Below are 115,343 nucleotides of genomic sequence, written 5' to 3'. Positions count from 1 at the left end.
CACCACCAATGGTGCCGCATCAATTTGACTGAGCGGCGTTTGGTCAACATTTGTTAAAAATTGATTCACCAGCCGCGAAAATTGCACTTCAAGAATCTCAACGACCTGATCGTAATGGCGATAGTACGTTTGCCGGGCAAGGCCGGCGCGCTGACATAATTGACTCACCGTCACAGTCTGGAAAGTTGTCCCGGTTGCAAAGATTTGCTCAAGCGCAGCAAAAAGTTTGTCCTGCGTCACCTGCAGCCGTTTATCCGGTTGTTGATCCTGGGCTAATTGAATATGATGCGGTCGCATGGAATCACTCCTTTTAGTGACATTTTAGCACGATGTGACAACAATCGCCGGTTACCCATACTAAATCCGCCCGCTATACTAAATTCAAGCTTATAAAAGCAACAGCAAAATGGCTAAGGAGGAAATTAGTATGGCAAAGTATTTGATGTTTGGGATTATTGCCCTCGTCTTTATCGGCATCTGTCTATTGAACTGGAAAGGTTATCCGTTTGATACCCATAAAGAATATGTCAGTTTGAAAGTGCTTGGGGTTATTCCAGCGATTATGTTCATCTTTATTCTGTTAGACTCTGGGACCAAGTTCTCGGGGGCGTTAGGGGTGGCTTATCATCTGATTATCTTCTTCATTATTCCCCGGCTCAAAGCGCCAACTTGGGCGAAGGCGGCCGGATACGGTTGGATTACACTCGATGTGGCTTGTGGCATCATGACATTAGCCAATGTCGCTGCCAGCATTGCGATGCCGATCCGTTTAGGCGGCCACGTGTTATGTGCGATTTGGATAATCACCGTGTGCTTGTTTACCAAAAATAAGGCTTTAAAATACATGGGCTTCTTCATTGGGGCTTGGCTGGGCACCTATAGTTTCTTTGGTGGTGTGCTACCAATGACCTATCTACTCGTACCAGGCGCATTGGTCGTCGTTTGGTTAGCCTTACTTGGTTTCTTATATCAAGAATCATAATGGCACACAAAAAGCCGCGATTGCTCGCGGCTTTTTGTGTACGTATTAGTCTTCTGCAACGAAAGGAAGGAGACCCATAATGCGAGCCCGCTTGATTGCGATGGTTAACTTACGTTGGTTCTTAGCGCTGGTACCGGTAACCCGACGAGGTAAAATCTTACCACGTTCTGAGACGAACCGTTCCAACAAGTTAGTATCTTTATAATCGATGTATTCGATATGGTTAGCAGCGATGAAGTCTACCTTACGGCGACGACGGCCACCACGACGTTGTTGTGCCATGAATGTCACTCCTTTACTGTCAATTTAAAATGGCAAATCATCATCTGAGATGTCGATCGGTTGGCCATTATTGGCAAACGGATCAGGACTTGGGTTCGCATTGAAGCCGCCTTGTGCAGGCGCACCACTTTGAGAATTAGTCGTCCCAGATGCGGTAGGGGAAGAATTACCGAAACTTTGGGTTGGGGCACCATTTTGCTGGTCGCCACCAAAGTTTTGATTGCCGAAGCCTTGATTATTATTGGCAGGTTCGGATGGACGGGATTCGGTAGTAGAACGGGATTCAAGCAAGGAGAAATTATCCACGACAACTTCGGTCACATAGACCCGTTGTCCCTGCTGATTCTCGTAATTCCGGGTTTGAATCCGGCCTTCAACGCCGACCAAAGAGCCTTTACGTGTGAAGTTGCTAAAGTTTTCTGCACTCTTGCGCCAAATGACACAGTTGATGAAGTCTGCTTCTCGTTCGCCGGCTTGGTTTGTGAATTGACGGTTAACGGCAAGCGTAAAGGAACCGACAGCGGCTCCAGCTTGCGTATAACGCAGCTCAACATCACGGGTTAAGCGGCCAACTAACACAACGCGATTAATCATGACTTAGCTCCCCTTCTTTTTGGTCTAGAAATTAATCTTCACGCTTAACGATCATGTGGCGCAAAATGTCGCCTGAGATCTTAGATAAACGGTCGAATTCGTTGATTGCAGCAGCGTCTTCTGCAGTCACATTCACGATATGATATGTGCCTTCAGTAAACTTGCTGATTTCGTAAGCGAACTTACGCTTTTGCCAATCTTTTGAATCAACGATTGTTGCACCGTTATCCTTTAAAATATTGTCAAAACGTTCAACTAATGCGCTCTTGCCTTCTTCATCCATATCAGGACGGATGATGTAGGTAATTTCATACTTAGTTTCAGCCATTTGACGATTCACCTCCTTATGGACTTTAGGTCCCAAAACGGGACAAGGAGTAACGTTGGCAATTCTGCCAGATACTCACAAGCATTAAGTCTAACATACCCATTACTAAATCTCAATTGCGTTCTAGAATTAGATTACGCAATTATTCAGCGTAAAAAGCTTTTTTAGATGGTTTTTATTCGATTGGCATGCGTCTCAACTTCGACAGGTGCGTGGACTCGCCAGTCGTTTGTCTCCGGAAAAATTCGGCCAGACATCACCTGCGTGCCTTTATCAATAAATAACTCAAAACATGAGTGATCCAAAAAGAGCATCAACTGATGCGCTTTCTGATCCCAGGAAATGGTGCGGTGACCACCATAACCCGGGTTAACGGGCACGCCTGAGTGACTGCGATCAACGGTCAATTCTTCGGCCGAGACCATTAACTTCAACCGCTCATGGTCATTGCCAAGGGATATTTCACCCTCAGTACCAGCGGGGACAACAAATTGAATCATCGCCTGCCCAGCCAGATTCTCGGCCATTGGATTAAAGGCCTCGCCGACCAGATTAGTGACAACTGGCGTCTGATTGAGCTGGCCATCGACTAGGGTTAATTTTTTCACTAGGCTCAAACAGCCTTGCCAGCCTTCTCTATCTGTTGGATACGTGCCATCAGGAATACCCAACCAACTAATTGCATAGACTGTGCCGTCAACCTTTGTAACCTGTGTCGCATACCCATCAAATCCTGCATCCAATTGGACCAGCGGGCCAGGATTAATTAATTCACCTGTGAGCCAGTCGATTCCATCGGCAACCAAATAGGTGTTTGGGAACCGGTTTTTATAGGCCAACACGTTCTGATCTAACCCCTGAGGGCAAAATATCAACACGACCTTATCGTCAATAAATGCAAGGTTAGGACATTCAAGCATATAGCCTAATGGTGCATGGGGCCACTTAATGGGACCAACTAATTGCCATGGTCCCTCCACCGCCGTGGCATGGTACAGCAATATCTCACCGATTTTGTCACGGCTTTGTGCGCCGACTAGCGCATAATAATCGCCATCAATTTGGATAATCTGTGGGTCTCGAAAATGGCCAGTATAGCCCATTGGTGGCTGACTGATCAGCGGCTGCTCTAACTCAATAATTTCACCATCAGCCGTCATCCATGCGCCGAGTTGCGCACTCTGCCGCGATTGACCGATTGGATGAATATTACCTGTATACATCAAGAATAACCGTTCCCCAACTGGTATCGCAGACCCTGAGAAAACACCATCAGTTGTGTAGGGTGGATGGGGCAACAAAGCGGTGTGGGGGTGCGACCAGTGGGTTAAATCTGGACTGGTGATATGTTGCCATGATTTCAACCCGTGAACCGGCCCGAACGGAAAATGTTGATAAAAGAGTTGCCACTGACCATTGAAGAAAGCAAAGCCGTTGGGGTCATTGAGTAAACCAGTCTCAGGCTGAATATGATACGCCAACCGATATCGTGATTGTTGTTGCTGAATTCGTAACCGAACCCGTTCTTCGGCAGCATAACTCGAATAAGGCCGATGTAACTGTTCTCTGGTCCATTGCCGCATTCAGCTTCACTCCTTCAAAGATTATTGAAATAAACTCCCGACACCGTATGTAATAATCATCGTCAACACTCCGACGGCTAAATTGCGCCACATCGACCGCCACAAGTTGGCTTTCCCAAATTTAGCACTAACCACTCCAGTTGCGGCTAAACACAATAGCACCACAATCATCGTCCCAATGACCTTAATCGCAGCCGGCAAAAAAGCAATGCACATGAGTGGCAGAATCGCCCCTAAGACAAAAGCCACCCCATCAAAAATCGCAGCTTGAATTGGATCCAAGGAGGCCAATGAAGAACTGCCATACACCAAGTGTTGAATTTTCTCGACAGCTTGGCTGGCAATTAAACCATCGGCTAGCGTGGTGGCATGTGCTGGTGTCTCGCCCATGCGCACTAACGCAGCTTCAGTCAAAATCCGAACCTGTTCAGGCTGGTCAATCAGCTGCTGCTGGATGCGATTGATATCTGCTTGCTGCATATCGCGTTGTGATGAAACCGACACATATTCACCGCCAGCCATCGACAGCGCGCCTGATAATACCATGAACACCCCAGCAATCAAGACAGTGGCCAGTGGCTTCTGGGCGCCAGAAACTCCGATGACAGCGCCGGCAGTTGAAATGATGCCATCATTGGCACCCATCACCCCAGCCCGCACGCGGTTGAGCCCTTGGCGCAGATTCACTTTTTGTTCCAACGATTGCGATAGTGACTGGGTCAGATTTTTCATGATTTCTCCTTCGATTTGGAAGCCGTTAATTCAACTTTAACGATATTATACCGTAGATTAGAATCATGAACACGGTTTCTTCAGTGAAGCAAAAAAAGAGACTGGACTCGCACTTGGCGACTATTCCAGTCTCTTTTGGGTTAATGCTTAATCATTTTCATTCTCATCATCGTCAGCTTCGGCGCGGTCAAGCAAGTCTTGGACTTGTTGATCAGCATCCCCAGCAGGTGATGAGCCATCAGTCAAAAGCGTATTGTCTTCGATGGTGGTTTCAGGTAAATCAGCTGGATCTTCGTCTGGTTCTGGTTCGACCTTAGCCATGGTCGCAACCTTGGCATCATCGTCGACCCGAATCAAGCGCACCCCTAAGGTTGAACGGCCCGTTTGTGAGACGCTCGCCACGCTGAATCGAATCATAACCCCAGCGTCCGTCATCACCAGGATATCTTCATCCCCATTAACGGTGGTGACGCCGGCAAGTGGCCCATTCTTCTCGGTGATGTTAGCGGTCTTAATCCCTTTACCACCGCGACCCTTAGTTGGGTATTCGCTGGCACTGGTCCGCTTCCCATAACCATTTTCAGAAATAACAAACACTTCTGAATCTGGTGCTAAGACATCGGAACCAACCACGTAATCTTCATCCCGAAGCCGAATCCCCCGGACCCCAGTGGCACTGCGGCCCATACTGCGGACATCGCTTTCCTTAAAGGTCACGGAGTAGCCCCGGTGAGTCCCGATAAAGATGGTGTCGCTGCCGTCCGTCAAGATAACATTGCTCAATTCATCGTCATCCTTCAGGTTCAAGGCAATCAGCCCATTACTCCGGATGTTGGCAAAATCACTGACTGGCGTCCGCTTCACCACTCCGTTGCGGGTGACAAAGAACAAGAAGCGTTCACTGTTGTCACCGCGGTCAACGTTAATCACAGTTTGAACCTTCTCACCAGAATCAATCCCGAGCAAGTTGATAATTGGAATCCCCTTGGCGGTCCGACCGTATTCAGGGATTTCATAGCCCTTATTCCGGTAAACCTTCCCAGTGTTGGTGAAGAAGAGCAGCATGTCATGGGTTGAGGTTGAAACTAAGTGTTCCATGAAGTCATCATCATGAACACCCATCCCTTGAATCCCACGACCACCACGATTTTGCGACTTAAATTCGGTCGCTGGCAACCGCTTCACGTAACCATTATGGGTCAAGGCAATCACGACGTCTTCTTCTTCAATCAAATCTTCGTCTTCAAGACTTAAGACTTCACCGACTAAGAGTTCCGTCCGCCGCGCATCGCCGAACTTGTGTTGGATGTCCAACAGTTCTTGATAAATGATTTGGTGTACCCGACTTGGGTTGGCCAAAATATCTTCATAATCGGCAATAGCAGTAGTGACTTCGTTGAATTCATTTTCAACCTTATCACGTTCCAATCCGGTTAACCGGACCAGACGCATATCCAAGATGGCTTGGCTTTGCTTATCAGACAGCTTGTACTTGTCCATCAAGATGACTTTTGCGGTGTCCCCAGTTTGAGACCCCCGAATAATACTGATGATTTCGTCAATATGATCAAGCGCAATCCGCAATCCTTCAAGGATGTGTGCCCGAGCCTTGGCCTTCTTCAAGTCAAACTGTGTCCGCCGCCGAATAACGATTTCTTGATGGGCCAGATAATGAGTCAGAATTTCTTTCAAACTCAGAACCTTTGGTGCGCCGTCAACAATCGCCACCATGTTGAAGCTGAAGCCAGTTTGTAATGGCGTCAACTTGTACAAGTTATTCAAAATGACACTAGCAGAGACATCACGGCGGACATCAATCACGATCCGCATCCCATCACGATCAGATTCATCGTTTAAGTCTGTGATGCCTTCGATTTTCTTATCCCGGGCTAAATCGGCAATCCGTTCAACCAACTTGGCCTTATTGACCATGTATGGAATCTCGGTGACAATAATCCGTTCACGCCCCGACTTATCGGTTTCCACCTCAACTTTGGCCCGCAGAATAATCGTGCCTTTACCGCTTTCATACGCGTGCCGAATACCTGATTTACCCATGACCAAACCACCCGTTGGGAAGTCAGGTCCAGGGAGGGCAGTCATCAAGTCTGCGGTGGTGGCATCTGGATTATCCATCAGAATATGCAGAGCAGAAATCACTTCAGACAAGTTATGCGGGGGAATATTAGTGGTCATCCCGACCGCAATCCCTGTCGCCCCATTCACTAATAAGTTCGGGAACCGAGCTGGCAGCACGGTTGGTTCGCGTTCAGAGCCGTCATAGTTATCGGTGTAATCAATCGTATCTTTATTGATATCGCGTAACATTTCGATGGTGATTTTACTCATCCGGGCTTCGGTATACCGCATTGCGGCCGCCCCATCACCATCGACAGACCCAAAGTTACCGTGCCCATCAACGAGCATGTACCGATAGCTAAAGTCCTGGGCCATCCGGACCATCCCTTCATAAATCGAAGAGTCACCATGGGGGTGATACTTACCCATGACGTCCCCGACAATCCGGGCTGACTTCTTATAAGGCTTTTCGGGTGTCACCCCTAATTCATTCATCCCATACAAAATCCGGCGCTGGACGGGTTTCAAACCGTCGCGGACATCCGGCAAGGCCCGAGCCACGATGACACTCATTGCGTATTCCAAGAACGACTTACGCATGGTGTCAGCCAGATTCACATTGGAAATTCGACTTTCTTGGCGTTCATCCATTAGTCTGTTTTACCCCCTTTTGCCTTAGGCATCGATGTTATTCACGTCAACATAGACCGCGTTGTCTTCGATAAACTTGCGTCGTGGTTCAACCCGATCACCCATCAACATTTCAAATACGGCATCGGCCTCACTGGCATCTTCAGGACTGACCCGGAGTAAGCGCCGGTTATCAGGATCCATCGTCGTTTCCCAAAGTTGACTAGCATCCATTTCCCCAAGCCCCTTATACCGTTGGATTTCAGGTTTTGGACTTGGCGGTAATTGACCTAAGACTTCTTGTAATTGTTCATCAGAATCAATATATTGCAGTAATTTCCCTTGGCGCACCCGATACAGCGGTGGCTGGGCGATATACACGTAGCCGGCTTCAAGCACGGGCCGCATGTAGCGATAAATCAAGGTCAGTAACAGCGTCCGAATATGAGCGCCATCGACATCGGCATCGGTCATAATAATCAGCTTGTGATACCGGGCTTTACTGATATCGAATTCTTGACCGAAGCCAGTACCCATCGCGGTAAACAGGGTCCGAATTTCTTCATTCGCCAAAATCCGTTCCATGCTAGCTTTTTCAACGTTCAGAATCTTACCCCGAATCGGCAAGATAGCTTGGGTTAACCGACTCCGACCCGACTTGGCAGAACCCCCAGCGGAATCCCCTTCGACGATGAAGAGTTCTGAAATTTCTGGATCTTTACTGGAGTTATCGGCTAACTTACCAGGTAAGTTTGAAATTTCCAGCCCTGACTTTTTACGGGTGACTTCACGCGCACGCTTGGCCGCAAGTCGAGCCTTGCTAGCCAACATGGCTTTATCAATAATCAAACGCGCTTCAGTCGGATGTTCCATCAAGTACTTTGTGAAATGATCAGAGAAGGTCCGATCTGTCACACTCCGAGCATCTGAATTACCCAGCTTGGTCTTGGTTTGACCTTCAAATTGTGGATCAGGATGCTTCACGGAAACCACGGCAGTCAAGCCTTCACGGACATCTTCACCGCTGAGGTTATCGTCGTTTTCCTTCAAGACCCCACTCTTATGGGCATAGTCATTAATCACCCGGGTTAAGGCCGTCTTAAATCCAGCTTCATGCGTCCCACCTTCATAGGTGTGGATGTTGTTAGCAAAAGTCATCAGATTTGAGTGGTAGTCGTCGGTGTATTGCAAGGCGACTTCGACTGTAATCCCATTGGCTTGGCCTTCAACATAGACTGGTTCTTCAAGCAAGGTAGCCTTGTTCTTATCTAAGAACTCAACGTAAGACTTAATCCCACCTTCATAGTGGAATTCGAGTTTCTCATGGGTTTCCGCCCGCTTGTCCGTGAACGTTAACTTCAAGCCTTTGTTCAAGAAAGCCAGTTCGCGAATCCGCGTGGTCAGAATTTTGTCGTCATAAACGGTAGTTTCGGTGAAAATATCAGGATCTGGCACGAAATGAACCTTGGTGCCATGTTCATGTTCAGGCGCATCCCCAATCACCTTCATTTGGGTGTTCACTTTACCAGTCTTAAAGTCCATGTAGTAGCGCTTGCCACCACGGGTGACGGTGACATCCAGGCACGTTGACAGCGCATTAACCACGCTGGCCCCGACCCCGTGCAGGCCACCAGAAACTTTATAACCGCCGCCGCCGAACTTACCACCGGCGTGCAGAATCGTGAAGACAGTTTCCAGCGCTGGCCGGCCCGTCTTCGATTGGGTATCAACCGGAATCCCCCGGCCGTCATCAGTGACCGTAACCGAGTTATCCGGTTCAATCTCAACTTCAATCTGGGTCGCAAAACCAGCTAAGGCTTCATCAATCCCATTATCAATAATTTCCCAAACTAAATGGTGCAGTCCTTGGGAACTCGTCGTCCCGATATACATCCCTGGACGCTTGCGGACAGCTTCAAGGCCTTCAAGCACTTGGATTTGGCTCGCATCATATTCGGCGGCCAACGCATCCTGCTTGTCTTCGAGTGCTTCTTTTTCTTGATCAGTCACGTAATGGTTCCTCCTTTGTTAGCTGCCCAGCAGCGACGTTAAAAATCGCGGGCGCTTCGATAATCTCTTTGGCAATCCCATCAAGGCTTGTCGTAGTAATAAATGTTTGGACCTTATTCTGGATGGCTTTGAGCAGGTGGGTCTGCCGCTGATCATCCAATTCTGATAGCACATCATCCAGCAACAATACGGGATATTCGCCCGTTTGCTGCTTCATCAAATCAATTTCAGCGAGCTTGACTGCTAAGGCTGTCGTCCGTTGCTGACCTTGACTGCCAAAATTAGCCACGTCATTCTCATTCACAATGAAGGCCACATCATCGCGGTGCGGGCCAACTAAAGTCGTACCTTGATCAATCTCGCGCTGCTGATATTTCTCAAACAGCGTGGATAAGGCCGCGTAGGCAGTTTCATCAGTCGAGCGCGCTTCTTTAGCCACTTGCGACTGATAATCAAAACTGAGTACTTCCCGGCCGTTCGTGATATCACCATGAATCACAGCGGCAAATTTGGCCATTTCTTGCAACAACTTAGCCCGAGCGGTGATAATTTCAGCCCCATAGGCCGCCAATTGATCAGTTAACACCCCTAAGTAAACCAAATCCTTGGCTTGCTTGAAGCGTAACTGTTTCAAATAGGCATTCCGTTGTTTAAGAATGGCCTTGTATTGGGCCAAATTGTACAGATACTTGGGACTCATTTGACCAAATTCCATATCAATAAACCGCCGGCGCCCAGCAGGACTGCCCTTAACGATGCCCAGGTCTTCTGGCGCAAACAAAATCACATTGAAGTTCCCCAAGTATTGCGAGAGCTTGGGCTGTTCAATGTGATTGACCCGCGCCTTTTTGCCTTGCTGACTAATGACCAATTCCAAGGCCAGATTGCCGATCGTTTTATTGACAGTGCCACTGATGCGGGCGAAGTCCTGATTAAATCGAATCAGTTCTTTGTCGTTGGAGGTCCGATGGCTACGCGCCAAGGCCAAGACGTAGATGGCTTCAAGCAAGTTCGTTTTGCCCTGCGCATTCTCCCCAATGAGAACATTGATTTGATCCGAGAACCCCACGTCGACGCTGGCATAATTCCGATAATTTTTAAGTGCCAGCTGCGTTAGTTTCATTGGGCTTCAATCGTGAATGCTTGCCCATCGGCCAAGGTCACGGTGTCTCCCGGATGCAATTTCCGGCCGCGCCGGTCGTCGGCTTCACCATTGACCAACACAGTTTGCGTTGCCAAAAATGGCTTTGCCTGACCGCCGCTGTCGATGATGCCGGCTTCTTTGAGCATTTGACCGAGTGTTATGTACTCGGTGGTAATTGTAATACGCGTCACCCACCACACCTGCTTTCTTTTCATGCCGTTAATCCTTGTGTTCACGCGGATTTACCGAATTTCGTTACTAGTTAATTATACCTTTTTTCAGAATAAAATTCAATTTTCGACGCCAATATTTCGCGTTTGTGACGATTTAATTCAAACTCGGCCCCCTAGACTTAAAATACCTAGAATCGCTCTTAAAGGGCTATAATTGGCAAATTTTAAAAATCGGTCCCATTTTCCGGAATTTGAGCCAGTAAAATCGTCAACTGACTCTGGTAGTGTCCCGGTGGCAATTGAGCTTGTTTTGGCAGTAAGACCTGTGGTTGTTGGTGTAAGTCTTCTGGAAGCAAGGCCTGCCAACTGCCATCCGCAGTAATAATTTTGTGGCCAAACTGGATTTGTAGCGGCACCGGCTGCTTAGCCACCTGAAATGGCGCAATATGCACTTGCACTTGTGCATGCGGTGGTATGACAAAATCGGCTAAGCCTAGAATCCTGGCAATCGCACTCGCGGTTTGCGGGGGATTGACACTTAAAGGTGCATGGCCTGAGAGCATGCTGACCGATTGGCCGGCTCGGGTGTAAACCACCTGCACCTGATAACTGCCAGTCTGCAGCGCACTGGTCGCCACGGTCACACTAGGATCCATCGTGGTCGCCAGTAATTGATACCCCTTGGATTGGGCAGGATAATGCCACCACCGATAAGTCACCGTCGTTCCTGGCGCATGGGCCGGGACCCCGTGCACTGTCAGCGTCACCGTTGAATCGCTGGTCATTACCGGACGCACCCCGCCAAAATACATGCTGGCGCGGATGGGCGGTAACATCCAATCAAAATCCATCACTGCCACGACCGGTCCCGGATTATTGTTAACATCTTGCCAACGAATAGCCTGGGGGGTCGGGAAAAATAGACCCGTAAAGAGGTCATAGTAACCTTTAGCCTGATTCAAGCTTTGATAAGGCACGGTAAAGTCAGCCCCTGATTGAAAACGCACCATCAAGGGAAAACCAGGAAACGCAAATTGCGATTCAGGCTCAATCACCTTGGCGCCAGGAACATAGCCTTTGATCACCGTAACCGTAAAAGCGCGGCGATAAAGCGTCTGTGACCCTTGGCGAACGGCCACGGACAGCGGATATGTCCCCGCGTCCCCAGGACTCAAATTAACCGTTGATCCGGGAAAGGTCTGGCCCCGCCACTGCCATAGATACTGAAAGCTCTGACCACCTGATCGTCCATAAGCCGGTAAGACCAGCGCACTCACGGTAAAATTCGTCCGCTCACGGACTGAAATGTTCTCTGGTGGTGCCACCACAAAACCGCCTAAAAATGGATCATAATTATCCGAAACATCAGCATTGACCATCCTGGGACTCAAAACCAACAACCAGACACCAACTAGCAACAACCACAATTTATTCATTGGAGAACCTCCTTGCGAACTTGTCTTCTCCAAAGATTTCGCGAAGCCGGCCCAACAAAAAAGCACGTGAGCCTATCGCTATTTGATAGGCTCACGTGCAGCAGCTGCTAGTAAGTTCGAACTGGGGTAATCAATTGAATGAAGTGCGTCTTATCTTCGGATGGCACCAAGGTGAATGGTCGCAATGGCGCAGTGAAGGCCACTTCAATAGTACTTTGGCCAAAGGACTGCAAGGCATCCTTCATGTAATCAGGGTTAAAGGAAATTTCTAAGTCATCCCCTTGAAGATTGCTAAATTGCAATTCTTCTTCAACATTCCCGACATCAGGCGAGTTGCCATAAATGGTGGCTTTTTGATCAGCGACGTTGATGTTGAGCCGGACCACATTATTGCGGCTTTCATGACTCAACAAACTGGCCCGCTGAATTGCAGCCAAAAAGGCGGGTGCAGAGAATTCAATGGTAGTGGTACTACTGGTTGGAATCAACCGAGTGGTATCAGGATAATTCCCTTCAAGCAAACGAGAATAGAAAGCTGTATTGCCCGCAATGAACAAGACTTGATTTTCGGCAATCCGAATTTCCACTTGATCCAAATCATCATCCATTGTCCGGCTCAATTCAATCAAGCTCTTCCCAGGGATAATCACATCGTAATCTTGGTTAGTTGGCGTTTGTAATTCCAGAACCCGTTGGGCTAACCGGTGCGAATCAGTGGCCACGGCCACTAAGGTGTTCCCCGAAATGGTCAAATGGACCCCCGTCAACATTGGCCGACTTTCTTGATTAGAAACGGCAATGACGGTCTGACTAATTAATTGTTTCAAAATGGCTGGATCAAAGACTAAAGGATTGGGCGCGCTAATTTCAGGTAAGCGTGGGTATTGATCCGCGTCTAAGCCATTGATCGTGAATTCTGAAGCCCCAGAGGTAATGACTGTTTGCAGATTATCCCGCACTTCCACTGTCATCTTAGCCTCAGGCAAGCGTTTAACGATTTCACTAAAGAATCGCGCAGGCAAAACAATGGCACCGGTTGATTCGACTTGTAAATCGTTGGTTTCACTGTTGGCGTCGATCCGCGCTTCAATCGAGATGTCCGCATCGCTACCAGTCAGCACTAAACTATCGTCTGTCAGCACCAACTTTAAGCCCGTTAGAATCGGAATTGTCGTTTTGGATGAAATGGCACGTGAGACATCATTGAGCGTCTTGATGAATGTAGAACGGGTAATCGTAAATTTCATAAGAAGAGACCTCCAGGTTATCTATATAATAAAAGCTTTTAAGTAATAGTAGTAGGGCCTGTGAAAGCTGTGGAAAAGATTGCGAAACCAGTGAAGTAAAGTTATTCACCTGTGGATAAAGCTTTAGGACAAGTGGCCTGAATTCTATTGGTTATCCACACACCGCTTATGAGGTCTGTTTCAGGCGGTTTTTTAGTTCCAGCACGTCAGCTTTGAGTTCATCATCGCTGGTCATGGCATCGGTAATCTTCTCGTAAGCATGAATGACGGTCGTGTGATCCTTGCCACCAAAGGCTTGGCCAATCTTAGGCAGACTACTGTCGGTCATTTCACGGGCAAGATACATCGCGATTTGGCGCGGCATCACAATCTGTTTGACCCGCTTCTTGCCTTTCAAGTCGGTGACCGTGACCGCGTAGTATTTGGCGACCACGTCTTGAATATGATTAATGGAGAGTTCATGACTCTTCCCATTGAGCTTCAGACCTTTTAAGGCGTCAGCAGCGAGGCTAGTCGTGATGTCTTGGCGTTGCATGGTCGCAAAGGCTTGCACCCTGACCAGCGCTCCCTCAAGCTCGCGGACATTACTGTCAATTTGCCCGGCAATGTAGGACAAGGTGTCATCGGGGATGACGAGTTGTTCGGCGTTAGCCTTATTCCGGAGAATTGCAATCCGCGTTTCCAAATCTGGTGGGGTAACATCGACGGACAACCCCCATTTAAACCGGGAGACCAGACGATCTTGGAGCTTAGGAATTTCATTGGGCAAGCGATCACTCGTGAGGACGATTTGTTTTTTGTTCTCATATAAAGCGTTGAAAGTATGGAAGAATTCTTCTTGGGTAGCTTCCTTATCGCCGAAGAATTGAATATCATCAACCAATAACAGGTCAACATTCCGATATTCTTGGCGGAACTGTTCCTGGGTTTTGGTTTGCAACGAATTGATGAAGTCGTTGGCAAAAGCTTCACTGGTGACATATTTGACGTTAGCGTCAGGATTGGCGATCAATAATTGATGCCCAATCGCCTGCATCAAGTGAGTCTTACCAAGTCCTACACCCCCATACAAGAACAGCGGATTATAGAGAACGCCGGGTTCTTCTGAAACCACCAGTGCGGCAGCGTGCGCCATCTGGTTACCCTTCCCAGTGACGAAAGTCTCAAATGTGTATTTACTATTAAGATGGCTCTTTTCCTTGAAAGTCGGGACCACTTCTTTAGGTTGCGGCTTTTGCTGTTCTTCTTTAAACGCCGCGCCATCGGTAATGATGGGTGTGACTTCAATTCCTGTCATTTCGTACACGCCTTCGACCACTTTGGTGACTAGGTTATGTTCCCAGTAATCCTTATGGAACTGCGCGGGTACTTGAATTTCTAACGTGTCTTGCGTTAGGCGTACAGGCTTAGCGGAGGCGATCCAGGTGTCATACCCGACCTGCGTTAAGTCTGCGCGGAATCTATCAGTTAAATACGCCCAAACTTCGTTAATATCTGGCACATTAGCTCCCCCTTCAAATAAAATCTTAGCATGAACAAGTTTAGCATTTTGAGTAGAAGTTTTCCACAGGTAATATGGTTATCCACACGTTTCACACGAATAACTTTTGGTGATGAACAAGCGGTGGACAAAAGAATCCACAGAATCGGTATGGTTGCGGAAAATCTCGGAAAACGGCTGACTTATACACATCGATTTATGAGAAACAAACGCAATAACCGCAAGTGTTTCACAAGTTATGCACTAGTTAAAAACAGCCTGTGGATAACACTTGCCCACAAGCTGTGTTTTTCTGGATAGCTTGAGGACAACTCGCCTAAGCGTTAAAATACTGAAAATGCTATCCACGAGTTATTCACAAATTTTTGATCAAAATGCCAAACTGTGGATAAGCCAATTTGGGCTGAAATCTTCCATAGTAATTTCGGTAGCACGGGAACTTTTTCATTGATTTGCTTGACGGCCCAGGTCTCAGCCCGTATAATATTGAGATGTTTGATATAACTATTGAAATTGACTAGATATCAAAGCTTGTCATAGGAGGTATACGATGACTACAAAACGGACTTTCCAACCTAAGAAGCGTCACCGCGAACGCGTTCACGGTTTCATGAAGCGGATGAGCACCAAGAACGGCCGTAAAGTTTTAGCACGTCGCCGCGCTAAGGGACGTAAAGTTTTATCTGCTTAATTGCCACTGACCGCGTCAGTGGTTTTTTTTTTGAAAAATCGCGGCGGTTATTTCAACTCAGACGTGAGACGTTTATAATGAAACAAGCGTTAATACATAGATAGTGGGGGAGCCCAGTGCGCAAATCGTACCGCATTAAGAAAGAGACAGAATTTCAGGACGTGTTTGATCACGGGAAATCAGTGGCAAATCGCAATTTTGTGATTTATCGCTTACCTCGCGATCAGAAGCATTTTCGCGTCGGCATTTCTGTCGGTAAAAAAGTCGGGCATACGGCTGTTTTACGCAATCAAATTAAACGATATATTCGCCAGAGCCTGTTAGAGCTTAAACCTAACATTGATCCTCAAATGGATTTTCTCGTGATCGCGCGTAAACCAGCGGCATCATTGACTATGGCCGAGACCAAGCAAAATCTCGTGCATGCGCTCACCATGGCGGAAGTGCTCAAAAGCGATGTTGATTACATATAAGTGGGGGAAAACGATGTCTAAGCATCAAACCAAACGATTAGTTGTCGGCTTGAGTTTAATCAGCCTGGTTGTCTTCTTGGCAGCCTGTTCCAATACACCAGTGACGCAAAGTAGTAGCGGCTTCTGGGATCGGTACATCATTTATAATGCATCACAATTTATTTTGTGGTTGGCTAGAATCTTTGGTGGTAACGCTGGGGTCGGGATTATCGCCTTTACCTTATTAGTGCGGATCCTGATTTTCCCACTCAGTTACATTTCAACCAAGAGTATGGGCAAGCAACAAGCCATCGCCCCACAATTGAAAGAATTACAACAGAAATATAGTAGTAAAGATACAGCGACTCAGCAGAAATTGCGTGAAGAAACGCAGAAACTGTACGCTGAAGCTGGTGTTAACCCAGTGATGGGCTGTTTACCGGTGGTCGTCCAGATGCCATTTATGATTGCCTTGTATCAGGCGATTGCCCGGACGGATGCCTTGAAGAGTGGGACCTTCTTATGGATGAACTTGGCTAATGCCGATCCATATTTTGTGATGCCAATTCTGGCAGCACTCTTTACCGCGGCGACCAGTTACGTCTCAATGTTGGCCCAACCAACGCGCAACGCGTCTAGTTGGGTGATGGTGGCTGTGTCACCATTACTGATCCTGTTCATGGCGTTCAGCTTCCCAAGTGCGATCTCCATCTACTGGGTGGTCACCAATGCCTTCTCATTGGGCCAGACCTTCCTGATTCAAAACCCATTCAAGATTCGCCGCGAACGTGAAGCCGCGGCCCAAGCTGAACGTGATCGTCAAAAGGCGCTCGCTAAAGCACGTAAAAGAGCTTATAAACGCTAATCGGAGGTGTTGGGATGCCAACCTTTCAAGGAAAAACTATTCAGGCTGCCATTGATGCTGGCTTAGCGTCAATGCAAGTCGAGCGCGACGCCGTGAATGTCGAAGTTTTGACAGCCGGTAAACGCGGTTTCTTGGGATTTGGTCGTCAAGCCGCTGAGGTGACCTTGACCCTCATCCCTAAGCCAGAACCAACTCCAGTAGCCACACCAGCGCCAGAGACACCGGTAGCCAGCAGCCGCAACGATGACACTGCCTTAGCGCACGTGCAATCATTTTTGACTGAGACGACGAAGGCCATGGGCTTGAACGTTACGGTCGATCAGCAGCAACAAGGCAACGAGGTCACATTTCAAATGACGACTGATCAAGATGCTTTATTGATTGGTAAACACGGCAAAATCATCAATGCACTGCAATATTTAGCCCAAACCTTGTTCAATCATCAAGGCAAGCGGAAATTATCGATTTTGCTTGATGTCGGCGATTACCGCCAGCGCCGCGCAACCACGGTTGAACGCCTCGCTGGTAAAAGTGCCCGCGAAGTCGTGGCCACTGGCAAGTCGGTTTATCTGGATGCCATGCCGGCCTTAGAACGCAAAGTCATTCATGCCACCTTGGCTGATAATGAGTTTGTCACGACGCGGTCTGAAGGACGCGATCCATATCGGTATGTCGTCGTCTTGCCGAAAAAACAACATTAGCCTTTGACAAATCACGTGTGGTTGTCTATGCTAAGTACAATTAAATAACGAGACAAAAGTAGTCAAAGTGCTTTGTCCACCACGCTCGGCCAACGGGCGCAGTGGATACTGCACTTTTTTTGTACCGTCAATCAGAGCGCGAGCAAATGCGGGTGCAATCGAGTACTAGCACGATTTCGCAAAAATCAGCGGTCTGTGCTGATTTTTGCGAAATCAGGCTAGACGGAGATTGCAGCATTTGCGAGCGCGTTTTAGCCATTCTGGTCGAAGCCTGCTGGTGGAACGCTGTGGGCACAGCTGACCAGCGGCTTCTTGACCAGAACTGATAAACGAGCATTTAAAATAAACAGTCATGTATAGAGAGGAAGGATTTTTTGGCACAAGTGGTAACAGCCTATGACACCATCGCAGCAATTTCGACACCACCTGGTGAAGGGGCAATTTCGATTGTCCGCCTGAGTGGGGAAACGGCATTAGACGTAGCCAATGCCGTCTTTAAAGGCAAAGATTTGAGCCAGGTGCCTAGCCACACCATCAATTACGGCCATATCATCGACCCACAAACGGACGAGACTTTAGATGAAGTAATGGTTAGTGTGATGCGAGCACCAAAGACGTTTACGCGCGAAGACGTGATTGAAATTAACTGTCACGGTGGGATTGTGGCGACCAACCGCATTTTGCAATTGCTGCTGGGCAGCGGCGCGCGGTTAGCTGAACCAGGCGAATTCACAAAGCGGGCTTTTTTAAATGGCCGAATTGATCTGACCCAGGCAGAATCTGTGATGGATTTGATTCGGGCCAAAACGGATCGCGCTATGCAGGTCGCGGTTAACCAGCTCGATGGTAACTTACAGCACCTGATTCAAAACTTGCGTCAAGAAATCCTCGAAGTGTTGGCCCAAGTGGAAGTTAACATTGACTACCCTGAATATGACACCGACCAAATGACCACGCAAATGCTGCTAGAAAAGGCCGAATTGGTCAAAAAATCCGTTGCACAACTCTTGCAGACCGCGGGCCAAGGTAAGGTGTTACGGGAAGGGCTTGCTACGGCGATTGTTGGGCGGCCTAACGTTGGGAAGTCATCCCTGCTCAATCACATGTTGCATGAAGATAAGGCGATTGTGACGGACGTCGCCGGGACCACTCGAGACGTCCTTGAAGAATATGTTAATGTCCGCGGTGTGCCGCTGAAGTTAGTCGACACCGCCGGCATTCATGATACGGAAGACAAGGTTGAAAAAATCGGGGTTGAACGCTCGCGCCAAGCCATCACCAAAGCCGATTTGATTTTGCTGGTGTTGGATCAAAGCCAACCACTGACGGCTGAAGATCGCCAGTTGTTAGCCGCAACCGCCGATAAGAAGCGGATTGTCATTTTGAACAAACAAGATTTACCCGCGCAACTCGATGAAGGTGAATTGCTGCAATTGGTCACGCCCGCTGAAGTTTTGCCGACTTCTGTTTTGACCAGTGCAGGTATGGATGATTTGGATAACCGGATTGCCGACTTATTCTTTGGTGGCATTGAGAATAGCCAGAGCACAGTCATGGTCTCAAATTCTCGCCAAATTGGTCTGTTGCGCCAGGCTCAGGCCAGTTTAGATGCCGTGATTGACGGTATCAACGCAGGGATGCCCGTTGACTTGGTCCAAATCGATATGACCGCGGCGTGGGATCAACTCGGTGAAATCACCGGTGAAGCGGCGCCAGATGAATTGATTACGCAGTTATTTAGCCAATTTTGTTTAGGAAAGTAGGATAGCCATGCGTGAATATGACTCAAATGAATATGATGTAATTGTGGTCGGTGCCGGCCACGCAGGCTCAGAAGCAGCCTTAGCAGCGGCGCGGATGGGCGAAAAGACGCTGTTGTTGACCATCAACGTTGATATGTTGGCGTTTATGCCATGTAATCCGTCAATCGGTGGCCCCGCCAAAGGGATTGTTGTCCGGGAAATTGATGTCCTAGGCGGCGAGATGGGCCGAAACATTGATAAAACTTATATCCAAATGCGGATGCTTAATACCGGTAAAGGTCCCGCTGTCCGTGCGCTCCGGGCCCAAGCAGATAAGGCCGCTTACCACCGCAGCATGAAGGCTGTGATTGAAGCCGAACCAAACTTGACCTTGCGTCAGGGGATGGCGGAACGCTTAATTGTTGAAGATGGTGTCTGCGTCGGCGTTGTAACCGCCACAGGGGCTCGCTATCACGCTAAGTCTGTCGTTTTGACTGCTGGGACCAGCTCTCGCGGCAAAATCATCATCGGCGAACTCATGTACAGTTCTGGCCCGAACAATAGCCTGCCAAGCATCAAGTTATCCGAGAACTTGGAAGAACTCGGTTTTGCCTTACGCCGGTTCAAGACTGGGACCCCACCACGTGTCGATGGGAATACGATTGATTTTGACAAGACGGAAGAACAGCCGGGCGATACGACACCTAATCATTTTAGTTATGAGACGTCAGACGCGGTTTACTTAAAGGATCAACTGTCTTGCTGGATGACCTATACCAACGACAAGACGCATGAAATCATCCGCGAAAACCTCGATCGCGCGCCAATGTTCTCTGGGGTGATTAAGGGCGTGGGCCCACGTTATTGCCCATCGATTGAAGACAAGATTGTCCGGTTTGCTGACAAGCCACGGCATCAATTGTTCTTGGAACCAGAGGGCCGAGACACCGATGAGTATTATGTTGGTGACTTCTCAACTTCCATGCCTGAAGAAGTGCAATTAAAGATGATCCACAGTGTCGCTGGGCTCGAGCACGCAGAAATGATGCGTCCCGGCTACGCGATTGAATATGATGTCATCGAACCATGGCAACTGCACCCAACCCTTGAAACCAAAGTGGTCAAGAACCTCTATACTGCAGGCCAAATGAACGGCACTTCCGGTTATGAAGAAGCAGCTGGTCAAGGTTTGATTGCCGGCATCAACGCGGCTTTACGTGCTGAAAACAAGGCGCCATTTACCTTGAAGCGATCCGATGCCTACATTGGTGTCATGATTGATGACTTAGTGACCAAGGGCACCAACGAACCATATCGCTTATTAACCAGTCGGGCGGAATACCGCTTGATTTTGCGGCATGACAATGCAGACTTGCGGCTCACGGCTATGGGCCATGACCTCGGCCTTATCAGCGATGCCCGTTTTACCCAATTCGAAGCGAAAAAAGCCGCCGTTGAAGCTGAATTGGCGCGCTTAGACGCCATCCGCTTGAAGCCAAACGCCGTTAATCCATGGTTGGAAAGTATCGGCGCAGCGCCATTGAAGGATGGCGTGTTGGCCAGTGACTTCTTGAAGCGTCCTGAAGTGACCTATGCGGACTTATTGCAGTTTATGCCAGACAGTCCTGAATTGGATCACCGCGTGGTTGAACAAGTCGAAATCCAGATTAAGTACGCTGGCTACATTGCTAAGGAAGAACAAAGCATTGCCCGCTTGAAGCGCCTTGAAGCCAAGAAGGTGCCAGCACATATTGATTACAGTGCGATTAATGGTCTGGCCACTGAGGCTCGCCAGAAGTTGACCAAGATTCAACCTGAGACGATTGCGCAAGCCAGCCGGATTAGTGGCGTGAATCCTGCAGATATTGCCATCCTCTCTGTTTATATTGAACAGGGGCGCATTGCAAAGGTGGCTGTCGACGCCAGCTAAACGATTACTAAACTTAAGAATGTTGATTTAAGGCCTTTTCTACGGAAACAGGTCTTTTTTTATATTTATTTTTTAATGAAAGCGAATTCATGAATTTACCAAGTTGAATATTCTGTTTTGTATATATTTGACCGTTTTCGAGCTCATAAATTGGATAACACGCGTTCTATCAGCAAGTAAAACTGGAGTAAACAATTAACCAAAATTTATTTACCAATTTTAGATATTTTTACATAATTTATTTCTAATAAATAAACCTAAATTCCAAATTAGTTAAACTTTATTATTTAAATTTGATTTTTTTGGACCAAGGTTGCGTGGTATTTTTACATACGTATAACGAAAACTGGATAAATGCTGTCCACTGGTGTTGTGCTGGTTTTCAAATAAATTATCCTTGGGAGGTTTTGCTAGTGTTAAGAGACAAACATCAAATGGCGCTGCAACAGGCGTTAAGTGATAAGAAAGAACACTATAAGCAATATAAATCTGGTAAGTTCTGGGTTTGGTCAATGATGACTGTTTCCTTCTTCTTAGGAGGCATCTCGTTCACCACATTCAATGGTGGAACTGTGAGTGCTGCGACAGCAATTACCGCTACCAGTGCGACGACGACCCCATCAACTATAGGGGATCGACTGAACACAGCAATTGACGCAGCAGGGAAATTAGATTCATCACAATACAGCTGGAACACATGGGCTTCGTTCCAAACTGCACTATTGCAAGCACAAAATGATGTGAAAAATGGTGTTACAGACACCACCAAGTTGACCGCGGATTATAATCAATTGGTTAGTGCGCAAAATGCGCTGGTTAAGGATCCCGCTAATGCCACAAAGACATTGGATAACCTGAACACATTAATTGCTTCTGCAAATGCTTTACGTGGCCGGGATTACACATCATTAAGTTTCAACACAATGACCACTCAATTAACTGCAGCTAAAGCAACTGCAGCTAAGACCGACGCCACTGTTGTTGAAATCAATACGGCTTATTCTAATTTGCAGAATTCGGTTAACAGCTTAGTTAAGGCTGTTGGTTCTGATGTTTTGGAAGCTTCCATTGCTCAAGCACAAGGGCTGATCCAAAAGGACTATTCAAGTGCAACTTGGACGGCTCTACAAACTGCTTTAACCAATGCTGTTAACGTCGACAATGCGTCTACAACTACCGCGGACGATGTTGCCAATGCCAATTCAGCGTTGCAAAAAGCCATCAGCGCTTTAGTGTCCCGTGAACAATTAACTGCGAGCCTAAATGCCTTAATTACCAAAGCTAATGCGGCCGTAACAGCTCAGACGCAAAAACAACAATATACCACGACATCCTTCTCGCCATTCAATCAACAATTGACTGCGACCAAGGGTATTTTGGCGAACGCTGCTTCTTCAGTTGATGACTTGATTGCGACCCAAGCCGATTTGCAAAAAGCCTTAGATGGCTTGGTACAAGTTTCTACCCGGACAGACTTACAGACTGCCATTAAGAATGCTGCAGCCATCAATGGCCAACCAGTTGGCGACTACACCTTCAATAATTATTACACGACAGCATCACGGAATGCATTGATCAATGCAAATACCAATGCGATTGCGATTAATTCTTCTCAGTCTGCGACTGCACCACAGATTTCTAACGCGACCAATTCTTTAAACAACGCGATTAGTGGCTTGGTTGGTAAGGATCAATTAGTTGCGCAGACGAATAATGCATTGCAACTTGCGCTGGCTCAATTGGGTTCACAGAGTATCTACACCACTGACAGCTGGAAGACCTTCCAACAGGCCTTGCTTGCGGCAGGCGTTGATTTAAGCAAAAATGCCTCGGTTGCTAGTTACATGAGTGCAGCAGCTGCTCTTTTGAATGCCAATACCCTTACTGCCGATCAAACGCAAACTATTTTGAATGGAATTACTTCAGCCTATGCAGGTCTACAAACCTGGACTGGATACGCGCGTCAACAGTTTGCAACTAACCTTCAAATTGCTTCAACAATTGGTGATCGTGGTCGCTATACTACTGATTCATATAACGCTTATTTGTCAGCGATTAACGATATTAACGATATTTTGAACGGCGTGATTACACCTAATCAAGATACAATCACTAAGTTGAATACTGCTTTGACAAATGCACTCAAGGGTTTAACTTTCACTTCTACTGACGGTGTTGGAACAGCGGTTACAGCAAGTAATTACAGCAACTCAATCGCCCACTATAACGGTTTCGGGGGTTATAGCGGTACTTCGTTTACCCTTGACGCCGATGATGCAGCAAGCTTAACCGATGCATCAACTAATGATATTTTAAAGAAACTGAATGATTTAATTAGCGGGCTTACCAACTTGAGTAGTAGTGCAGCGCAAGATGTTTCTAGTGGATTTGCGGCAGCTTACGCTAAGGCTATGGCTATTCAGACACTATTGATTAATCCATCCACGTCTGTAGCTAATTTGGTCACCAATAATGTTGGTTTTACCAAGGAGCAGCTTCAAAATTTGTATCTTCAATTAGCTGCCTTGGCTGACAAAGTTGCTATGCCTTCGAGACAATCAGCTGGCTTTTTGATTTCGAACACTCCCCTTTCTGATAATGGCTCACAACTTGCGCAATCAGGCAATGGGATTGATTTACAAGTCCGCCAAAGTGGGCAATATTCTGCGAATGTTACTAATGTTCTGTCAGATGGTCAGTATTCAACCACAATTCGACTTAGTGATACGATTAAGCCTTTCTTCCAACAGACCACTGACTGGATGAAGTACGTTACTGTGAAATACACATTCACAAGTACAGGAGGATTGGGCTTTTGGGCTAATGTGACAGGGGCTAAACCTTCTACCGCAGCTTATGTAAGTCAAGATTATGTCACATTGGACCAAGCCAAGGCCGCCGGATTTAATTTTGCTTACGACGCATCCACGAACCAAATCACTATTACTACGCCAAAGTTAACGGGCTATGATGCAACTGTTACCTTGAATTATGATATCAATTTGGATCTTCAAGGTTGGGCTCAAGCTAACCCTACTTTCAAGTCGTTATTTAATAGCAAGACGGTTAATTCTACAGGCTCTACAATTGGCAGCAACGTTAGTGTTGGGTCTGCACTTGTCTGGGGGAATGCTGCAACGCAGACTAACATTCCTGCTGCAGGTTTAGATAACCTGACTGGTGTGACACAAGCGGCATTAACCTCTGACGATTTCTCCGTACCTTCAGCTATCACTGTGGGTGCTAATGCCATTTCTGGTAAGGTTGATTTCAGCAAAGTGAAGACTGCAGCAGATATGCCTGGCGACTCATACAAGGTTAATATCAAGCTGTACGATAGTTCGAATACTCTGTTGACAGATACCACGGCCCCAGGCGCAACCCCAGTAACAGTCAACGATGATGGCACGTTTAACTGGTCTTACAGCACACCGGATGGTGTTGGGGGATTTGTCGGTAAGACATTCCCTGCTGGCGGTCGAATCACCTTCCAATTAGAACGCGATAATACTGATTACAATTACACTTCACTTTCGGATGTAAAATCCGTTTCTGTTGCTTCGAACTCTGTGGCAACAATCGACACCACAACAGTTCACCCACAAAATAACGACACCACTTTAACTGGGACTGTCACCTTGGGCGGCCAAAAGATTCTGCCAAACGACGTTAACAGTTATGCGGTTCGTTTATCATATAACGCTCCTGGACAAGCAACTCCTGTTCAATTAGGGACTGCTGTCGTTGATAATGCTACTTCCACGTTCACTTGGACGGGTTCTAACACACCGTTCTTGTATGGCGGGACAGTTAACGCGCAAGTGTTTGCTTACAGTGGTTCTTTGAACTCCGATGGCTCCCAGGTTAACTCAGGGATCCAGATTTCTGGTGTCCAATCACCAACTGTTTCAGTTCCTGTTGAATGGAACGTCTTAGCTCCTGTTGTTGATCCAATTAAAGCAGGCGCAGCATCAATTACTGGGACAAGTACACAACCAAATGCTGGGAACTACGTGGTCGTGGCCACAGTTAATGGTCATGATTATTCTGCGCCATTAGCTTCTAACGGTTCATTTACAATCTCAAACATCCCTGCTGATCAACTTGTTGACGGTGCCAAGGTTTCTGTTGTGACAAAGGGTTACAACGGGACTAGCCAAACTTATGCCAAATCTTCAGATGCCACAGTTGTGACAGTTGGCAACACTGACTTGACTGTTGTTGCACCAACATTGAACACAATCTATGCTGGCAACAAAGTTATTAGTGGGATTCAGCCAAACCATAATATCGATGGTGTTCAGACGTTTACACTCAGCGTCTTAAAAGACGGCAGCGCAGTAACGCTTGATTCCTCAGCCATTGTTGTCAACGCTGATGGGACCTTCACAATCACATTGCCAGATGCAGTCGCAGTTGGCGATAAGTATACAGTGGTTGTGACCGGTGTTGGCGCTACACCTGATAAAACTGCGACAGCTTCATCTGACTTAACTATCTTAGATAACCCTAACTTCAATAATTGGGTTGTTTCAGGGGTTTCTTTGGACACAGCTAAAGCCGGTTCAGAAACAATTACTGGGAAGACCCTTGCGATTAATGACGCTTTAAACAAGACTTACATTGCTAATGCGTCAGTTAACGGCACAGCCGTTGGCAGCGCAACCGTTGACAGTTTAGGTAATTTTGCAATCAAGATTTCTACACCACTGATTGTAGGGCAAGTGGTAAGCGTCTACGTTACAGGTTCTGATTCAGTTACCGGCGCAACCAAGGATGGTGTCATTGGGAGCACCACAGTTTCTGATACTGCCGGTCTAGACTACACTATGCTGACTACTGCCTTAGCAGCCGCACAAAAGGTGACCGACAATACTAACGGGACCCCAACGTACACTGCCTCATCATTTGCTGCCTTCCAGACTGCATGGCAAGCAGCTTTGAACATGAGTACTTCAACTTCTGCTAAGCAAGTTGACATCAACACAGCGGCTCGGAATTTGACGAGTGCAATCGCCGGGTTAACGAAGCTTGATAGCACAGTTACATTGAATACCAATGCGATTGATACCGCCTTGGCCAACGCGCAAGACGTTTTGAATGACCTGTCTGATGTTAGCCCATTAAACTGGAAATTCGGGACGTTAACGCAATACAGCGCTGGCTCCGTGGCTAATTTGGCGACGGAATTTGCTGCAGCTCAAAAGATTGTTGCGGACAACTCTGCAAACACGGCTCAATCTCAACAAGCTTTGGACCAGGAAGCAATCAAGTTGAATTCAGCCTTAACAGCACTGACAGTTCCAACAAGCACAATTGCTAAGGTTAATGGCAACACTAATCCCGCCACTAATGCAAGCGTTGATGCATTAGTCCAATTAGTTTCTGCTATCAATGGATTAACTGCTCGGGACTACACGGTTTCAACCTGGAATAATGTAGCTGCGAAGGTGATTGCGGCCCAAGCAGTGATTGCCAATGCAGACTCGAACAGTGTCACCTACACGAACACCTACAATAGTTTAGTCGCAAGCGTCCAGGCCTTAGTGCTGGGTTCCTCCAACGATCAGTTGAAGGAAACCGTTACAACAGCTTCTGGATTGAATGAAGCGGACTACACTGAAACAAGTTGGGCGCCATTTGCTAAAGCCTTAGCAGCAGCAAAACCTATCGTAGATGACAATTCAGCGACTGCCGATGATGTTTCAAATGCTAACACGGCGTTGATTAAAGCAATGGCTGGATTGGTTAAGGTCAGTGACGTTAAGAGTCAATTACAAGCAACCTTGACTCAAGCTCAGGCGTTGTTAGCTGATCAAAAGGCTTCATCAACTTATACCAGTACCTCTGCAGCAGCACTGACTAGCGCTTATAATGTTGGCGTTGCAGCCCTGGCCAATGAAACCAGTGGGGACAAGTTAGTTGCAGATTTGGCTTCCCTGAAGTCAGCAATCAGTGCCTTGGTACCAATTAAGAGTGCTTCAGAATTACAGGCCCTCTTGACCAAGGCACAAGCGATTGCCAATGAACCTAATGCGGCAACGAACTACCCTGCCGATCAGTTGAAGACGTTGAATACTCAGATTGCCAATGCGGTCAGTCTTTTGAACAACCCAACAACTGGCGCAGCTGACCTTTCCACTGCCTACGTGACCTTAAATAATGCCGTCAATGCGATGACAAGCATGGACACACTGAAAGCTCAGTTGACCCAGCTGGTTGCCGATGGTAACGCATTGCAAAACAATGCAACCAACTATACTGACGGGTCAAACGCTGCGCTCAATGTCGCGTTAACTTATGCCAATGCTGTGTTGACGGATAAAGTTCCGGTAACAACCATTGGTAGCGATAAAAAACCAGTTAATTCCACTCGTACTGCGACCGCTGATGACTACCTGTCTGCCATTCAATCATTGACTCAAGCTGAAGGAAGTATGCAAAGCAGTATTGACTATTGGACCCAGATTTTAACGAATGACGTTGCCTTAGGCGATGCCACGATTAATTCTGGTGTGATTTTTGCCTCGGGCTTGCCAGCACTTCAGACGGCCGTTGCAAACGGGAAATCAGTGTTGGCTGGGCAGTTAACTTCTGTTACTGATTTACAGAAGGCCGCTACTGCGATTGAGTCGGCCCTGAATGCTTTAACCGTGTCTAATACGAATGTCAATACAGCTCGCCAGAATCTGGCTAGTGAAATTGCCAAAGACAGCACGGTCACTGAAAGTAACTACACTGCCGCTTCCTGGCAGAATTATCAAAATGCTTTGGCTGCTGCAAAGAAGATGTACACCACCTTCGAATCGGATCCTACGCAATATGCAAGTGATCTGAGTGCAGCGGCGAGTCAGTTAAATGCTGCTCGGTCTAACCTGGTTAGTCTGACATCAAATAGCGTGGTTGTCGGGACCGGCAGTTCCTTTACTCAGTCAAATTACGCGGTTAATAATGGTTCAGTGACATGGTACAGCCAAGGTTACGATACGACGGTTAATACTTTGGCTCAGACCTTTAACTATACCGATCCAACTTTTGTCACCACGTATCAAATTCCTGATGCGTTGAAACCATTATTCGCTGATGGCACAAGCTGGAAACAAGCCCTTCAAGTTTCAGCATGGCAGCAGGCGAGTCAATTGGGATCCATTGCGACAGTCGTGAATGGTTACAACGATGATGTAACCTACACGGCGACAACAGTTTCTGATTCGTATCCGGTTGTGGGTATGTCTTTCCCAACCCCGAAGCGGAATCATGACATTAACCTTTCTACGAGTTGGCAAGGCTTGGTAGACAGTACAAGCCACTACACCAACTGGGTCACCCTGGATGCCAACGGCGGTGTCAATGGGTATATTCGGGATAACGCCACAAGCGGTCTTCAAAATGCGCTTCAAGGTATTTTCCGCCCTGAACGTGGGAATAAGAATAACGTGACAATTGCGACTGTCTCTTACGATGCCGCTACTGGCCAATTGATTATTACTAGTGTCCCATTGTACGGCCAACTGAATGTTTCCTATTGGGACAGCGCCTCAAATGCCTTCCAAGTGAACTATGCTGTCAAGATTGATTTAGAGAAATTGGCTGGATTAACAAAGAATGCAATGCCAGTTGATTACACGCAAACTGCACCTGTCTCAGTAACGACAAGTGTTAAGGATGCATCGTTAGCTGGTTCTTCATCAGGGCTATTAGGTGGTTTCGTCGCACCTACACAACAAACGGCTTCGACAACTATTTCGAACGTGAATAGCGCCTCGACACAACAAATTGTTCAGGGTGTCGCTGATCCATCTGATGCAACCGGTCAATATGTCTTGGCCAATAACGTGCTCGGTTCTAACGTCATTGTTGGGACAGCCAACCAATTGATTGGGCAAGCCACGACTATCGCGAATGCAATGCCTGATGACAAGTATTCGGTCGACGTTTCAGTTAATGGTGCAGCAGTGGGTACCGCCCAGATTGCTGATCCTACAAAGGGACAATTTGACTTGCCTTACGTCACAACAGATGCTTCTGGCAACAAGATTGGTCAAACTTTGAAGACTGGTGATGTCATCAGCTTCGTTGTTCATCGGACAAATGCTACCTATGGAACAGATGTCATTTCTGATACAACGACATATACAGTTGTTGCACCAACACAGGACACTGCACCAAAGGCAACATTCAATTCAATTAGTAATGGGGACACAACGATCGGCGGCACAGTTGTCGGCCTGAATGGTCAACCAATTTTGCCTGATGATAACAATATTTATGAAGTGCAATTGACGTATGCTAAGCCAATCATCACGCAAAATGCTGATGGGACTTACACGCGGACAATTTCTGATACACCAGTTGATGCTGGGACTGCGATTGTTGATAACAAGACAGGACAATGGACTTACACTTCCACGACACCTTTCCAAACTGACGGTGTTGTCTATGCGACTGTGATTGTTCTGGGTAGTCGGACAAACAACGGTGGATCAACGGTTTCTACTGGTCAAGTTCAAGGCTTGAGTCCTAACACGACTTCAACAGTTGTTCAAGGCGTCAAGTTAGTTCCGCCAGTTGTTAATAGCGCAAGCACAGGTGATAAGAGTATTGTCGTCAATGTACCTACGCAGCCAAGCAACGGCAACTATCTGGTGAAAGTCTCTGTTTACGGGCCAGATGCAACATTCGATGCGAATGGCGCAACAACAGCGAGCGCAATTTACTCGCAGGAAGTTGCTTTGAGTAGTCAAGTGACAGTGCAATTACCATCGACATTCCCTAATGGTGCATTGGCTTCTGGGCAACAAATTGTTGCTACAGTTGAATCTTTCGATGATGGCACTGTTGCCAATGCCGGCAAGGCACCATCGGACACTGCTAACTCAGCAGTTGTTACAGTTGATCATGATGACTGGGTTGCACCAGCAGCACCAGTTTTGGATTCAATTACAGCTGGTGATAAAGCTGTAGTAACTGGGACCGCGACGGAAGACTGGGGCAATGGCCGTACCTATTCGGCTACGCTGACCATTACGCGTAACGGTCAAACTAAGCAGTACACAAGCGATGTTAACCAAAGTAATGGAGCCTTCAGTTTCGATTTGAGTGCTGACTTCCCTGATGGCTTATTGACGAGCGATGTTGGTAGCGTTGTGGTCAATGGGAAGACCGTCGCCAATGGTGTGAAGGTCTCTGACCCAACCAGCTTGACGATTTTGCCATCAACCGATTGGGACGTTAAGACACCAACATTAGATCAACCTGTTAAGGGTGCTACTCAAGTTACAGGTATGGCTAACAACTTTGATACAGCGACTAAAAAATTCACTGTCATCGTTAGCCTGAATGGTCAGGAAGTTGCCCGTGGTACTGTTGCAAGTGGTGCCGTGGATGCAGCAACTGGTAAATTTACAATTCCTATTAACACTACCCTTGGTGTAGGGGATGTCGTTTCAGTTGTTGTCGAGGGTACTCAAGACGGTGTTACTAAGGACTCCGCTGCAGTTTCTGCAACAGTTAAGTCTGATACAATTTCTAACCTGATTCGCTTCACAGCTGATGGTGTTGAAGTTGGTAACGACGTGCAAGTAGCAGGTAAAGTCGGTGACGTTATCGACTTGAGTAGCTACTTGCCTACTGGATATGAATTCGTCAATGCTTCAGATGCTAGTTACACCATGCAAGATGCCAACCATGTCCAAGAGATTGCAATCAAGAAGGCTGCTTCAGTTGCAGATGTTACTTTGACTGTAAACTTCAGCGATGGCACGAATACTGTGGGTTCAGCACAAACATTCACTGGTAAGGCTGGCGATTCTGAAACAGTCACCGCTCCAACAGGATATGTCTTCAGTCAAACGCAACCTGCCGGTGTCAAAGTTTCTGCTGATGGGACAACAGCAACAGTGGCATTACCTGCTGCTAGTGCCGATATTACCTTGAACGTACAGAGCACAGAAGGTTTAGTCTCAACAACCCTGAACTTCTATACACCTGGAAACACTAAGGTTGGTTCTGTAGTTCTCCATGGTCAAGCTGGCGAACAAATTGATATGAGCAAGGTTCAAATTCCAGCCGGATACCATCTTCAAGATGCTTCCGCGGTTTACATCTATAAAGATGGGGACGCAATTCATGTCACCGTTGTCGCTGACGATGTTTCAAACACAATTAACTACGTCGATGAAAATGGCCAAACTGTTGGTAATAAGACTGTTCAAGGTCAGTACAACTCGACTGTTTCATTTACTGACGGACTTCCTGAAGGCTATGTTCTTGCTGATGGTCAAGCCGATTCTGGCCGATTAGGTCTGGATGGTGCCACCTTAATTGTTAAGGTGACTAAGGCTGATAACAGCAGTAACTCAGGTTCTGGTTCAGAATCAGGTAACAGCAGTAACTCAGGTTCTGGTTCAGAATCAGGTAACAGCAGTAACTCAGGTTCTGGTTCAGAATCAGGCAACAGTAGTAACTCAGGTTCTGGTTCAGAATCAGGCAACAGTAGTAACTCAGGTTCTGGTTCAGAATCAGGTAACAGCAGTAACTCAGGTTCTGGTTCAGAATCAGGTAACAGCAGTAACTCGGGTTCTGGTTCAGAATCAGGTAACAGCAGTAACTCAGGTTCTGACAATTCCGGTAATGGAAATGACGGGAACGGGAATGCTGGTAACAGTAACAACGGGAATAGCAATTCCGGTGATAGCAACACCGGGGATGGCAATACCGGATCTGATAACAGCGGTAATGGTAATTCTGGTTCCGGTAATACTGGTAACAGCAACAGCGGTGACTCCAACACTGGTAACGGTAATGAAGGATCCAATAACACTGGTAACAGTAACTCTGGCGATTCCAATACTGGTAACGGAAACGAAGGTTCCAACAACTCCGGTAACGGCAACAGCGGTAACGGTAATGATGGTAACAGTAACAGCGGGACTTCAAACTCTGGTAACGCTAACAGCGGTAGCGACAACAATGGTAATGGCAACACAGGTAATGGCAACACAGGTAATGGCCTTGACGGAAACAACCTCCATAATCCAGTAATTGTTTCAAAGGATGAAACTGTCCTTGTCGGTACCTATACAACTGCCGATGAAGCGGCGAAAGCCTTATTTGAAGGTGTTGTTCCGGCTGATTCCGATGCTGTTCAAAACACGTTTACCTTACAAGCCGCTCCAGAAGGATTTACGGCTGGTCAAAATGTGCCTGATGGTGTCGTTTACTACACTGTTGATAAGACATTTGATGGTTCACAAGCCGGAGAATACACGTTTACCTTCTACTACGGTTCAGGTAAGTTAGGCCAGGGTGACCGTGCAGTTGGTTCATCTAAATTAATTATTACAACTGACTCTAGCCAAATTGGTGATAATACTGGATCTGGAAATACCGGTGAAGGAAATCACGGTAACAACAACAGTGGTAATGGGAACACCGGTAACAGTAATTCCGGTGACCTGAACTCTGGTAACAATAATGACGGTCATCATAATAACGGTGATTCTAATACGGGTAATAACAACACTGGCTCTAACAATACAGGTGATAACAACACCGGCGATTCTAATACAGGTAATAACAACACTGGTGATGGCAACAAGGGTGACAATAACCAGGGTTCTAGCAACACTGGTAACAACAACGTTGGTGATAGCAACACTGGTAACGACAACCACGGATCTGATAACACTGGTAATAACAACTCTGGTAACAGCAACAGTGGTGATAACAACACTGGTGATGGCAACAAGGGTAACAACAACAGTGGTAACAGCAACGTAGGTAACAGCAACAGTGGTGACAACAATCACGGCGATAACAACACTGGTAGCAATAACACTGGTAATGGCAACGTAGGCAACAGTAATAGTGGTGATAACAACACTGGTAACAACAACACTGGTAACAACAACAGTGGTAACAGCAACAGCGGTAACAACAATGTTGGCGATAGCAACAGTGGTGACAACAATCACGGTTCAGGTAACACTGGCAATAACAATACCGGCGACAACAACCAGGGTAACAACAACACTGGTAATGGCAACGTTGGTAATAATAACGTTGGTAACAATAACCACGGGGATAACCTGATTGGTGACAACTTATCAACGCCAGTGATCACTGTTCACGGAACCACTGTCAACAAGGGCACTGCTCTGACAGCAAGTGATATTGCGAAGTTGGTTGATGCTATTACAGATATTACTGGCAAATCTGTTGATCTCTCGAAGGTTACCTTCAAGCAGGTTGATAAATTTGACGACAATATTCCTGATGGCGTTGTCGAATATATCAGTAACGTTAATAGCAATGTTCCTGGTAGCTATACTGTTCAATTTGCCTTTGGTACTCGGACTGTTGATGGCGTTGATCGTGGTGCTGGTGCTGTTGGTTACGCAACTGCAACTGTCACCGTGCAAGATAACAACAACAGTAACAGTGGTAGCAGCAGTAATAGTGGCAGCAGCAGTAACAATGGTGGTAACACAAGCAACCCTGGTAATGGTGGTAACACTGGGAACGGTGGGAATACCGGCAACGGTGGCAACACTGGGAACAATGGTAATGGTTCATTGCCTGGTACCGGTGGTGACGTTCTCAACAATGTCATTGCAACAATTGTTCAACGTAATGGTGGCGATGTTGTTGTTTATGACAAGCCAAATGGGACCCCAACTGGCAAGAAATTGGCAGAAGGTACTGATTGGAAGGCCTTCGAGAAGTACACCGATGCTGATGGTGTTGTTTGGTACAACTTGGGTGGGAACCAATGGATTAAGTCCACGGGTGTCATCCTTGATGCAAAACCATTCACTTACAAGCACCTCAAGACTGTTGGTGTTGTGACCCAAGGCAGTGGCGTTAAGGTTTACACGGCACCTGGGACTAGTGGTCAGTTAACTGGTCAAGTTCTGGCGGTCGGCTCCGCATGGAAGATTAGTGCATCAGTGGTTACAGCTGACGGGCAAGTCTGGTACCGTGTTGGGACCAACCAATGGATTAAGGCAACAGATATTGCATTAGGCAATGTTCAAGCCTTCCGGGCAGTTGCGGTAATCAACTATGCTAAGGGCTACGGTATCGCTGTTTGGGCTGATGCTAATGGGACTCAGTACACAGGCAAGCACCTGGAAACTGGGTCAGCATGGAAGGTCTTCGCTAAGGCAACTGCAGCTAATGGCCATGTCTTCTACAACGTTGGCGGGAATCAATGGATTGACAGTGCAAACGTTAAGTTGAGCACAGATCCAGCATCTAAAAAGATTCCAGCAAACACGACGACTGTGAAGTATGTGCCTGGTTACGGTATTAAAGCTTGGCAATCACCTACCTCAAAGACAGCAGTCAAGACCTTACCAAATGGGTCATCACATACTGTCATCGCAACTCAGACAGTTAATAATGTACTTTGGTATCAATTGAGTGCAGGTCAATGGATTGAAGCGAAATACACGAATGGTATTCACTAAAATCTAGGCCGGTTCCACAACAAAACCCCTGAGGGAAAAACCTTAGGGGTTTTGTCGTACATATAAGGGTTAACATTGTCGATAATTGGCCTAAAACGATAGAATATAAGCATGAATGAATGATGGAGGAACGCCTGATGATTTTTTATTTTTTGACCCAGATGATTGATTTCAACGTGTCCGGAATTGAACACGCAGAAATCAAACGGCTACATCTGTTCCATCGGTTTGATCAGGCTGCGAAAATCGCGACCCGCAACTACAATCGGTATTTGACTCTGAATTTGCACCGGCACGGGCTCCATCAAGCTGATTCGATGAATATGTTTGATTATTTCCAGGGAACCCTCGATTATCATGCGAAGCGCGCGACGCAAGCTGACGTGACAATTGCCGGCACAACGGTGGTCCACGACAATACTCGATTTGATTACCTTAAAGCCGGACAAAAGGTCGCCAGTGTTTTCGTGTTCACTGATCCGAAACATTACGTTGAGAATCAGATTGAAGAGATTCAATATTATGGCGCTACCGGCCAAATTTGGCGGATTGATTACTATGATGTTCGCGGGTTTAAGTCTTCGACGGATTATCGGGATCAAGAGGGCAAACTCTCCCGCCAAGTGATGTATGACTTGAATGGACAAGTCAAAATCGAATCCTTTTGGCGGCAGCAAGGGGACAATGACGTTGCGGCTATCTATCAGCTCGATTATCAAAATAAGCTGTGGTTTTTCCGGGATTTAGACGAAATGCTCGGCTTTTTCTATGATGAATTGGTGCGGACCAGTGACCATCAGGCTGGATTTATCGGCGATCGGCTGTATATCACAGACCCGGGAATGCACCAGATGCAGGAGTGGGCACCCCGTTATGGGTACTGGCACAATGTTCATACGTACGATCCGGATGCAGTTTGGACAGGGAAGTTAAATGATGTCTTGGTAGATCAGATGACCCACGCGGATATGTGGCGGGCCTTGATTACGCCAACAAGTCGGCAAAGCCATGATGTGCAGTCGCGGATGACTGGTGGCTTGAGGGTGAAGACAATCCCCGGGCCGATTGTTCCCGATGAACAACTGGCGGCTGCTCGAGTCCCATTTTCAGCCCGTACCCCGTATAAGATTATTGATATCGCCCGGATTCACGAACAGAAGCGCCTCGATCATTTATTAGCGGCCTTCATTCAGGTGCATGCTCAATTTCCGGCGGCTACACTGGAAATTCATGGGTACGTGAATGAACAAAAAATTAAAGATGATTTACTTCAGCAAGCCCGTGACGGTGGTGTGGCGGATGCTGTGGCATTGATTGATTACACGCCAGACTTAGGCGCCGTTTATGATTCCGCGCAGATTTTTGCGATGTCGAGTCGCTATGAAGGCTTTCCGCTATCATTGGTCGAGGCCGCGTCCCACGGTGTCCCATTGATTTCCTATGATGTCAATTACGGCCCTGAAGAAATCATTGACGATGGCAAAAACGGCTATCTCGTGGAAAAAGGTAACATTGACGCCCTAGCCGCAGCGATGATTAAGGCATTATCTGATCAAGCCAAACTTGCTGAAATGAGTACGGCCTCGTATGAGATTGCTAAGCGCTTCTCTGAACCAAATGTTTGGCAATTATGGCATGACTTGGTTGTTAAAGATGCGGAGGCTCACTTATGAACTACTTTATGACAGGAATGATTGATTACAACTTGGCCGCCCCAGAAGCAGCGGCAATTGCTCGTCAGGAGGTCTTCACAAACCTCAAGGCTGATAGTCAACTGCTGACCGTGATTTATAACCGGTTTTTGCGGCTGAATGCTTTCCGAGCAGGATTGAAACCTGAACAATATGTGAATATGTTTGATTTCTTCCAAGGGAGTGCCAGTTATAACGGTCCCATCAGCACGTTGGCCGATGTCGCTTTCCCAAATTTGGTGACGCCGGTCCGGCAAGGGAATATCGTTTATTACTATCAAGGTGCTGATCGAATTGCCGAGGTACACTTGTTTGAGCCTGATAGTGACTTTCCTTTTGCTCAAGATCAGTTGAGCACAGTTTCGTTCTATGACCGGCTGAATAATATCAATCGGACGGATATGTACGATGTTCGGGGATTTAAATCGCGCAGTGATTTCTATGGTCGCGTGCGAGGTCAGCACTTGGAAACCTATTACAATCTCAAGGGTGAACCGGTATTAGAAATCACATACCAGAAAAATGCTGCCGATCAGAATGAGATTACGCGATTAATGTTGACTTATCAGCAAACCCAACACGTATTTGACAATTTAGCTCAGCTGCAAGGCTTTTTCTATGATCAACTACAGCAAGCTGATACGCGCTTCTTTGTGGACCGCGCGTTTGAAGTCTCTTCTGGCCTTGAAGCAGCTTCGTTAACGGCGCCGGTATATCTGGTTGATCATGATACACAACGTGACCCGGCCAGTTCTGGACTCTCTGATGCGATTCAAGCGGTAGTTCATCTAGCGAAATTTCAAGGTGTGATTACAGCCACGCTTGATCAGCATAATTTCTGGCAACAACAACCAGTCACGACCATTGATATGAGTGTGGCGGCCAATCAACCAGGCGCAGTCCCAGCGGTGATTGCTGGCTGGCAAAATATTCTAAAATAGTAAAAAAAGGGGTTGTGACAAAACTACGTTTTGTCACAACCCCTTTTTGAATTTCCGAACAAGCTAGACTAATCACGTTCCAAAAGATTGAGAATTCCGGTTAACAAGAAGTGTGAAAACTCGCGTTTTGCAACCGAGCCCCAACTTGCTTTACTGACTTGGCGTCCTCGCCAAGGGCAAAGTAAGTTAGGCACAGGTTGTTACGAGTTTGAACACGTTATGGGATTAATCCTCATTCTCAAAGTGTCTTTTGTCACAGCGTCATTTTAGACTTATGAACGGCGCTTATAGGTTAACCAACTGCCAGCGCTTGCCAACAATATCAGTAAACCAGTCAATGATACTAGAAGACTATTGGCCTCACCAGTTTTAGGTAATGGCTGGGTCGGGGTCTTAGGTTTGACTGGTGTTTTGGGCTTATTGGTGTTGGGTAAACCCGGAATATTTGGTTGAGTCGGAATTGTTGGTTGATTGGGTTTGCTATTCGTAATTGTGACTGAGAACCGGTTTGAATCATTAGGGTCAGGTGTAAGCATTGTCTGACTCGAGGTGAATCCGGGTACTGGTACTTCTTCGATTCGATATTTGCCGGTACTTGGGAGATTGGTAAAGCTGCCTTGCCAGTTGTTGGCTGCAGATAGGACAAGGGTATCAACGACTTGACCAAACTTAGCACTCGTTGGATCGTCATCAATCAAGTGAATGGTGACGTTGGTTGGTGTGGCCGAACCATCGGTAATGTTCCAAACCTTGTTGACCACGATTTGCTTAGTGGTTGGGTTCGTTGATGGTAGACCAGGCTTGGTATTGGTGAATGTCACGTGATAAAGATTGACATTATTTGGATCTTGCGTCAGCGGGGTTTGACTGGAAGTGAATCCGGCGACTTTATCTTCTTCCAACCGATAGTGACCATCAACCGGCAAGTTGGTAAAACTGCCTTGCCAATGGTTGGCACTGTTTAAGGTTAGTGAATCAATAACCTGACCATAGTTGGCAGCAGTGCTGTCGTCGTTGATAAGGTTAATTTTGACAGCGTCAGGCGTTTGGGAGCCATCATTAATCTGCCAAACTTTGTTGACGTCAATTTGTTTCGTCGGTGTGTTTGGTGTGTCCTGGGTGTTGGTGAATGTCACGTGGAACAGGCTGGGATTATCTGGATCCGGTGTCAGTGGTGTCTGTGTGCTGGTGTAGCCGGGCACGGCCGCTTCACTGACGGTGTAGTCGATATCTGTTGGCAGGTCGGTGAAACTACCTTGCCAGTGATTTTGCGCATTCAGGGTCAATGATTGCAAAATGGCGCCATCGTGCAACAGATTAATGGTGACTGACTCAGGGGCTTTGCCACTGGTGAGGTGCCAAACCTTATTAACCTGGATTTGCTTGGTCCCCGGTTGGCCGAATTCCAAGGAGCCATTGGATCCCACGCCACCACCGCGAGGCGCTGAATTGCCTGAGATGACGACCGTCGCCATCGATGTGGCCAAGGTATTGGCAGCGTCTGAGGTTTTGGCTTTTAGGGCGATCGTGTCAGCGTTTTGGTCAATTGTGACAGGATTGGTTTCTTGTTGGCCATCACGATCGTGATACCAAGCCACAGTGCCGCCGCCGAGTTGCCGATTAGCAAGGGTCACGCTGTAATCGGTGGAAGTTTTGTTAATGCTGGCGAAATCATTGCCTTGTTTGACCGCTGTGTTGGCAAAAATTGCGACGCCATCTGTAATGTTGGCGTCCCCAGAACCGGTTGGACAAATCCAAACGCCACCACCGGTTCCGGCAGCCAGTTGGTTCTGGCCGTCTGGAATAACCTGCCCATCAACAGCGGTGTTCTGGGTGATGATGGTGTTCTTAAGGTCGAGTTTGTAGTGTGAGTAGCTGACATAGATCCCACCGCCAAAGTAGGTGATGGCTTGATTATTAGTGATTTGGACAGCGTTAAGTTGGACGTGGTTTGAATTGACATAGATACCTCCACCGGTCCCGGCTGAACGATTATCACTAATGGTCCCGCCGTTGATGGTGAGTTCCGCTTGGTTATTCGTGTCGTAATAGGCCGTGTTGGCGGCGGAATCGTCCTTTGAGGCGCCAGTGCTGACGGCAATACCGCCGCCAGCCGCGCTGTTGTTAGTTGCGGTTGAATAGATTCCGGCAGCGTTAGCGCTGATTTCCCCGGCGTTCATTGTCATGGCACCATTCCCATTGACGAATACCCCACCGGCTGAAACCCAGCCAGTGTTGCCATGAATATAGCCGCCATTCATGATAAAGGTTGAAAGAGGTGAGACACCTTGATTAGGGTTGTTCTTGTCACCAATCAAGATCCCACCGGCTGAAGAGCCCATATTATCTTGCACGCTGCTGCCGGCGTTCATGACGAGATGACTCCCGTCTTCAACGTTAATCCCGCCAGCAGATTGCGTGGCCACTAATTGTTCGAAGCCCAACTGATTAGCATAAATTACACTGCCGGCATTGAGATTCAAAGTCCCGGCAGACCGCACCATGACCCCGGCGGCACTGTAATTCACATCACCTTGTAAGGTGTTGTTTTGCACGGTTGCCTTGTCATTGAGGGTTAGTGTGCCCTTGTTAACAACAACAGTACCCAATTGGGTTCGACCGCTAGGGGCTGTGATGGTGAAGCCCCAAATCGCCGTGTTAGTCATCTGACTTTGCCCCTGAACTTCGAGCGCCGCACTGGTCCGTGGCGTGGTCTCAGTTGAGACCGGTTGGAGGGCTAGCGGTTGTGTCTGGCCCTCCAGATTAAAGGTCCCACCGGCGGCCACAGTCACGCGATTAGCACTTGGGAGTGAAATCGTGTGGCGGCTTGCATCTTGGTTCACGATGGTGATGTTTTGCCCTGCTGCAATATAAAGATTCTGCGTGAGGGTGATGTCCGCGGTTAACGCAAGCGTTTGTGGCGTATTGTCAGTCGGTGCTTTGCTTACAGCTGATTGCAGTTCTGCCGCCGTGGTAATTGGCGTGGCTGCGGGTGTTGTCTCTCCCGCTGCTTGTGAAATATTGGAAGCACTAGCAACCATCACAGAAAAAAGAACAAAAAAGAATAAGAAAACTTTCTTTATATGCAAAAAAAGAGTCGATACTTGCTTCATATAATCCCTCCAAAGATAAACCCCGTCCAACGCTATATATTATCTTGGGTATTTTATCCTAAATAGAGACTATTTGGTCGTCAATTTTTGTAAAAATCATTATTGTAGCGTGAAATGGCCCATAATGCCGTGAGTTTAGACCACAAAAAAAAGGCCCGGTTAGGCCTTGTTGGGGGAGTGGAAGGTGAATGCAATATTCTCAAAGGTCTCGTGCTTGTGAGCATTGTAATACGCAGTGGCTTCACGATTAACTTTGGCGACGTCGATGCCTTGGAGCTTCGCCGCAAACAAACAACCACAGTAACACTGACGGTAAATATCATATTCTTCGCACATTTCAACCGATCGTTTGTAACCGGAACGTTTCTTGAAATCGCTGGGTAGGTAGCTGACATCATACAAATATTGAATTTCAAGTCCTAACTCATTGATGAGTTGGGCGTTTTTGTGGGGACTGATGGTTAGGGCACTACCAAAGTAATCAAAATGCCACTCTTGGGCCTTCTCGGCGACGCGATCGAGCCGATAGCTATAACAGACCTTACAGCGTGCGCCACCCTCTGGTTCGCGTTGAAGCCCAGCGACAGCTTTAATCCAGGCGCTTGGTTGGTATTCAGCGCTAATAAAGGTCACCTGGTTGCCAGTCTTTTCATTGAAGTCTTGAACGAATTGTTGCTGGACATGTTTGCGCCGCTCGTACTCCATCCGGGGATGAATATTGGGATTGTCGAAATAAACAGTCACCTCAGCAAACTGGGTAAGGTACTCCAGGGTATAGGTACTACAAGGCGCGCAACAACTATGTAATAAGATTCTGGGCTTCGTCTGGGCCGCTTGCCATTGCGCGACAAGTTTTTGTAGGACCAAGTCGTAATTAATTTTCTGATTCTTGTCGAACATGGCGCGGATTTCGTCATAGCTAAGCATTGCGCACCTCCTCACAAAGTTGATAAGGCTAGTTTATCATAGGCCGAGATTGGCGCCTATAGGAAAAGTCGGCGAATTTCAATTTCGGGCTTGCGTCGCTTTGCGGTCCATGATAAGATATTTAAGTCGTAAAGCGATGATACATATGGGTGGTTAGCTCAGCTGGCAGAGCAACGGACTCTTAATCCGTGGGTCCAGGGTTCGATCCCCTGACCACCCAGAAGCAGCATTTCAAGTGAAAACCTCAGGCAGATTGCCTGAGGTTTTTTTGTGGTCTCAGCACCAAAAAAGCCGCTGACAAGCAACGGCTTCAAGAGTTGAATGATAGCAATATTAGAGTCGGTTCAAAACAGGTACGGCAATATGGCTTTCAGGTGTCCAAGTGACGGCCAAGGTATTGCTGCCAATATGCGTGCCGACGACCGGCGTGATATCAAATGTTTCGAAAATAATATCAGGATACTGCGGTGCCAGTTCATTGTACCAATTAGCCACTTCAGTCTGATTGTTGGTTCCCATGAGGAAAACGCGGGGATGATGGTGTTGGATTTCTTCGGCCAACTTCTCTTCGAGGTAGGCCACGGCCCGCTTTTGGGTCCGCACTTTGTCGACCGCACGGATTTCGTGCTTATCATTAATCATGGAGAGGATAGGGCGCACTTGAAGCATGGTTCCGACGACGGCAGCCGAGTTTTTCAGCCGGCCACCTTTGACCAAGTTCTTCAAATCAGCCACCATGAAATAGCTACCGACGTCAGTGCGGAGATAATCCAATTCAGTCATGATGTCTGTCACTTCCGCACCAGCAGCAGCCATTGTCGCCGCTACTCGGGCCATGTAGCCCATTGGCATCGCGGTAATATAAGAATCAACCAAGGTCACCGGAATGCGATCATAGTCCTTCAAGGCCATGGCTAGATTTGGCAAGAAGCCTGTGATACCAACGGTTAGATGAATACTAATGACAGCCGTATAACCTTGTTCAGCCAATTCATCATAGCGTTCTTTCATGTATTCAGTGGTCGGTGGTGCAGTGGTTGGCAGTTGTTTCATTTGCGCTAATTGCGTGTAGAAGGTGTGATTATCAATATCCAAGCCTTCGCGATACGTTTTGCCACCAAAGGTTACTGTTTCCGGAACAACAACCAAATTCGGATAGGCCTGCATATCAGCTTGCGTGAGCCCAGACGTACTATCCGTGACAATTGCGACTTTACCCATACTTTCACCAGCTTTTAAGTTTACTTGAGAATACCATGAGATGACGTGAAAGACCAATTCAAAGTGCGGACTGATTGCCGCAGGTTTATAATAAAGCCAAAAATCGGAGGTGGCGCCATGATTGATTTATCGGCGATTCAAACAGATTTCCTTAACTATGTTCAGATCGATACGCGCTCTGATGTTCAGTCCACTCAGATTCCGACGACGCCTGGTCAAACCGAATTGGCCCAGTTACTCGTCCAACAACTGCAAGTGCTAGGGATGTCTGATGTCCAATTGAACCCGACTAATGGTTTTGTGACTGCCACTTTACCTAGCAATACGACTCAGACAGTACCCAGCATCGGTTGGATTGCTCATCTTGATACAGCAGATTTTGCTGCCAGCCCCGCGCATCCACAAGTGCACCCGCATTATGATGGGCGCCCAATTGTCTTTGCCAACGGCTTAGTTTTATCTACCGAGCGTTTTCCCGACTTGAAAAGGTATCTGGGGGAAACACTGATTACGACCGATGGCCAGACGTTGCTGGGTGCTGACGATAAGGCCGGGATTGCAGGGGCAATCGGGGCGGTGCGCACCTTGTTGGCGCATCCTGAATTATCGCATGGGATGATCAAGCTAGCTTTTGGCCCGGACGAAGAGATTGGCCAAGGGGCCGATCACTTTGACGCTGCCGATTTTGCGACTGATTTTGCCTATACCTTGGATAATGGTGCGCTAGGCCAAATTGAATATGAAACCTTTAATGCAGCTCAGGCGACCATTACGATTCAAGGCACAGCCGTGCATCCGGGAGAAGCGAAGGGGCTGATGGTCAATGCGCTGACCATCGCCCAAGCCATTGACCGTGCGTTACCTCAGTTTGAGCGGCCAGAATTCACCAGCGACTACGAAGGCTTTTATCTATTGGATGAACTGCAGGGGACGGTGGACAGGGCGACGATGACCTACATTATTCGCGACTTTGATGCGACCCAATTTGCAGCCCGCCAGGCCACACTGGTCAAGATCGTTACAGCAATCAACGCCCAGTTTGGCGCCGAGCGAATCAAGATGGTGATTAAATCGCAATATGCGAATATGGCGACGATTATTAACCAGAATCGCTATCCCGTAACGCTAGCCGAACGGGCAATTCGTGCGGTCGGGCTGACACCTAAAATTGTGCCTTTTCGTGGCGGGACCGATGGCTCAAAAATCAGCTTTCAAGGGATTCCAACGCCTAATCTATTCAATGGGGGCATGAACTTTCACGGCCCATTTGAAGTGGTGTCAACGGAGGCTATTGGCAAGTTAGCCGAAACACTGGTGGCCATTGCGACCATGAATTTGTCCTAGTCGCTGTTCCACGTGAAACAATTCCACACAAAAACCGACCGAAAACTGACGGTCGGTTTTTTAAATGGATTAGTGACGCAGCTTGCGCCGATTAAAGTAAAGGCCAGCACCGATGGCTAAGATAATCACTGCACCCACCAAAATTAACATGCCTGTTTGGCCCTGTTGTTCACCCGTTTGCGGCAAGGCAGGTTTGCTTGGCGTTTTTGGAGTGTTGGGCTTAACAGGTTGTTTCGGTTTGGTTGGTGTCGTTGGGGTGATTGGTGTACCAGGAGTATTTGGCAAAGTTGGTTTGTCGGGTCCGACTGGTGTTTCAGGAGTCGTCGGCTTGTCCGGCACTACCGGCTTGTCAGGAACGGTCGGTGTCTCTGGCGTTGTCGGCGTTTCAGGAGTCGTTGGCGTAATACTGTTTGTGATGGTCAAACTATAATTGTGGCCATCATTAGTGATTGGTGTCGCGCTACTAGTGAATCCAGGAACGGGTTCTTCCACGAAAGCATAATCAGTCGCAGTGCGATAGTCGGCTGGTAATTGGTAAGTTGCCTGCCAATTGTTGGCTTTCGTCAGGGTAATCTTATCAATAATAGTGTTCCCTTTCTTGACATCGACCACAATACTATCGGGGATTGCGTTAGCTTCCGCAGACCAGGTTTTTTTGATGGTAAGTTGATCTATTCTGTGATCGAGCACAGGATTGGCCAAGGCTTGAATGCCCATCGCTTCCAGGGCTTTATTGGCATCAGCGTAAAAAGCGTTATGAGTTGGTACTTCAGCTACGGTTAAACTGATTTCACTATTCTTATAGAAGCCGGTCGGCGCGCCAAGCTCAGCAATACCGTTAATTCGATACATGAGCTCGACGTACGGCGACGTCAGATCAACTGGTAGAGACCCGAACCAGGCCACACCGTGGCTTTCGGCCCCGGTAGCTGGATTTCGTTTCGCGCCTGTCGTTTCTGGGTAATCAAGGAGGTCACCGAAGAGCACAGGTTTGCCATTTGACCGGAAACGCAGAACACGGTGATTGGCGTAGGCATCTTCAAAATTAGTATTAGGGTTTTGCGGGCCGCTGGTTCCTGGCCCCCAGTACCCGTTTTCGAGCGTCAGTTCTTGAACGTACTGTTTGCTGACGGCGAAATTATCATAGAGAATTTGCGCTTGAGTCTGGATAACTTGTAAAGTCGCTGCCATTTCCTTGGCTTTATCATCGTAGCCTTGGCCAGGATGAGTCTTAGCATACAGATTGTACCAGCGCTCTTCGCGATACTGATAAAGGGCGGCATTGACGGCGGCCACAGCGTCTCGGACTTGGGGCGTAACGCCCGTCGCATCAGGATCACTGGCGGTACCGACAATCTGAAATCCCCAGGTTGGCAAGCTAAACAGCCCGAAACTAGCCCCATCGATCAGTTGCGTTGGATCATCGGCATCGGCTTTGGCCACTGCCGCATAGCCGATAATCACGTTAGGCGCGTTGGAAGTGAGATAGGAATTACCGTCACCCTCAGGTGGTGTGGTTGGCAGGCCGGCACTGGGTGAAGTTTGTGCTGCCTTAGTAGTGCCACTTGAGGTATCGCTAGTTGCGCTTTGCGTGGTAGTCGCTTCGCTGGCTGGTGCTTGAGATTTTACGGTTGACGCATCAACACTTGATTCTGCTGGGGTGACTGGTTTTGACGCAGTTGACGATTGAATTTCAGTTGTGGCAGCAGGCGTCTCTGTGCCACTGGCGAATACCACATTGGGCAGACCACCAACCGCACCCATCAAGATACTGAGCGCGGCGATACTGCTGATTAACTTTTTAAACATAAGCACGCCTCCAAGACTAAAATTGGGTTCTCACTGACTGCCCGCTTTGTGGCCAGGCAAGAACCTTCACTTATTGCTGTAGTCTATCAGCAGTCCCGATGATGTAACTGGAAATGGGCTTAATTTCTAAAATCGTATGATAGTTTTTATTCTCCATGAACATTTGCTGACATAGGGCGCAGTTCAGGAGGCTTTTTGGTCACCTTTTTATGCGGACAGTGCTAGGCTTATTGATGTACTTATTTAGCAGGAGGTATTTCTTTATGGAAGAACGCATTCGTTCACATTTTCGTTGGCCCTCACTCATTCTGGGCATTATCTTTATCGGCTTAGGGATTTGGAGTTTAATGCGGCCAGGTGCTGCCATTAAAGGTATTGTCTGGATCATTGCCCTAGCCATGTTACTCAGTGGGATTTTCAGTCTGATTGCGTACTTTGACGTTCGCAGCGTGATTGGCCAAAACCATTGGGCTTCACTGTTGTCAGGGGTTTTAGACATCGTCTTGGCCATCTTGGTCTTTATGAATCTCAATGGGAGTTTCTTATTCCTGGGGTACATTTTCGCCTTTTGGTTCTTGTTTGATTCCATTACCGCGATTGAATTTGGGAGCTTCTTCCCACGCTCAGGGCTGAATATGTTCTTGGCCATTCTCGGGATTTTAGCGGGGATTGCCATGCTGTTCAATCCGATTCTGGGTGCAATCACCGTGGTCTATCTTTTAGCTTTCTATCTGTTTTTATTTGGTATTTTGCTCTTGGTGCGGGCTTTCTAACCTGCCCAACTAAAAACGACTGGGTCACCCAATAGGGGTGACCCAGTCGTTTTTGTTTACATTTTTTGCACAAAAAAATGGTAAGCCGCTTCGACCTTCTGAACGCTTTCGCGCCGGTCATCGCAAACTTACCGTGGTTTGGCACCGCAATTAGTGTAGCATGCGGGCCGCGCGAAGTCTAGTTTAGTCTTTAATCAAACTTTCGGGGAAACTTTCACGGAAGGTGATGCTTGGTTCAAGGATCACCCGGCTGGCGTGAGTCCGTTTGCCAGAGATGCGTTCCGAGAGCAGGCGAATTGCATTTTCCCCGAAAAGTTGTAAGGGGATTTCGATTGAGGAGAGGGTTGGCGTGGTGTAACGCGTCATGTCCGTATCGTCAAAACTCAACATATGTGGGAAGTCTCGGGGACTGATATTGGCTTGCATCAATCCGCGAATGAACCCAATGGCCAAGGGATCATTGGCAAACAGAATGGCGTCTGGTTGATTGCGGAGTTTCAGATACCAATCAGCCTGTGATTCGCCAAATTCAGACGTCCAGGGACCAAGCTTTGCCTGAAGTAGGCGGTGATGTTCCTTGGTCGAGGTCTTATAGGCTTGATAGCGGCTTTCGCTATCGTCGATGACTTCAGTGCCATCAAGATTGCGCATGGCCCGTTTACCACCAATGTAGGCGACACTGCCTTCTGTGTGGGCATAAACCTGATCAACCAGTTTCTTAGTATAAGCAAACAAATCGATATACACGCCATCCATCGAGGCGGGGATGGTGGCATCATCGACGGCCACAATATTTTGATTCGCTGCTTGCAGTTCAGCCAGGGCTTCGGGTGTAAATCCACCAATGACTAATAATCCACCGACGTCGGACAACGATCCCAAGTCGGGTTTGGTCCGCTGATTAAAGATGCGGATGGTTGGCGTGAGGTGGATTGCGCGTTTTTTGGCCTCTTCTTCAATGGCCAACCGCATGGTCCGAAAGTATGGATCAATGACTTCCATGGCTCGAGATTGTGATGAAACGACTTGAACAGTTTTGGTGAAACGTTCTGGTTTAATGTAGGCCAAGCGTTCGGCGGTGTTCTGCACGAGTTGGCGGGTTTGGTCACTGACTGAAAAGGTGGGGTCATCATTAAGCACGCGGGAAACGGTGGCTGGTGAGACGCCCGCTTCAGTCGCAATTTGACGAATACTTACCATGGCGGTTACTCCTCTATTGTATGATTGGCAATATTATAGCATGTTTAGTAATAAGATTAGTAAAGATAACCCTTGAAGTGTCGACCAACCGGGCCTATTGAGGTAAACAAGTTCAATGCTATTCAAGTAAATCGATTGACTTTTTCGCAAGTCGATTCATATACTGTAATAGTAATTAAACCGCTTACTGGTGCGGTTTGTGATGCGTTTGCAGTAAACGATATTAAAAAATCATTTACTCAAGAAGGAGGAGCTAATCAAATGATTACGTTTGATAAGACCAAGCAGCAGTTCCACCTCAGCAACGGCCTAATCAGTTACGTGATGCGAATTGAGGCTTTATCAATCTTAGGTCAGGTGTATTTCGGCAAGGCCATTACTGATCCGCAGGGTCTGCGGCGGTACCCTTTGATTGACCGCAGTTTTTCCCCGAACTTTCCGGAGACTCACAGCCGCGATTATTCCCTGGATACCCAGCCACTGGAATATCCCAGTGGGTTAGGCGATTTTCGGGAGCCAGCGATTGACGTGGTCCAAGCCAATGGCGCGCACTATCTGGATTTGCGCTACGTTGACTATGCAATCCTTGCCGGCAAACCGGAACTCGTGGGACTGCCTGCCACCTTCAGTACAGATCAACATTCAGCTGAGACGTTGCGAGTTCATTTACGCGACGCCAATTTTAACGTGGATGTTTATTTAAATTATGCCATTTTCGCTGGCCTGCCCGTGGTGGCCCGCTCAGCAGAAATCGTGAATAACGGCGATGAACCGATTCATTTGGATCGGGCTTTCAGCGCCAGTCTTGATTTCCCCTTGGGGGACTGGGAAGCGTTGTCGCTGGCTGGATCCTGGAGTAATGAGCGCCAAATTGTGCGCCAGCCGCTCACACATGGCAATTATGAAGTGAGCACCAAGCGAGGGACTAGCTCACATCAAGAGAATCCCTTCCTAGCATTGCTGCATCCCACAACGACTGAAGATCAGGGCGAGGTGTATGGTTTTAGCTTGGTCTATAGTGGCAATCATCGCCTTCAAGCAGAGGTCGACCAGTACGGGTGTATTCGCGTGCAAGCGGGGATTAATGACTATCGGTTTGATTGGGAACTGAGTCCCAAAGCTCACTTTCAGACGCCGGAAGTCGTTATGGCCTACTCCGATCACGGCTTGAATGCCATGAGTCAGGCCTATCACCAGCTGTATATTGATAATTTGATGACCAGTCGGTTTAAGCGCGAAGTCCGGCCGATTCTGGTGAATAACTGGGAAGCAACCTTCTTTGACTTCACGACTGAGAGCCTTAAGCCCATTATTAATCAGGCGGCGAAACTCGGGATTGAAATGTTTGTTCTAGATGATGGTTGGTTTGGGCACCGCGACAATGATAAAAGTTCGTTGGGCGATTGGTTCGAATTTAAAGGCAAAATTGCCGGTGGTTTAGGCGAATTTGCCCAATACGTCCATCAAAAGGGGCTGAAATTCGGTTTGTGGTTTGAACCGGAGATGGTATCAGCGGATTCTGAGTTGTACCGGCGCCATCCAGATTGGGCCTTTGCCGTACCCAACACGACGCCGCTTCTCGGTCGTGATCAATATGTCCTGGATTTCTCTCGCTCAGAGGTCCGGGATTACATCTATCAAGAGATCACTGGCGTTTTGGATAGTGTCGACATTAACTACATTAAATGGGATATGAACCGTAGTTTAACTGATGTTTTCTCGCTAGCGCTGCCAAAAGATCGCCAGGGTGAAGTGTATCATCGCTACATTCTCGGGCTGTATGAGCTATTAGACCGGCTGACAACTCGGTATCCCGACATTCTATTTGAGAGTTGTTCTGGAGGTGGCGGGCGTTTTGACCCGGGGATGCTGTACTATATGCCCCAAACCTGGACGAGTGATAATACCGACGCTGTGTCGCGCTTGAACATTCAATATGGGACTTCACTGGTTTATCCGCCGGTCGCGATGGGTAACCACGTCTCAGCAGTTCCAAATTCGCAGACCGGTCGCACGACCAGCCTGGACACCCGAGCAGCGGTTGCGATGGCCGGGAATTTCGGCTATGAATTGGACCTCAATGCCTTGACGACAGAGGCCCAAGCGGCAGTCACTAAGCAAGTTGCTTTTTATAAGCAAAACCGCGAATTGCTGCAGTTCGGGACTTTCTACCGACTGACGAGTCCATTTGATGCGCACAGCAATGGCGCAAGTTGGGGCATGGTTTCAAAAGACCAACAAGATGCGATTTTCTTTGTTTATACGCTGGGGGCTGCGCCTAATCCCAGTCTCAAAGTCATCAAATTTGCCGGTCTGATTCCAACTCAGCATTATCAGGTTTCTGGTTTCAAAGGTGCCTTTACGGGCTCAGAATTAATGTCTGTCGGGTTCTATTTAGATGTCAATGCTTACCGTGGTGACTATAATAGTCGTATCTACCGTGTGACCGCGGTGAATGAATGACGGTTAATAATGGAGGAAGAACATGGCCTACTCAATCGACTTGCACGATATTGCTAATCAAGATCCAGCGTACGTTGAAACAATTTTTGCCTTAGGGAACGGCCAAATGGGCGTGCGCGCCAGCGACCCCATTGTGCGCAGTGCTACGGCAGGCACCTTAGTGAATGGTTTCTTTGAATCGAGTCCGATTACTTATGGCGAATCAGCCTTCGGGTACGCAAAGAATCACCAAACAATCGTTAATCTCCCGGACAGCCGGTTTTTGACGGTCACCACGGATACTGGTGCGGTTTTCACGCAAAGTGAACGGCAAAGTACGCGACTGAACCTGGATTCTGGGGTGCTGCATGAACAATTCGTCTTAGCAACGGAGGCGGGTGAAACGGTGCATCTCGACTTGGAGTCAGTGATGGGACAATCCACTTCTGAATTGGGACTCCGTTACACTTTCACTGGCCAAACCTATACCGGCAAACTTCGCTTGTCTAAACAGTTATTGGAAGGCAGCGCCACAATTGACAGCGATGATCCTCGCAAGACACAACAGGTAACGACCTTGAGTTATAGCACCGATTTAGTCACACCGGCTGATCAACGCATGGAAGTAGTCACTCGCCAAAGTCGCCTACACGTCATGATGCAATTGTTGGCACTCGATGGCGATTTGCAGACTGAAATTGATATTGCTTCACCCAAAACACAGACCTATGTCGTGCGCGTTGGTGGTGTTGGCCAAGCCTTGAAGAATGTTGAACCCACTACGTTTGACGCCATTGCCAAAGACAGTCAACAGTATTGGGCCAAAGTGTGGGAACAGGGCGCTCTTGAAATTGATGGGGATGAATCACTGACGCAAGCCCTGCGCTACAATGTCTTCCAACTCAACCAAGGTGCTGGTCGGGATGGTCTCACTAATATCGCTGCTAAAGGCTTGAGTGGGACTGGCTATGAGGGCCATTATTTCTGGGATACAGAAATGTACATGTTGCCATACTTCATTTATACCCAACCTGACCAAGCCAAAGCATTGCTGATGTATCGGCATCATATCCTGCCACAGGCCCAAGCTCGGGCTAAGACGTTAGGTGTCAATTCAGGGGCGCTCTTCGCCTGGCGGACAATTAATGGTGAAGAAGCCTCTGCTTACTATCCTGCTGGGACGGCGCAATACCATATTGATGGGGATATTGCTTTTGGGGTAGGACGTTACTACGAGGTGACTCAAGATCAAGATTTCTTAAATCAAGCGGGATTTGAACTTGTTTTGGAGACGGCCCGTTTCTGGGCGCATTTTGGTGCTTGGCGAACAACAGCTGATGGCAAGCGGTTTGAGTTCTTCGATGTCACTGGACCTGATGAATATACGGCGATTGTGAACAACAATTACTACACGAATCGTTTGGCCCAGAATAACCTCGAACTGGCAGTCACTCTCAGCCAGCACGTCACACCAGAAGTGTTGGCACAATTGCAGGTCACGCCTGAAGAACTAGAAGCCTTTGCGACCATTGCCGCAGCGATTTATTTACCCTACAATGCTGAACATCAAATTAATGCGCAAGACGACAGTTTCTTTGATAAACCAGTCTGGCCATTTGCAGACACCCCCAAAGCCAACTATCCACTCCTGTTGCATTACCATCCACTAACAATTTATCGCTATCAAGTGGCTAAGCAGGCGGATACCTTATTGGCCGAGTACTTGTTCCCAAGCGATACTGAGCCAGACCAATTACAGCGGGAATTTGATTACTATGAAACAGTCACCACTCATGATTCGTCCTTATCTCGGTCCATTTTCAGTATGGTGGCCGCACGATTGGGCCGTGATGACAAGGCATTCAGTTACTTTATGGATACAGCCAAAATGGACCTCGTTGACTTACAAGGTAACGCAGAAGATGGCCTGCATATGGCTAATCTTGGCGGCTCTTGGTTGGCGATTACCACCGGATTTGCCGGCTTGAGTGTGATTGATGGGACGCTGAATTTGCACAATCATCTGCCAAAGCAATGGCAAGGTCTGACCTTCCGAATCTTGTTCCAAGGTCGGCGGCTGCAAATTCACTTGGATCATGATGAACTCGCCGTGGTTTTACTAGAGGGTGAAGCCTTGGATGTGGTCATTGATGGTCAACCGGATACGATTAAGCCAGCCTAAAAAATGGCACGCTGCTAGGCAGCGTGCCATTTTTTTAGATGCGGTGAGTCACAATCAATATTCCCAATACCAAGAAAACTAGGCTCATGAGGGCCCCAGAGGCCAGATTGAGTGGGGATGTTGTTGTCGACTGCTGTTTGTCTGATTGCTGTGGCGCTCGCCAAGCGTTAAACGTGGCGTAGCCTTGCCAGACAGCCAAGATGAGAAATAAAATACCACCCCAAAATTTCATTACCATTCTCCTTTATAAGCCACTTACCAACTAAAAACGACCCAAAGTCGCACTGGGTGCTGGCGTTTGGGTCGCAAATGTCCATTTAGTTGGCCATGCCATCGTCATATAACTTCATTTTGCCTTCAATGATGCTTTCAACCAGGTCAGGGTAGCTAATCCCTGCAGCCTCAGCTTCTTGGGGCATCAATGACAGTGGCGTCATGCCAGGTAAGTTATTGGCTTCGATGACCCAGATGCCATCATCATTGACCAGGAAGTCAATTCGGCCATAGTTTTGCAGGCCCAAAACATTCATGGTTTGCACAGCGATGGCCTTCATTTGATCATGAATTTCGTCGCTTAAATCTTCTGGTGGGGTGATGAAGTCGGTATAACCTTCTTGGAATTTATGGGTAAAGTCATACCAGCCGTCACGCACCTTGATTTCAATGGCAGGCAGAGCCATCCCATTGACGACGCCAAGGGAGAACTCGCGACCACTGATGAATTCTTCCACCATAGCACTTTGGTCAAACCGGAACGCGTCAGCTAAACCGGCTTCGAGTTCAGCTTGATCATGCGCAATCACGGTCCCAACGGAACTCCCACCGCTTGTTGGCTTCACCACAACGGGGAAGTCGAACGGTACAGTTTGCTTAGGTCCTTGGTCACGGGTGAATTCAATGAACTTAGCACTCTTGATGTTGTGATACAGCATGATTTCCTTGCTGTACACTTTGTTCATCGTTAACCCGGAGGCTAAAGTACCGCTGCCGGTATAGCGAATGTTGTTCAAGTCGAGTACAGCTTGGACCTTACCATTTTCACCGTCACCACCATGTAAGGCGAGGAAGACGATATCAGCCGCTTGGGCAATCGCCAGAACGTTGGGACCGAACAGTTGGGTGCTGCCATCGGTCCGCATTTGGTTGATGTCGTCGTCAGTGAGCACGGCATCGCTAATCTTTAAGTCAGCTGAGGTGTTGGGGTCGTTGAAAACTTCCTCAACTGAACCTAAGCCGCTTAAGTCGTAACCAAGAAATAAATCAACGAAAGTGGCCTGGTGGCCCTTTTCGCGCAATGCGTTGGTGAGGCGATAGCCTGAAGAAATTGAGACATTCCGTTCAGTACTCCGACCGCCTGCTAAAACGACAATTTTCATGGGTGTAAAACCTCCGATGTAGTTTGAACCTAAAGTTTACCATAATCGGGGCACTTGGAGGTTAAAAATCAAATCGTTTTCAGGTAAAATTAATGTAACCGCCTCGACATTTGCCGGGACCGATCAAATTTTCAATCACAAAGGGGAACTAACATGAAGATTATTGCATATGGCGTTCGGGTCGATGAAGCGCAGTACTTAACCGAGTGGGCGCAGGAAACGGGCAATGAAGTCGAGCAACATACTGATTATCTGACCGATGAGACGGTTGAATGGGCCAAAGGTTTTGACGGCATCAATTGTCTACAAACCACACCTTATTCAGCCAAGGTCTTTGAACGAATGCACGACTTTGGGATTCAGTATTTGGCTATTCGCAATGTGGGAACGGATAATATTGACCTTGCTGCCGCCAAGCAATACGGCGTCCGCATCAGCAATGTGCCGGCCTACTCCCCAACCGCAATCGCCGAATTCTCATTAACCATGGCCTTGTACTTGCTGCGGAACATGGGCCAAGTCCAAGAGAACTTGCACGCGAACGATTACGTTGGCGCTGGTACCCATATTGGCCGCGAACTTGGTAAACAAACAGTTGGCGTGATTGGTGCTGGTCGGATTGGCCGCGCTGCGATTCAAATGTTCCAAGGTTTCGGGGCTAAAGTCATTGCCTATGATCCATTCCCGCCAAAAGAGGATGTTGGAATTACCTTTGTGCCGCTGAATGACTTGTTGGCACAAGCAGACGTGATTGATTTGCACGTGCCTGGGATTCCAGAAAATGATCATCTGATTGATGCCGGCGCATTTGACCGGATGAAGCAGGATGTCGTGATTCTCAACACCGCCCGTGGCAACTTAATTGATACCCAAGCCCTGATGACGAATTTGCGTTCTGGCAAAGTCTCAGCTGCTGGGATTGATACGTATGAATATGAGACAGAAGACCTCCTGTCACTGGCTGACAGTGGCAACTTTAATGATGAAATTTGGGATGAATTGCTGGCGATGCCAAACGTGGTTTTAGCGCCACATATTGCCTACTACACGACGACCGCCGTGCACAATATGGTCTATTTCTCCTTACAGAACCTGGTTGATTTCATCCAAAAGGGATCAGCTGATACTGAAGTGAAATTTTAAATCTGAGTCGTGGCCTAAGTGGTCACGACTTTTTTAGCGGTTAAATAACAGACGTTCTTAATTTAAAGGGGTAGACACCTCAAAAAAACCAATGGTATACTCCTTCTTGCTAATCGTAATGGTTACTATTAAGGAGGAGTTCATGTGAAAGCAACACATTTGAAATTGGCTTTGCTGGCCAGCACAGTTTTGTTGGGTGCGACGGTTGTCGCGCAAGCGCCGCGGTTGTTCGCGGCAGACGTTGTCCAAGTGGCCCCGATACAAGATGGGGCGACCGTGTTATCAGGTCTGGGGGCGCCAAACACGGGCTACATACTGACCTATCAATCGACAGATGGCCTCAAGTCACACCTGACAGTTAAAACGGATGCCACTGGCCATTGGTCACTCAATATCGCCGATGAACCTAATATTTTTGAGCATCCGTTCAAAGCAGGCGATCAGGTGACAGTGGATGGTGTGTCTACCGAGGTCGGCTCAGCTGTTGGCACCACGCCTGCGACGCCACCGGTTCAAACACCAGCCACCCCTGATGTGGCAGCACCAGCACAGCAGCTGTCAATCAAGTCCGTGACTGACGATGACAACTATATTTTGGGTCGCGCGACACCAGGCCAAAAACTCACCGTGGTTTATGAAGGCCCTGGTAAGGAGAGCAGCGTTCACTATAAAGTGTCAAACACAACGCAAACGCCAGATGATGGCGAATGGGTATTTCCTATTACAGCGTGGTCAGACTTCCCTGGTCTCGAAAAAGGCGGCACGATCGTCGTTTTTAGCGAACGTGAAGCGAGTGTCACCCAAGTTGGGCGCAGCCTGAAGGCCATTCAGCCCAAACTTTCTGTTGAACAGGTGCTGCCTTATCCTGCACACTCCGACCTCAGTGGTACCGCCACACCAAACGCCGAGGTGACCATTTATTACCGCCAGTTAAGTGGCAAGAACCTCGTGTATGACGTTACGGCTGACGCAAATGGTCATTGGCTGTTGGATATGAATACGCAAGATGATGATGAGACGATTTCATTCCGTCAAGGCGATCAGTTTGCCATTGTGGATGCTACCAGTGGCACGTACTACACCGGCACAGTGGGCAGCCTTCCAACGATGCCGACACTTGTGCCACCCGTCAGAACCCCGACGCGTTTATCGACTACCGCAGCAGCACAGCCGCAACCAGCGCGGAGTGGGTCGCTCATTATCGATTATGTCCCAGGTTATGGGATTGCGACTTGGCCCGAGCCTAGCACCGCTTCCTTGGCTGGGCACCAAAAATTAGCCGCCGGTTCAGTCCAGCACTTTAGTGCGACGGCGACTGGCGCCGATGGGCATCCGTGGTATCAAGTTGGTGCTAAACAATGGATTCCAGCCCGCTTTGGCCTAGAAGTTACACCACTGATTGCTGTTGGCCGGGTGCAGTATCAACCGGGATTTGGAATCGCAGTCTGGCAATCGCCTCTTGGTGCGACATTGGTTGACCACAAGAAATTGGTCGCGAACTCACAATGGCGCGTGTTCGGCACGACCGTCCGCGCTGATGGTCAGCGCTGGTACAATCTCGGCGGTCAGCAATGGGTGTCAAGCCAATATTTGACGCTCGTTCGATAAAACACGAACATTAATTGATGAAAATTTACAATTGGACGTTATTTTGCTTGAAAGATTGCGCCTTATCGAGTACGATTACCTTATCGAAATGACAAAGGAGTCAATTATGGAAAAGTTTTTCAAGCTAAAGGCGAACAATACGACGGTAACGACGGAAATTGTGGCTGGGTTAACCACATTCTTCGCGATGTCCTACATTCTGTTTGTGAATCCGCAGATCTTGTCACTCACTGGGATGCCGAGTCAGGCCGTCTTTTTGGCGACAATCATCTCTAGTGCTGTCGGGACGTTAATCATGGGGTTGTTTGCCAATGTCCCGTATGCCCTCGCCCCAGGGATGGGCTTAAATGCCTTCTTTACATATACGGTGGTATTTGCACTCGGGTTCTCTTGGCAACAAGCCTTAGCCCTGGTCTTCATCTGTGGGGTCATCAATATTCTGATTACCGTGACGAAGATTCGGAAGCTCATCATCTTAGCAATTCCTGATGTGCTACAACACGCAATTGGTGGCGGGATTGGGGTCTTTGTCGCTTATGTCGGTTTAAAGAATGCTGGTTTCCTTCAATTTACCTCAGAAGCAAGCTCAATCGTGTCCGTGAACGGTCAGGCTTTAAAAGCCGGTGCTGAGACCTTTAAGGGTGGACTCACCAGCGTTGTCTCCAACGGTGGCATTGTACCAGCACTGGTGAACTTCACCCAGCCTGGTGCCATCGTGGCGTTGATTGGCTTGTTATTGATGGCTGTGCTTGTGGTTAAACGGGTTCCCGGAGCAGTGCTCATTGGGATTGTGGTCACTACCTTAGTCGGGATTCCATTTGGCGTGACCAGTTTGCACGTGTCGAGTGCTGATTCCATTGGCCATGCCTTAGGACAATTACACGTGACCTTCGGAGCTGCTTTTGGTCCAGAAGGAATGGGTAGTCTCTTTAGCACCACGAACAAAATTCTACTGTCAATTATGACGATTTTTGCGTTCAGTTTCTCAGACATCTTTGATACGTTAGGGACCTTTATTGGGACCGGCCGGCGGACTGGGATTTTCTCTGAAGCTGATCAAGATGCGTTGGCCCATGGCTCAGGTTTCTCATCCAAAATGGACCGGGCACTGTTTGCTGACTCAATTGCGACTGGTGTCGGCTCGATTTTTGGGAGTAGTAACGTCACGACTTATGTGGAAAGTGCAGCTGGGATTGCGGCTGGTGGCCGCACCGGCTTAACTGCTGTTGTCGTCGCCGTGGCCTTCCTCTTAAGTAGTCTGTTTGCGCCATTGATTGCGGTTGTGCCAACGCAAGCTGTCGCACCCGCGCTCATCATGGTTGGGGTAATGATGATGAGTAGTTTCAAGCAGGTGGACTGGGACGACTTGTCCGAAGCCATTCCAGCTTTCATGGCTTCAATTGTCATGGGATTTGTTTATAACATCTCATACGGGATTGCGGCGGGTTTCATTTTCTACACGTTAATCAAGCTCATTACCGGTAAAGCCAAGGAAATTCATCCCGTCTTAGCGATTGTCACTATTGGCTTCATCTTGAACTTTGTCTTCCTGGCCATCATTTAGCCAGGGTTGACCCAGCGGCGGCGAATCGGTAAGCTTAACTGAATTAAGTCTGATAGGATCAGACGCAATGCAAGTACACCTACGATAATCATCGTAGGTGTCTTTTGCTTGAGGAGGCAAATTATGGAATTTGATACAGAATTGCTGCACGGCGGGATTAGTGAAGATGAAGCCACAGGGGCAATGTCGATTCCAATTTATATGGCGTCGACATTCCACCAGAAGAAACTCGGCCAAAATAAATATGAATACTCGCGTTCAGGCAATCCCACTAGAGAAGCTCTGGAAAGCCTGATGGCCACCATTGAACATGGCCAGGCTGGTTTCGCGTTTGCCTCTGGACTAGCGGCAATCAGTACAGTCTTTAATATGTTCGAACAGGGTGACCACTTCGTTGTGGGCGACGATGTTTACGGCGGCACTTTCCGGATGATTGATGCGGTCTTCAAGAATATGGGGATGACTTTTACGACTGTTGATACGCGCGACTTGGCGGCAGTCAAGGCCGCGATTCAGCCCGACACCAAAGCGGTGTACCTCGAAAGCCCGTCAAATCCGCTCTTAAAAGTCACGGATATTCAAGCAGTCGCTGCTATCGCCAAGGGCCAGCATCTGCTGACAATTGTTGATAATACGTTTGCCTCACCCTATGTCCAACACCCATTAGACCTAGGCGCAGACATCGTTTTGCACTCTGCCTCTAAGTATCTCGGCGGCCATAGTGACTTAATCGGCGGGATCGTGGTGACCAAGGATCCTGAACTCGGAGCAAAAGTTGGCTACTTGCAGAATGCCCTAGGCGCGATTTTGGCGCCGCAAGAAAGTTGGTTATTACAACGGGGAATCAAGACCCTCGCCCTGCGCATGCGCGCTCATTTAGCCAATGCTGAGTCTGTCTTTAAGTATCTGAAGGCTCGACCTGAAGTGGCTAAAATTTATTTCCCGGGTGATACAGATAATCCTGATTATGCGGTCGCGAAGAAACAAATGCATGGCTTTGGCGCTATGATTAGTTTCGAACTGCAACCAGGGCTTGACCCAGTTAAATTTGTGGAGAATCTGCAAGTGATTACGTTGGCTGAAAGTTTGGGAGCACTAGAAAGCCTCATTGAAATTCCAGCCCTGATGACGCACGGTGCCATTCCACGGGAGGTGCGGTTGGCCAGTGGAATCCAGGATGAGCTGATCCGTCTGTCAGTTGGGATTGAAGATGTCAGTGATTTGTTGGCTGATCTCGATCGCGGCTTTGCAGCCATTCAATAGAAACAAAAAAAGAGTTGCGACAACTGACTGTTGTCGCAACTCTTTTTTTGAATTTCCGAACAAACTAGACTAATCGCGTTCCAAAAGACTGAGAATTCCGGTTAACTTGGATTGATTCAAAAGCCTGGGTTCGGGCTTTATCAGCAATCCTCATTCTCAAAGCGTCTTTTGTCACAGCTTCTTTTTGGTCAGTTGTCCTTAGTTTGACGCCTGCGCCGACGAGCGAGAATGAACCAGAGCAGGCCAAGCAAGCCTAGGATGCCAATCCCTGCCGCTACCCACCACCACGTGACTCCAGCAGCAGAAGAGGCTTGGGGGGCACCGTATTTCTTCAATTGTTTAGCGGTTACGGAGAATTTTTGGCTGAAGTGCCAATGGAGTTTGCCTGCAGTCGCGTCAATTGTCGACGTGTATTCTCCTGGGGCCAACGATTGCGGGTAAACGCCGAAAGCAAGGTCGGAATTTGGGGCCATCTGGTAATCTTTCACCTTACGACTGGCAACTGGTTTGGCTTGGCCGGCTTTGGTGATGGTTGCTGTAATCGCGAGACCGCCGAACAAGCGAGGCTCAAAGTTTTGGATATGGTTGATGACAGCGAATTGGTTGTCTTGTCGTTGAGCTTCCACGCTGGTTAATTTGAGGTCAGGCGCGACAAGTGTGGTGTTTGTTTGCAACCTGACGCCAATTAAAACGGCGAATTGATTTTTGATTTGGGCGTCAGGATTCGTGGGCTTAGGATTCTCGACGTAAATCCCGCCCAGAATTTGACCGCGAAAGCCTTTAAATGGAATCTTTGCGGGGAAGCTAACAGTCTGTGTTGTCCCAGCTTTTAGTGTGACCACTTGTTTGCCTGGGGTAAAGTCGGTGAGTTGATACTGGGCCGATGGGTCGCGGAAATTGTTAGGGGCATAGCCGACTTGCCCATTCGATTGCGAATACGCGTTAATCATCTGCACGTTGAGCGTGATATCCGCCTTACTCGTATTTTGCACTTGGACTGCTAAGGGTTCAGTGGTGCCGGGCTTAACCGTGAGATCAAAATAACTTGTTGCGGCGGGCGTCCCGGCCTTAAAAACGGGTGTTGCCGTGAAACCAGGCTCATCTGCTTTGACGGTTTGCGGTGCCCAGAAGGCAAGCAAGACGGCAATTATCCATACTATTTTGCGCAAAAGCGCACCTCCTTACTCATAAAAAGATGACCCGCTGACACCAAACTGGTGAAGACGGGTCATCTTGACATCAGGCTAAATTAGCCGGTGACACTCGGATCAGTCGGCACTGGCGTTGCCAGCGTCCAGGTGATAGTGGCGCTGTATGCTGCACCTGTGGCGTAAACGTTCTTATTCAAGGTGAGGTTTGCAGCACCAGGTTGGAAATTAACCGCGTTTAGTCCCTGACCTTTGCCAGCTACTGCGGAGAAAATATCGACTGTGTCACCACTCTTGCCAGCGACGTCACTGGTTACAAGAGGTGTAGTGCCTAGGCCGGCTTGAGTAGCCGTAGTTTCCGCAGATATTTCTTGGCTTGTTAATGCGATGCTCCCAGTCAGCAAACTCTTGGTATCGGCACCTTGAACCTCGAATGGCGTGATAGCGGCCTTTACGACCCAGCCTTTGCCAGAACCCGTGTAGTCAGTGACGGTCAGTGCGTCGGACTTTTGATTAGGTAAAGACACAGCGGTGGTTGAACGGGGCGCCAAACGATCTAGATTGATTGTGCCGAAATCAAATGCTGGGACCTGTCGTAGGGTTAAGTCACCAGCTGTGACACGAATGTTCGCCGTGGTCGTTGGTGGCGTGGTAGTGTCGCCATCAGCGGCGAACACAAATGAAGGTGCGCTAAGAGCCAAAAGCGCAACGGCAGGAACGATGGCGCGTTTAAAAGAAATTGACATATTTTTTTACCTCCAAAATAGGTGTACCAAATGTGTGTGCCCAACCTGTGGTTAAATTATAGCCGCTCTGATTTGCCTTTACAATAGGCTATCTATTATAAATTGCATTAAGGGATATATTTATAATAGAAATAATAAATAGGGTTTATCTTTTAAACACCAACGGCTGTCGGGGTATCAGCCAATGTCCACAAAATAGTGGCCGAATACCGTTGCGGGCGGGCCAAAACATTGAAAGCCAACAATAACCGTACATCTGGCAAGGCAAAATCTGCGGTGTTATGTCCCATTCCTTTGCCTGGCGCAGCGGACAATATCGGTACCTGTGGGCCATATTCATGACCATTTGCCCCGGTGCGAATTGTGGTGAGTGCATTGCCAGTCGCCAGTGTCTCAGGAATTTCTCCGGTGACGTCAGGATTTGAGAAGTACAGGCCGCCGGTGAGATCAGTTGCTGCCGGCGCATTCGGGACAGAAAATCCTGTCATTGAGGCTCTTAGCTGCCAGCCAGCCTGGGTACCAGTGTAGTCATCCACACTAACTGGAAAAGATAAACCGCTGTTCAGCAGGAAATTGACTTTGTGCTCACTCGCGCTTGGATATAAGGACTTAATTTCCATTGGACCGAAGCGGAGGTTGCTGCCGACTGAGACTGTCCGCTTGCCGGGAGCAACTTGAACAGTTACCGGACTTGTTTGTGCGTCAGCGGCTCTGACGACTGAGGGACCGGCAGCAAAGAGTGAAAGTAAACAACTGGGTAAGATGAGCCTTGTAAGGTTTCTTTTCATAAGCATGACTCTCCATTTTGAAGTTTTCATGAGACGAACGCTTTACTTTTGAAGAGTATAGCCTGGAAACGGTAAAAAGACAACCTGTTTTTCTATTAAAATATCATATAAAATAATCATTAATGTAATTATGATAATTGTGTGATAATAAAATCTCAAGGCATAAAAAAACCACCTCAGTTTTCTGAGATGGTTTTGTCGTTCATTAGGCGCGATTCAAGTAGCGCTTGAGAAATTCTTGGGTCCGAGCTTCTTGCGGGTGATTGAAAATCTGTTCTGGACTACCATCTTCAGCAATGACCCCTTGATCCATGAAGACCACGCGATCAGAGATGTCGCGAGCAAAGGCCATTTCGTGCGTGACGATAATCATTGTTAGCCCCGTGTGTGCCAGGGCACTCATGGCGGCTAACACATCATCGACCATTTCAGGGTCAAGTGCACTTGTGGGCTCATCGAATAAAAGGACATCAGGGTCCATGGCCACGGCTCGAGCAATTGCGACCCGCTGTTTTTGCCCGCCAGAGAGTTGCGCGGGCTTGGCATTAACAAACGGCGCCATTCCCATTTGTTCGAGAATCTCCGTCGCATGTTGTTTAGCGGTGGCTGTATCACGCTTCAAGACAGTCTGTTGGGGGACCACAATGTTATCAAGCACAGTGAGATTGTTGAATAAATTGAAACTTTGGAAAACCATGCCGACTTTGGCCCGGTAGTGTTGGAGGTCAAAGTCGCGCGCAAGGATGTTACTCCCGTTAAAGTCGATTTCACCACTTGTTGGGGTCTCAAGTAGGTTGATGCTACGTAAAAGCGTTGATTTACCTGAGCCAGAGCGACCGATAATTGACACCACTTCCCCGCGATGGACATCAAGGTTAATGTCGCGCAGGACTTCATGGTCACCGAACTTTTTCTGCAGGTTCTTGATTTCAATGATGGATTCTGTTTGCATGACGATGTCCTTTCTACCCAATCTTTGGGGTCTCAACTTGCATCTGATTGTTCATGACATTGTAATCCTTGGGGCCATCCAGTCGATGCTCCACGATTCGGAAGAGGCGGCTGATGGTGAAGGTAAGGATCAAGTAAATCGCACTAACAATCAGATAGGTGTGGAAGAATTGGAAGCTTTGACCGGCAATGGTTTCAGCGCTGAAGAATAATTCTGACACTGAAATGACCGACAGAACGGACGTATCCTTGATATTGACAATGAATTCGTTGGTGACCGCAGGCAAACTGTTGCGGACCGCTTGTGGCAAAATGACTTTGATCATCGTTTGCCAATGGGTCATGCCCAAGGCGCTGGCCGCTTCAAACTGGCCTGAATCAACTGAAGTAATCCCACCGCGAATAATTTCAGAAATGTATGCCCCAGTATTGATTGAGACAATCAACAAGGCTGCAACGGTACGATCCATATTCAGATGGAAAGCTTGGGCCGCCCCGTAATAGAAGACCGCGGCTTGGACGATCATTGGGGTCCCCCGGAATACTTCGATATAGACTGACAGCAACCATTGGCCGACTGCGAGTAAGCCTCGCCGGCCGGCACGTTTTGGCTTAGGCATTGTCCGGACAATCCCAACAAGCAAGCCAATGATGAACCCAACGATGGTCCCAATCAGAGAAATAAGGAGCGTCATGCCGGTTCCGCGTAATAACATTGGGCCGTATTGCTTCATGATGGTCATGAACCAATTACCATCGCTTGAAGTACTAGGTTGTTCAGCAACGGCCTGCTTCATCAGCTTTGCGCGTTGGCTTTCGCTAATTGTGGCGAGTGCAGCGTTTATTTTAGCCTTATCAGGATCATTCTTCCGTAGACCGACGGATGAAACGTTCTCGTCCGGGCTAGTTTTGAACCCATTGGCCTTTGAGAAGCGGATATACTTCAAATTTGGATTGGCAGCTTCGGCAGTAATGCCTTCAGGCACTTCGGAGACATAGCCATTGATGGTGCCGGAGTCTAGCGCAACCCGCATAGCCGGAAAGCTGTTCATTGCCGGTTCTTTAATCGCCCCGGGCAGTTGCTTAATCATGTCATAGTGATAAGTGTTGAGTTGGGCGGTAATTTTGGCCCCTTTAAAGTCGGTTAACTTAGTCGCATTGGCGAATTTACCGTCGCGCTTAACGACCACGGTTAAATTTGCGGTGTAATAAGGATCGCTGAAATCGATGGTTTCGCGGCGTTCAGGAGTCGGCGACATCCCGGCGATAATGGCATCGATTTTGCCAGAAGTGAGTGCTGGTGGCAGGCCATCCCAGTCCGTCTTGACCACGACGACCTTTTTGCCCAAGGCTTTAGCGATTTTCTTTGAAATCTGCACATCATACCCATTCGCAAATTCGGAGCTGCCTTGAATAGGCACAGCACCATTAGCATCGGTTGACTGCGTCCAGTTGTACGGTGCGTAGCCAGCCTCCATTCCCACTTTAAATGTGTCATCGGCAGCTTGAACTGTCGTGGGGACAAACAACCCGGCGGCGATTAAAAGCGCGCCAATCATAACCCAAAACTTTCGCATATTAGACATTCTCCCTTCGTTTGATTAAACCCAGGGAAATAGAGAACAAAAATAGTCGACCTTTATTGAGCGGTACTCCAATAAAGGTCGACTAGTCGATTTCAGCGATTAAACCAGAATCATAGCGCTCCTTAGTCAGATGACTAAGACAGTCCACGAGTTATTCACCCGTGGCCCAACAACTTATTGCCTGACAATAAGCCATTTCGGCGAGGACCCTTAGGACTGTTTCATCGTGTCTAGGCACTCCACAGTCGTTGTGATCTCCCGCAACCTCTATTTCTTGTTGGTGTTTTATTAAAATGTCTGATTTGAGTGTATGTTAGCCACATACGGGTGTCAAGCATTAATCTCATCTTTTTGCCATTTTACTGTCAGCCGTTCAATCGCATTCAAGAGGGCAAATAGACAAAAGGCCACCACACTAATGACAATGATGCCGGCGTACATGCCAGGATAATCCAAACGATTCCAGGCATCCATGATGAAGTAGCCCAGGCCATAATTGGTCCCATACACTTCGGTGAAGAACAGCGTCGCAATCGCTGTGCCCAGGGCAATCCGCAAGGCCGAGATAATCCCGGTAATCGAGGCTGGCCAGGTAATGAAGCGGAAGAGCTCCCAGCGGTTGGCATCGAGCGTGGCAAAGGTTTGATAAAGACTCGCCGGAATGGCCGCAACGTGATCACGCACTGAAATAATCACCTGAAAGACGACAATAAAGCTAATCATGATAATTTTGGACAAATCGCCAAGACCAAACAGCAACATGGCCACAGGTAAGAAGGCAATCTTGGGGATGGGATAGGTCAAATAGATGAGTGGGTCGAGAACCCGACCCAGCCGTGGAAAGCGCACAATGGCCATTCCTGTGAGCACACCAATCACAGTCGCAATCAGCAAACTCCAAAATAGCCGATACAGGCTGAAGTAGATGTGCCAGCCAATTTGGGCTTGCCACAGACTGGGAAAGGCCGCATAGACGGTGACCGGTCCCGGTAGGATGGACCGATTTAACAAAATGGCCACCAGCCACCAAACCAAATGAATCCCTATGATGACCCCAAGCAGTTGTTTTAATTTTGCCATTGGGTGACCTCCTGCGAAAGCGCAGCTTCAGCGGCAAACAGCGCACTACTATTAGGGCGTTGCGCCCGTTCTACGGCCGCCAGTGGATTAGGGCGCACGTGAGCCTGTCCGGGCGTCATGACCAGCAGCTGGTCACTTAAGGTGAGCGCTTCTTGCAAGTCATGGGTGACAATTAAAGTGCTCATCGGCGCTTGAGTCCACTGGTCGAGAAAGAGCTGCTGCGCCTTAGCCTTTAAGCCAAGGTCCAAGGCTGAAAAGGCCTCGTCCAATAACAATAGATCAGGCGCCATGGCGAAGGCGCGCGCCAAAGCCACCCGTTGTTGTTGACCACCACTGATGTTACCGGGGTATTGGGCAGCAATCGTCGTCAATCCCAATGTGTTGATGAGCTGATCAACATGGGACGTTTGAGCCGGGGTTAGCCGCTGATGCTGTTTGACTTGGACGCCCAACTGAACATTTTTGCGGACAGTCTGCCAGGGGAGCAACCCATAGTTTTGCGGGACGAAAGCTAACGTGTGGGTTTTGGCTGCTAAGGACTGTGAATTCAGCATAACAGTGCCTGTGCTGGGGATGAGTCCCAGAATCGCCTTGATTAAAGTGCTTTTACCGACGCCTGAAGGCCCAATGACGGCCAAAATTTCCGTGCTGGCAATGCGAAAACTCAAATCGGAGACGACCGTTTCGCCAGCATAACCCGCTGACAAATCGGTTACCTCGAGCATTACTTCAGAGGAAGTTGATAGCTTTCGGAATCAACTTCGTGTTTCAGAATTTGTTGGGTATACGCGTAGTTGAAAGCTTCGCCCAGCATCTTGTCACTGATTGGGGTGGCTTTGGTGTATGTTGGCAATTTGGTTTGGGCAATACTCTTGGCAGGGTAGCCCAGTTGCTCCAGAATCTTGGCATAATCAGTCGCTTTGTGGGCATTGATGCGCTTGACGGCTTGATTGTAGGCTTTGTAGAACCGTTTGCGGACGTCAGCTTTGCCACTAATCTGTTTATTAAAGGCCAGAATCGTGGATTGATAGTCTTTAGGATTGCTTTGGGCGAGCACATGCAAGCCAGCTGCTTTCGCCATACTCAAAAATGGGTCAGGTAATACAGTGGCTGTGACCTGCTTTTGTTCAACAACTTGCAGCCGCACTGGAATTTGAGCGACTTCGGCCGTCTTCACGGCGTTGGCTGGGACGCCCGCCGCTTGTAATTGTTGATATAAGTAAAATTGAGGTGTTTGCCGGGGTTGGACGGCGACAGATTTCCCTGCCAAATCTTTCACGGTTTTGACATTGGCGTCATTAGTGACGATGCCAAAGTAGCCAGTCAGACCACTACCGATGCGCCAGTTGAGTTTACCGTTCACGTACGATGTAAAGGCGATGATGTCAGTGACCGCACCATCCAATTGGCCGCCAGCAATAGCAGTATCGCGATCCTTGGGTGATTTGAAGAGTTGGAGATTGACATTCAGGCCCTGCTTCTTAAAAAGACCCTCTTGTTGCGCGACATACAATGGGAGTGAGTCAGGTGCTGGCATAGTCCCGATTGTGAGTTGAGTAGTGGCATCATTATTGCTAGTACTTGATTTAACGGCACTTTCCTTTGGTGCACAAGCAACCAACAGGGTGGCGATAGCCACCGTTAGTGCCGTAAAGATAGCTGTTTTCTTCATTAAAAATTTCCTCCAAATGTAAGCCTGTTTCTATACTATCGAGATGCGTTCGACCCGTCAAACTTCGGCCAGATTGTTCTTTTTTTCACGTGCGACTGCTCTAAATTAATTATCGAAGAATGATTTTCAACGAATAGGAGCACGTCAAAATGTATTCGCTTTCTGTGACAAAAATGGCTGCCAAGATTTTGAGATAACGGTTGGTATGAAAATGTTTAAGTCCCAAAAATGGCAAAAATTTTAATTTTTTTGGTTTTGGTCTCGCCCGCTGGTATAGGCCTTTCATGAAAACGAAGCCAATCGCGTCAGAAAGTGGTTGCAATCGCTCTTTTGTGATTGCATACTTGTTTGTTGGGGAAAGGCTTGCAATCGTTTTAGCACATTACATAACGGCCGCAGGCGTTTTTTTTCCAACAAAAAAATTGTAGGAGGCGACAAAATGGTCGGAATCATTCTTGCGAGTCACGGACAATTCGCAGCCGGGATTAAACAATCTGGGCAAATGATTTTCGGTGAGCAAGAGAAAGTCGAAGCTGTGACTTTTATGCCCAACGAAGGTCCGGATGACTTGAAAGCACATCTTGAAGAAGCCATTGCCAAATTTGATCCTGAAGACTCAGTCCTTTTCTTGATTGATTTGTGGGGTGGCTCACCATTTAACCAAGCAAACGGCTTGTATGAGGCACACAAGGACAAGTGGGCCATTGTAACTGGCTTGAACTTGCCAATGCTGATTGAAGCTTACGGCTCACGGTTATCAATGGATTCAGCTCAAGAGATTGCTGCACATATCATTGAAGCTGGCCGCGACGGTGTGAAGGTTAAGCCTGAAGGGCTAGAACCAGCACCAGCTGACAAACCAGCAACTGCCGCAGCACCTCAACAAGCACTTCCAGAAGGTACTGTTGTTGGTGATGGGAAGATTAAGATTGCGCTTGCTCGGATTGACTCACGGTTATTACATGGTCAAGTCGCAACAGCATGGACTAAGTCAGTATCTCCTAACCGCATTATCGTTGTTTCAGACAACGTGGCGAAGGACTCATTACGTAAGACCTTAATTACTGAGGCTGCTCCTCCTGGTGTTAAGGCAAACGTTATCCCAATCCAGAAGATGATCGATATTTATAAAGATCCTCGTTTTGGTGGGACCAAAGCTTTGCTCTTGTTTGAAAACCCTGAAGATGTTGTCAAAGTTGTTGACGGCGGGGTCAAGCTGGACGAAGTTAACGTTGGTTCCATGGCGCATTCTGAAGGTAAGGTAATGATTAACAACGTCTTATCAGTTAACCAAGAAGACGTTGACGCATTCAAGCACCTCGAATCTGAAGGTGTGAAGTTCGACGTTCGTAAAGTTCCTACCGATTCAAATGCGAACTTGGATGAATTATTAAAGAAGTCTGGGTTGCAAAACGTTTAATTACATTATTCAGTTGAAAATTTAGGAGGAAAACAATGTTAGCAGTTATTCTTGCACTTATTGTTGCTTTCTTTGCTGGCATGGAAGGGATTTTGGATCAATTCCAATTTCACCAACCAATCATTGCTTGTTCCCTCATTGGCTTAGTGACTGGGCATCCAGTTGAAGGTCTTTTGTTGGGTGGCCAACTGCAAATTATTGCACTTGGCTGGATGAACATTGGTGCCGCTGTGGCGCCTGATGCAGCGTTAGCTTCTGTTGCATCTGCAATTCTTGTCTGCATGAAGGGTTCATCAGTTTCAAATGGTATTGCTTTAGCAATTCCTTTGGCTGTTGCTGGTCAAGTTCTGACCATTCTTGTTCGTTCAATTACCGTTGGTTTGGCTCACGGTGCCGATGCTCAAGCTAAAAAGGGCTCATTCCGTGGTGTTGAAGTAATGCATATCACTGCCTTGATGCTTCAAGGTTTACGGATTGCATTACCAGCTGCTTTAATCATGGCTGTGCCAAGTAGTGCAGTTATGAGCGCCTTGAACGCGATTCCTGATGTAATTACTAAGGGTCTGGCTGTTGCCGGTGGTTTCATCGTTGCCGTTGGGTATGCGATGGTTATTAACATGATGGCAACCCCACAAATCTGGCCTTTCTTCTTCCTTGGCTTCGCTTTAGCCGCAGTCAGCGAATTAAACCTGATTGCTATGGGGGTTATCGGTCTGGTAATTGCTTTGGTTTACTTGCAATTGTCACCACAATTCAACAAGAACAGTAATAACGGCGGTGGGAGCAGCAATGGTGGCGACCCAATCGACGATATTCTGAACGATTATTAGAAGGAGGACTAGACATGGCTGAAGAAATTAAATTATCACGTAGAGACCGTATCAGTGTCTGGTGGCGTAGTCAGTTCCTCCAAGCTTCTTGGAACTATGAACGTATGCAAAACGTTGGTTGGGCATATTCCATGATTCCTGCTTTAAAGAAGTTATACAAGAACAAAGATGACCGCGCTGCAGCTTTAAAGCGGCACTTGGAATTCTTTAACACTCACCCATACTTAGCAGCACCTATCCTCGGGGTTGAAATGACCCTTGAAGAAAAGCGTGCTAACGGTGCCGATATTGATGACGCCGCAATTCAAGGGGTTAAGATCGGGATGATGGGCCCTCTGGCAGGTGTCGGGGATCCTATCTTCTGGGGTACTGTTCGTCCTGTTATCGGTGCGTTCGCCGCATCAATGGCTTTAGACCAAAACTGGATGGGACCAATCATCTTCTTCCTCGCTTGGAATATTATCCGGATGGCCTTCCTCTGGTACACCCAAGAATTGGGTTACAAGCAAGGTGAAAATATCACCAAGGATTTATCTGGTGGTTTAATGCAACGGATTACAACTGGGGCATCAATCTTAGGGATGTTCATCATGGGGGTTCTGGTACCTCGTTGGACAACCATGCACTTCCCAATGATTGTGTCTACGGTTAAGGTTGATCCAAAGGGTCAAGTTGACTTCAGTCACGTGACCGGTGGGAACGCAACTGTTGATGGCATTCGTAAGGTGATCGGCCAAATTCAAGGTGGCGCTAGCGTCACTCCTGAAAAGACCACAACCTTACAAAACATCTTTGACCAGTTGATTCCTGGTTTGATGCCTTTGTTACTGACTTTCCTTTGTATCTGGTTATTACGGAAGAAAGTTAGTCCTATCGTTATCATCTTCGGTTTATTCGTTGTTGGTATCTTAGGTTACTGGTTAGGTATCTTCGGCGCATAAACGCGCAATTAAATGTTTGCTAGAGGGTGCCACGGAATCGGTTGATTCTGCGGCACCCTTACTTATCACCGGGAAAAACGTTATGATAGACGCAAAGAGAAAAGAGGCAAACTGATGGTTGAATCACTGAACAAGACAGTTGAATACGCGATTAAAGTAAATTCCATGATTACCCCCAATGATCCTAAGCCTGGGGTGATGGCCTTAGGCGACAACGGTCTTGAGTATCGGGCTAATAATGGTGTCGGCTTTATTCAAGTTCCTTGGGCGAATATCACGCTGATTCGCGCCCAAATTATGGGTAAGAAGCATGTTCGTGGATTCTTTGTTGATCTTGATGATGGCCGCAGCTTGAATTTCGTGGCTAGTGATGCCATTCCTGCTTTGCGCGTCATGCGGGATCATCTCGGCTCAGATAAGCTTGTGCGAACTAAGACCATTGGTCGCACCGTGGCTAAATGGTGGCACAATAAGTTTGGCAAAAAAACCGAAGCGTAACCCAACCCGGGTGGCATCGTGGTTTAATGCCATGCAAAAAGGGAAAGACCAGTTGGTCTTTCCCTTTTTGTGTGACGTGATTAGTTATGTTAGTGGATTTCGACGGCGTTATTACTGAAGATCCATTGATTCCCACCAAGGTTAAACCAACCGTTATTGCCAATTTCCATTGATTTGAATGCCTTCCAACTAGTATTGGCTTTCAATGCTTTGTTGAGTTGTTTGTGGCCATTGAGTGGACTATTCCAGACTTGTGCCACCGAATTGGCTTTGATTTTGACGGTTACTGGGTGCCAAGTATCAAGTTCAAAACCAACATATTTCCAGCTTACCCATTGATTGGCACCAACTTTGAACCAAGTGGCACCATCGTCACCAACCGTTTCTTCCGTAAATGGGAGTGAAGCCCCATGTTTGAGGGTCTTACCAGACAATTTATGGTTGCTGTTTGCACTCGTCCAAATGGCAATGCTGTATCCTGGGACATAGTTTGCGGTGACACGACCGGTGACTGCGACGGCTTCCTTAGCGTAGTGTCCGCTAATCCATTGGTTGGCCCCGATTTGGTACCAGAGGTAACCGTCTGCGCCATCTTGTGTCGCAGTGAAGTTAACGAGTGTGCCATGCTTAATCAACTTGCCAGTTGGTTTCTTGTTGGCGTTTGGGGTGGTCCAAACGGCGACTGAATAGCCAGGGACATAATTGATGGTGACAGAGCCGCCCTGCTGCGCGGCGGTTGTTGATGCTGCTTGGACTGGTGTGGCTGTGGGTGCGCCCGCCAAAGCCAAGCCAGATCCGAATAGGGCGACCGCTGCCATAGCGGTGAAAACAGTGTGCTTGATTGTCATTGTAAAACTCCTCCTCAGTCAGTGACTGTTCGTAAATTGTGCTGGATGACATTGTCACGAAATATTTATGTAACAAAATTGTAACATTGTCTCAACGTTGTAATATTAATTCTTTGTTATGGAAGGGTCAACAATTAATTTGTGAAATTTAGAACTTCATAAGAATTTTGCCTCATCCCCGGTCTAGTCACCACTACAACGCAAAAAAGCTTGGTTCCCGAGTATAGACGGAAGCCAAGCTATTTTTTTGGAATCGGTGACGGATTAACCTAAGTTAATGAAGTCGCCGGCTTCAAGTAAGATCTTAACAAAGTCTGGAACGGTGTCAGTCCGGTTCCAGTCACGTTGCCATTCGCACGCAATTTGTGCATTGGTTGTGAGTTGGGCACCAGCTTGTTCGACCCGACGGAGGGCTGTTTCATGTGAAACAACGGAAGTCCCACCAACCGCATCAACGACTGGGTAAACTTCATAGCCTTCTTTTAACGCATCCAATGTAGGGAAGGTTAAGCAGGCTTCAGTCCATAACGCAGCGATTAATAACTTCTTGCGGCCAGTTGCTTTAACCGCCTTAACGAAGTCTTCATCTTGCCAAGCATTGATGGATGAGCGATCGAGACTTTCGTGGTCGCCAAACAACTTCTTTAAATCAGGAATTGTATCTTGATTTCGGCCACTTTTCACATTAACGGTTGAGAGGACGATTGGAACATCATAGGCTTGCGCCAACTTAACCGTAGTGGAGATGTTTTGAATCAGGTCATGGTGATTCATTGACTCAATTGAAGTAATCTGAGTTGGTTGATAATCAATCACCAACAATGCAGAATTTTCAGGGGTCAACAGTTCATCTTGGACAGGATCACGACGTGGAAAACTTGTCATAATAACATTCCTCCTATATGTAAAAACGGTTTCTTTAATACAATTGTCATTCTAGTCCGGGTTTCAAAATTATGCGAATATTTTTACTCGCTAGAGTTTCCGCATGTAACTGTGAGCGGTGCTTGGGAACAAGTAAATCAGGCGTTCAACGTCCGCGTGCGTCATTTTGGCTTCAATCACATCGACCAAACCGTTGATGGTGTCCACGGCGTCATTACTGATGGTGGTAGCACCAACCAGATAGTCGCCTTTAAACACAAGCGTCACGCCGCCCCAATTTTCATTGCCGACTTGGCGGAACCAATCATGATTGTAATCGGCTGTTTCGATGTGGTAACGGTCTGGATCTTTTTGCGCTTCAGCGACGCTTACGCCAACTGTGGCCAAGCGTGGTGAGGTGAAGGCGACGGTCGCAATCGCTGGGTAGTCAATGGCCGCGTCACTTTGACCAGTGAACTGATGATAGAGATACAAGGACTCAAAAATGGCCACTGGCGTAATCTTTGGTTGTGACTTATCTAAGATATCGCCGGTTGCATAAATGCCAGGCACGTTGGTCTCGAGGTGATCATTCACTGGCAAACCTTTGACAGGGTCATATTGCAAGCCAATCTTGTCCCAATCCATGTTCTGGGTATTTGGAATTCGGCCAGTAGCATCAATCACATAATCAGTGGTGTGGCGATAACCATTAGCGCCGTGAAGGACAATCCCTTCTTCTGTTTCTTCCGCGTTTAACAACGTTTCATTAAACTGGAATTTTACGCCGCGTTCGCGCAAGTCCGCGACCACCATATCAACGTAAGGGGCATGGAACTCACGCAGTGGCTGGTTACCCCGCAAAATCACGGTCACATCGCTACCAAAGGCGTTAGCAATCGTGGCAAATTCCATGCCAACATACCCGGCACCGATAATCGTCATCCGCTTGGGCATCTCTTCGAGCACCAAGAAATCGGTACTGTCGTGGAATAAATCACTCCCAGGGATATCGAGCCGGTGGGGGTGACGACCGGTAACGAGCACAATTTTGTCAGCTGTGTATTGTTGATCACCAACAGCTAAGGTGTGGGCATCGACAAAGTGCGCGTGCCCCTTGATGACATGGACGCCACCATTGACCAATTTTTGCTCATTACCATAGGATAAACCATCAATGACTTCGTGCTTATGTAACATCAAATCATGCCAGTTTAGGGTTGGCATTTGGTCAAAGCCACGCCCTGACAGGGCTTGTACTTGGCGCATTAACTCGACTGGGCGGTCGAGGGTAATCTTGGCGTTACAGCCGCGATTGGTACAAACACCACCAAAGAGGCCTTCTTCAATCAAGCCGACGTTTAAGCCGGCTTGGCTCATTGGGATGGCCCCGTTGTAGGCACCTTGGCCACTACCAACGAATAAAACATCAAAATCCATGCATAAAACCTCCTCATAGTTTAGCCTTAGTGTATCGAATCTTACTTGAAAATTCAGGCTTCACGCTTATAAGCCCAGAAATGGGGCGATTGCCGCATAGAGTTTGGTGTTGTCACGGATATAAGAACTGTGGCTTTCACCAGGCAGGATAAGCAGTTGTGCATCCGGAATTAATTGCACTATTCGGTGGGTCTCCCGTGGTGTAATCAGGTCGCGCCCACCTGCGAGGACGAGGGTGGGCACCGTGATCTTGGTCAGATCTTGTGGGTTAATATGAGGCGCATTGAACATCATTTTGAGTTTGGGGTCGCGATTGAATAAGAAAGCGAGGTAGAAGCCGAGGTTGGCGGTCCACTTCAGGCCTGTGGGGGTCAGATTGGCCCCAGCTACAATGAGCCGGCCGACCTGTTCAGGATGGGCAATGGCGAGCATTAGTGCCACAATGCCACCATCTGAGAAACCGAGGATAGTAGGTCTGTCGAGATTAAGCTGATGAATAAAGGCACTCACATCTGCTGTCATTAGATCATAACTTAGGGCAGCCATCGCGCTCTGACCATGCCCGCGACTATCAAGCGCATAGACGGTGAAATGTGGTGCTAGCCGCCACATTAAGGTCTCAAAAAGTGTGTGATCTTCACCGTTACCGTGCAATAGGATGATAGCCGGGCCGCGACCGCGTTTTTCATAATAGAGTTGGATTTGGTTAACTGTGATTTGCATCTCTGCCTCCTATTTCCCGGGTGATATTCTGCTTCTATTCTACCGAGCCAGTACCCAGAACGCACGCGATTCAGCCGGGTCTAGGGGGCCTTTTGTCAGCAGTGGCATAAACCAGTATAATGGTGACTGTAGACTAATACCAAGGAGGCCAATTTTAATGGCAAAAAAGATCCTGGTTGTAGACGACGAGAAGCCGATTTCTGACATTGTTAAATTCAATCTCACTAAAGAAGGCTATGACGTGGTCACAGCATATGATGGCGAAGAAGCCATCGAAAAAGTGGAATCAGAAGATCCCGACCTCATTTTGCTCGATTTAATGCTCCCTAAAATTGATGGCTTGGAAGTGGCACGCCAAGTTCGTAAAGATCATGACACGCCAATTATCATGCTGACAGCGAAGGACTCAGAAATCGATAAGGTGTTGGGCCTGGAATTGGGTGCGGATGATTATGTCACCAAGCCTTTTTCTAACCGTGAACTGGTCGCTCGGGTGAAAGCTAATTTGCGACGCCAGGGTAGTGCACCTGCGGCCAACAGCGCGGAAGATGAGAACAAGGAAGTAAGTGTGGGCGACTTAACAATTCACCCTGATGCCTACACGGTTTCCAAGCGTGGCGAGAATATTGAGCTCACCCACCGTGAATTCGAACTATTACATTATCTTGCTCGCCATTTGGGTCAAGTGATGACTCGGGAACATTTATTACAAACTGTCTGGGGTTATGACTATTTCGGCGACGTGCGCACGGTCGATGTGACAGTCCGGCGGTTGCGGGAAAAAATTGAAGACAACCCATCGCATCCAGCCTGGTTAGTGACTCGCCGTGGTGTGGGTTATTTCTTGAAGAATCCAGATGCAGATTAGGAGCGTGACGGATGAATAAAAAAATCCGTCTGTTTCAGTCAATTCACTTTAAAATTGCGATTGTGTTTATGCTGTTGCTTTTGGTCACGGTCGAAGTTATCGGGGCCTTATTTGTGAAGTCTCTGGAGCAGCAAAATATTGAAACATTTAAGACCAGTATCAATGTAGATCCCTATATTCAGGACATTCTGGCCCAAGATTTGATCTCGACTGATACTGAAAGTGCGAATAAGAATATCAAGGCGACCATTAGCCAAGCAGAAATCTCAAACTCTGCCCAAATCCAGGTGGTTGATGCCAAGGGTACCATCCGCGGTAACAGCAATCTGAATGAACAAGGCACGGTGGGGCAGAAATCACCTTCCGCCAACTTGAAAACAGTCCTTTATAATGGTCAAAGCTATGAAGGCTTTGAGTATGGCGATCGCACGGGTTCAGCTTATACCAAGATTATTCCGCTCAAAGGGCAAACGAATAATGGCGATAATACTTCCATTGTTGGGGCCGTCTATATCTCAGCCAGCATGGCCTCGGTCTACGATAATCTGAACAAGATTACCGGCATCTTCTTCATCGCCTCGGTCGTGGCTGGTGTATTAAGTATGGCCATTTCTATTGTGATTAGCCGAGCGATTACGCGGCCAATTGATGAGATGAAGAAGCAGGCGATTCGCATGGCCCGAGGGGATTACTCTGGCCAGGTACGGATTTACGGGCAAGACGAGCTGGGCCAACTAGCTGTGGCGGTCAATAATCTGTCGGTGCGGGTTGAGGAAGCGCAAGAAGCTTCTGAAGCCGAACGCCGGCGACTTGATAGCGTGCTTTCCCACATGACTGACGGCGTTATTGCGACCGATCGCCGGGGTAACGTCATCATCATCAATGAAACGGCATTGGACTTCTTGAATATCCGCAACGAGGATGCCATTGGGGTTTCCTTATTGAAGTTGCTCAAAATTGACAAAGATTATAGCCTGCGTGACTTGCTGGAGACCCAACAAGAGATGGTGTTGGACTTGAGCGATCAAGACGGACATGAATTGATTCTACGGGCAGACTTCTCCCTGATTCAGCGAGAAACTGGCTTTATTTCTGGTTTGGTTACCGTGCTGCATGATGTCACCGAACAACAAAAGAATGAACGCGAACGGCGGGAGTTCGTTTCAAATGTCTCACATGAATTGCGGACGCCACTGACTTCAATGCGCAGCTATATCGAAGCGTTGAATGATGGTGCATGGCAGGACCCAGAAGTCGCACCATCATTCTTGAAAGTCACCCAGGAAGAGACCGACCGGATGATTCGGATGATTAATGACTTACTGAGTTTGTCACGCTTGGATTCTGGGACAAGCAAGATTGATATGGAATATATCAATCTGAATGAATTCTTCAATTACATCCTGGATCGTTTTGACATGATGATTAAAACTGACAATGAACACACTGGGGAAGCAGCTTCCGTGTTGGATCACTCGAAGAAGCAGTACACCATTAAACGTGAAATTACGAAACGTGATTTATGGGTGGAAATTGACCCCGATAAGTTCATGCAAGTGGTGGACAACATTTTGAATAATGCGATTAAGTATTCACCAGATGGTGGGACAATCACAGCGCGATTGCTCGACACACACAATCATGTGATCCTCTCGATTTCTGACCAGGGTCTGGGCATTCCTCGCAAGGATTTAGCCAATATTTTCGACCGTTTCTATCGGGTTGATAAGGCCCGTTCACGTAAACAAGGCGGAACTGGTCTGGGCTTAGCCATCTCAAAGGAAGTTGTCGAAGCTTTGCATGGCCGGATTTGGGTTGATTCGCAAGAAGGGCATGGGAGTACGTTCTATATTTCCCTGCCATATGAACCAATTGAAGACGGAGGTGACTGGGATGAAAGTTAGTGGCATTGTTTTGCGAACGGCACTCATTCTAGCCGTGGCCATGAGTCTATTGATGACCTGGTTTATTTGGTTGAACCCTTCGCGCTTAGAGAAACGGGACGCCACTACCCCGGCGGTCGCAATTAAGACCACTGACACACGGACAGCCGCTGCACAAGAAAGTAGCGTTTATTTGCCAACGATGGCTTATTACCAACATGATGGTCAGAAACAAATGCTGTATCAAGATAACCAAGACGTGGTGACCCAAGTGCACAAGGTACTTGAAGCGGCCACGCTGACTAAGGTCGAAAAGTCAACCAAGTTGGATGAAGCTGCTTTTAATGAGCTGATTAGTAGTGGCGAGAACGTGCAGCTCATGTATGCCGATGTTATGGCCTTCTCGTTATTCAAGAATCAGTTCTTTGATCACCCGGTTAAAACCACAATGAATTTCAAATTCAATCGGATGCTGATTAATTTGCAGGCCGGAACTAAGACAATTACCTTAGTGAACGATGCCACTCGGCAAACGTATACTGGTCAAGTGTCTGGCTTGAAGATTGCCCAACTGCAAAAGGTGGCTACCCAGTATGATACTGGTGGCTTTGAGTTGCAGGAGCAACGCTTTGGATCGCGGATGGTGCCACTATTCACGAAGGCCATTTCAATTCGGCCGTATACGTATTTACTCGATCGCCAGAGTGTCAGCCACTACATTCCGATTCTGTTGACGCCGAATGTGAATAATCAAGCGAACGTTGATGCCCGCGAATTAGGAACCGAGACTGTGTATACTGTCGGTACCAATCTGCGTTTATCAGTGAACAATGGTAGTGGCGATATGGAATTTGAGAACACTGCGGCGGACACCCCATCCGCGGCCACGGGCAAATTTTTCGATCAGACATTTGGTGCGCTGGATAAGCTGAATTTGCCCAGTCTGACAACGATGCGCTATTTTGCCTATGACACCACCAAACAGGCTGTAACCTACCGCTCATATGTCCAGAATTTTGCTATTTTTAATCAGACGTCTAATGGTACTGTCCAAGTCACGTATAACCGTAATACCTTGCAAGTTGATTTCTCAGGCGACAATGTGACGGTGCCGATTCCGACCAATGAGAAGGCTGTGACTTTGCCTAGTACGCCAGCCATTTTGAGCTTGCTGGTGCAGAAGGGCTACACGGCTGACAAGATTCAAAATATCATGGTGGGCTATCACTGGGTGAAGCAAAATCAAAATGATTTAGTGGTCGATTTACAGCCAACTTACTATGTTCAAATTAATGGTCAGATTAAAGAGTACAGTGCTTGGCTCGATGAGACGACGACGCAAGGAGGCCAATAATAATGGATTTTCGCCGAATTGAATGGATTTTTCTGGTCGTCTTTATCGCCTTGGATATTTTCTTAGGGTACAGTATCTACCAAAGCCAACAGGCTGAACCCGTGAGCACCGCGCCTGACGTGGAAATCATGCAGGAAATTAAGCGGGATCAAATCTCGTTGCCAAAGCTAAGTTCTAAGACACCTAAGGGCGCGTTTTTGGCCGCTCAACCAAACACTGACTTGTATCAACAAGCCAAGACATTGACCGGCCAACGTGTGACTTTTGATGATACCCGAACCAAACTGAGTAGCACTTTGGTGTCGCCACTAGCTGTGAAGAAGTCGCCCCAAGATACCTTGGCAGACTGGATGAAAACAACTAATAATGTGCTTTTTGGGGACCAGTACGTCTACGCCCCGGAGTTGTCGAGCAAAGATATCGTTGCCTTTGCCCAGAAGATTAATGCCGGCCGCGTCTATGACGACCGGGCCGTGATTTATTTTAAGTTGGATAATAATCGCCTGGTGAGCTATACGCAGACATACATCACTAAACCTGAACAGTTACGGAACTTGGTTAACTTGGTCAGCAATGAAGATGCCGTCAGCACGTTGTATCGCGATAATGAAATTCCAAATAATTCGCGGGTCTTGTGGACGCGCTTGGCCTACACCTGGTTGCTCGATGCTAAGGGCAGTACGGTCTATGTTCCAGCATGGTATGTCGGGATTGAGAATAAAACCTCAAAAAACGTGACAATCAAGCGCGTTAATGCCATGACTGACGCTGTCATTAAGACACGGACCGACAGTTAATTTCATCAGTATAGAATTAGTGATAGAATAGCCGTAGTTTAGGTGAAGGGAAGGCCAGCAAACATGGTTGAAGATTTTGGGATGCGCGTTTCAGTATTGGCAAGCAGTAGTTCCGGCAATGCCACGTATATTGAAACACCCAAGCACAAGGTGCTCGTGGATGCAGGGTTTTCCGGTAAGAAGTTAGAGTCACTCTTAGCTAGCATTGATCGCAAGATGAGCGATGTGGATAGCTTATTTCTCACGCATGAACATACCGACCATATCAAGGGGGTCGGGGTGTTGGCGCGCCGCTATCCAAAACTCAATATTTACGCAAATGCGCCAACGTTTGCGGCTTTGCCAAGTAGTGTGGGTAATTTACCGGCGGATCAACTTAAAATCTTTGAGATGGGTACCACGCTCTCATTAGATGATTTGGATATCGAGAGCTTTGGCGTCTCCCATGACGCGGCAGCACCTCAGTTTTACCAATTTCACCATGACGATAAGGCTTTTGCCGTCCTGACCGATACCGGCTATGTGTCGGACGCTATTGCGGGAACCATCCGGGATGCTGATGCCTACCTGATGGAATGCAACCATGACCTGGAAATGTTGCGGATGGGGCCATATCCATGGCCATTGAAGCAACGGATTCTGGGAGACACAGGGCATTTATCGAATGAAGATGGGGCCAATGCCATCATGGACATGATTGGCTTACGCACTAAGCGCATCTATCTTGGGCACTTGTCACCGCACAACAATATGAAGCCGCTCGCGCACATGACTGTGGCCTCAATGTTGCAACAACAAGGCTTAGCAGTTGGCCATGACTTTGATGTCTATGACACTGATCCAGCCATCGCTGATCCACTATTTGTAGTGTAGACCCTGCGGGCGAGTCAAGCCTGGTTGAAAATGATTATTAACGCGAAGCTGGTCCCAGCGGGCCAGCTTTTTTGTTGTCATTTTGAAGCTACAGGGTTAGACTGTGGACAATAAATTGGAGGGGTGGCCATGTCGAAGAAGTCGGATTTGTTGGATCAGAAAGTGATTGATTTGCTCACTCAGTTCGCGAAAGTCAACACACCGGAGCAACCAGCGCTCATCAAAGAGGTGGCGGATACGATTCTTGCGATTCAAAAGCGTAACCAATCGACCCAAGTGATTCTCACGTGGTTTGTCGGGAACATTTATTTTGAAGTCAATGGCCAGCGCATGCGGGTGAACGATGACGCCTATGCCATTTTGACACAACTTGATGATATCTCTCATGGTAAGGGAAACCTGCCGGGGCTGGGCACAGGTATTATTTGGAATGGCGGTCTCAACGGCGGGCTGTAATTGAAAAATCAACGAAAAAGTTAAAGCGCCTCAATGATGAGCTATTCATTGAGGCGCTTTTTATGTCTAAATCAGGCAATGCTTTGACAATTAAAGCCACTCGCGCGGCCTATTTGGTGCCATAAAACCCCTTAACCCGATTTCTTTAGTTTGGCCAAACCAACATGCTAAGCTTTAAATAAGGGGGAACGACTATGAGTGCAAAACATAAAATAAATTGGCGACATCTTTTGATTTTTATTGTGGTGGTGGAAATTATTGGGATTCTATCGGGCCTCTTAGCTGGTGATATTAAAAGTCACTATCTAGCGCTGAATTTGCCTATTTTGTCCCCACCGGCGGCCGTGTTTGGCCCAGTCTGGACGATTCTGTACTTAATGATTGGGATCTCAGGCTATCTGGTTTTAAATGATAGTTCAACGCGTGCTGCCGCTCGAACTAATTTCTGGTTGTTTGTCAGCCAGCTAGTGCTTAATTTTGGTTGGAGTATTGTCTTCTTTGGCGGCAATCAGTATTTTATTGGGCTCATCATTATTATTCTGCTCGATGCGGTTGTCATCATGTGCATCCGGCGCTTTAGCTTCGTCAACCGAGCCGCGGCGTACCTACTCATTCCATACTTACTCTGGTTATTCTTTGCCACCTATCTTACCCTTGGGGTGGCGTTATTAAACTGATGGATGAAAAGTTAAAAAGCCACTAGCCAGATAATTATCTGGTCAGTGGCTTTTTAGTTGGTTTGAGCGTAAGGGAGGAGGCGACGCATGAGCGTAAATTGCGCATTGATTTGGGCTGCGGCAATGCCGCCGGTTAACGCTAACGTACTCATCCCTTCAATCAGAAACATCCAGTTGGCCGCAATTCCTGACAGCCCTTGATCCTTGAGCACATGTTGGGTGACACCCAAGTCCAGAATCATTTCAATGGTGGCTTGGGTATTGGCCAGTTGCTGCTGCTGAAAATCGACGGTCGCGCCGTCTTTATGGGTGAAGTAGTACTCGTAAGTCGCCCGTAATAGACTGCCATCCAGTTGGCTCTGCAAACGCCGGGCATGACCAGCCAAATAATCAGTCAACACAGTTTCAAAAGGCTGATTGGCTGCCACGGCTTGCTGGACAGTTTCGTAGGTGCGATTGCTCCGCTGTTGAATCACCGCAGTGAAAACCGCCTCAACCGAATCGAAGTAAAGGTAGATGCCACCGCGGCTGATACCGGTGGCGTCAATGATATCTTTCATGGTGACGCCGATAAAGCCTTTTTGGACGAAGACTTCGCGGGCACTGTGCAGAATTTGATCACGTTTTTGCTGCTTCCGTTGGACGTTTGTTTGAGCCGTAATTTTTCACCTCACAAAAATAGTGACACGCGTGTCATTTTGAAGTATACTGCTCCCAATGACACAGGTGTCATTAAGTTAATACCGAAGGAGCAGCCTGATGAATACACAAACTAAAAGTTATCGGTTGGCGATTCGTGCCATTTTAACCGCATTGATTATGTTACAAGCTATGATTCCATTTCTCGGTTTTATTCCGCTAGGGATTACGAGTTTAACGATTATTCATATTACCGTTATTGTGGCGGCCATTATCTTAGGCCCAGTGGACGGGATGTTCATTGGCTTGGTATGGGGCATTGGCACGATTGTCCGGGCCTTTACCTCGCCAAGTACACCGTTAGACACCTTAGTATTCACTAATCCGATCGTCTCCGTTGTCCCGCGGGTGCTTGTCGGGTTAGTCGCTGGCGCTTTGTTTGGCTGGTGGTATAAAAAGCGAGGGAATCTTTATGTCGCCTCAGTCATTGCTGCCATTGCTGGGAGTTTAACTAATACTGTTCTAGTGCTGTTCTTCATGGGAACATTATACACTAACCCTGTGGCATCAGCGTATGGCGTCAGCGCGAGTGGTTTAATGAAAGTTCTGTTAACCATCGTGGGGACCAACGGAATTTCTGAAATGATTGGGGCGGCGATTTTGACGCCAATCTTAGTCAAGGCGATTATTGCGGCTACCCATTTGAAGCCTGGTAAAATAGCCAAGGCTTAGCTCACAGATAACCTTTGAGCCCGGCTTGATATTGTGAAATCTTATGGTCAATGTGCGCAATTTCGGTATATTTTTCCTGGATGTCGGCTTCAACTTTCGCCTTTTGGGCTTCGAGAATGGCGAGGCGTTTGGCCACCGTTCCGGGCCCTTGTCGTATGAGTGCATAGTAAGCTTGGATTTCTTTGACAGGCATGCCGGTTTTGCGCTCGACAATTACGAACGCCTCAACGCTGCCTGTCACCACGATTCAATTGGCAACGTCCTCGACTAATGATGTGACCGGCACTTTCTCGGATACAGATGGCATCGTGCCGTGGTAATCTCTTCGCGGTTGCGTAAAACACCAAGCAATTTTAATTGCGCAGACCAGTCACACGTTCGATAATGACCACAAAAGGGGGGCGTGATGATGTTGTTGAAAAATCTAAAGTTGGTTCACCAGATTGGCTGGTTTTTGATTGTGGCATGTGTGGTTTCAGCGTTTCTCATCCCGACTTGGTTAATTCCGATAGTTGATGGGGAAGATATTTTCAATCTTATTATGGACATTTTCGAGCGGACACTAACTTCGCTTTTAGTCTGGATTGTTGCTTTGGTATTGGGTGTGAAATTTATTTTTCTGAAATAACAAAAAGCGCCCAGGGCATGGTGCCCCGGGCGCTTTTATTAGTTTGACAGGCTGATTTCGGTCTGACTTTGCAGCGTTAATAGCGTGCCCGCGCCAGCCGCGACCAGTTGATTCAACACACCGATGTCATCGGTGAAGTGTAGGCCGTTCAAAATGTTTTTGTCGGTCAAGGCGAGTGTTTGCGGCAAATGTTGCGCCGCCAACTGTTGATCCAGGTCAGCCAGGAAGTGGGCATCATCATAAGGCACGCTGCTATCACTTGCCAACTGCTGCGACTGGCCCTGAAACGCAAAGCCGGTCAGAAAAGTCGTGACGCGATTTTTCAAATGCAGCTTTGACTTCCAGCTGGTTGATAAGGCAAAGAGTAAGCGAACTGCTTGAGGATCGAGAATTTGTTCCGGTGAGTGGCTTTGCAACTGCTGCGTTAATTGGGTGATATCCATCCAAAATCACTCCATTCCTCCATTTGCCGTAAGTGTAAGCGCAAACAGTCATGACGTCAATCTAGTTTCTCGCACAATTTTGTTACCTTATGCCGGCTATCTCAACCCAGAACATCAGTCAGCCACTGTCTGAACTCGCAGGCAAGATGATATTGATGCTGATGAATGATGTGGTTGGGGAGAATCGCTGGAAACTCAACAAGGGCTTTAAATCGAAAGCCATCGCCTTCAGGTTTAATTTGATGGCGAACACCACCGATGATGGTGCCATCAGCGAGTCGGGCGGTACCGGCGGCTTGTTGGGTGTAGCCGGGAGTTAATTGCGACCTGAGACCCGACTCGTCCCCGTATGTCGCAAAGAAACGATTGGGCAACGGTGAGCCCCCAGTGATTTCTAGCACTTCCTGTTCCTTGGGGCCAGGGCTTTCGAGGACAAAATGATCCGGATTTGTGGATAGATTCATCTGTTGATGGGCCGGGGTGTTTTCTAACATAATAGCTTCGATTGCGGCCATGACTTGCGCTGTGCTCAAGTCTGACTGAGCGACCACGATTTCGGTCACGCTGAATTTGCGGCGCCCGTGGGAAACCCAAGCAGCGAGTTTGGAGGCGAAGTTGCCTAATTGATACCGGCGTTTGAGCAGTTTCCGAAAAAACTCAGGCGACTGCTGGGCCTTGAGCTGCGCTAATGCAACGCGGTCTTCATCTAGATGCGCAGCCGATGGGGCAGTCGCTAGCGTTAAACCGCGTTTGGCCAAAAAACGATATTCGTGGTCTAAACGGTTCAACTCCCAGGCATCAATCACTGCCGCGGGCACTGCTTGATTGTTAATCAAGAACCTCATATTTGGCATTCTAATCGTCTCCCTTCGTTAGCGCGTGTTGGTAATCAATGACACTGGTGGTAATTTGGTCGATCATCTGCTGCAACGCTTGTCGTTGCGCGGGTGAAAAGGCGTCGAGCATGGCCTGAACTGACGCATACAGTGGCGCGTGTAATTGCGTATGCGCACGGTTGATGGCCTGCCCAGCGGCTGTGAGCTTCAGCAGTTTGTTCTTTTTATTGGTGGCTACTTGCGTTGTTTGCACCAGTTCGGCTTGGATAAGCTTAGCCACTTGTTGGGACACGGCGCCTTTGGTGAGACCGGCTTTTTGGGCGAGTTCTGTCACCGTGGTCAGGGGATACTGGCCAATGAGCGCGATGAGGTGCAAGGCACTGGTGCTGAGTTGTGTGCCTGGTGCAATGTTAACTGGCTGTTTTTGAATCGCGGCCAGGGTATTATTGAGCTTGAGGAACTGTTCGACGAGTTGGTTGAAGTCTGCCGGTGCCAAAAAATCGCCTCTTTTCGTTTCATATAGTATAGCACTAAACTATTTTAGAAATGAAAATCCGAGGAATGTCCCAGATTTGACCAGAGCTTGTTCACAATTTCGTCAAAACCTCGCGCTATTGTGATGTTATAGAATTCAGAGAAAATATCTGAGGAGGATTCATCATGGATAAGAAATCAAGTAATAAAACTGTGGCCGTTGTCGCTGTTGTTGCTGCCTTAATTGGTGGTGGCGTCGGTGGCGGGGCTGCGTATTACGGGTTTTCCAATGCGAACTCTCAAGACCTTGGGGTTACGACTTCAAGTAAGACCGCTGGGACAACACAAGTCTCCAATGTTTCAGTTAATCAAAGCAGTGCCAGTCAGACAGCATTTGCTAGGGTCAAGAACGCGGTAGTTTCAGTTGTGAATATGCAAAAAGCGCAATCAACAAGTAGTGGCCTGGATGACTTTGGCGATTTGTTCGGTGGTAGCACCCAATCGTCTGGCAGTTCTAGCAGTAGCTCGTTAGAAGAAGTCAGTGAAGGGTCAGGTGTCATTTATCAGAAGAAGGACGGCACGGCATACATTGTGACGAATAATCACGTCGTTTCCGGATCTGATAAATTGGAAGTTATTCTCAGTGATGGGACCAAGTTGACCGCTAAATTGGTCGGCACGGACTCCGTCAGTGACTTAGCTGTCTTATCAATTGATGGCAGCAAGATTAATACTGTGGCAAGCTTCGGAGATTCCAGCAAGATTGAAGCTGGCCAAACGGTCTTAGCTATTGGTTCCCCACTGGGCTCACAATATGCGACTAGTGTGACCCAAGGGATTGTTTCAGCTAAGAGCCGGACAGTCGATGTGCCTGATGAAACCACTGGCCAAACTGTCGGCCAAGCTACTGTTATTCAAACAGATGCCGCAATCAACTCGGGGAACTCTGGTGGTGCTTTGATTAACTTAGCTGGGCAAGTCATTGGGATTAACTCAATGAAGTTGTCGGGATCAACCGGCAGCAACGCCACTGTTGAAGGGATGGGCTTTGCCATTCCAAGTAACGAAGTGGTCAGCATCATCAATCAACTTGTGGCTGACGGAAAAGTCGTTCGCCCCGCCCTTGGCGTGACAGTGCGTGATTTGTCGTCTGTCTCTGCGGCGCAACAGTCTTCCGTTCTGAAATTACCTTCATCCGTTAAAGATGGGGTGGTCATCGCTGGCTTCACCAGCACGAGTGTGGCTAAGAAAGCCGGTCTGAAACAATATGATGTGATTGTTGGTCTGGATGATACTAAGATCACTAGTTTAGCTGATTTGCACACCGCCTTGTACAAACATAAGGTGGGCGACACGGTTTCCGTCACCTACTATCGTGGCAGCAAGAAGGCTACTGTCGAAGTGAAACTTGACCAAACAGCCAGTCAGCTGACAACCAGTTCTAGCAGCTCAAATTAATCACCAATAAAGTGGCGGTCTTCGCAATCCTGTGGAGACCGCCATTTTTGTGCCAGTCAGGAACAATTGGTCGAGCTGGAACTATAGACTCCGAAGTCTGTCCGCCCAAAAGCGGGAATCGTTCAGGTGAAAAAGGGTGGATGTGGATGACTTTCGGGGATAAAATCTAAGCCAACCTGTGGATAACTCTGTGGATACTGTTCATAACTCACTTTTTTGGAGGTGGACAAAGTTTTGAACAGGAGGTGGATAACCTGTGGATAAAAAAACTTTCACTGCAGCAAACGTATGTACGCCAATGGCCTGGCGGGGTTTCAAGCCCGATTTTTTAGAAATTCGAACATTGCTTGCGTGTGGATAAAAGGTGTCTCGAGAAAAAAGACTTGAAAATTTAGAACGCGAAATCTGGTGTCAGTTTTTTAAGTTGCTACAAGATTTTGGGGGTCAAAAAAATCGCATGTGGATAACCGTTGGGGACAAAATGTGGGGATTGTGCTCAACTATTGTGGCTAATTGGCCGTCAAACACATAGAAACCCACTTAAATTAGGGTTTCGGCTGTTTTTCAGAAAATCAAGAAGTCGAATACTTGACCGCGGTCCTCCAAGCGTGTATTGTAGAACTTGTAAATAGATTGTACACAATCTATTTTCCGACAATTTCTGAAAGGCGGTAATATGATGGAAATCAACGTACGCGATGCTGCAAAAGAATATTTAGATAAGAAGGTTGCTCCTGATCGCCACATTTTCCTGGCATTAGACGATGGTTCCAGCAAGTTCTCTAAACTTGGCGGTTCCTGTGCAATCGGTAATAAGTTCCAGCTCGTGGTTTCAAATGCCGCTGACGCTGAGTACAGCTTACCTTTAGATAATAACGCCAACTTAGACCTGACCACTGCACAACCTGAAACCTTATACCTCGGTCACGGGTTGACCTTAGATTTCAAGAATGCTTCATTAGTTCTTCGTGATGATAGCGGGATTCTTGATGGCGCGGTCATGATTGATGAATATACTGCTCCAACCAAAGAAGATCAGGCTTTACGTGAAGAAATGAAAGCTTTAGGCGGCAAGATTTGCTAGTCTAACTGGCGACGCTATTGTGGCGTCGTTTTTTTTTGCAACAGAATTAGCACTCTATTAACAAGAGTGCTAATTGGTGGTATACTGTATTTGTAATCAAGAAGGAGCCAGGCTCCAACAGAAAGGAAGTTTTCAATATGGCAAATGAAGTAGCACGTTCAAATGATTGGTTGACTGATCCATTCTTTGGCGACATGGGACGGCAGTTTTTCAATGGCTTCATGCCTGAGCGCGCGGTTTTAAACGATCGGGTTTTGAAGACTGACATTAAAGAGACCGACAAGGCTTATGTGGCTAAGGTCGATGTGCCTGGAATTGACAAGAAAGATATCCAATTGCACTATCAAAATAATGTGTTGAGTATTAGCGTGAAAAAAGACGACTTCACTGATCATGAAGACAGTGAAGGTAACTTGTTGATGAGCGAGCGTAATTATGGCCAAATGAGCCGGAGTTACCGCCTACCAAATGTTGATGAACAAAACATTGACGCCCAATACGCTGACGGTGTGTTGACCATCAACTTGCCAAAGTTGACCAGTCAACCAGACAATAGCCATCACATCGAAATTAAGTAATTTCAATTATTGAGATCTGAATTTGATACCATTTTAAGCCACGCAACTTCTCTGAAGGTTGCGTGGCTTTTTTTGATTATGAGAATAAGATAAGCACCATTTATACATAAGCATTGGCTACTCAATCGTTAAAGAACGCCGGTTATTCCACCTAAAAATAATTTTCTTAATTTCTATAAATCCGCATAAACACTAAACTTTTTGAATAATCTGAGTCTTTTGTAAGAATTTGCGCTTTACTTTAATCTTTCCTTAATGTAGAATTTTCATAACAAATTGATGGAGGGATGACAAATGCGATTTAACAAACGTCTCGGCGTCTTAGCCGGTGTCGCAGTGGCAGCATTATTCTTAGTTGCCTGTGGTGGGAATCAAAGCTCTAGTTCAACCGATACAAAAACCTGGAGCCGAATGGAAGGCGACGTCATTTCCAGTATGGATTCCGCAGTGGTAACTGACGCAATTAGTGGCCAAGCACTCGTGGATACAATGGATGGTTTGTATCGCTATGCTGGTTCTGACTTGCAACCTGCAATGGCTTCAAAGATTGTCACCCCAACCAACGACGGGAAGACATACACGTTCAAATTACGTGATGCAAAGTGGAGTAACGGTGACCCTGTGACGGCGCAAGATTTCGTCTTTGCTTGGAAGCGGGCCATCGATCCTAAGACCAAGTCGCAATATGCTTACTTATTTAGCGGTATTGTCAACGCCGATGACATCATGGCTGGTAAGAAAGCCGCCAGCACCTTAGGCGTTAAAGCAATTGACGATAAGACTTTTGAAGTTACCCTGGACCATGCGATTCCATACTTTGGCACAATGATGGTGAACCCAGTGTTCTTCCCTCAAAACCAAAAAGTGGTTGAAAAGGCCGGTAAGAACTACGGCACTAATTCCGACAACATCGTTTCTAACGGCCCATTCATCTTGAAGAACTGGAATGGTACCGGCAATTCTTGGAACGAAGTGAAGAACAAAGATTACTGGAACGCTAAGAATGTTAAGTTGAACAAGATTAATGTTCAAGTGATTAAAGATCCTTCTACAGCAATGAACTTGTATCAATCAGGTAAGCTTGATGACGCCACCTTGTCTGGTGCCCAAGCGGCTCAAGCCAAGACAATGAAGGACGTTACCGCATTGAAGCAAGCGACAACCTTCTATCTTGAATTGAACGAGAAGAAGACGCCAGCCTTGAAGAATGAAAAGTTACGTCAAGCCATTTCAATGAGCTTGAATCGGAAAGAATTCATCGATAAGGTCTTACAAGATTCTTCTGTTGCACCAACTGGTTTGGTGCCTGAAAACTTAGCCAAGAACCCAACTACGGGTGAAGACTTCAGTAAGGAAGCGGCTAAGACCACTTCTCAATACACGAAGTACGACAAGACTGAAGCTAAGAAACTTTGGAGCGAAGGTCTGAAAGAAACCAACGTGAAGTCCTTGAACCTTGAATTACTCACTGATGACACGGACGTCGCCAAGAAGTCATCTGAATACTTCCAAAGTGCTTTGGAAGACTTGCCTGGCTTAAAGTTGACGATTTCAAGCGTGCCATTTAAGACACGTTTGACTCGCTCACAAAATGGTCAATTCGACATGGTTATCTCTGCTTGGGGTGCTGACTTCCCAGATCCAATTACTTTCTTAGATATGTTTACTTCTTCTAACAGCTACAACAACGGTAAGTGGTCTAACGCTGACTACGACAAGTTGATTGCTGATAGTAAGGGTAAAGATGCCACCAACCCTGAAGCACGTTGGAACGACTTGTTGAAGGCGCAAGAAATCTTAACTAAGGAACAAGGGATTATCCCAATTTACCAACGGGCCCAAACTCACTTAGTAAACAAGAAGATGCACGATTTGCAATACAGTCCAGCAAACATGTACAACTTTGTGAATGCTTACTTGAAGTAGCGGACTTTGAAAGCGGGACTCAGAAAGTGGGTTCCGCTTTTTATTTTCACAGTGCCTTCACGTCGTAAGCATCAACCTCTGACTAGAATGGAGTAACGTTATGATAAAGTACATCTTAAAACGGGTGGGCTACTTAATTTTGACCTTGTTCTTGGTTGCCAGCATTACCTTCTTCTTAATGAAGTTACTGCCTGGGACACCATTTAATAATCCAAAATTACCACCCGATCAAATTGAAGCCTTGAAGGCGCAATATGGGTTGGATAAGCCCGTTTGGCAACAATACCTTTCCTATATGCTGGGCTTATTGCATGGTGATATGGGGATGTCCTTCCAATTCTCTGGCCAATCAGTCAGCTACCTAATCATGTCGCGGATTGGACCATCATTACAATTAGGGCTGCAAGCAATGATTCTTGGGACTTTACTCGGGATTTTGCTTGGGGCAGTCGCTGCCATTCGCAAGAACACTTGGGTTGACTCAGTGGCAACCATCTTTGCTATTCTGGGTCGGTCAATTCCTAACTTCGTCTTTGCGGCGTTGTTACAATTCTTCTTGGCCTACAAACTGCGCTTGTTCCCAATTGCCTTGTGGGATGGCTTCTCATCCAGTATTTTGCCAACAATCGCGTTAGCCATGGCACCATTGGCTAACACCGCGCGGTTCATGCGAACTGAAATGGTCGATGTCTTGAACTCTGATTACATTGAATTAGCCAGGTCCAAAGGGGAAACTCGCTGGCAAACCGTGGCCAACCACGCACTGCGGAATTCGATGATTCCCATTGTCACGATTATTGGCCCCATGGCTGTTGACTTGATGGTTGGGTCATTGGTGGTTGAAAATGTGTTCGCCATTCCTGGGATTGGGGAACAATTCGTTAAGTCCATTACGACCAATGACTATCCAGTTATCATGGGCTTGACCATCATGTACTCGTTCATGTTAACCGTCGTCATCTTGATTGTGGATATCCTGTATGGTGTGATTGATCCACGAATTCGCTTGAATGAGGAGGCAAACTAATGGCTGATGCAAAACTTTCGCCGGACTTGTTTAAGCGAGTAACGGTTGATTCAACAGAAAAAGAGAAAATTACCACGCCGGCCTTAACATTCACTCAGGATGCGATGCGGCGCTTACGCCAGAATAAAGTGGCGATTGTCTCCTTATGGGTGATTATCATCATCGCGATTGTCTCAGTGATGACAATATTCATTTCACCAGCGAACCCCAATAAGGGTAGCCTGGCCTACACGAATTTGCCACCGAAAATTGCTAACTGGAACATTCCTGGTTTCAATGGTTACCAAGATGGAGTCGATAAGTATGCTGGCCTCGGCAAAAATGTCTGGTTTGCCTTGGGGACTGACTATCTTGGTCGGGACCTGCTCTCCCGGATTTTTGTTGGGACCCGGGTATCTTTGATTATCGCGTTAGTGGCGACCTTGTTTGACTTAACGATTGGGGTCACTTACGGGATTATCTCCGGCTGGCTTGGCGGCCGAATCGATACAGTGATGCAACGTGTGATTGAAATTGTGTCTTCTGTGCCTAACTTAGTTGTCGCTATCCTAATGTTGTTGGTCTTTAAGCCAGGGATGACGTCAATTATCTTAGCGATCGGGCTGACAGGCTGGATTACAATGGCCCGGTTGATTCGGGCGCAAACGCTCCAATTACGGGACCAAGAATTTATTTTGGCCGCTAAAACTGTCGGTGAATCTGGCGGTAAAATTGCGCTGAAACATTTGGTGCCCAACTTGAGTTCTATCATCATCATTCAAACGATGTTCACGATTCCGATGGCGATTTTCTTTGAAGCCTTCTTGAGTTATATCGGGATTGGCTTGCCAGCGCCAACGGCTAGTCTGGGAACGCTGTTGTCTGACGGGCAAAAGGCCTTACAGACGCAACCTTACCAATTGATTTACCCAGCAATCGTGATTGTGGTCTTGATGTTGGCCTTTAACTTGTTGGCTGATGGTTTACGTGATGCATTTGACCCTAAGAGTCAACGCTAGAGGTGGCTGCAATGGAAAGAATATTAGACGTTAAAAATTTAGAGATTGATTTTAAAACCTATGCTGGCACTGTGCACGCGATTCGAGACGTGGATTTTCACTTGAACAAGGGTGAAACATTAGCCATTGTTGGGGAATCTGGTTCCGGGAAATCAGTGACCGTGCGGACTCTGATGGGTTTGTTAGCTTCCAATGCCAAAATCGTTGGTGGGAGCGTTGATTTTGAAGGCAAAGATATTGTTCAAATGTCTGAGAAAGAACTCACGCATCTCCGTGGGAATGATATTGCGATGATTTTCCAAGACCCAATGACTTCGTTGGATCCCACAATGACTATTGGGAAGCAAGTGGCTGAACCCTTGCGCTTGCATACCAAGATTTCCGAAAAAGCTGCACTGGCTGAAGCCGTGCGAGTGCTTGAGTTGGTTGGGATTACTAACGCCAAAGCCCGGTTGAAGGACTATCCGCACCAATTTTCTGGTGGGCAGCGGCAACGGATTGTGATTGCGATTGCAATTATCAACAATCCTAAGATTCTGATTGCCGATGAACCAACCACAGCGTTGGATGTGACAATTCAGGCGCAAATCCTTGAATTGCTGAAAGAAGTCCAAGAAAAAATCGACACCTCGATTATTTTCATCACCCATGACCTGGGCGTGGTGGCCGGGATTGCTGATCGGGTTGCTGTCATGTATGCCGGTAAGATTATTGAATACGGCCAAGTGGATGAAATCTTCTACAACGCCCAGCACCCCTACACTTGGGGATTGCTCGAAGCGATGCCAACACTAGAAACTAAGAGTGATCGCTTGTATGCCATTCCTGGTACACCGCCAAACCTGATTAATCCGCCTGCTGGGGATGCGTTTGCGGCGCGGAATGAATTCGCCTTGGCGATTGATTTGCAACAAGAACCACCATTTTTCCAAGTCTCACCCACACATGCGGCAGCGACTTGGTTACTAGATCCACAAGCGCCCAAGGTGACCTTGCCTCCAGAAATCCAACGGCGGCATCAGATTTGGGAAGAGAAATTCGCCAATAAGGGGGTTAACGCATGAGTGAACCAGAAGTACTCTTGAGTATTCGCAACCTGGTACAAACGTTTAACCCAGGCAAGCGAAATGAAGTCAAAGCGATTCAAGATATCAGTTTTGATATTTATAAAGGTGAAACTTTAGGCTTGGTTGGGGAATCCGGTTCCGGTAAAACCACCACTGGCCGGAGTCTTATTCGGCTCTATCAACCAACCAGTGGTGAAATCATGTACGCTGGCAATGATATCGCCAAACTGAAGCATGGTTCAAAAGCGATGTTGGATTTTCGCCGCAAAGTGCAGATGATTTTCCAAGATCCTTATGCCTCCCTTGATCCGCGGATGAAGGTTCAAGACATCATTGCTGAAGGCATCGATGTCCATCATCTGGCTAAGAGCGAACAGGACCGGGAACAACAGGTCCAAGCCTTGTTGGAAGAAGTGGGGCTCAATGCCAGCCATGCTACGCGTTATCCCCATGAATTCTCTGGTGGGCAACGGCAACGGATTGGGATTGCGCGCGCTCTTGCCGTGCAACCCGAGTTCATCATCGCCGACGAACCAATCTCCGCGTTGGACGTGTCGATTCAGGCCCAAGTGGTCAACCTATTGAAGGACATTCAAGATCGTCAAGGGTTGACCTACTTGTTCATCGCCCATGATTTGTCGATGGTGAAGTATATCAGTGACCGGATTGCGGTCATGCATTATGGCCGTTTGGTTGAATTGGCCTCAGCAGATGAGGTTTATAATCATCCCTTACATCCGTACACCCAGAGCCTCTTATCTGCGATTCCAGTACCCGACCCAAGCTTAGAACGGCATCGTAAGCCAATTGCTTACTCGGCTGCTGAAGCTGAAGATGACGGTAAGCAGCGTGATTTGGTTGAAGTCTATCCAGGCCACTTCGTCTTTGCTTCAGAAGACGAAGTCGCCGGGTACCAGAATGCTGCTAAAGAAAGCCATGGCACGCAAAGCGTCAGTCAAGAACAATAAAACTGGATAATCTTTATTCCACACAAAAAGGTTGAGACAAAAGTTATTTGTCTCAACCTTTTTTATTTTGAGCGGTCTTTTGAAGCGATTGATTAACTTTGGCAACAAAAATCCGCCGATTTGTCGGATTACAAGCGGACAAACTGACGGATGTTTTTTAAATCGTCTTGATGGAGTGCTTAGATGTTCTTCTTACGGAGGTTAATCCCAACCATACTTAATAGTGCTACAAGAGCAGCACCAATGGCGGCGAGAATACCTGTGTTAGATTGAGCATCGCCTGTTTGAGGTAAGTCAGGTTGAGCGGGGTCTGTCGCTGTTGTTACAGCTTGGCCAGCGGCATGAGTTAAAGCGGGTGTTTCAATTGCTGAAACATTATGAGTGTCCTTTGTTGAATCAACAGAAGAATTTTGGCTGTTTTCGCTGCTGTTTGAAGTATTGCCAGTAGTTGAGTTGCCGGTGTTACCAGAATTCGATGATCCAGTCGATGAGTTGCCAGCATTTGAACTTGAATTATCGCTGTTTGTGGCAGTACTGCCAGACGCTGATGAGCCATTGCTTGAATTCTCGGAGCTAGATCCCGAGTTATTGTTATCAGAGCCTGGAGCAACTGCGGCAGCCACGGTAGTCTTTGTTGCGTCACCAACGTTGACACTGTCGTCAGAGCCAGCTGCCTTTGCTTTGATTTGAATCCAGAAATTAGAACCAGCTGGTAAGCCGCTTGGCAAGTCTGACTTATTCAGCGTGAAGTTCCCGTTGTCGTCAACTAAGGCGGATGTGCTTTCCCCCGCTTCGTTAGTGATCTGGGCAATCAGCTCAAAACCAGCAGGTAGTGAACTGACATCTACGTTTCCAGTTACTGCTTCGCTTGTATCGGAAACGGGTTTCACCGTAACACTATTTAATGTAATAGGGTTGATGAGGACCTTAGTGGAGCTACTCCGGACGAGTGTCGGGGTACCATCTTGGGTCTCTTCAGTCAGAAGGAAAGCATAGTAGGTGGTGTTAGGGGATACAGTTGAGCCGAGATTTAAGCGACTGATAGAGAAGGAACCATCGGGATTGATTGGCGCTTCACCCAAGGCTGCACCATTCTGATCAACGAGTTCAATCGCTCGAGTACCACTTGGAATCTTGCTGGTATCGATAGTCCCAGTAATAGCTTGGCCTTCAGTAACAGAATTGACCACTGGAACGGGAAGTGCTGAATCAATGGCAATGGTATTTCCGTCAGAGAATGTTGGTTCATCAGGCACAGTGCCGGTTGGAACAGAAACGTTTAGACCATCAGGAACAGTAATGCTTTGAGGAGCACCAACACTAACGGGTGCAGCTGCATCTTGTGATTTAGCTTGAATCTGGACCCAAGCAGATCCGGCTGGCAGACCATGTGCAAAGTCCGATTTCGCAGCGGTAAAGGTACCATCACTATTAACGGCAACTGAGACAACATCCCCAGAATTATTTGTAATGCGGGCAGTTAAACCAAAATCAGAAGGTAAGTCGGGCACGTTTGCTGTACCTGAGATGGTTTGGTTGTCTGAGGTCACTGGCGTAATGGTAAGACTGCCTAACGTCAGGGGATTGACGGTTACTGTTGCAGGTTGACTACTTTGAATAGTGGCCTTACCGTCAGCATCTTGACCCACTGTGGCAACAAAAACATTGTAGGTTGAATTTGGTGCGACGGTTGAGCCCAAATTAAGCTGATTCATTTTAAAAGTAAAGTTGCCTGCGGCATCAGGAATTGCTTCACCAATTGCGGTACCATTTTGATCGGTTAATTCAACGCCAGTGCTCCCACCTGCAGGGAGTTTACTCATGTCAATTTGGCCAGAAATGTCTTGACCTGCAGAAACCGTGCTTGATGTGAGTACCGGTGTTGGTAAAGAAGAATCAGAAGTGACACCAGAGTTCGCGGTGCTTTGATTAGTAGAAGTGCTTGCTGCGGTTTGGACTGTGTCAGCATGGACCGCATGTGATTGGGATGCTGCAACTCCAGTGCCCCCCAGCACAAGAATACTCAAAGCCAAGGATGATTTTAATAATGATTTTTGAAAACGAGAATTAGTCAAGTTCATTTCCTCCAAATATTCAAAATATATAAAAAGTACTTCTCAATTCTAATATTCTAATTTTCAAAATCAAGAACTTTTTTCACAATTGAAAAATTTTTTACATTAGAATTGAATATAATGTTGAGCTCCCGGAAATGGAATAGTGACAGAATGGCGTTATTACGGAAGATTTCGAATTATTTAGGATGGCTGATACGAGTCGAAATTCGAGAGTTGTTGGTTGTCAAAATCTAGGTTTTTATTCCACACAAAAAGGTTGAGACAAAAGTTATTTGTCTCAACCTTTTTTAGTCCTTGTTTACCTCGTCAATGTTAGCGAGATTTTGATAACTCAGCGTTAATAAGTGTTTGAATTGTTGAGTTTCATCTGCGGTCATGCCTTCCACCAGGCGATTGGCCATCACCTCAAGTTGGTGCTGAAATTCTTGATCGTGTTGTTGCATCTGCTGGCGAAAGGCCGGCGTGATCACGATTTGGTTGAAGCGCTTGTCATCCGGCATCGGGTGACTGTCGATAAAGCCGTGTGCTTGCAGCCGCTGCACAATTCCACTAACGGTGGATTTACTTAAGTTAAAGGCTTCTTGTAAATGATGTTGGTTGATGACTTCGTTTTCGTGTTGGGCCATGTATTGGAGAACCGACATCTGCGTGCTGGTAATATTTGGCAGGACATTATTCGCGAGGACCAGCTGGGTGAACTGCTTATCATACATGACGCTGATTGACTTGAGTAGTTCTGGGATAGTTTCGTTGGCCATGACTAGACTCCTTTAGAGGATGGGTTAAATTATATCCATTATAGCGCAGTCTGCTATTTCAAGAAGTTAACTTATCGGTTGCTAAATTGCCGCAATGGACCTATACTAACCTTATAGTTCGCTAGCGAACTATAAGAGCAACGACTTTTAGTTAAGTTGCTGCTCTGATTTCAAGGAGGAAGAGCCATGACAGAACTTACACATTCCATTCTTCGGGCGACACCATTAGAGGTTGTTGCCATTGAAAATCCATCCGCAGATTATTACGTGATAACTCTTCAGTACGCCACAGACCGGCATCTCACTTGGAAACCGGGGGCTGCTGGCTTCTTCACACTGCCACATCAGCGGCATACCGGCAGCGGCTTCAGATTTTTCTCCATCGCCGCTGTTCCAAGTGAGAATCGGATCAAGATTGGCACTCGAATTGGCGCTAAGGCGAGTGCCTATAAGTCGGTTTTGATTCATTTGCAGCCGGGCGATCGAGTCAACTTGCGGGGGCCCATTGGCAGCTTCGGGTTTCACGATGCCGAATCGCCAGCGGTGATGATTGCCAGTGGCGTCGGGGTGACACCGTTTCGAGCAATGAGTCTGTCACTGACCAACAGTGATGCGCGCCCAGTCCGCTTAATTCAGTCTGCTCATGGATTCCATCTATTTGCTAACGATTTCGTCAAGACGTCATCGAGAGCCGACAACTTCACGTATCAACCCGTTGAATCAGGCAAAGAGGCGCAAGCGCAGATTTTAGCGGCGATTAACGATTACGGCGCAGCGGCTTACTATTATTTGTCTGGGTCTTCGAAAGTGGTGAGGGCCAATGGCGCCTTTCTTAGGGCGCACGGTATTCCCAAACAACAAATTGTTAAAGATATTCAAATCGGGTATTAACCCGGCAAAATTAGACCTTTATGATGTTCTTTCATCATGAGGGTCTTTTTCTTTGTGTACAAGTAAATTAGAATCAATTTAAACTGGAATCTTCAGATTAGAACTGTTACAATGTAAGAAAGATAAGAAATGAGCAAGGAGGCCATTGAGATGCGAAATTATCGTCGATTATTTGCCGTGCTTGGTGTGAGTGCGGTTGCCATGGTTCTAGGGGTGTTAAAGCAGCCACTAATGGCGCAGATTTTGATTACAGTGATGGGCTCGCTCATTGCGCTTGTGATGTTGTGGGATATGATTCAAACGTTGCGCTCAGGTAAGTTTGGCATTGATTTGCTGGCAATTACCGCGGTAATCGCCACACTTGCTGTCGGGCAATACTGGGCATCAATGATTGTGCTCTTGATGCTGACAGGTGGGGACGCATTAGAGGATTATGCTGCGAATAAGGCCAAGCGGGAACTCAAGAGCCTGCTTGATAACGCGCCAACTCAAGCCCACCGGCAGCATGGGGCCGAGATTGAGGACGTCAGCGTCGATGATGTTCAAGTCGGTGATGTGTTAATCGTCCGGCCTAAAGAGTTAGTGCCAGTTGATGGGACCGTTATTGATGGTGAGAGCATGGTGGACGAATCAAGTCTGACTGGTGAATCCAAGCCGATTGAAAAGGGCCCGCACATACAAGTGATGTCTGGGACAGTTAACGGCGATAGTGCCTTGACCATGCGCGTTGATCAAATCGCTGCAGACAGTCAGTATCAAGGGATTATCCGGTTGGTCCAACAATCTGAAGCACGTCCTGCTCATTTTGTCCGCATGGCTGATCGGTATGCCGTGCCATTCACATTAGTCGCCTATATCATTGCTGGCCTAGCTTGGTGGTTAACGGGTGACCCAGTTCGCTTCGCCCAAGTGCTTGTGGTCGCCTCACCATGTCCATTGATTTTGGCAGCCCCAATCGCTTTGGTTTCTGGTATGAGCCGGACCAGCCGCCACGGGATTATTGTGAAGTCTGGGACTACTTTGGAGAAACTTGCCAACGCGAAGACCTTTGCCTTTGATAAAACCGGCACAGTCACTAGCGGGATTCTGTCAGTAGCTAAAGTTGTGCCTGTCGGTAAAATGGATGCTAAGGCTTTGCTGCAACTCGCAGCCTCAGCTGAACAGCAATCGGGACACATTTTGGCCCGGTCATTGGTCAAAGCTGAACACGTGGATCAGTTATTACCAGCCAGTGCAGTTGAAGAGGCGACCAGTTTCGGGGTGCAAGCGACTATTAACAATCAAGTGGTCAAAGTCGGGAAAGCCAGCTACGCAGATGCTGCCGCCGATGTCGATACCACGGCGGTGTATGTCAACGTGGATGGCACCTACATGGGCTACATTACGTTCACTGACCGCATTCGACCAGAAGCCGCGGAAACCATGACTCGCCTGCACGACTTAGGGGTTGAGCGACTGATGATGATTTCTGGTGACCAAGAAGCCATCGCCGAAAAAGTCGCAGCTGAAGCTGGGATCGATACGGTTTTTGCTGAAAAGTTACCTGCTGAGAAGATTGCGGTCTTAGATAGCATCGACGCGCAGAATCGGCCGGTAGTCATGGTCGGGGACGGCGTCAATGACGCGCCATCACTCACTGTGGCTGACGTCGGGATTGCCATGGGCGCGCACGGTGCCACCGCTGCCAGTGAATCCGCGGATGCCGTGGTCTTAAAAGATGACTTAGGTAAGGTTGCTGACGCCTTGATCATTTCACGTGACACCATGGTGATTGCTCGTGAAGCCGTGTTAATTGGGATAGCTATCTGTTTGATTCTGATGGTCATCGCCGCTTTCGGCTTCATTCCAACGATTATTGGGGCGCTTTTGCAAGAAGTTATCGATACCGTCACCATCCTTTACGCCTTACGGGCGCGGACAGGACGGCACAAGTTGGCCGCTTCGACTGATGGGGATTTGAGGACCACGGAAGGCTAAAATTTAAACCACACAAATAGCCGTCTGATATTATTATCAGACGGCTTTTTGCAGGGCTTCAAGTCGCGCCCACAGCGTTCCACCAGCAGGATTTCGTCGCAGTTATATTAGTTAGTCTAAACGCGCTCACAATGCCAAGCGCCTCGGTCTAAGCACCTGCTCCGCTGGGAGAAAAGACCGCTCCCGTTGTCGCAGGTGAGCTTAGCCTGCCGTCGCTTAACCGGCATTGTTCGCGCTCTGCTTTATGGCAATAAGGTAAAGCACACGGCACCGACAATGCCACCAAGGATTGGACCAACGATTGGAATCCAACTATAACCCCAGTCGGAGTCGCCTTTGTTAGCAATTGGCAAGACGGCATGCGCCAACCGTGGGCCGAGATCCCGGGCAGGGTTAATCGCATAACCGGTGGTCCCGCCAAGTGAGAAGCCAATGGCGGTAATCAACAGGCCAACCCCAATTGGGTTCAAACCCGCTGTCCATTTACCTCGAGTGAATGCAAGGAGGGCAAAGACTAAGACGAAGGTGCCCACGAATTCACTGAGGAAATTGGCCCATGGCTTGCGAATGGCAGGCCCGGTCGCAAAAGTCCCGAGAATGGCAGCTTGATCCTTGGTTTCAGCCCAATGTGGGTAGTACTGTAACCAAACGACAACCGCTCCCAGAAAGGCCCCAGCCATTTGCGCAATGATAAATGGTATGACACTGCTCCATGGGAATTTGCCAATGGCGGCAAACCCAATCGTTACTGCAGGATTCAGGTGTGCTGGACCAAGATAAGCTGAAGTGTAAACCCCAAGGGTCACAGCTAACCCCCAACCAATCGCAATCGCAATCCAACCGGCGCCCTGTGCCTTTGACTTGTTGAGGGAAACGCCGGCAACGACGCCATCCCCGAGTAAAACCAGAATAAACGTCCCGATGAATTCCCCAAGTGCTTGAGTCATAACACTGCTGTCCATAAATTCTTCCCCCTTATACAGGTGATGCGCTACTTCAAGGCATCAAGTTGGGTTTCAGCAATCACTTGATTCAAATGTTCGGTTTGATCAGCTTTTTCACTGTCAGACCAGTCGAGTAAGCGCGCCATTTCATTAATGACCGGTTCCTTGAGGTCGTTCAAAGTATCAGCGTGGAAAAGAATTGCATTAGTGCGCCGCAGTAAGTAATCGACTGGATTCAACGCCATTTCTTCGTTGACAGAATAGCGTAAACTGATGGTTTCTTTAAGACTGAGACCAGGAGCAGCCCCATCTTGAACGTAGGTCACAACGCGGCCAGTATTTGAACCGAAGCGGTTGGCCAAATCATTGGCGTCTGCTTCTGGTAGCCCTGCATCTTGGGCAATCCGGGCAAAGAACTTGATGGTTTCATCCACGTTGGTTGGGTCAAAATGCCCACCAGACACTTGGAGCTTGGTGCTATCAATTTCTTTAGCATTCACATTGTATTCAGACTTCAAGATGTCGCGAATCAGCGCTAAAGCCCCAGCAGCCATCTTCCGATAGTCGGTAATCTTACCACCAGATAAGGTAATCATGCCGTCGTCAGCGCGCTTCAAGGAACTCCCACGGGAAACTTGCGAAGGACTCAGTGTTTCTTCGGCGTGGGCAGTCTTCAAATTACTGATGGCTTTTTCAACAGCAGCGCGATCAGCCTTTTTGGCTTCATAGTCGTTGACTGTATCAATGAGGGCATTGAAGGTGGCATCGGAAACCTTCCCAGCGTTGGCGCCACCACCATTGTAGTCAGAACTACCGTTAGCAGCGATCAGTGGGCGTAAACCAACCCAACTGGCTTCGACGTCATCAAGTTTAATGCCGGCTTCTGGATACCGATTGTTGATGGCCGCTAATAAGTAATCAACGTCGCTTTGCTCAACCGTTGGGTGCTTGTAATCCCCATTGAAATCAGTATCAGTGGTCCCAAAGTAAGTCTTACCTTCACGTGGCACCACGAAAATCATCCGGCCATCGTCAGCACCAGAGTCAAAGTACGTTGGTTGTGGAACGCTCAAACGACTGTCATCAACGACCAAGTGAACCCCTTTGGTTGGCCGCAAGGTTGGTGCTTGGCTCTCTTTGCTATCGAGGGACTTGAATTTGTCGACCCAAGGACCAGTGGTATTGATGACCAATTTCGCATGGATATCGAAATCTTCGCCGGTTAAGTTATCGTGAGCCTTTAAGCCGTTCACTTTCCCGTTGTCGTCATACAACACACCGGTGGCTTCAACGTGACTGGCAATGTTTGCGCCGAGTTCGTCAGCTTCTTTGATGTTTTCAATAACTAAGCGCGCATCATTGTTGACAAAATCAAGATAGACCCCACCACCAAGCAACTTATCAGGCTTCAAGCCGGGTTCGCGCTGCAGGACTTCTTCTTTAGAGATGGTGTAGTTGGCATATTGGGTACCAGTGACCCCAGCTAACCGATCATACAAGTCCATCGCAATCTTGACACTGAACATGTCATAGGTTGAATCAGGTTCATCATAGATTGGCATCAACATTGGGAATGGCCGTGGAATATGAGGCGCGATGCCTTGAACAACCGCACGTTCCTTGACGGTGTCGGAAACAACGCCGACATCAAAGGTCTTCAAATACCGGATCCCACCATGGACTAACTTAGTGGAACGTGAGGAGGTGCCTTCGGCGAAGTCTTGCATTTCAATTAAGCCAGTTTTGATGCCTGATGCGGCGGCTTGAATCGCCACCCCGGCACCGGTAATCCCACCACCGACAATCAATAAGTCCAGCGGAGTGTTTTTTAAGTTCTCAATTGTTTGTTGCCGTGATTTTTGTGAAAATGCCATCGTCCATTCCTCCTAGTTATTATTGTGGTTGAGCGGCTTGTGTTTGAAAGTCTCTGTCGCTGCCACAGCTTGTTGCCAGCCGGCGTAAAGATTCTCGCGCACATCGTCGGCCATATTTGGGGTATAGCGTTTCCCCACTTCGAAAATATTTTGCAATTCGTCGGTATCTTTCCAGAAGCCAACTGCTAAACCGGCTAAGAAGGCTGCGCCCATGGCAGTGGTTTCAAGGTTAGCGGCCCGCTCGATTGGCGTATTCAAGATATCAGCTTGGAATTGCATCAGGTAATCGTTGTTGGCGGCCCCGCCGTCAACGCGTAAAGCGGGGATGTCGATACCAGTGTCTTTATTCATTGTGTCGACCACATCGCGGGTCTGATAGGCGAGAGCTTGCAAGGTGGCTTTAATGAAGTCGTTGCGGGTCGTGCCGCGGGTCAGGCCAAAGACGGCTCCGCGAGCTTCTGCGTCCCAATACGGTGCGCCCAGACCGGTGAAGGCTGGGACAACGTACACTTCGTTGGCACTCTCGGATTCATTGGCTGCGGCTTCAGAATCTGACGCATGTTCAACCAACTGCATGGCATCGCGTAACCATTGGATCGCTGACCCAGCGACAAAGACGGAGCCTTCGAGGGCATAGTAGACTTTGCCATTGATGCCGTAACCAATAGTGGTCAATAGATTGTTCTTAGACAGCATTGGCTTTTCGCCGGTATTCATCACTATGAAAGACCCGGTTCCGTAAGTGTTCTTCACCATGCCCGGTTGCAGGGCCAATTGACCAAAGAGTGCGCTTTGTTGATCCCCAGCCATCCCAGAAATTGGGACTTCACTACCGTAGAAGTGGTAAGCAGCCGTGTTGCCGTAAACCTCAGAATTACTTTTGACTTCGGGCAACATGACCTTAGGAATATTCAATAATTTCAGGATGTCGTCATCCCACTTCAGGTCGTGAATGTTGAATAGCATGGTACGGCTGGCGTTGGTGTAGTCAGTGACGTGAAAAGCGCCCCCAGACAATTTCCAACTTAACCAGGTATCAATAGTGCCAAATAAAAGTTCCCCGTTCTCGGCGCGTTCTTGTGCGCCTGGCACATGGTCTAAGATCCACCGGACTTTGGTCGCTGAGAAGTACGCGTCAATCAGCAAACCGGTCTTGTCATGAATCATGTCAGCATAACCGTCTGCTTGCAGTTTCTCGGCAATGCTATTAGTTTGCCGGGATTGCCAAACAATAGCGTTATAGATTGGCAGCCCGGTTGCTTTGTCCCAAACAATTGTGGTTTCCCGCTGGTTGGTAATGCCGACCCCAGCAATTTGTTTGGGTTGAATTCCAGATGAAATGAATGCTGTGGCAATTGTTGAAAGGACAGCGTTCCAGATTTCGTTGGCATTGTGCTCAACCCAACCTGGTTGCGGGAAGTATTGTGGGAACTCACGTTGAGCATCGGCGACTTTCTTCCCGTCGTGATCGATAATCATTGCTCGCGTGCTGGTTGTCCCTTCATCAATCGCTAGCATATATGATTCAGCCATACATAGACCTCCTTCAGTCACAAATTTAAAGCGCATGCGCTTTCATCTACAATGTTAGCGCATTCATCCAATAGGTGTGAAATTTTATAAATTTTTCTCATGGAAAATTAAGTTGTATGCAATCTATTTTGACTTAACAGAATTGATTGAAGCCGCTTGCGGCCTAATATATTCGCATTTGTAGATATATTGAGACAAAAAAATCCGTCGGCAAAATATTTGCAGGCGGAAAGGATTTTCTAATAAATATGTAACGTTAATAGCCAACCAAGGGTTCCGAGGATGAGTAAGCCTAAAAAATTGAGACCGGTGAACCCAATCACGAAGCGGCGACGTTGATGGTTACCAAACTGGTTGTATTGTTTAATGACTAACAGATTAGCCATCGAGCCGACCATTGAGCCTAGGCCCCCAATATTTGATCCATAGAAGAGCGCGGCCGCGTGATGGGTGAACTTTGCCAACAACACAGTTGATGGGACGTTGCTAATGAATTGGCTAGAGATAATACTGCTAAGATACACTGAAGTAGGCGTATTTTCTAAGCGGCCAAGGGCGTTAACAATGCCACTGACTTGGCTGATGTTACTGACAATGATGAAGAATCCTGTAAAGGTCAGAATCAGCGCATAATCAACGTGCAAGAGGATTCGCGGATGCAGGGCAAGTGCCAATAGAATTGCACAGATAGCGCCGACCCAGGTTGGGAGAAATCCAAGCACACCGGCAAAAATGACGAGGGCCACAGCAATGGTGACTAAAGTGGGTCGCATCATAATTTTGATGTCGTGGAAAGGGACCTGTGGAACTGGCTGACTTTTGACGAAGAAACTAAATAGATACAAAACGACAATGTCTAAGACGAGCAATGGAATTGACCAAGTGAAGAAAGTGCCAGGATCGATTTTGTAGTGCAAGAGAATGAAGATATTGTGAGGATTGCCAAACGGCGTGAAGGCACTGCCGAAGTTGGCGGCCATCCCAATTAACGTGACGGGTACAATTTCAGGTAAAGTATATTTCTTACTAATCCGCAGATATAGCGGTAATAAGGTGAGGACGGTAACGTCATTGGTGAGGAACATGCCACTGACGACCGCGAGGACTAAGAAGCGACGGGTTAACTGCCGGGCGTTTTTGGCGCCACTTGTGAGACGGTACGCCCAATAATCTAGCAAATGTAAATACTCAAAAATTTGGATCACGGTCATCATCGCTAAGAGTGACCAGAGGGTCGAAAAGTTAATGTCGGCTAATCGCGGTCGAGCGAAGAATAAACTTGCCAGCATAATAACGACTGTGATTTGCAGCACTCTGTCGCGCGCAATGTTTTTGAATACGCTCATAATGTTTCCTCTCTAAAACAATTCAAACATGACTATTTTGCACTTTATTCAAGTATGTGACAACCTGAATATAGTCTGCATGGCGGTTTATGAGGTGAAGTCTCACCAGTTATTAATGATTGGTCACAGATTGCTACCTGCCAGTATCAAGGCCAAAGATCCCCACAAAAAAAGCGCGTTGCTTAAGCAACGCGCTTTTATCATTGACTTTGGTAAAGCTGGATGAATAATCCGAAGCTTAGAGGGCCCAAGGACTCATGCCAGAAGCGTTGTATAAGCGAATGGCATCAGCGATTTGGGTATCAACATCGTTACTACCGTTAATCCAGAGACTTTGGAATAAGCCGTGAGCAGTACTGCCGGGGTTTTGTGCCGTGGCTTGCCAGCCAGATTCGCGGGTAATGATCGCGTCCCAAGTGGCAGCAGATTCGCCAGTTGCCGCAACCATCTTATTGAGAACATAAGTCTTCAATGAGCTGCCGTAACTGACAGTGGTTGGCTTAGCAGCGGCCTGTTGGGCAGCTTGCTGTGCTTGTTGCGCCTTGGCTGCAGCGGCAGCCTTAGCTTGAGCAGCAGCTTGTTGCGCAGCGGCTTGAGCTGCTGCTTTAGCTTTTTGTTGTGCTGCTTGTTGAGCGGCAACCTTATGCTGGGCTTCAGCAATTGGATTGTCAGCAACTTTGAATTCGATTTTTGCAGGGATATGCAAGAGTTCCCCTGGCAAGATAATGTAGTTGTTTAAGTCAATGTGGTTGGCAGCTGTCAGTGAAGACAAGGTAATGCCATTACGTTGACTGATGTCCCACAGTGTATCCCCCGATTTCACTGTGTAGTCTTGATAGTCAGCAGTTGTGACCGCGTTAACGGCCTGGTTTGCTGAGGCGAGAGCTGGGAAGAGGGCCAGTACAGCGACGATAGCCCATTTGATTTGATTCTTAATGATAAACATTCACTCCTAAATAAGCTTTTTTTAATCTGTTCAGAAACAGAACACTTATGGAGTATAACGGGAGGGTGTGTCAGGCAAATGCCATCGAGGTTACATTCTGCATCAATATTGTCATAATGTAACGCTGCTGTAATATTTGCTGGGAATCTTGCCTAGAAACCATTTTCAGAAATTTTTTGGCCCAAAAAACCGATAAATCAGCATTCTATTCCAGCCTCAACACCGACGGTCACTAGGAGTTGGCTGAATTTCAAGCAGCTTTCAAAAAAATGAGTGTTATTTTTTGTCGGCCTTGTAACAAAACACTTAGTCGATGCCCCCCAACAGCGCACAGGCCGATTCCTTTTGGTCTGGCTACTCATGGGTTTTCGTTCTGAGTTATAATAGAAACAACACGGATTAAATGAGGTGAGATTGTGGCGATGTATCGAGAAAAACGGTTCGAAGAAATTAAGCGACTGCTGGCAGAACGTCAGGAATTGAGTATTGAGGACATTATGCAGGCGGTCAATGTTTCTCGCGATACGGCTCGTCGCGACATTGTAGCATTGGCTGAACGTGGCGTGGGCCGACGCACGCGTGGTGGTTTGATTGCGCCGTCGTTTGGCCAAAGTGTACCGAGCTACTCGGAACGGCTGCAACTTTTTTCAGAACAAAAATCTCAAATGGCTCAGTTAGCGTTAGGCATGATTCATCCGGGTGGCGTTTATTTTATTGATGATTCCACAACGCTGTTGAAACTTTCCCAAAGCATCGCGGCGGATGTGACCATTTACACCCATTCATTGGACAATGCGATTGCCTTGTCAGTGCAATCAGCAATCACACTGCGAATGTTGGGAGGGACCCTCAATCAACATGCCCGCTTCTTCTTTGAACCTGAGACCCTCCATACCCTGTCACGAATTGCTTTTGATGCTGCCTTTATCGGGGCGACAGCGATTGATGCCACCGGTGTGAACTTTGGTTATGAAGAAGATGCGTTGGTCAAACGTGCAGCTGTGAGTGCCGCGCGCCAAGTCGTCGTTGTCTCTGAAACTCAGAAATTACAACTTGAGGCGCCGTATCGAGGGTTGGCATTGGATCAGATTGATACTTTTATTACCGATCGGCCCCTAGCAGCTGAGGAACGACGTTGGTTTGATCCTCGTACGACAATTATTACCCCAGAGACGAATAAACAGAATTAAATTTCTATACATTTTCTGAGGGATTATTGTCCTGTTGGCGATATAAGTTATACTGATGCTAGTCAAAAGAAATGGCGGTGGCTAAATGCAACCCTTAGTGAGTGTGATTGTGCCAATTTATAATCTCAGTCCGTATTTACCTCGAGGTCTGAAGAGTTTGACGCAACAAACCTACAATAATATAGAATTAATCCTCATCGATGATGCCTCAACAGATACAAGTGCTTCGGTGATGGCTGAATTTGCAGCTCAAGATGCCCGGGTGAAACCAATCTATCTTACGAAGAATGGCGGCGTGTCCGCTGCCCGAAACGCCGGGCTCGAAGTAGCTACTGGAGAATTACTCGCGTTTATGGATGGGGATGACTGGGTCGAACCAGACTTTATCGACGCGCTAGTTAAAACCATGAATCACAGAAATTGCGACTTAGTGGTCAGCCCCTTTTTTAGCGATAATCCTGAACCAAATGCGGTGCCAGCCAGAAGTCAGATGGATAAGGTGCTGACACGATCAGCCTTCATCCGTGGCATGCTGATGCCGGTCGGGCGGGTGCGCGGGTATCTGTGGAATAAGATGTATCGTCGTGATTTGGTCGAACAAGCTCATTTGCGGTTCGATGAGACTGTTTCTATCATGGAAGACGAATTATTCACCGTCCAATATGCACTAATGACGGATCGTTTTTTTTATTTTGGCAAACCAGCGTATCATCATGTTATTCGCTTGGATTCAGCTACCCAGTCACTTGGCGTGATTGGTGCTGTACCCCAACAAATCTCTGCGCTAGTGCGGATTCAGAAGATGATTGCCAATCAAGCCAAAGTAGATGCTGAACCAGAAAAAGACGAACCGGTGATTAAAGTAGAACGATAGGGAGAAAAGATGACAACACTGTTAACTCGACGCGAAATCAAGCGTCAAGCCAAAGAAAAATTGAGAACCAACGATAATTGGCGCCAATTGATGATTGCTAACGTCATTCCATGGCTAATTGCCGTGGTCGTGACTATCTTAGCCTTACTCGAAGCGCATGCCATTTTATCTCAGATTGATTACAACAACGTGGTCGATAGCCTGAATAACTTGCCTCAAAATGGTTCGCGTTCCTTGATTGAAAGCCTCGTAGCAACCATGTTTGGCCAGGGGATTGCTTTCACGGCTTTAGAGACTTGGCGGAACCCGGACCAGGCGATTAAACCTTGGACCGCCGTGTTCCGCGTCTTCAATGGTCGCTGGTTCTGGGGCGTATTAGCAGTTTGGTTCCTGTCGACCGTCTTTCAACAGCTGGGCTTTATTTTGTTCATCATTCCCGGGATTTTGTTGTATTACGGTTTAAGCCAGTCATATTATGCCTTATATGATGCACGCAAAGATGGCCAGTCTAGCACGGCGCTTAGTGCTTTAGTCCAGAGTTGGCGATTGATGAGTGGCTTCAAACTCGATTTATTTGTCCTCGGCCTGTCATTACTGGGCTGGATTATTCTGCAAAACATCACCTTACATTTACTCGATTTCGCAATTAACCCCTATCTACAATTGGTCTACGCGGGTTTCTATGAGAACGTGCGGAACTATCAAGCCCAACAACAAGTTCAAGGGTAAGACTGAAGCTGACGAGTCCGGTCAGCTTTTTGTGTGGCCGTATTCAAGACTTTAATTGCTTCAAAACCTGGAGTACAATCAGCTGAAATAGCAAGGAGGAAATATCATGGACATCGCAGCATTAACTGAAACTTATCCGATTGTGGCTGATATCGCAGCCGCAAAGGAAGTCATGTGGGTCAATCCTGATTATGGCCAAGAAAGTGATTTGATGGGCCTGACACAAGCTGATCTTTTCGATGCAGCTGCCCGATTTGATCGCTTTGGGGCGTACATGGCCGTCGCTTTTCCAGAAACCGCGGTGACTGGTGGTATTTTGGAGTCTCCATTACACAAATTGGACCAGATGAAATCGGCTATCACGGAACGTGAGCATTATGTGCTTCCTGGTGATTTATACCTGAAAGCTGATAATGAATTACCGATTTCTGGCTCGATTAAGTCGCGGGGTGGGATTTACGAAGTCTTGAAGTTCGCCGAAAGTGTGGCGATTAAGCATGGCCTGATTACCTATATGGATGACTATGCACACTTCAATGATCCCGAGTTCCATGACCTTTTTAGCCAGTACGGAATTGCCGTTGGGTCAACAGGCAATCTCGGCCTAAGCATTGGGATTGTCGCGGCTAAATTAGGCTTCAAAACGACCGTTCACATGTCGAGTGATGCTAAAGCCTGGAAGAAGAATTTACTGCGTGAAAAAGGCGTGAATGTGGTTGAATACGCCGGGAATTTCACTGAAGCCATCACCGCTGGTCGCGAACAAGCGGCTTTGGATCCGACAGTTTACTTTATCGATGATGAAGGTAGTCGAGATCTGTTCCTCGGTTATGGTGTCGCTGCTATCCGCCTGCAAAAACAGTTAAAAGATATGGGCATTAAGGTTGATGCTGAGCACCCACTCTTCGTTTACTTACCTGCTGGGGTTGGTGGTTCTCCTAGTGGGGTGACGTTTGGTTTGAAACAAATTCTCGGCCCAAACGCCCACGCCATTTTTGCTGAACCGACTCACATTCCATCAGTCTTGCTGGGCATGGTCACTGGTTTAAACGATCAAATTTCTGTATATGACATTGGCCTAGATGGCGTCACAGAAGCGGATGGACTAGCAGTCGGTCGGCCAAGTCGATTGGCTGGCCGGGTGATGAAGACCTTGCTTCAAGGGATTGCAACCTTTGATGACTCCCGGGTCATGGCGTATACGGCCCAATTGCGGGATACAGAAGGCTACAAGGTTGAACCAAGTGCCACAGCCGGCTTTGCAGCCTTACAACAAGCACAGCCATATCTAGGTACGCAGTATCCGATGCAAAATGCCACGCATATTGTCTGGAGTACCGGGGGGATGCTCGTCCCTGAAAGTGAACACGAACGGAACTACGCCATTGGCGAAGCACTTTTAAATCAGTAACAATAAAAAGCCACGGGATTCGTGGCTTTTTTGTGTGGCTGGCGAAATATAAGTCTGCGTGTGTGGGTTCGGCTGGACCCGTGCCAGGGCACACTCTGTATACTATTGCACAAGCGGAATGGTTGAATTTTTGATGCACCGGTGGTTTAGTGAGTGTAAACGGACACAAAGGAGATTTTACATATGAGTCGTATTGTTGTTTTGGGCGCGGGGTATGCTGGCATGCGCGCTATTAAGTTTTTGCAGAAGGACTTGCCAGCCTCTGATGACCTTATCTTGGTCAACGACAGTCCTATTCATACTGAGAAGACTAACCTGCATGAAGTGGCAGCCGGTACGATTGCCCCTGTAAAGATTACTTACTCAATTGAGGATGTCATTTCCAAGCGAGTAAAGTTTCAAATCGGCAAAGTAACTAAGGTAGACGTGGATGCCAAGCAAGTGCTGTTTGACGATGGCACAACGCTGACTTATGACTATGTGATTATTGCCCTTGGTTTCCGCTCCGAAGATTTCGGGTTAAAAGGTGCTTCTGACAACGCTTTGCCACTCTATGACATTGAAAGTGCCGAAGCCATCCAAAAGCATATTGAAGATCAAATCAAACACTATGCGCAGACCAAAGACGAGAATGCTTTGAACGTCATTGTCTGTGGTGCCGGTTTTACCGGGATTGAATTGGTCGGCGAACTGACTCGCTCCTTGCCTCGTTTGGCCAAGAAGTATAATACGCCTGAACCTAAGATTACGAACATCGAAATGGCCACCCAAATCCTCCCAATGTTTGATCAAGGTTTAGCCACTTATGCGGTTGATTTCTTGAAGAACAAGGGCGTCAATTTACTGACCGGGGCTAAAATTAGCGAAATTGAACCTAATGCCGTGGTTTATTCTGAGAATGATGAAGAAAAACGGGCCTACGGGAACACCATCATTTGGACCGTCGGGGTTTCCGGGAGTGACGTCATCGCCGATTCAGGCTTTGATCAAAAGCGTAACCGTGTGGTCGTGTCAAAGAACCTTAATCTTGACGCCCACCCAGAAGTCTTCATCGTCGGGGATGTGTCCGCCGTCATGGATCCAGACTCTAACCGACCATATCCAACGACAGCACAAATTTCGCTCAAGCAAGGCGAATACGCCGCAAAGAATATTGCGCATGCTGAGAAGGGCGAGAGTCTGGAAGACTTCAGCTACGAGTCACTCGGAACCGTTGCCTCCTTGTCTGAGGTCAACGCGATTGGTGAAGTCGGCAAGCGGAAACTTAAAGGCTATCCAGCTTCTGTTCTCAAGAAAATCATTACCAACCGCAGTTTGTTGGAAGATGCCAACTTTGGTACCATGTTGAAAAAGGGTCGTTACGATATTTACCATTAATACATGAAAGCTGATGACAAGCATGGATGATTTCATTCTTTCTCCTGATGCACTCGCTGAACTAGTTAAGGTAGGTCGGTATAAGACCGAGGACGAAGTGATTAAGCATACCATTCAAGACTGGGTCCAATTTCTATTGGACGAAGGCTTTGAGGGAAGTTACTTCCAAGCCAAAATCACAGGGCCTGATTTAGGCATTATCAACACCACTCGCACCGTGGTGGCTACCTTGCATAGTCAGGGTGAGTCGTATGTCGCCGATTATCGTACAGACGCACGTGCGACCCTGTTGCGGTTGCAGCATCAACTACGAGACATGATTAGTCACCATGAGATTGATATTTAAAAAGACTGTGACATCACCATTTTGGTGATGTCACAGTCTTTTTTGTTTGCTTCAGTACCATTGCATCTGATCTATTGGGGCATACCGCCAGATAATGACGGATTCGATTTGACTCCGTGAGAGGAAACCAAAGTCTCGACTATCGTGGGAGACCAAGCGGTTATCACCAAGTACGAAATAATGTCCGGCAGGGACCGTTTTGCTGTGGGTTGACGGTAGCGTGGCAATGTTAAAGTCGCCAGTGAAATGCACGACGCTCGCGTTGACATTGCGCTGGGCAGCCCAGGTTTTAATCTCTGGCTGCATAAATTTCGGCTTCAGATACGGTTGAGCTTGGCGTTTGCCATTAATATAAAGCACATCATTCTTTGACTCGACGGTGTCGCCGGGCAAACCAATCACTCGTTTGACATAGCGCTGATTGGGTCGATCTGGTGCGTTGACCACGACAATGGCATTACGCTTGATGCCCACGGTTCGCAGAGAGAATAGCCGGTCGTCATTATTGAGCGTGGGTGCCATGCTGACGCCTACTACAACATCCTTGCTGATGACATACTGCCGCAGGAGTGCGGCCGCGCCAATCGCGACACCGATGACGAACAGAAGCTCTAGTACGAAGACCCAAGGATTCGAGCGCTTTTTCTTCACCATGTCACCTTCATCTTGCCTCAACTCGTTTAGTCTTGCGCGTAACTATCAAAGAAGTCAGAGGCTTCAGCTTTTTCGCAGAGATCAACAATTTCACTATATTCTGCGAGCACTAAGCACCACTTGTGGGGCAGAGCTTGATAACCATAGGCCAAACCAGCGAGGCCGCCGACTAGGGCACCCATTGTGTCGGTATAGCCACCACGGTTGACGGCGGCTAAAGCGGCGTCCCGATAATCACTCGTATTCTTCAAATCAGTCAGGACAACCGTGAGCATTACGAACGGCCCTGGGACAGGATCGTTGTTGCTGATTTGGGTTTCTTGGAATCGTTGCCAGGCTGCTTGCTGGTGGGCTGTGAAATAAGTGCCAGCTTGGTCCAGCGCGTGTGCCATGGCGTCTTGCAGGTTCTGATTATCTAGCAAGTTCAAAACAATCTGAGCATAGACGGCCCCAGCCACCAAGTTCTCGACATCAGGATTGGTCAATGCAATGAAATCACGCAATTGGTCAAAGGCTGTCTCGTTAGTAAATAACGTATTCCCGTATTCATGGTACAGGTAATAGGCAAACGGCAGGACCCGCGTGAGACCACCAGGATCTTTGGCCGTGTCAGTCAAAGGCTTGTCAGTGACGGCGAGTTCAGTTGCAGGCCAAATGTCCACATGTGCTGTTTCATACGGGGCGTATTCATTATCGTTATACCAAGCCTTGTAGTTTTTGAGGATAGCGTCAAGATTGTCGCCATCACTCAGGGCGTCAAGACTCGCCAAAATAAGGGCTGTTTCATCAGAATAATTCCCAGCTGGTTGATTGTATGTGCCGTAACCCAGCATGCTGGCCACAGGAGTTGCGTCGAGTTCTGCTTTGGTTTTGCCGTGGACGGGTAAACCAAGTGCGTCACCAATTGCGGCGCCAACAATCCCGTGAATCAGACGATCATCAGTAATTGCCATGTTGGATCCTCCTTTTTTCTTTATTATTTGTAACTTTGATCAAAATTGCAAAGATTCTGTACTGTTTTAGGTGAGCCAGGTTAACAGTTCAAATTGGTAGTCAATGACGTCATCGACCGGCTGGTGGGGATCTTTATCACCAGTGAGGGCCTGAGCCATTGCCGCGACTTGATTCACGCCCAACGGGACATCAAACTCGGGCACTAAATCGGCGATAGTGACAGCCTCAGTGCGGTGATAGGTAAAGACCTGGCGCTTAAACGGTTGATTGGTCGCTTGCAACCACGCGCGGTAGTCAGCCATCAAATTTGCATCCGCTTGGTATACTGGTGGTACAGGGATGCCAAGCCACGCAGCGCCTTCTGCTAATAAGTGATCATCCTGGCGAGTTTGGTGATTAATGGCGACTGCTTGACGACTTAACTGTGAGATTCTTGGCAAATCCGTTACCTTGAGTGTTGGCAATTGGCTGATAAAGACTAAGTCCGCCGATTGCCTGTACGTGTGCCAGTCGGCCGTTGTATAGGTGATGTTGTTTAGCTGGCGTTTTTTAGCTGCTTTTTTAGCCAGGGTTAACATATTAGTGGACCAGTCCAGTAGCGTGACTTCGGTGGCGTGCTCGGCTAGTTTTAAACCGTAACGTCCGGAGCCGCTGGCCAAATCAAGAACGGATTGTGCAGGGAGTAAGTGGTGATTAATGAGAGTTTTGACAACATCAGATTGGATTGGTAGCTGGGATTCCGCTTGGATTTCAGTATATGTTTGGGCAAAATCGTCCCAAGATTCAGGGGTATCCATCGACTCATCTCCTGACTTTATATAGTAGATTAATTCATTTCAGAAAAAGCGCTAATTCGTTGTTGACACGGGATATAGCGTTTGTTATTCTATTATAGTTGTCGCAAGGGCAAACGCCCAGAAGAGATTTGCATAATGAAATTTCTTGTTGACAACGCCTTGTCAAATTGATAAGCTGTTATAGTTGTCTTT

The 115,343-nt window shown here is 47.6% G+C and carries 93 protein-coding genes, 1 tRNA gene and 1 riboswitch (1 of these 95 running past the window's edge); of the genes, 47 read left to right on the top strand and 47 right to left on the bottom strand.

The window, feature by feature from the left end; translation table 11 throughout:
- On the bottom strand, positions 1 to 297 hold the 5' portion of the coding sequence (locus tag FC34_RS06640; RefSeq protein ID WP_057894635.1) for a TetR/AcrR family transcriptional regulator. The gene continues 291 nt to the left of window position 1, outside the view; only the first 297 of its 588 coding nucleotides appear in the window; the start codon lies at positions 295 to 297; its stop codon lies beyond the left edge, outside the window.
- Positions 298 to 427: 130 nt separating this feature from the next.
- Between FC34_RS06640 and FC34_RS06635 the strand changes: the two genes are divergently transcribed.
- Entirely contained in the window at positions 428 to 982 is a 555-nt protein-coding gene (locus FC34_RS06635; protein ID WP_057894634.1) for a hypothetical protein, read from the top strand.
- A gap of 45 nt (positions 983 to 1,027) precedes the next feature.
- Here the strand turns inward: FC34_RS06635 and rpsR are convergent, their stop codons facing one another.
- From rpsR to dnaA, 12 genes are all read right to left on the bottom strand, one after another.
- Positions 1,028 to 1,264: a 30S ribosomal protein S18 gene (gene rpsR / locus FC34_RS06630; RefSeq protein WP_057894633.1), complete on the bottom strand. Its 237-nt coding sequence runs from the start codon at positions 1,262 to 1,264 to the stop codon at positions 1,028 to 1,030.
- A 24-nt stretch (positions 1,265 to 1,288) separates the two neighbouring features.
- Positions 1,289 to 1,858, bottom strand: coding sequence for a single-stranded DNA-binding protein (ssb, locus tag FC34_RS06625; protein ID WP_057894632.1), 570 nt, complete (start codon positions 1,856 to 1,858; stop codon positions 1,289 to 1,291).
- A 31-nt stretch (positions 1,859 to 1,889) separates the two neighbouring features.
- Complete coding sequence (gene rpsF / locus FC34_RS06620) at positions 1,890 to 2,186, bottom strand: 30S ribosomal protein S6 (RefSeq protein WP_057894631.1); 297 nt, start codon at positions 2,184 to 2,186, stop codon at positions 1,890 to 1,892.
- A gap of 164 nt (positions 2,187 to 2,350) precedes the next feature.
- Positions 2,351 to 3,769 carry a sucrose-6-phosphate hydrolase gene (locus FC34_RS06615; RefSeq protein WP_057894630.1) on the bottom strand — a complete coding sequence of 473 codons (1,419 nt, stop codon included), beginning with the start codon at positions 3,767 to 3,769 and terminating at the stop codon, positions 2,351 to 2,353.
- Positions 3,770 to 3,790: 21 nt separating this feature from the next.
- The gene (locus FC34_RS06610) at positions 3,791 to 4,501 is read right to left on the bottom strand and encodes a VIT1/CCC1 transporter family protein (protein WP_057894629.1); all 711 of its coding nucleotides are present in this window, start codon (positions 4,499 to 4,501) and stop codon (positions 3,791 to 3,793) included.
- A 147-nt stretch (positions 4,502 to 4,648) separates the two neighbouring features.
- A complete protein-coding gene (gene gyrA, locus FC34_RS06605) occupies positions 4,649 to 7,231 on the bottom strand; it encodes a DNA gyrase subunit A (protein ID WP_057894628.1) in 2,583 nt (860 codons plus the stop codon).
- A 24-nt stretch (positions 7,232 to 7,255) separates the two neighbouring features.
- On the bottom strand, positions 7,256 to 9,220 hold the full coding sequence (gene gyrB / locus FC34_RS06600; RefSeq protein ID WP_057894627.1) for a DNA topoisomerase (ATP-hydrolyzing) subunit B: 1,965 nt from the start codon (positions 9,218 to 9,220) through the stop codon (positions 7,256 to 7,258).
- On the bottom strand, positions 9,213 to 10,343 hold the full coding sequence (recF, locus tag FC34_RS06595) for a DNA replication/repair protein RecF (protein WP_057894626.1): 1,131 nt from the start codon (positions 10,341 to 10,343) through the stop codon (positions 9,213 to 9,215). Before recF ends, gyrB begins: the two co-directional genes overlap by 8 nt.
- The gene (gene yaaA, locus FC34_RS06590; RefSeq protein WP_420805042.1) at positions 10,340 to 10,555 is read right to left on the bottom strand and encodes a S4 domain-containing protein YaaA; all 216 of its coding nucleotides are present in this window, start codon (positions 10,553 to 10,555) and stop codon (positions 10,340 to 10,342) included. Before yaaA ends, recF begins: the two co-directional genes overlap by 4 nt.
- Positions 10,556 to 10,761: 206 nt before the next feature.
- Entirely contained in the window at positions 10,762 to 11,973 is a 1,212-nt protein-coding gene (locus FC34_RS06585) for a hypothetical protein (RefSeq protein ID WP_057894624.1), read from the bottom strand.
- Between the two features lie 107 nt (positions 11,974 to 12,080).
- The gene (dnaN, locus tag FC34_RS06580; RefSeq protein ID WP_057894623.1) at positions 12,081 to 13,220 is read right to left on the bottom strand and encodes a DNA polymerase III subunit beta; all 1,140 of its coding nucleotides are present in this window, start codon (positions 13,218 to 13,220) and stop codon (positions 12,081 to 12,083) included.
- A gap of 166 nt (positions 13,221 to 13,386) precedes the next feature.
- Complete coding sequence (gene dnaA, locus FC34_RS06575) at positions 13,387 to 14,721, bottom strand: chromosomal replication initiator protein DnaA (RefSeq protein WP_057894622.1); 1,335 nt, start codon at positions 14,719 to 14,721, stop codon at positions 13,387 to 13,389.
- Positions 14,722 to 15,271: 550 nt separating this feature from the next.
- Between dnaA and rpmH the strand changes: the two genes are divergently transcribed.
- The 9 genes from rpmH (at position 15,272) to FC34_RS06530 (ending at position 37,206) form a co-directional block, all read left to right on the top strand.
- Positions 15,272 to 15,412 carry a 50S ribosomal protein L34 gene (rpmH, locus tag FC34_RS06570; RefSeq protein WP_003568442.1) on the top strand — a complete coding sequence of 47 codons (141 nt, stop codon included), beginning with the start codon at positions 15,272 to 15,274 and terminating at the stop codon, positions 15,410 to 15,412.
- 116 nt (positions 15,413 to 15,528) lie between these two features.
- On the top strand, positions 15,529 to 15,885 hold the full coding sequence (gene rnpA / locus FC34_RS06565; RefSeq protein ID WP_057894621.1) for a ribonuclease P protein component: 357 nt from the start codon (positions 15,529 to 15,531) through the stop codon (positions 15,883 to 15,885).
- A 13-nt stretch (positions 15,886 to 15,898) separates the two neighbouring features.
- A complete protein-coding gene (gene yidC, locus FC34_RS06560) occupies positions 15,899 to 16,729 on the top strand; it encodes a membrane protein insertase YidC (protein ID WP_057894620.1) in 831 nt (276 codons plus the stop codon).
- 14 nt (positions 16,730 to 16,743) lie between these two features.
- Positions 16,744 to 17,430: an RNA-binding cell elongation regulator Jag/EloR gene (jag, locus tag FC34_RS06555; RefSeq protein ID WP_057894619.1), complete on the top strand. Its 687-nt coding sequence runs from the start codon at positions 16,744 to 16,746 to the stop codon at positions 17,428 to 17,430.
- Positions 17,431 to 17,804: 374 nt separating this feature from the next.
- Positions 17,805 to 19,193 (top strand): tRNA uridine-5-carboxymethylaminomethyl(34) synthesis GTPase MnmE, encoded by a 1,389-nt coding sequence (gene mnmE, locus FC34_RS06550; protein ID WP_057894618.1) that lies wholly within the window; start codon positions 17,805 to 17,807, stop codon positions 19,191 to 19,193.
- A gap of 7 nt (positions 19,194 to 19,200) precedes the next feature.
- Complete coding sequence (gene mnmG / locus FC34_RS06545; RefSeq protein ID WP_057894617.1) at positions 19,201 to 21,102, top strand: tRNA uridine-5-carboxymethylaminomethyl(34) synthesis enzyme MnmG; 1,902 nt, start codon at positions 19,201 to 19,203, stop codon at positions 21,100 to 21,102.
- A gap of 413 nt (positions 21,103 to 21,515) precedes the next feature.
- Positions 21,516 to 34,574, top strand: coding sequence for an SLAP domain-containing protein (locus FC34_RS06540; RefSeq protein WP_157052264.1), 13,059 nt, complete (start codon positions 21,516 to 21,518; stop codon positions 34,572 to 34,574).
- Between the two features lie 137 nt (positions 34,575 to 34,711).
- Positions 34,712 to 36,247 carry a glycosyltransferase gene (locus FC34_RS06535; RefSeq protein WP_057894615.1) on the top strand — a complete coding sequence of 512 codons (1,536 nt, stop codon included), beginning with the start codon at positions 34,712 to 34,714 and terminating at the stop codon, positions 36,245 to 36,247.
- On the top strand, positions 36,244 to 37,206 hold the full coding sequence (locus FC34_RS06530) for a glycosyltransferase family protein (RefSeq protein WP_057894614.1): 963 nt from the start codon (positions 36,244 to 36,246) through the stop codon (positions 37,204 to 37,206). The genes FC34_RS06535 and FC34_RS06530 overlap by 4 nt, the downstream gene beginning before the upstream one ends.
- A 272-nt stretch (positions 37,207 to 37,478) precedes the next feature.
- Here FC34_RS06530 and FC34_RS06525 read toward each other — a convergent pair whose 3' ends face one another.
- Together FC34_RS06525 and FC34_RS06520 are read right to left on the bottom strand one after the other, a co-directional pair.
- Complete coding sequence (locus tag FC34_RS06525) at positions 37,479 to 40,319, bottom strand: Cna B-type domain-containing protein (protein ID WP_057894613.1); 2,841 nt, start codon at positions 40,317 to 40,319, stop codon at positions 37,479 to 37,481.
- 159 nt (positions 40,320 to 40,478) lie between these two features.
- Positions 40,479 to 41,246, bottom strand: a complete 768-nt coding sequence (locus FC34_RS06520) for an epoxyqueuosine reductase QueH (RefSeq protein ID WP_057894612.1) — start codon at positions 41,244 to 41,246, stop codon at positions 40,479 to 40,481.
- 147 nt (positions 41,247 to 41,393) lie between these two features.
- Between FC34_RS06520 and FC34_RS06515 the strand changes: the two genes are divergently transcribed.
- A tRNA-Lys gene (locus tag FC34_RS06515) sits at positions 41,394 to 41,466 on the top strand.
- 113 nt (positions 41,467 to 41,579) lie between these two features.
- Here the strand turns inward: FC34_RS06515 and FC34_RS06510 are convergent.
- A complete protein-coding gene (locus FC34_RS06510) occupies positions 41,580 to 42,467 on the bottom strand; it encodes a DegV family protein (protein ID WP_057894611.1) in 888 nt (295 codons plus the stop codon).
- Between the two features lie 117 nt (positions 42,468 to 42,584).
- Between FC34_RS06510 and pepT the strand changes: the two genes are divergently transcribed.
- The gene (gene pepT, locus FC34_RS06505; RefSeq protein WP_057894610.1) at positions 42,585 to 43,811 is read left to right on the top strand and encodes a peptidase T; all 1,227 of its coding nucleotides are present in this window, start codon (positions 42,585 to 42,587) and stop codon (positions 43,809 to 43,811) included.
- 69 nt (positions 43,812 to 43,880) lie between these two features.
- Here the strand turns inward: pepT and FC34_RS09900 are convergent, their stop codons facing one another.
- Complete coding sequence (locus FC34_RS09900) at positions 43,881 to 45,620, bottom strand: Cna B-type domain-containing protein (RefSeq protein WP_057894609.1); 1,740 nt, start codon at positions 45,618 to 45,620, stop codon at positions 43,881 to 43,883.
- 263 nt (positions 45,621 to 45,883) lie between these two features.
- On the opposite strand from FC34_RS09900, the gene FC34_RS06495 reads away from it, so the two are divergent.
- A complete protein-coding gene (locus FC34_RS06495; protein WP_057894608.1) occupies positions 45,884 to 46,393 on the top strand; it encodes an HdeD family acid-resistance protein in 510 nt (169 codons plus the stop codon).
- Between the two features lie 183 nt (positions 46,394 to 46,576).
- On the opposite strand, the gene FC34_RS06490 is transcribed toward FC34_RS06495, so the two are convergent.
- Positions 46,577 to 47,593: a LacI family DNA-binding transcriptional regulator gene (locus tag FC34_RS06490; protein WP_057894607.1), complete on the bottom strand. Its 1,017-nt coding sequence runs from the start codon at positions 47,591 to 47,593 to the stop codon at positions 46,577 to 46,579.
- A 261-nt stretch (positions 47,594 to 47,854) separates the two neighbouring features.
- On the opposite strand from FC34_RS06490, the gene FC34_RS06485 reads away from it, so the two are divergent.
- Positions 47,855 to 50,056, top strand: coding sequence for an alpha-galactosidase (locus FC34_RS06485; RefSeq protein ID WP_057894606.1), 2,202 nt, complete (start codon positions 47,855 to 47,857; stop codon positions 50,054 to 50,056).
- A 22-nt stretch (positions 50,057 to 50,078) separates the two neighbouring features.
- Positions 50,079 to 52,217, top strand: a complete 2,139-nt coding sequence (locus FC34_RS06480; RefSeq protein ID WP_057894605.1) for a glycoside hydrolase family 65 protein — start codon at positions 50,079 to 50,081, stop codon at positions 52,215 to 52,217.
- A 34-nt stretch (positions 52,218 to 52,251) separates the two neighbouring features.
- Here the strand turns inward: FC34_RS06480 and FC34_RS06475 are convergent, their stop codons facing one another.
- The gene (locus FC34_RS06475; RefSeq protein WP_057894604.1) at positions 52,252 to 52,449 is read right to left on the bottom strand and encodes a hypothetical protein; all 198 of its coding nucleotides are present in this window, start codon (positions 52,447 to 52,449) and stop codon (positions 52,252 to 52,254) included.
- Between the two features lie 85 nt (positions 52,450 to 52,534).
- On the bottom strand, positions 52,535 to 53,593 hold the full coding sequence (locus FC34_RS06470) for a D-alanine--D-alanine ligase family protein (protein ID WP_057894603.1): 1,059 nt from the start codon (positions 53,591 to 53,593) through the stop codon (positions 52,535 to 52,537).
- Positions 53,594 to 53,746: 153 nt separating this feature from the next.
- On the opposite strand from FC34_RS06470, the gene FC34_RS06465 reads away from it, so the two are divergent.
- The 4 genes from FC34_RS06465 to FC34_RS06450 all read left to right on the top strand — a co-directional run bounded on the left by FC34_RS06465 (position 53,747) and on the right by FC34_RS06450 (position 59,171).
- A complete protein-coding gene (locus FC34_RS06465) occupies positions 53,747 to 54,736 on the top strand; it encodes a D-2-hydroxyacid dehydrogenase (RefSeq protein ID WP_057894602.1) in 990 nt (329 codons plus the stop codon).
- A gap of 144 nt (positions 54,737 to 54,880) precedes the next feature.
- On the top strand, positions 54,881 to 56,344 hold the full coding sequence (locus tag FC34_RS06460; RefSeq protein ID WP_057894601.1) for a hypothetical protein: 1,464 nt from the start codon (positions 54,881 to 54,883) through the stop codon (positions 56,342 to 56,344).
- 106 nt (positions 56,345 to 56,450) lie between these two features.
- Positions 56,451 to 57,908, top strand: coding sequence for an NCS2 family permease (locus tag FC34_RS06455; protein WP_057894600.1), 1,458 nt, complete (start codon positions 56,451 to 56,453; stop codon positions 57,906 to 57,908).
- A 123-nt stretch (positions 57,909 to 58,031) separates the two neighbouring features.
- Entirely contained in the window at positions 58,032 to 59,171 is a 1,140-nt protein-coding gene (locus FC34_RS06450; RefSeq protein WP_057894599.1) for a trans-sulfuration enzyme family protein, read from the top strand.
- Positions 59,172 to 59,359: 188 nt separating this feature from the next.
- Here FC34_RS06450 and FC34_RS06445 read toward each other — a convergent pair whose 3' ends face one another.
- From FC34_RS06445 to FC34_RS06410, 8 genes are all read right to left on the bottom strand, one after another.
- On the bottom strand, positions 59,360 to 60,340 hold the full coding sequence (locus tag FC34_RS06445) for a WxLIP family cell surface protein (protein WP_057894598.1): 981 nt from the start codon (positions 60,338 to 60,340) through the stop codon (positions 59,360 to 59,362).
- A gap of 80 nt (positions 60,341 to 60,420) precedes the next feature.
- Positions 60,421 to 61,065 carry a WxL domain-containing protein gene (locus FC34_RS06440; protein WP_057894597.1) on the bottom strand — a complete coding sequence of 215 codons (645 nt, stop codon included), beginning with the start codon at positions 61,063 to 61,065 and terminating at the stop codon, positions 60,421 to 60,423.
- A gap of 152 nt (positions 61,066 to 61,217) precedes the next feature.
- Entirely contained in the window at positions 61,218 to 61,853 is a 636-nt protein-coding gene (locus tag FC34_RS06435) for a WxL domain-containing protein (protein ID WP_057894596.1), read from the bottom strand.
- A 205-nt stretch (positions 61,854 to 62,058) separates the two neighbouring features.
- The gene (locus FC34_RS06430; protein WP_057894595.1) at positions 62,059 to 62,805 is read right to left on the bottom strand and encodes an amino acid ABC transporter ATP-binding protein; all 747 of its coding nucleotides are present in this window, start codon (positions 62,803 to 62,805) and stop codon (positions 62,059 to 62,061) included.
- Positions 62,806 to 62,818: 13 nt separating this feature from the next.
- On the bottom strand, positions 62,819 to 64,390 hold the full coding sequence (locus tag FC34_RS06425; protein WP_057894594.1) for an ABC transporter permease subunit: 1,572 nt from the start codon (positions 64,388 to 64,390) through the stop codon (positions 62,819 to 62,821).
- A 105-nt stretch (positions 64,391 to 64,495) separates the two neighbouring features.
- A riboswitch (Lysine riboswitch) is annotated at positions 64,496 to 64,668 on the bottom strand.
- Between the two features lie 52 nt (positions 64,669 to 64,720).
- Positions 64,721 to 65,470 carry an ABC transporter permease gene (locus tag FC34_RS06420; RefSeq protein ID WP_057894593.1) on the bottom strand — a complete coding sequence of 250 codons (750 nt, stop codon included), beginning with the start codon at positions 65,468 to 65,470 and terminating at the stop codon, positions 64,721 to 64,723.
- Positions 65,458 to 66,195, bottom strand: coding sequence for an ABC transporter ATP-binding protein (locus FC34_RS06415; protein WP_083479277.1), 738 nt, complete (start codon positions 66,193 to 66,195; stop codon positions 65,458 to 65,460). The genes FC34_RS06420 and FC34_RS06415 overlap by 13 nt, the downstream gene beginning before the upstream one ends.
- A complete protein-coding gene (locus FC34_RS06410; protein WP_057894592.1) occupies positions 66,195 to 67,142 on the bottom strand; it encodes an ABC transporter substrate-binding protein in 948 nt (315 codons plus the stop codon). Before FC34_RS06410 ends, FC34_RS06415 begins: the two co-directional genes overlap by 1 nt.
- A gap of 439 nt (positions 67,143 to 67,581) precedes the next feature.
- Between FC34_RS06410 and FC34_RS06405 the strand changes: the two genes are divergently transcribed.
- From FC34_RS06405 to FC34_RS06390, 4 genes are all read left to right on the top strand, one after another.
- On the top strand, positions 67,582 to 68,562 hold the full coding sequence (locus FC34_RS06405; RefSeq protein ID WP_057894591.1) for a mannose/fructose/sorbose PTS transporter subunit IIB: 981 nt from the start codon (positions 67,582 to 67,584) through the stop codon (positions 68,560 to 68,562).
- Positions 68,563 to 68,597: 35 nt separating this feature from the next.
- Positions 68,598 to 69,392 (top strand): PTS mannose/fructose/sorbose transporter subunit IIC, encoded by a 795-nt coding sequence (locus FC34_RS06400; RefSeq protein ID WP_057894590.1) that lies wholly within the window; start codon positions 68,598 to 68,600, stop codon positions 69,390 to 69,392.
- Positions 69,393 to 69,406: 14 nt separating this feature from the next.
- On the top strand, positions 69,407 to 70,333 hold the full coding sequence (locus tag FC34_RS06395; protein WP_057894589.1) for a PTS system mannose/fructose/sorbose family transporter subunit IID: 927 nt from the start codon (positions 69,407 to 69,409) through the stop codon (positions 70,331 to 70,333).
- Between the two features lie 114 nt (positions 70,334 to 70,447).
- Positions 70,448 to 70,831, top strand: coding sequence for a DUF956 family protein (locus FC34_RS06390; protein ID WP_057894588.1), 384 nt, complete (start codon positions 70,448 to 70,450; stop codon positions 70,829 to 70,831).
- An 89-nt stretch (positions 70,832 to 70,920) separates the two neighbouring features.
- Here FC34_RS06390 and FC34_RS06385 read toward each other — a convergent pair whose 3' ends face one another.
- The 4 genes from FC34_RS06385 to FC34_RS06370 form a co-directional block, all read right to left on the bottom strand.
- Positions 70,921 to 71,679 carry a hypothetical protein gene (locus FC34_RS06385; RefSeq protein ID WP_057894587.1) on the bottom strand — a complete coding sequence of 253 codons (759 nt, stop codon included), beginning with the start codon at positions 71,677 to 71,679 and terminating at the stop codon, positions 70,921 to 70,923.
- Between the two features lie 264 nt (positions 71,680 to 71,943).
- Positions 71,944 to 72,564 (bottom strand): hydrolase, encoded by a 621-nt coding sequence (locus FC34_RS06380; protein ID WP_057894586.1) that lies wholly within the window; start codon positions 72,562 to 72,564, stop codon positions 71,944 to 71,946.
- 90 nt (positions 72,565 to 72,654) lie between these two features.
- The gene (locus FC34_RS06375) at positions 72,655 to 73,983 is read right to left on the bottom strand and encodes a dihydrolipoyl dehydrogenase family protein (protein ID WP_057894585.1); all 1,329 of its coding nucleotides are present in this window, start codon (positions 73,981 to 73,983) and stop codon (positions 72,655 to 72,657) included.
- A gap of 66 nt (positions 73,984 to 74,049) precedes the next feature.
- Complete coding sequence (locus FC34_RS06370) at positions 74,050 to 74,706, bottom strand: alpha/beta fold hydrolase (RefSeq protein ID WP_057894584.1); 657 nt, start codon at positions 74,704 to 74,706, stop codon at positions 74,050 to 74,052.
- A 157-nt stretch (positions 74,707 to 74,863) separates the two neighbouring features.
- Here FC34_RS06370 and yycF point away from each other — a divergent pair, with 157 nt between their 5' ends.
- From yycF to FC34_RS06335, 7 genes are all read left to right on the top strand, one after another.
- Positions 74,864 to 75,574 (top strand): response regulator YycF, encoded by a 711-nt coding sequence (gene yycF, locus FC34_RS06365; RefSeq protein WP_057894583.1) that lies wholly within the window; start codon positions 74,864 to 74,866, stop codon positions 75,572 to 75,574.
- A gap of 11 nt (positions 75,575 to 75,585) precedes the next feature.
- Positions 75,586 to 77,478, top strand: a complete 1,893-nt coding sequence (gene walK / locus FC34_RS06360; RefSeq protein ID WP_057894582.1) for a cell wall metabolism sensor histidine kinase WalK — start codon at positions 75,586 to 75,588, stop codon at positions 77,476 to 77,478.
- Positions 77,468 to 78,811, top strand: coding sequence for a YycH family regulatory protein (locus FC34_RS06355; RefSeq protein ID WP_057894581.1), 1,344 nt, complete (start codon positions 77,468 to 77,470; stop codon positions 78,809 to 78,811). Before walK ends, FC34_RS06355 begins: the two co-directional genes overlap by 11 nt.
- Before the next feature lie 2 nt (positions 78,812 to 78,813).
- On the top strand, positions 78,814 to 79,608 hold the full coding sequence (locus FC34_RS06350) for a two-component system regulatory protein YycI (protein WP_057894580.1): 795 nt from the start codon (positions 78,814 to 78,816) through the stop codon (positions 79,606 to 79,608).
- A 63-nt stretch (positions 79,609 to 79,671) separates the two neighbouring features.
- A complete protein-coding gene (locus FC34_RS06345; protein ID WP_057894579.1) occupies positions 79,672 to 80,481 on the top strand; it encodes an MBL fold metallo-hydrolase in 810 nt (269 codons plus the stop codon).
- 129 nt (positions 80,482 to 80,610) lie between these two features.
- Positions 80,611 to 80,937 carry a hypothetical protein gene (locus FC34_RS06340; protein ID WP_057894578.1) on the top strand — a complete coding sequence of 109 codons (327 nt, stop codon included), beginning with the start codon at positions 80,611 to 80,613 and terminating at the stop codon, positions 80,935 to 80,937.
- 194 nt (positions 80,938 to 81,131) lie between these two features.
- Positions 81,132 to 81,614 carry a TspO/MBR family protein gene (locus FC34_RS06335; protein WP_057894577.1) on the top strand — a complete coding sequence of 161 codons (483 nt, stop codon included), beginning with the start codon at positions 81,132 to 81,134 and terminating at the stop codon, positions 81,612 to 81,614.
- A gap of 53 nt (positions 81,615 to 81,667) precedes the next feature.
- On the opposite strand, the gene FC34_RS06330 is transcribed toward FC34_RS06335, so the two are convergent.
- On the bottom strand, positions 81,668 to 82,225 hold the full coding sequence (locus FC34_RS06330) for a TetR/AcrR family transcriptional regulator (protein ID WP_268872378.1): 558 nt from the start codon (positions 82,223 to 82,225) through the stop codon (positions 81,668 to 81,670).
- Between the two features lie 148 nt (positions 82,226 to 82,373).
- Between FC34_RS06330 and FC34_RS06325 the strand changes: the two genes are divergently transcribed.
- A complete protein-coding gene (locus FC34_RS06325; protein WP_057894575.1) occupies positions 82,374 to 82,985 on the top strand; it encodes an ECF transporter S component in 612 nt (203 codons plus the stop codon).
- Between the two features lies 1 nt (position 82,986).
- Here FC34_RS06325 and FC34_RS06320 read toward each other — a convergent pair whose 3' ends face one another.
- The 4 genes from FC34_RS06320 to FC34_RS06300 all read right to left on the bottom strand — a co-directional run bounded on the left by FC34_RS06320 (position 82,987) and on the right by FC34_RS06300 (position 85,388).
- On the bottom strand, positions 82,987 to 83,229 hold the full coding sequence (locus FC34_RS06320; RefSeq protein WP_057894574.1) for a MerR family transcriptional regulator: 243 nt from the start codon (positions 83,227 to 83,229) through the stop codon (positions 82,987 to 82,989).
- 422 nt (positions 83,230 to 83,651) lie between these two features.
- On the bottom strand, positions 83,652 to 84,056 hold the full coding sequence (locus FC34_RS06310; protein ID WP_057894572.1) for a hypothetical protein: 405 nt from the start codon (positions 84,054 to 84,056) through the stop codon (positions 83,652 to 83,654).
- Between the two features lie 101 nt (positions 84,057 to 84,157).
- Positions 84,158 to 84,910: a hypothetical protein gene (locus tag FC34_RS06305; RefSeq protein WP_057894571.1), complete on the bottom strand. Its 753-nt coding sequence runs from the start codon at positions 84,908 to 84,910 to the stop codon at positions 84,158 to 84,160.
- A gap of 1 nt (position 84,911) precedes the next feature.
- Positions 84,912 to 85,388 carry a MarR family winged helix-turn-helix transcriptional regulator gene (locus tag FC34_RS06300; protein WP_057894570.1) on the bottom strand — a complete coding sequence of 159 codons (477 nt, stop codon included), beginning with the start codon at positions 85,386 to 85,388 and terminating at the stop codon, positions 84,912 to 84,914.
- A 164-nt stretch (positions 85,389 to 85,552) separates the two neighbouring features.
- Here FC34_RS06300 and FC34_RS06295 point away from each other — a divergent pair, with 164 nt between their 5' ends.
- The 8 genes from FC34_RS06295 (at position 85,553) to FC34_RS06260 (ending at position 94,472) form a co-directional block, all read left to right on the top strand.
- Entirely contained in the window at positions 85,553 to 86,824 is a 1,272-nt protein-coding gene (locus FC34_RS06295; protein WP_057894569.1) for a S1C family serine protease, read from the top strand.
- Positions 86,825 to 87,503: 679 nt separating this feature from the next.
- Positions 87,504 to 87,908, top strand: coding sequence for an iron-sulfur cluster biosynthesis family protein (locus FC34_RS06290; protein WP_057894568.1), 405 nt, complete (start codon positions 87,504 to 87,506; stop codon positions 87,906 to 87,908).
- A 137-nt stretch (positions 87,909 to 88,045) separates the two neighbouring features.
- Positions 88,046 to 88,486, top strand: coding sequence for an Hsp20/alpha crystallin family protein (locus FC34_RS06285; protein WP_057894567.1), 441 nt, complete (start codon positions 88,046 to 88,048; stop codon positions 88,484 to 88,486).
- A gap of 294 nt (positions 88,487 to 88,780) precedes the next feature.
- Entirely contained in the window at positions 88,781 to 90,412 is a 1,632-nt protein-coding gene (locus tag FC34_RS06280; protein ID WP_057894566.1) for a peptide ABC transporter substrate-binding protein, read from the top strand.
- Between the two features lie 100 nt (positions 90,413 to 90,512).
- A complete protein-coding gene (gene opp3b / locus FC34_RS06275; protein WP_057894565.1) occupies positions 90,513 to 91,439 on the top strand; it encodes an oligopeptide ABC transporter permease in 927 nt (308 codons plus the stop codon).
- Positions 91,439 to 92,437 (top strand): ABC transporter permease, encoded by a 999-nt coding sequence (locus FC34_RS06270; protein WP_057894564.1) that lies wholly within the window; start codon positions 91,439 to 91,441, stop codon positions 92,435 to 92,437. The genes opp3b and FC34_RS06270 overlap by 1 nt, the downstream gene beginning before the upstream one ends.
- 11 nt (positions 92,438 to 92,448) lie before the next feature.
- The gene (locus FC34_RS06265; protein WP_057894563.1) at positions 92,449 to 93,501 is read left to right on the top strand and encodes an ABC transporter ATP-binding protein; all 1,053 of its coding nucleotides are present in this window, start codon (positions 92,449 to 92,451) and stop codon (positions 93,499 to 93,501) included.
- Entirely contained in the window at positions 93,498 to 94,472 is a 975-nt protein-coding gene (locus FC34_RS06260; protein WP_057894562.1) for an ABC transporter ATP-binding protein, read from the top strand. Before FC34_RS06265 ends, FC34_RS06260 begins: the two co-directional genes overlap by 4 nt.
- Before the next feature lie 179 nt (positions 94,473 to 94,651).
- Here the strand turns inward: FC34_RS06260 and FC34_RS06255 are convergent, their stop codons facing one another.
- On the bottom strand, positions 94,652 to 96,547 hold the full coding sequence (locus FC34_RS06255) for an LPXTG cell wall anchor domain-containing protein (protein WP_057894561.1): 1,896 nt from the start codon (positions 96,545 to 96,547) through the stop codon (positions 94,652 to 94,654).
- Between the two features lie 290 nt (positions 96,548 to 96,837).
- A complete protein-coding gene (locus tag FC34_RS06250; protein WP_057894560.1) occupies positions 96,838 to 97,308 on the bottom strand; it encodes a MarR family winged helix-turn-helix transcriptional regulator in 471 nt (156 codons plus the stop codon).
- A 186-nt stretch (positions 97,309 to 97,494) separates the two neighbouring features.
- Here FC34_RS06250 and FC34_RS06245 point away from each other — a divergent pair, with 186 nt between their 5' ends.
- Entirely contained in the window at positions 97,495 to 98,199 is a 705-nt protein-coding gene (locus tag FC34_RS06245; RefSeq protein ID WP_057894559.1) for a ferredoxin--NADP reductase, read from the top strand.
- A 150-nt stretch (positions 98,200 to 98,349) separates the two neighbouring features.
- Positions 98,350 to 100,176 carry a heavy metal translocating P-type ATPase gene (locus FC34_RS06240; protein ID WP_057894558.1) on the top strand — a complete coding sequence of 609 codons (1,827 nt, stop codon included), beginning with the start codon at positions 98,350 to 98,352 and terminating at the stop codon, positions 100,174 to 100,176.
- 242 nt (positions 100,177 to 100,418) lie between these two features.
- Here FC34_RS06240 and FC34_RS06235 read toward each other — a convergent pair whose 3' ends face one another.
- The 5 genes from FC34_RS06235 to FC34_RS06215 form a co-directional block, all read right to left on the bottom strand.
- Complete coding sequence (locus FC34_RS06235) at positions 100,419 to 101,138, bottom strand: MIP/aquaporin family protein (RefSeq protein ID WP_057894557.1); 720 nt, start codon at positions 101,136 to 101,138, stop codon at positions 100,419 to 100,421.
- A 29-nt stretch (positions 101,139 to 101,167) separates the two neighbouring features.
- A complete protein-coding gene (gene glpO, locus FC34_RS06230) occupies positions 101,168 to 102,994 on the bottom strand; it encodes a type 1 glycerol-3-phosphate oxidase (RefSeq protein ID WP_057894556.1) in 1,827 nt (608 codons plus the stop codon).
- A 12-nt stretch (positions 102,995 to 103,006) separates the two neighbouring features.
- A complete protein-coding gene (gene glpK / locus FC34_RS06225; RefSeq protein WP_057894555.1) occupies positions 103,007 to 104,527 on the bottom strand; it encodes a glycerol kinase GlpK in 1,521 nt (506 codons plus the stop codon).
- A gap of 239 nt (positions 104,528 to 104,766) precedes the next feature.
- Positions 104,767 to 105,873, bottom strand: coding sequence for an SLC13 family permease (locus tag FC34_RS06220; protein WP_057894554.1), 1,107 nt, complete (start codon positions 105,871 to 105,873; stop codon positions 104,767 to 104,769).
- A 238-nt stretch (positions 105,874 to 106,111) separates the two neighbouring features.
- Positions 106,112 to 106,819 carry a LysM peptidoglycan-binding domain-containing protein gene (locus FC34_RS06215; RefSeq protein WP_057894553.1) on the bottom strand — a complete coding sequence of 236 codons (708 nt, stop codon included), beginning with the start codon at positions 106,817 to 106,819 and terminating at the stop codon, positions 106,112 to 106,114.
- A 416-nt stretch (positions 106,820 to 107,235) separates the two neighbouring features.
- On the opposite strand from FC34_RS06215, the gene FC34_RS06210 reads away from it, so the two are divergent.
- The 6 genes from FC34_RS06210 to FC34_RS06185 all read left to right on the top strand — a co-directional run bounded on the left by FC34_RS06210 (position 107,236) and on the right by FC34_RS06185 (position 112,746).
- Complete coding sequence (locus FC34_RS06210) at positions 107,236 to 108,009, top strand: DeoR/GlpR family DNA-binding transcription regulator (RefSeq protein WP_057894552.1); 774 nt, start codon at positions 107,236 to 107,238, stop codon at positions 108,007 to 108,009.
- Between the two features lie 85 nt (positions 108,010 to 108,094).
- Complete coding sequence (locus tag FC34_RS06205) at positions 108,095 to 108,883, top strand: glycosyltransferase family 2 protein (RefSeq protein ID WP_057894551.1); 789 nt, start codon at positions 108,095 to 108,097, stop codon at positions 108,881 to 108,883.
- A 9-nt stretch (positions 108,884 to 108,892) separates the two neighbouring features.
- Complete coding sequence (locus tag FC34_RS06200; RefSeq protein ID WP_057894550.1) at positions 108,893 to 109,612, top strand: DUF975 family protein; 720 nt, start codon at positions 108,893 to 108,895, stop codon at positions 109,610 to 109,612.
- Between the two features lie 106 nt (positions 109,613 to 109,718).
- Positions 109,719 to 111,023, top strand: coding sequence for a D-serine ammonia-lyase (locus FC34_RS06195; protein WP_057894549.1), 1,305 nt, complete (start codon positions 109,719 to 109,721; stop codon positions 111,021 to 111,023).
- A 183-nt stretch (positions 111,024 to 111,206) separates the two neighbouring features.
- The gene (locus tag FC34_RS06190; protein WP_057894548.1) at positions 111,207 to 112,400 is read left to right on the top strand and encodes an NAD(P)/FAD-dependent oxidoreductase; all 1,194 of its coding nucleotides are present in this window, start codon (positions 111,207 to 111,209) and stop codon (positions 112,398 to 112,400) included.
- A gap of 22 nt (positions 112,401 to 112,422) precedes the next feature.
- Complete coding sequence (locus FC34_RS06185; protein ID WP_057894547.1) at positions 112,423 to 112,746, top strand: hypothetical protein; 324 nt, start codon at positions 112,423 to 112,425, stop codon at positions 112,744 to 112,746.
- 51 nt (positions 112,747 to 112,797) lie between these two features.
- Here the strand turns inward: FC34_RS06185 and lepB are convergent, their stop codons facing one another.
- The 3 genes from lepB to FC34_RS06170 form a co-directional block, all read right to left on the bottom strand.
- Positions 112,798 to 113,397 (bottom strand): signal peptidase I, encoded by a 600-nt coding sequence (gene lepB, locus FC34_RS06180; protein ID WP_420805043.1) that lies wholly within the window; start codon positions 113,395 to 113,397, stop codon positions 112,798 to 112,800.
- Between the two features lie 29 nt (positions 113,398 to 113,426).
- Positions 113,427 to 114,353 carry an ADP-ribosylglycohydrolase family protein gene (locus tag FC34_RS06175; protein WP_057894545.1) on the bottom strand — a complete coding sequence of 309 codons (927 nt, stop codon included), beginning with the start codon at positions 114,351 to 114,353 and terminating at the stop codon, positions 113,427 to 113,429.
- Between the two features lie 66 nt (positions 114,354 to 114,419).
- Positions 114,420 to 115,151, bottom strand: coding sequence for a class I SAM-dependent methyltransferase (locus FC34_RS06170; RefSeq protein WP_057894544.1), 732 nt, complete (start codon positions 115,149 to 115,151; stop codon positions 114,420 to 114,422).
- Between the last annotated feature and the right edge of the window lie 192 nt (positions 115,152 to 115,343).

The sequence above is a fragment of the Lacticaseibacillus brantae DSM 23927 genome (genome assembly GCF_001436115.1).
Taxonomy (GTDB): domain Bacteria; phylum Bacillota; class Bacilli; order Lactobacillales; family Lactobacillaceae; genus Lacticaseibacillus; species Lacticaseibacillus brantae.
The sequence above is the reverse complement of the archived record's forward strand: the minus strand, read 5'-3'. Positions and strand labels throughout refer to the sequence as shown.

Excerpts from the sequence above, each read along its gene's own strand:
- FC34_RS06635 (WP_057894634.1), top strand. The coding sequence starts at position 428 with ATGGCAAAGTATTTGATGTTTGGGATTATTGCCCTCGTCTTTATCGGC.
- rpsR (WP_057894633.1), bottom strand. The coding sequence starts at position 1,264 with ATGGCACAACAACGTCGTGGTGGCCGTCGTCGCCGTAAGGTAGACTTC.
- ssb (WP_057894632.1), bottom strand. The coding sequence starts at position 1,858 with ATGATTAATCGCGTTGTGTTAGTTGGCCGCTTAACCCGTGATGTTGAG.
- rpsF (WP_057894631.1), bottom strand. The coding sequence starts at position 2,186 with ATGGCTGAAACTAAGTATGAAATTACCTACATCATCCGTCCTGATATG.
- FC34_RS06615 (WP_057894630.1), bottom strand. The coding sequence starts at position 3,769 with ATGCGGCAATGGACCAGAGAACAGTTACATCGGCCTTATTCGAGTTAT.
- FC34_RS06610 (WP_057894629.1), bottom strand. The coding sequence starts at position 4,501 with ATGAAAAATCTGACCCAGTCACTATCGCAATCGTTGGAACAAAAAGTG.
- gyrA (WP_057894628.1), bottom strand. The coding sequence starts at position 7,231 with ATGGATGAACGCCAAGAAAGTCGAATTTCCAATGTGAATCTGGCTGAC.
- recF (WP_057894626.1), bottom strand. The coding sequence starts at position 10,343 with ATGAAACTAACGCAGCTGGCACTTAAAAATTATCGGAATTATGCCAGC.
- FC34_RS06585 (WP_057894624.1), bottom strand. The coding sequence starts at position 11,973 with ATGAATAAATTGTGGTTGTTGCTAGTTGGTGTCTGGTTGTTGGTTTTG.
- dnaN (WP_057894623.1), bottom strand. The coding sequence starts at position 13,220 with ATGAAATTTACGATTACCCGTTCTACATTCATCAAGACGCTCAATGAT.
- rpmH (WP_003568442.1), top strand. The coding sequence starts at position 15,272 with ATGACTACAAAACGGACTTTCCAACCTAAGAAGCGTCACCGCGAACGC.
- yidC (WP_057894620.1), top strand. The coding sequence starts at position 15,899 with ATGTCTAAGCATCAAACCAAACGATTAGTTGTCGGCTTGAGTTTAATC.
- jag (WP_057894619.1), top strand. The coding sequence starts at position 16,744 with ATGCCAACCTTTCAAGGAAAAACTATTCAGGCTGCCATTGATGCTGGC.
- mnmG (WP_057894617.1), top strand. The coding sequence starts at position 19,201 with ATGCGTGAATATGACTCAAATGAATATGATGTAATTGTGGTCGGTGCC.
- FC34_RS06535 (WP_057894615.1), top strand. The coding sequence starts at position 34,712 with ATGATTTTTTATTTTTTGACCCAGATGATTGATTTCAACGTGTCCGGA.
- FC34_RS06530 (WP_057894614.1), top strand. The coding sequence starts at position 36,244 with ATGAACTACTTTATGACAGGAATGATTGATTACAACTTGGCCGCCCCA.
- FC34_RS06525 (WP_057894613.1), bottom strand. The coding sequence starts at position 40,319 with ATGAAGCAAGTATCGACTCTTTTTTTGCATATAAAGAAAGTTTTCTTA.
- FC34_RS06520 (WP_057894612.1), bottom strand. The coding sequence starts at position 41,246 with ATGCTTAGCTATGACGAAATCCGCGCCATGTTCGACAAGAATCAGAAA.
- FC34_RS06510 (WP_057894611.1), bottom strand. The coding sequence starts at position 42,467 with ATGGGTAAAGTCGCAATTGTCACGGATAGTACGTCTGGGCTCACGCAA.
- pepT (WP_057894610.1), top strand. The coding sequence starts at position 42,585 with ATGATTGATTTATCGGCGATTCAAACAGATTTCCTTAACTATGTTCAG.
- FC34_RS09900 (WP_057894609.1), bottom strand. The coding sequence starts at position 45,620 with ATGTTTAAAAAGTTAATCAGCAGTATCGCCGCGCTCAGTATCTTGATG.
- FC34_RS06495 (WP_057894608.1), top strand. The coding sequence starts at position 45,884 with ATGGAAGAACGCATTCGTTCACATTTTCGTTGGCCCTCACTCATTCTG.
- FC34_RS06490 (WP_057894607.1), bottom strand. The coding sequence starts at position 47,593 with ATGGTAAGTATTCGTCAAATTGCGACTGAAGCGGGCGTCTCACCAGCC.
- FC34_RS06485 (WP_057894606.1), top strand. The coding sequence starts at position 47,855 with ATGATTACGTTTGATAAGACCAAGCAGCAGTTCCACCTCAGCAACGGC.
- FC34_RS06480 (WP_057894605.1), top strand. The coding sequence starts at position 50,079 with ATGGCCTACTCAATCGACTTGCACGATATTGCTAATCAAGATCCAGCG.
- FC34_RS06475 (WP_057894604.1), bottom strand. The coding sequence starts at position 52,449 with ATGAAATTTTGGGGTGGTATTTTATTTCTCATCTTGGCTGTCTGGCAA.
- FC34_RS06470 (WP_057894603.1), bottom strand. The coding sequence starts at position 53,593 with ATGAAAATTGTCGTTTTAGCAGGCGGTCGGAGTACTGAACGGAATGTC.
- FC34_RS06465 (WP_057894602.1), top strand. The coding sequence starts at position 53,747 with ATGAAGATTATTGCATATGGCGTTCGGGTCGATGAAGCGCAGTACTTA.
- FC34_RS06455 (WP_057894600.1), top strand. The coding sequence starts at position 56,451 with ATGGAAAAGTTTTTCAAGCTAAAGGCGAACAATACGACGGTAACGACG.
- FC34_RS06450 (WP_057894599.1), top strand. The coding sequence starts at position 58,032 with ATGGAATTTGATACAGAATTGCTGCACGGCGGGATTAGTGAAGATGAA.
- FC34_RS06440 (WP_057894597.1), bottom strand. The coding sequence starts at position 61,065 with ATGTCAATTTCTTTTAAACGCGCCATCGTTCCTGCCGTTGCGCTTTTG.
- FC34_RS06435 (WP_057894596.1), bottom strand. The coding sequence starts at position 61,853 with ATGAAAAGAAACCTTACAAGGCTCATCTTACCCAGTTGTTTACTTTCA.
- FC34_RS06430 (WP_057894595.1), bottom strand. The coding sequence starts at position 62,805 with ATGCAAACAGAATCCATCATTGAAATCAAGAACCTGCAGAAAAAGTTC.
- FC34_RS06425 (WP_057894594.1), bottom strand. The coding sequence starts at position 64,390 with ATGTCTAATATGCGAAAGTTTTGGGTTATGATTGGCGCGCTTTTAATC.
- FC34_RS06420 (WP_057894593.1), bottom strand. The coding sequence starts at position 65,470 with ATGGCAAAATTAAAACAACTGCTTGGGGTCATCATAGGGATTCATTTG.
- FC34_RS06415 (WP_083479277.1), bottom strand. The coding sequence starts at position 66,195 with ATGCTCGAGGTAACCGATTTGTCAGCGGGTTATGCTGGCGAAACGGTC.
- FC34_RS06410 (WP_057894592.1), bottom strand. The coding sequence starts at position 67,142 with ATGAAGAAAACAGCTATCTTTACGGCACTAACGGTGGCTATCGCCACC.
- FC34_RS06405 (WP_057894591.1), top strand. The coding sequence starts at position 67,582 with ATGGTCGGAATCATTCTTGCGAGTCACGGACAATTCGCAGCCGGGATT.
- FC34_RS06400 (WP_057894590.1), top strand. The coding sequence starts at position 68,598 with ATGTTAGCAGTTATTCTTGCACTTATTGTTGCTTTCTTTGCTGGCATG.
- FC34_RS06395 (WP_057894589.1), top strand. The coding sequence starts at position 69,407 with ATGGCTGAAGAAATTAAATTATCACGTAGAGACCGTATCAGTGTCTGG.
- FC34_RS06390 (WP_057894588.1), top strand. The coding sequence starts at position 70,448 with ATGGTTGAATCACTGAACAAGACAGTTGAATACGCGATTAAAGTAAAT.
- FC34_RS06385 (WP_057894587.1), bottom strand. The coding sequence starts at position 71,679 with ATGACAATCAAGCACACTGTTTTCACCGCTATGGCAGCGGTCGCCCTA.
- FC34_RS06380 (WP_057894586.1), bottom strand. The coding sequence starts at position 72,564 with ATGACAAGTTTTCCACGTCGTGATCCTGTCCAAGATGAACTGTTGACC.
- FC34_RS06375 (WP_057894585.1), bottom strand. The coding sequence starts at position 73,983 with ATGGATTTTGATGTTTTATTCGTTGGTAGTGGCCAAGGTGCCTACAAC.
- FC34_RS06370 (WP_057894584.1), bottom strand. The coding sequence starts at position 74,706 with ATGCAAATCACAGTTAACCAAATCCAACTCTATTATGAAAAACGCGGT.
- yycF (WP_057894583.1), top strand. The coding sequence starts at position 74,864 with ATGGCAAAAAAGATCCTGGTTGTAGACGACGAGAAGCCGATTTCTGAC.
- walK (WP_057894582.1), top strand. The coding sequence starts at position 75,586 with ATGAATAAAAAAATCCGTCTGTTTCAGTCAATTCACTTTAAAATTGCG.
- FC34_RS06355 (WP_057894581.1), top strand. The coding sequence starts at position 77,468 with ATGAAAGTTAGTGGCATTGTTTTGCGAACGGCACTCATTCTAGCCGTG.
- FC34_RS06350 (WP_057894580.1), top strand. The coding sequence starts at position 78,814 with ATGGATTTTCGCCGAATTGAATGGATTTTTCTGGTCGTCTTTATCGCC.
- FC34_RS06345 (WP_057894579.1), top strand. The coding sequence starts at position 79,672 with ATGGTTGAAGATTTTGGGATGCGCGTTTCAGTATTGGCAAGCAGTAGT.
- FC34_RS06340 (WP_057894578.1), top strand. The coding sequence starts at position 80,611 with ATGTCGAAGAAGTCGGATTTGTTGGATCAGAAAGTGATTGATTTGCTC.
- FC34_RS06335 (WP_057894577.1), top strand. The coding sequence starts at position 81,132 with ATGAGTGCAAAACATAAAATAAATTGGCGACATCTTTTGATTTTTATT.
- FC34_RS06325 (WP_057894575.1), top strand. The coding sequence starts at position 82,374 with ATGAATACACAAACTAAAAGTTATCGGTTGGCGATTCGTGCCATTTTA.
- FC34_RS06310 (WP_057894572.1), bottom strand. The coding sequence starts at position 84,056 with ATGGATATCACCCAATTAACGCAGCAGTTGCAAAGCCACTCACCGGAA.
- FC34_RS06305 (WP_057894571.1), bottom strand. The coding sequence starts at position 84,910 with ATGCCAAATATGAGGTTCTTGATTAACAATCAAGCAGTGCCCGCGGCA.
- FC34_RS06295 (WP_057894569.1), top strand. The coding sequence starts at position 85,553 with ATGGATAAGAAATCAAGTAATAAAACTGTGGCCGTTGTCGCTGTTGTT.
- FC34_RS06290 (WP_057894568.1), top strand. The coding sequence starts at position 87,504 with ATGGAAATCAACGTACGCGATGCTGCAAAAGAATATTTAGATAAGAAG.
- FC34_RS06285 (WP_057894567.1), top strand. The coding sequence starts at position 88,046 with ATGGCAAATGAAGTAGCACGTTCAAATGATTGGTTGACTGATCCATTC.
- FC34_RS06280 (WP_057894566.1), top strand. The coding sequence starts at position 88,781 with ATGCGATTTAACAAACGTCTCGGCGTCTTAGCCGGTGTCGCAGTGGCA.
- opp3b (WP_057894565.1), top strand. The coding sequence starts at position 90,513 with ATGATAAAGTACATCTTAAAACGGGTGGGCTACTTAATTTTGACCTTG.
- FC34_RS06270 (WP_057894564.1), top strand. The coding sequence starts at position 91,439 with ATGGCTGATGCAAAACTTTCGCCGGACTTGTTTAAGCGAGTAACGGTT.
- FC34_RS06265 (WP_057894563.1), top strand. The coding sequence starts at position 92,449 with ATGGAAAGAATATTAGACGTTAAAAATTTAGAGATTGATTTTAAAACC.
- FC34_RS06260 (WP_057894562.1), top strand. The coding sequence starts at position 93,498 with ATGAGTGAACCAGAAGTACTCTTGAGTATTCGCAACCTGGTACAAACG.
- FC34_RS06250 (WP_057894560.1), bottom strand. The coding sequence starts at position 97,308 with ATGGCCAACGAAACTATCCCAGAACTACTCAAGTCAATCAGCGTCATG.
- FC34_RS06245 (WP_057894559.1), top strand. The coding sequence starts at position 97,495 with ATGACAGAACTTACACATTCCATTCTTCGGGCGACACCATTAGAGGTT.
- FC34_RS06240 (WP_057894558.1), top strand. The coding sequence starts at position 98,350 with ATGCGAAATTATCGTCGATTATTTGCCGTGCTTGGTGTGAGTGCGGTT.
- FC34_RS06235 (WP_057894557.1), bottom strand. The coding sequence starts at position 101,138 with ATGGACAGCAGTGTTATGACTCAAGCACTTGGGGAATTCATCGGGACG.
- glpO (WP_057894556.1), bottom strand. The coding sequence starts at position 102,994 with ATGGCATTTTCACAAAAATCACGGCAACAAACAATTGAGAACTTAAAA.
- glpK (WP_057894555.1), bottom strand. The coding sequence starts at position 104,527 with ATGGCTGAATCATATATGCTAGCGATTGATGAAGGGACAACCAGCACG.
- FC34_RS06220 (WP_057894554.1), bottom strand. The coding sequence starts at position 105,873 with ATGAGCGTATTCAAAAACATTGCGCGCGACAGAGTGCTGCAAATCACA.
- FC34_RS06215 (WP_057894553.1), bottom strand. The coding sequence starts at position 106,819 with ATGTTTATCATTAAGAATCAAATCAAATGGGCTATCGTCGCTGTACTG.
- FC34_RS06205 (WP_057894551.1), top strand. The coding sequence starts at position 108,095 with ATGCAACCCTTAGTGAGTGTGATTGTGCCAATTTATAATCTCAGTCCG.
- FC34_RS06200 (WP_057894550.1), top strand. The coding sequence starts at position 108,893 with ATGACAACACTGTTAACTCGACGCGAAATCAAGCGTCAAGCCAAAGAA.
- FC34_RS06195 (WP_057894549.1), top strand. The coding sequence starts at position 109,719 with ATGGACATCGCAGCATTAACTGAAACTTATCCGATTGTGGCTGATATC.
- FC34_RS06190 (WP_057894548.1), top strand. The coding sequence starts at position 111,207 with ATGAGTCGTATTGTTGTTTTGGGCGCGGGGTATGCTGGCATGCGCGCT.
- FC34_RS06185 (WP_057894547.1), top strand. The coding sequence starts at position 112,423 with ATGGATGATTTCATTCTTTCTCCTGATGCACTCGCTGAACTAGTTAAG.
- FC34_RS06175 (WP_057894545.1), bottom strand. The coding sequence starts at position 114,353 with ATGGCAATTACTGATGATCGTCTGATTCACGGGATTGTTGGCGCCGCA.
- FC34_RS06170 (WP_057894544.1), bottom strand. The coding sequence starts at position 115,151 with ATGGATACCCCTGAATCTTGGGACGATTTTGCCCAAACATATACTGAA.